Genomic DNA, 112,928 nt, shown 5'->3' with positions numbered 1-112,928 from the left:
CGGGCCTTCCCCGTGGCTCCGAGGCCTCCCATCAGTCAACCAGGCGGACGCGGACCCTGCGGTTGGCTCGGCCCTTGCTCTCCACCTTGACCACCTGCACCTTGCCGATCTGGGCGGTCGAGGCGACGTGGGTGCCGCCGTCGGCCTGCACGTCCAGCCCGACGATGTCGACGATCCGGACCTCCTGCTCGTCCGGCGGAATGAGGTTGGACTGGGTGCGGATGATGTCCGGCAGGGCCAGTGCCTCGGTGCGCGGCAACACCCGTACGGCGACCGAACGATCGGCGGCCACCTCGGCGTTGACCAGCTCCTCGATCCGGCTCTTGAAGTCGGCCGGCACCTCGGGGAGGTTGAAGTCCATCCGGGCCTCACCCGGCTCCATCGAGTTGCCCGTCACGAGTGCGCCGAAGTCGCGGAACACCACGCCGCAGAGCACGTGCAGCCCGGAGTGGGTACGCATCAGTCGCGTGCGGCGCTCATCCTCCACCGCGCCGACGACCTCGGTGCCGACCGGCGGCAGCGGGTCCCCCTCGGCGGGGATGAGATACGGGTCGTCGCCCTTGCGGGTGCCGACGATTCGGGTCTGCACGCCCTGCCAGAGCAGCACGCCGTGATCCGGCGGTTGACCCCCGCCGCCCGGATAGAACGCGGACCGGTCCAACACGATGCCCTGCTCCGGGTCGGCATGCAGGACCGTGCAGGTCCACTCGCGCAGGGTCGGGTCGGCGAGATCGAGACGGTGTGTCCGGCCGTGCTGTGTGACGCCCATGACAGGGCACGTTACTCGTTCAGGAAGCCGGAGATGCGGTCCCGCAGGTCGGCGCGGTCCGTCCAGAGGAAGCCGGCCCTGTCGTACACGTGCAGGGTGGCCTGGGGCAGTGCGGCGGCGAGCCGTTCGGCGACCTCGACCGGGTGCAGGTCGTCGCCCGCGCACGCGATCACCAGCGCCGGCGCGGTCACCGCCGCCAGGGGGGCGATGTCACGTAGCGGTGTCTGCTCTGCCAGGGTGGCCAGACCGTCGGCCAGACCATCACGGAGCAGTTGGTCGAGCCGCTGCCTCAGGTAGGCCCAGCCGGCCGGGGTGTTACGGATCGCCGCGGGCAACTCCAGCGAGACGACGTCGGCGACGGCGGAGGCGTCCCCGCTCTCCACCGCCTCCAACAGGTCCGTGGCGCGTTCCCGGGCGACCGGCCCGCGGGGCTCGTCGAGCACCGCCGGCAGGAAGAAGACCAGCTTCTCGAAGCGTTCCGGGCTCTCGACCAACAGCCGGCAGAGGGCGCCCGCGCCGAGGCTCGCCCCGAACGCGCGGCTGGCGCCGCCGAGATCCGCGATCGCACGCAGATCCCGGGCCAGGTCAAGGTAGGTCCACGGCCCGTCCGGGGCGTCGGAGCGGCCATGCCCGCGGAACTGGAAGAACACCTTGCGGCCGGTGACCCCGCTGCCGAACGGGCGGGTGGTGGCGATGCCGTTGCCCAGCCCGTGCGCGAACACCGTGACCGGATCACCGGTGCCGGTGACGAGCCGCTCCAGCCGTACGTCGTGCGGAGTGGCGACCAGCTCGGTCTCCGGCTCCGGCAGCGCCGGTCGGCCGGTACGCGGCCCACCCGGGCCGGGCCCCCAGGTGCGGGGCCCGCTGTCCGGCGGGGGTGGCCAGCGGAAACCTCTCACCAGAACCCTTTACCGTCGCCGAGTTCGCGCAGGCCGACCCGGACGTCGAGCAGATAGATGAGCGCGGCGGCGATGCCGACCAGTCCGAAGAGGCTGATCGGACCGAAGCCGAGCAGGGTGAGCACGAGGCAGACCGCCAGGATGGCGATCCAGCCACCCTTGGGCAGCGTCCCGATGGCGGGGAAGGCATCGGAGCGCTGCGTGACGGCGTGCACCAGCGCGACACCCTGGATGATCAGCGCGAAGACGAGCAGGATCAGCTCGATCACGTAACGGACTTCGAACGCGAAGATCGGCGCGGCGTTGGCCATGCCGGCAAGCTTATGTCGACGACCCCGGCTACGTCCGACAAGGACGCCGTCGGGGTCGTCGACATTGACGATCTACTCGGCGGCCGGCCGGGTCCGCTTGGTGGCCCGGGGAAGCTTCGCCGACGGGGTCGCGGCCGGCTTGGGAGCCTTCGGCGCACGGGCGGCCTTCTTCACGGCTGCCGGCTTGGCCTCGGCGATCTCGGCCACGTCGGCCGGGGTCGGCACGTCGGCCGGGGCCGCAGCCGGGGTGGTCGGGGTGGTGGCGACGGCCGGGGCGACGGCCGGCGTCACGGCCTGGGTGGCCTCGATGTCGGCGTTGACCGTCTCGGCGGCCTCCAGCACGCCGGCGCCGACGACCCGCTCACCGCGGGCGACCAGCGCGCCGTAAGCGGCGAACGCCCGCTCCTGCGCGGCCTGGGCACCCGCAACGACCACGGCGGCGTTGCGGGTCGCGGCGGCGCGCAGCTTGTCGAGGTCGGTGACCTCGCGCAGCTTGGCCAGGTCGGCTGACTCGCGGAGCTTGGCCAGGTCCAGCTCGGCCTGCGCCCGGCCGCGCAGGGTCTCGGCGGTCTCATTCGCGGTACGCAGCGTCTCGGTGGCCTTCTGACGCAGCTCGAAGCCGGTCAGCACGGCCCGACCACCCAGATCGGCGACGACCCGGGTGCCGAGGACGCCGACGACGGCCGGCAGCTTGCGCAGGTGCTCGAGGGCCAACTCCCCGGCGCCAGCGGCGGCGTAGATCGGGGCGGGGATGCGGTTGGTCTTCGGCTCGCTCATGACGTCTCCTCTTCGGCCGCCTCGGCGGCCTTCCGGACCGCCGGACCGGCGGCCTTCTTCTCGGGGGTGTTGGTGCTGGTGCTGCCCGGGGCGGGGGCGGTGCCCGCCTCGGTGACGGCAACCGACTCGAGTACGGCCTCGGTCGGGGTGCCGCCTGCGGTGGTGGGGCCGGTGGCGGCCAGGTTGGCCACGTCGGCGGGCTGGTCGGCGACGTCCGTCGGGGTGGTCGCCCCGGCCGTGCCTCCGGTGGTCTCCGTGCCGCTGCCCTCAGCGGCGGCCTGGGCCTCGGCCAGCCGGGTGTTCTCCCGGCGGAACGTCTCGTAGATCTGGCTGAGTGACTGTTTCTGGGCCATCGTCAGGTCGGCGTCCACGGCGATGGCGGCGAGCACACCGTGGCCCTCCTTGTCGTCGAGCAGCCCGGCGCGCAGATACATCGCCGGGGTGGAGACCCGCAGCGCGCTCGCCAGTTGCTGGAGCACCTCGGCGCTGGGCTTGCGCAGGCCGCGCTCGATCTGGCTGAGGTACGGGTTGCTGACCCCCGCCTGTTCGGCGAGCTGCCGCAGCGAGATCTTGGCGTTGCGCCGCAGGTCGCGGATGAACCCGCCGACGTCGGGAAGGTCCTTGGGTGTGGCCATGACAGCGACGCTAACCGGCCGCGCTAGCTGTTGCAAGCAAAACGCTAACCATAGTTAGCAAGGTCTCAGCATCCCGTTTGCGTGCCGCTCGTCCGATCCGTACGGTCCGTCCGTGCACAAGATCACAGTCAATGGAGCAAGCATCGCGTACGACGAAGCCGGCAGCGGTTCGCCCGTAGTGCTGCTGCACGCCGGCATCGCCGACCGGCGGATGTGGCGGGCACAGTTGCCTGCGCTCGCCGCTCGACACCGGGTGATCGTCCCGGATCTGCGCGGCTACGGGGACTCGGAGCTGCCCCCGACCCCGTTCACGCACCACGACGACGTAGCCGGGCTGCTGGACGCACTCGACCTGCCCCGAGCCGCCCTGGTCGGCTGTTCCTTCGGTGGGTCGGTCGCCATCGACACCGCGCTGGCCCACCCCGACCGGGTGAGCGCGCTCGCGCTGTTCGGCACGGCGGTCTCCGGCAACGAGTGGTCCGAGGAGGCGAACGACCTCTGGGACGACCTGGTCGGAGAGGTCGACCCCGACGACTTCGTCGCCGGCGCGGCCGGTGAGGTGCGGTTCTGGGTGGTCGGCCCGGGCCGCCAGCCGGGGGATGTCGACCCCGAGCTGGTCGCGTTCGCACAGGCGATGGACCAGCGGGCGCTCGCCGCCGAACTGGCGCTCGGCGCGGTCGAGGTGGGAGAGCTGACACCGCCGGCGATCGGTCGCCTCGGCGAGCTGACGGTGCCCGTCCTGGTCACCGCCGGGGCCGCGGACGTGCCGGACATCAGCCGGCTCGCCGACCGGATCGCCGCCGAGGTGCCCGGCGCGGTACGACTGCCCGACGTGCCGGACGCCGCGCACCTGCTGCCGCTGGAGCGTCCCGACGCGGTCAACGCCGCACTGCTCGACTTCCTGAGCTGACCTCCCTCGCGCGGACGGGCCGGACCCGCGCGGAGGGTGTCGGACGAATGAGCCCTATACCTCAGAGGCATATTTATACCTGTGAGGTATAGCGCTCATCCGCGAGTGGCCGCCCCGACGGTCGGGACCAGCCGGCGCTCACCAGAGCGGGCGAACCGCGCCGACCGGGACGCCGCCGCCGAAGAGCGGCACCTCGGCGTACTCGGCCAGCACCGGGGCGTCCACGCCGAGCCGGCGCAGCGCGGAGACCAGCACCGGCATCCGTGCCCGGTCGGCTCCGTCGTCGATCTTCAGGGCCACCGCGCCGACGCCCGGTAGCCCCACCGCGATCACGCCCTCGGCGCCGACCTTGGCGAGCAGGTCCGGGACGCCGCGCATCAACCGGGTGTCGTCAGCCTGGGTGCCGCCGACAATCTCCGGATGGGCACGCATGGCGTCGGCGACCGCGCGCGGCGCCGAGCCGGGCTCGGCGTCGACCAGCCGGAGGTACGCCCCGGCCAGGCCGGTCAGCGACACCGCGAGCACCGGGGCGCCACAGCCGTCCACCCCCACCGCCGCCGCCGGCTCGTCGGTGAACTCCTCGATTGCCGCCCGCAACTGCTGCTGCAGCGGGTGCTCCGGCCGCCAGTAACCCTCCAGCGGCCAGCCGGCGGCCTCGCAGGTCAGCAGCATCCCGCTGTGCTTGCCGGAGCAGTTCATCTGCACCCGGGTGGGGCCGCCACCGGCGCGCAGCACCGCCTCTCGGGCCGCAGCGCCCACCGGCAGGTCGGGCGGGCAGTGCAGCGCCGAGGAGTCCAGCCCTGCGCGCTCCAGGAGCGCACCCACCCGGGCCAGGTGGAAGGCCTCACCCGCATGACTGGCGGAGACCAACGCCAGGTCGGCCGGGTCGGTCAGCGACAGGCCGGCGCGGAGCATCCCGATCGCCTGCATCGGCTTGCTGGCCGAGCGGGGAAAGATCGATGCGGTCACATCCCCGGCGGCGGCCACCAGCACCCCGGCGGCGTTCAGCACCACCACCGAGCCGCGGTGTGCACCCTCCACGAACCCGGACCGGACCACCTCGGCGAGCGGCACGCCGCCCTCGTACGTCTTCGTCACGCGCTGGACGGTACCGACGGTCCTGGGGTGCGCGGCGGCGGGGTGACCAGGCGGTCCACCGCCCGGGTGACAGGGGCGCGGGACGGGCCCGGCCTTACAACCCGAGCAGCGCGCGGGCCTCGGCGGTGGTCAGCGGCGGGCGCTGAGCGAGCTGAGCGAACCCGACCGCGCGGGCGACCAGCTGCATGTTGGACTCCACCGGGCGGCCCTTCGCGTACGTCACGGTGTCTTCCATGCCGACCCGCAGGTGACCGCCGGTCGACAGCGAGGCCAGCATGACCGGGATGGTGCTGCGGCCGATGCCGGTGGCCGCGAAGGTGGTGCCCTCCGGCAGGTCACTCAGCATGCGGTGTGCCGCGACCAGCGTCTCGGTGGTGCCCGGCATACCGCCCGGCACACCCATCACGAAGTCGACGTGCACGTGCCCCCCGGCCGGGAGCCCGTACTTGCCGAGCAACCGCTGCAACGCGGCCAGGTGGCCGAGGTCGAAGATCTCGTACTCCGGCACGATCCCGCGTTCCTGCATCCGGGTGTGCAGGTCGACGATGAACTCCCAGCGGTTGAGGAAGACATCGTCGCCGAAGTTGACCGTGCCCATGGTGCACGAGGCCATGTCCGGCCGGGCGTCGAGCACGGCGAGCCGGGAGGCCTCCGGGTCGGTCACCGCGCCGCCGGAGGAGAGCTGCACGATCAGGTCGGTGCCCTCCCGCAGCGCCGCCACCGTGTCGGCCAGGCGCACCGGGTCGAGGGTCGGCCGCGCCGCGTCGTCGCGGATGTGGACGTGGATCACGGCGGCACCGAGCGCCTCGCACTCCTTGGCGGTGAGCAGCAGCTCATCGAGCGTCACCGGCAGCGCCGGCACCTCCGCCTTGGCCGACTCCGCGCCGGTCGGGGCCACCGTGATCAACGTTCCAGTCGTCATGCCGGCGATCCTAGACGGCCCGCTCAGGACGGGTCGATCGCCGCTGCGGTCTCGCCGATCATCAGCACGGCGTCGTCCGGAACATTCCGCTTCAGCACCGCGAGGGCGATCTGGCCCAGCTCGTGGTGCAGCACGGCGGTGCCGACGAAGCCCACCGCCCGACCCTCGCGGGTAACCGGCGTACCGGCCGTCGGCGGCTGATCGGTGGTCACGCCATCCAGGTGCAGCAGCACCAGGCGACGCGGCGGCCGGCCCATGTTGTGCACCCGGGCCACCGTCTCCTGCCCCCGGTAGCAACCCTTGTCGAGGTGTACCGCCGGGGCGATCAGGTCGACCTCGGCCGGAATGGTCCGGTGGTCGGTGTCCACCCCGACCCGGGGCTGCCGCGCCGCCACCCGGATCGCCTCGTACGCCCAGAGCCCGGCGACCGGCACGCCAGCGCCGCGCAGCTCCGCCACCACCTGCTCCATCGCCGACCGGGGCACCAGCAGGTCCACCCCGAGCGGGCCGCGTCGGGCCCAGCCGCCGATCGGCAGCGGTCGTACGTCGTACCGAACGCTCGCCCGGGGTGGCACAGCGCCGTGGGCGAACTTCGGGCCCGGCACCGCGACCAGGTCCGGTGCGGCGAGCCCGGTCACGCCGAGCGTGCCCAGCGCCTCCGTCGCCGCCGGCCCGACCAGCGACAGCAGCGCCCGCTCGGCGGTCGCGTCGCGCGGGTCGACCTTGCTGAAGAACCGCATCTTCTGCAGGTACGCGAGCAGGCCCTCGGTCGCCCCCGGCTCGGTGTCCAGCCAGGCGGTCTCGCCGTCCTCCGCGACCAGGGCGTGCTGCTCGACGTGACCGTGGGGGGACAGCACCAGCAGCTCGGTGCCCTCACCGGCCGCCAGCGTCGTCAGGTGCTGCGAGGTGACCGTGTGCAGCCAACCGGCCCGCTCTTCCCCGGGCACCGCGATGACCCCCCGGTGCGACCGGTCGACCAGGCCGACCTCGGTGTCGAGAGTGCGCTGCTCGCGCAGCGGATCGCCGTAGTGCGCGGCCACCCCTCGCACCCCCGCCGCGACGTGCGCCGGATCCGGTTGGTCGCGGCTGGCCTCGTCGATGCCCTCGACGGCCACCGCACCCGCGATGTCGATCATTTGTCGTCCCCGTTCTCGCAGCGTACGCAGACGCCGAAGAGTGACACGTGCCCGATATCCACCCGGAACCCCCGCTGCGCGGCCAACTGGTCGGCGAGCGGGCGGAGCAGCTCCGGATCGATCTCGTCGATCGCGCCGCACTCCCGGCAGACCAGGTGGACGTGTTGGTGCTCGCCGGCCGCGTGATAGGTCGGTGAGCCGTGCGACAGGTGCGTGTGGGTGACCAGACCGAGCCGTTCCAGCAGCTCAAGCGTGCGATAGATGGTGGTGATGTTGACGCCGGCGGCGATCTCCCGCACGGCGTTGTGCACCTGCTCCGGGCTGGCATGCCCCAGATCGAGCACCGCCTGGAGGACAAGCTGCCGCTGGGCCGTCAGCCGCAGCCCACGGGCCCGCAGCATTTCCGCGAGGGAGGATTCGGACACCGTCCGATCATAGTTCGGCCGCCGCACCGGTCACCGCACCGCAACCGACCGCCGCTACGCTCGACGGTCATGGTGATGTCGTCCGTCGGAAAGGTCGCGGCCGATCCGACCGCGCGGATCGTCGTGCTCGGGCGCGGCCCGGTGCCGGCCGGCGACCCGGTGCTCCGCGGTGACGACCTCGGCGTACTACGCGGCGACGGCCTCTTCGAAACCATGCACCTGCGTCAGGGGCAGCCGTGGCTACGCGACGAGCACCTGACCCGGCTGGCCGCCTCGGCCGCCGCCGTCGACCTGGCCCTACCGCCCACCGCCGCGCTGATCGACCTGCTGGACACCGTGCGCGCGGGCTGGCCGGAGCAGGTGGAGGGGGCGCTGCGGCTGGTGTGCACGCGGGGGCCCGAGGTGGGCGGCCCGCCGACCGTCTACGCCACGCTGACCGAGGTGGCCGCTCGGTCCAGGGCGGCCCGCCGGGACGGGATCAGCGTGGCGACCCTGCCGCTGGGGGTGCCCGCCGACGCCCGCAACGGGCTGAGCTGGCTGCCGGCCGGGATCAAATCCACGTCGTACGCGGTCAACAGCGCCGCCCGCCGCTGGGCCGACCGGGCCGGGGTGGACGACGTCCTCTGGATCTCCTCCGACAGTTACGCGCTGGAGGGCCCCACGGCCAATGTGGTGTGGCTCACCGGCGACACGCTCTGCACGGTGCCGGCCGCCACCACCGGCATCCTCGCGGGCACGACCGTGGCCTGGCTGCTCGCCCACGCCGCCGAGCTGGGCCTGAGCGCAGCCGAGCGGATGGTCACCACGGCCGAACTGCACGCGGCGGACGGCGTGTGGTTCACCTCGTCGGTACGCGGGGCTGCCGAGGTCCACACGCTGGACGGGGTGCGTCGGGCTCGCTGCCCGCGCACCCCCGCCCTGCACGCCCTGCTGGGTTTCCCCGTCTAGTCAGCCGCCGACCCGGATGAGCCGGGCGGAGAGGTGCGCGCTGAGCGCGTGCCCCATGGCGGCCATCTCCTGCGCGTAGAGCAGCGCACCCTCGACGATGCCGAAGAGCCGGTGCCCGCCGGTGACCTCCTTGGCGGTCGGCGTCCGGACCACCGCGTCGGTGCCGAACTCGACCTGAGTGCCGGTGCGCTTGCCCAGGTGCAGCTCCATGATCCCGGTCGGGGTGGTCAGCAACGCCTCCAGCTCATCGGTTGCCCGCCCGTCCACCAGCACCGGCCGCCACCAGCCGACCTCGCGACCGGCCGGACGGACCGGCTTGCTCTGCTCGTCCAGGATCCAGGCACGGGACTCGTAGTGCAGGAACGGTCGACCGTCGTGGCTGATCCGGATTTCCTGGGCGTAGTCGAAGTCCTCGATGGTGGGGAAGCCACCCTTGCCCCGGCCGCGCCACAGGCCGACGTAGGGCAGCAGGCCATCCAGCGCCGGGTGCAGCTTCGGCCCGACCCGCAGGTCGTGACTCTCCTCGAACGGGTACTCCTCGACCGGCGGCGCGTTCAGCCACGGCGGCTGCAACGGGTTCTCCTCGCTCACGCTGCCACCTTCGTTCGCGACTGCGGGGCTCGCAAACCCGGCTCACTCCTCGCGCTCACCAACGTCCTCTCGAAATGCGTACAGCCAGGTAGACCAGGCCACCGGCGAGCCCGCCCAGGCCAGCGACCAGCAGGCTGACAAACCCGATCTCGGTAACCATCCCGACCATCCTATGCTGGGCCACATGGCCCGCACTCTCGTCGTCAAGGTCACCGCTGGGGCGGACGCCCCGGAGCGGTGCGCGCAGGCATTCACGGTCGCCGCGACGGCGATCGCGGCCGGAGTGGACGTGTCGCTCTGGCTGACCGGTGAGGCGACCTGGTTCGCGCTGCCCGGTCGCGCCCAGCAGTTCGAGTTGCCGCACTCCGCACCGCTGGCCGAGTTGCTACACATCATCCTGACCAGTGGTCGGGTGACCGCCTGCACCCAGTGCGCGGCCCGACGGGAGATCGGCCCGGACGACGTACTGCCCGGGGTCCGGATCGCGGGTGCCGCGGTCTTCGTCGAGGAGGCATTGGCCGAGGGCGCGCAGGCACTGGTCTACTGACCCGCCGGTGCGGCGGGTCGAGACGGGCGGAGTGCCGATACCGACCCGACATCCCGGACGGCTGCCTACGATTCGGATGTGACCGAGACGGCGGAGAGGTTCTTCGAATCACTGCCATCGCGCGCCCATGATGTCCTGGGCGGCCTGGCCGACGGGACCCTCCAGATCGACCTCGGCACCGACCATCGGACCGAGCACTGGCTGGTCCGCATGCGGCCCGGGTCGGTGCGGATCAGCCGCGACCGCGGGCCGGCCGACGCCATCTGGTACAGCAGCGCGGCCCTCTTCGACCGACTGGTCAAGGGCGAGGCTCAAGGTGTCGCGGCGGTGCTGCGCAACGAGAGCACGTTCAGCGGCAACGTGGTGCTCTTCCTCGCCTTCCGCCGGTTCTTCCCGGACCCGCCCGGCACCCGCGACCCCCGCGACGTGGCCCGCCGGGCAGCCGGGCGGCTGACGTGAGGGATCTCGTCAGCATTCTGGACGGCAACACCTTCCTGGTCAGTGACAAACGAGGGGACATCGAGCCGTCCTACGACTTTCCCACCGGGTTGTTCTCCTTCGACACCCGATTCCTGTCCAAGTGGGTGCTCACCCTGGACGGCGAGCGGCTGCACGCCCTCTCCATCGACGACGCCGAGTCGTACCGGACCAAGTTCTTCCTTGCCCCCGGTGAACCCACCCACTATCTGGACGCGAAGGCATCGGTGATCCGTAGCCGGGCGATCGTCGGCAGCTTCGAGGAGGACCTGACCGTCCTGAACCACACCGGTGCGGAGGTCGAATTCACCGTCCGCCTCGACATCGGGGCCGACTTCGCCGACCTGTTCGAGATCAAGCACTCCCGGCAGAAACAGGGTCGGACGACGGTCACGGTCTCCGAGAACGAGCTGCGGCTGAGCTACCGGCGGGAGGCGTTCCACCGGGAGACGCTGGTCAGCACCAGTGCGCCGGCGCAGGTCGACGCCGCCGGGATGACCTTCCGGATCCGGATAGCCCGCAACAGCAAGTGGACCACCCGGCTGCACGTGTCCAGCGTCGTCTACGGGGCGCGGGGCGAGGACATCCGGGCCACCCTCCCGTACGGCGGCAGCCGCAGCGCCGACGCCATCCGCGCCGAGCAGCAGGAGCTGATCGACCGGGCACCGAAGCTCGGCTGCGACTGCGAGCCGCTGGCCGGGGCGTACCGGCGCAGCCTCGACGACCTGGCCGCTCTGCGCTACGAGTCGATCGCCCTGGGCGTGCGGCTGATCGCCGCCGGGCTGCCCTGGTTCATGACTCTGTTCGGCCGGGACAGCATCATCACCTCGTTGCAGGTGCTGCCGTTTCTGCCGGAGCTGATCCCGCCGACCATCCTGATGCTGGCCGGACTGCAGGGGCACCGGGTGGACGACTTCCGGGACGAGGAGCCCGGCAAGATCCTGCACGAGCTGCGGTACGGAGAGACCGCCGGCTTCGAGGAGCAGCCGCACTCGCCGTACTACGGGTCGGCCGACTCGACGCCACTCTTCATCATCCTGATCGACGAGTACGAGCGCTGGACGGGCGACGCCGCGCTGGTCCGTCGGCTGGAGCCGCATGTCCGCGCGGCGTTGCAGTGGATCGACACCTACGGTGACCTGCTCGGCACCGGCTACCTCTGGTACCAGACCCGCAACCCGGACAGCGGTCTGCAGAACCAGTGCTGGAAGGACTCCTGGGACGCCATCTCGTACTCCGACGGCCAGATGCCCAGCTTCCCCCGGGCGACCTGCGAGCTGCAGGGCTACGCGTACGACGCGAAGATGCGGGCCGCCCGGCTGGCCCGGACCTTCTGGAACGACCCGGAGTACGCCGACAAGCTGGAGCGGGAGGCCGCCGAACTGAAGCGGCGATTCGACCGCGACTTCTGGATCGCCGACCGTGAGTACTACGCGCTCGCGCTGGACGCCGACGGCCGGCAGGTGGACGCGCTGACCTCGAACATCGGGCACCTGCTGTGGAGCGGCATCGTGGACGAGTCCCGCGCCGGCAAGGTCGTCGAGCACCTGCTCGGGCCACGCCTGTTCTCCGGATGGGGGGTGCGGACGCTCGCCGAGGACGAGGGGCGGTACAACCCGATCGGGTACCACGTGGGCACCGTGTGGCCGTTCGACAACTCGATCATCGCCTGGGGGTTGTGGCGGTACGGCTTCCGGGACGAAGCCGGGCTGATCTGCGACACGATGCTGGCGGCGTCCCGATACTTCGACGGGCGGCTGCCGGAGGCGTTCGCCGGCTACGCCCGTGACCTCACCGGCTACCCGGTGGAGTACCCGACCGCGTGCAGCCCGCAGGCCTGGTCGACCGGCACCCCGCTACTGCTGCTGCGGGTCATGCTGGGGTTGGAGCCGCAGGGCGAACACCTCATCATCGACCCGGCCGTGCCACCGGGCATGGGCCGGGTCGAGCTGCTGGACATCCCCGGTCGGTGGGGCATGGTCGACGCGTTGGGCCGCAGCCGTGGCCCACAGGATGAACCGGACGGCGGCTGACCCGAGTGGGATACCCGGCTCAACCCGGGCAGCCGACGGTGGCGGCCAGTCGGGTGGCGTCCGGGCTGAGCTCGGCCAGCACCGTGACCGGGCCGGTGCGGTACGCGTACACCGGAGGACTGTCCAGTAGCGGGGCGGCGCCGGCCAGCGGGGCGAGCGCGGCCACCGAGGGCGCCGGGCCGGGACCATCCGCGGACCGCGCGGTGCGGGCCAGCCCGCCGCCTGGGCAGGCCACGGTGACCAACTCGGGCGCGGCGTCGCTCGGGCGGCCGAGCGACCGCAGCGCGGCGGTCAGGGCGGCGGCCTCCGGGCCGGCCGCGGTGGCCGGTGCCGGGGTGTAGCCGGAGCCGAGCGGGCGACACCCCGTGTCGACGATCAACCGCGCCCGACCGTCCACGGTCGGCCTTCCCTCGACGGCGACGAACTCTCCGGCGTCGGCGCGCAGCACAGGGCCGTTCAGCCCGGACCCGACCTCGGCCCGCCAACTGGCCGGCAGCCGCTCGGCGATGCCCGCCAGCACGGCACGCTCGGTGCCGGTGGGCGCGAGCACGCCGACCTCGCGGCGGAGCCTCGCGCCGTCGGCGAGCGGGGTGACCCGGCAGCCCGACGCGATCCGCGCGGGCCCCAGCTCCAGCAGCCCGGTCGCACCGGCCGCCCGGGCCAGCTCGCCAACGGCCCGGTCGACCACCGGGCCTGCCTGGTCGAGGGAACGCTGTTCGCGCACGGTCGGCGGGTCGTCGCGGACCGATGTCCAGGTGAGCACGCCCAGCAACACGGCCCAGGCCGCGGTCGCGGCCAGCAGCCAACGCCGCCACGACCGGGCGGGTGCCGGCGCGTCGGGACCGGTCGACGGGGCCACGCCCGTCCGGACAGCTCCGCTCACCCGGTCATGGTGTCACGGGCGGTCTGCCCGCCCGGCGGCGGAGGCGGCGTCCAGGAGCTGGGCGGTGGCCCGCGGTCAGCAGGGCCGGGGCGGAGGGTCGAGCCGATAGCCGACCCCCCGCACGGTGTGCACCCGCGGTCCTCCCGGCAGACCCTGCAGCCTGCGCCGGAGCCGCTTGATGGTGGAGTGCAGGATCGCGGTGTCCGCGCCGCCGAGGACCGAGGCGCAGAGCTGTTCATAGCTCCACACCACCAGTGGCGGGCCGATCAGTCGGCCGAGCAACTCCCGCTCGGTTCCGGTGAGCGGGAGCGGGTCTCCGCGCCAGGTGACGAGGCGCCCGGCCCGGTCGACGACCAACTCACCCCAGCTGACCGGCCCCTGCGGCGCCGCCGGTGAGGTGACCGGTCCGACGGCCGGCGTCGAGCCACCCGGCGACGGGAACAGCATCGCCCGCAGCTGGGTCAGGTCGGCGCAGCTCACCACCGAGCCGACTCCATCGAGCTGGCGCAGCACCCGCTCACGCACCGAGACATCCGCGCTGACGCAGACGACGATCGGGACCTCTTCACCGGACACGCCATCTCCACCCGTGATTATCACCCGTAGATAGTGACGCATGCCGATGTGTTTCGGAGCCCTGCCCTCGATCAGAATGACAGATCGTGACTGATCGGATGCAGACGGTTACCCAGCTCCCGGAACAAGGGAAACGACCGGGGCCGACCACCCAGGAGGGTGACCGGCCCCGGTCGATCAGAGCAGTGGGTCAGGCGACGGTGACGGCAACCTCGTTGATGCCCCGGCCAGCGGTGACGGCGGTGTCGCCGTTGCCGTGCCGGGACAGCGCCCGCAGCGTCCAGGAACCCGGCGCGGCGAAGAACCGGAACTGGCCGGCTGCCGAGGTGACCACCTCGGCGGTGAACTCACCGGTCGAGTCGAGCAGCCGGACGTACGCGCCCGGCACGGGCTCGTCCTCAGCGGAGCTGACGATGCCGGTGATCACGGTTTCCTTCTCCAGGTCCAGGCTGGCCGGCAGCGGCGCGGCCTGGTCGGGTGCGGCGCAGCCCGCGGCGGTGGGAGCGGTCATGGTCACACCTCCCCCGGCTCGTCACCGAGCGCGACCGGCACGCCGACCAGCGAGCCGTACTCGGTCCAGGAACCGTCGTAGTTCTTGACGTTGCGGTGGCCCAGCAGCTCCTGCAGCACGAACCAGGTGTGCGAGGAGCGCTCACCGATGCGGCAGTAGGCGATGGTCTCCTTGCCGTCGTCGAGCCCCGCGTCGCCGTAGATCCTGCGCAGCTCGTCGTCGGAGCGGAAGGTGCCGTCCTCGTTGGCCGCCTTCGACCACGGGACGCTGATGGCGGTGGGGATGTGCCCGGCCCGCTGCGCCTGCTCCTGCGGCAGGTGAGCGGGGGCGAGCAGCCGGCCGGCGAACTCGTCGGGGCTGCGCACGTCGACCAGGTTCTTGGTGCCGATCGCGGCGACGACCTCGTCACGGAAGGCCCGGATGGAGGTGTCCGGCTCCTGCGCGACGTACTGCGTCGCCGGGCGGGCCACCGTCTCGGTGACCAACGGACGGGCATCCAGCTCCCACTTCTTGCGACCGCCGTCGAGCAGCTTCACGTCGCCGTGGCCGTAGAGCTTGAAGTACCAGTAGGCGTACGCGGCGAACCAGTTGTTGTTGCCGCCATAGAGGATGACGGTGTCGTCGTTGCTGATGCCCCGCCCGGAGAGCAACGCCTCGAACTGGGTCTTGTTGACGAAGTCCCGGCGCACCTGGTCCTGCAGGTCGGTCTTCCAGTCAATCTTGATGGCGCCGGCGATGTGGCCGGTGTCGTAGGCCGAGGTGTCCTCGTCGACCTCGACGAAGACGACGCCCGGGGCGTCGAGGTTCTTCTCGGCCCACTCGGCCGAAACGAGTGCGGTGTCGCGACTCATCGAATCACTCCCTGGTGAGGATGGATGGTGAGCCAACGCGCGAGTATCGATGGGTGTAACTGTCGCACCACGCGCGGGACCCAGCGGAAGGACGGGATCACGGGTTCGTGCGACGGCGCCGCTGCCGGGCGTTCGGTGGGATCACCGGAGGGTGTGAGAACCCTGTGCCGGTGGCCGCCGTCAGGCGGCCGGAGACAGCCCCGCCGTCAGATGACGGGGCGACACAGGCAGGTGGCCACGCGGCACAGGTCGACCGCGCGCCGTTTGGTGAGGTGGGTCCCCATGGTCAGCGAGCCTACCAGTCAGTGACCGTGCTGCCACTGAACCGACCACCATCCGGGAATCGCCACGGCCGACGGCAGGTTTGGCATCCCACCGCCGGCCTCTGCGTCAGCCAGCGGAGTTGATCGGTACGTTCTTCGCGTCGGCGGTGACCGCCAGCCCTTCCGGCAGCGGCCGGACCTCCCGGACGGCGAGCTGGAACGGCAGGTCGGGTAGGGGCACGTCGACGGAGATGCCCTTGGCGTAGTTGTTCAGCAGGGCGCGTGCCAGCGGCAGGTTCGGCAGGCCCGCGGCGTCCAGGTCGTTGAAACGCAGGGCGACGGCACCGTTGTCGGCGACGGTGACGTCGGCGGTGCCGCTGACGGTGAGCTTCTGACCGAGGATGTCGACGGGGGCGGTGACGGCGAGCTTGCCGTTCTGCTCGCCGAGAGTGAGCCCTGGGCGGTTCAGCAGCGCCGCGAGACTGTCGTAGCTGATCGTGCCGGCGCCGTTGACGGTGTCCGCCACGACGTCGCCCTTCCCGGTACGCAGGGTGTCCAGCGAGGCCCGCACGTTGCGGGCGGTCACGTCCAGCACCGGCAGCCGCACGGCGTCACCCTCCACCGAAGCCTGCACGTCGCGCAGGTTGATGGTGATCTTCTGGTAACGGCCGTCGAGCACCTGGGTGAGGAACGGGGTGCCGGCCACTTCCACATCGGGCTCGGCCGACTGCGCACCCTGCTTGGTGACCTCCTGGCTGACCCGCTTGGCGATTTCCCGCTCGGCCACCCCGACCGCCACCCGGTCGGCGACCACCAGCAACCCGGCCACCACCAGGAGCAGGACGAACAGACCGATGAGCAGCTTGCGACCGCGCCGTCGGGGCCGCGCCTCGTCCGCTGGATAGTCCTGCGCCACGCCGCCTCCTGTCTCCGCCCGCCGCATCGCGACGGTCGTCCATACCGGTTGCCGCAGGGCGGCGCACCCGTAGGTACCCGACCTGCTCCAGGCTCAACCGTGACTCAGAGGAAGAGCATGCACATGGCGTACGCGGCCGGCGCCGCCAGGGCGAAACCGCCGAGCGGGCCCTGCATGTGCCGAGCCACCCACATCGTCGGCGGTTCGCCGGCCATCAGCCGGCCCGCCTCCGCGTACCCCACGGCGAGGTCGGAGAGGACGGCGGTGACCGCCGCGACCAGGCCGATCACGGCGGCCCGGGTCGGCGTGAAGGGAGCCACCAGGTAGCTGCCGAGGAGCGCGCTGGTCAGCGTGCCGGCCATCGCGCCGGCCACCACACCAGCGGCGCCCCGGGGCACCTGCGGGGCCAGCCGGGGCCAGGGCAGCACCGCGTCAGTGAGCCGGGCGACGGTCAGCGCGACGCCGCTCGCGGTCAGACAGACCGTGATCGCCTGGGTGCCGGCGGGGATCCGGCTGAGCACGATCAGGGTGCCGAAGGCCACCACCCCGACCACGATGAGCAGCGTGGCGCCGAGTGAGTCGGTGACCCGGACCCGGTCGACCCGGCGGACCAACTGGCCGAGCACCGCAGCGAGGAAGCCGCCGGCGGCCAGGTAGCCCAGCGGGGCCAGGCCGGCGATGTCGGTCTGCACCGCGGCGATGTCCACGAGCGCCGCGACCGCGGCGCTGATCCCGGCGACCACCAGCAGCGCGGGCGGGCGCATGGCGATCGTCCAGGCGAGCACGAACAGCAACTGGACGCCGAAGATGATGAAGGCGAACGGCAGCCGGTGACCGGGGCCCGACGTCTGTGCGCCGAGCACCAGGCCGACACCGAGCAGCGCGGCGAAACCGGCGATGGTCAGCGCCAACTGGCGGCGCACCTCGACCGGGGGTACGACCTCCTCCTCCGGCTCGTCGATCTCGTCCTCGGATCGACGGGCCGGCTCGCCGGCACGACGGGCACGACGAGGCCCACCCCGTTCGCGGCGCTCGCCGTCGGTGGTGGCCGGACCGGTACGCGGTGCGGGCGGGTGGCCGCGGGTCGGTGCGGCGGCCGGGCCCGGATGGGGCCCGGCGGGCCACGATTCGCGGCCGGCCTCGGGCGAGGTGGAGGAAAACACGACCTGATCGTGCCAGACCGACGGCCCGACGCGGTGGTCACGGGTTTCAGCAACGTTAAAACCTGGGCCACGATCAGGGGCAAGCTAGACAAACGGGAAATGGCCTGGCAGCGCGGCCGAGGCGATCGGTTACGCTCAACCCGTTACCCGCCCGTCAGCGACGCCGGGACCACGCAATTTCTCAGCGCACTCCATTGTGAGTGTGTCTGGTCGCGTGCGGCCCGTGGCCGCCGGGACGGAGGTGATCGTGGAGATCCTGCTGCTGGTGACCGCGCGCGCAGGGGAACCGTCGGCTGTGCTGCCGGCACTCGACCTGCTGCCGCACTCGGTCCGTACCGCGCCGCGCGACGTCCGCACCCTGGTCGCGGGCCCCAGCCCGGACGCGGTGCTGGTGGACGCCCGATCGGAGTTGAGCGAGGCTCGCGCGACCTGTCGGATGTTGCACGCCACCGGGCTCGGCGTGCCGCTGGTCGCGGTGGTGACCGAGGCCGGCCTGATCGCATTGAACGCCGACTGGGGTGTCGATGACGTCATCCTTGCCTCGGCCGGCCCCGCTGAGGTTGAGGCGCGGCTGCGGTTGGCAGTGGGCCGGCTGAGCAACGCGACCGCCGGTGCGGGCGGTTCGATCCGGGCCGGCGAGCTGACCATCGACCCGGACACGTACGCGGCCAAGCTCAAGGGTCGCCCGCTCGACCTCACCTACAAGGAGTTCGAGCTGCTGAAGTTCCTGGCCCAGCACCCGGGTCGGGTGTTCACCCGGGACCAGCTCCTGCGCGAGGTCTGGGGCTACGACTACTTCGGCGGCACCCGCACCGTGGACGTGCACGTCCGGCGACTGCGGGCCAAGCTCGGCTCGGAGTACGAGTCGATGATCGGCACCGTTCGCCAGGTGGGCTACAAGTTCGTCGTCCCGCCGTCGCGATCGCTGGCCGAGGCGGAGCACGCGCCGCTGCCTGTCTGATCCGCGGGTCGTCCTGGACGATTTCCCATATGCCCTTTTTGCGCAGCTTGGCAGTTCTATTCTGACTGCCGGGTTTGTCGGAGAAAGGGGTGACGGTGCGCGCACTGACCACGGGGGCGACGGGCCGGCCTGACCGGCCAACCAGGCGGAAGCCGTGACGCGGGGCAACTCGACCGCGAGGGCGGCGACGATCGTGACGCTGGTGCTGGCGGGGCTACTCGGCTCGGCGTACGTACTGGGCCGCAGTCTCGTCCCCGACCGGACCCAACGCCACTCCACCGGTGTCACCACGACCGCCGACGGGCCGCACTACGCCGACCAACCCAGCGGTGGTGAGCCGACCGGAGTTCCGAGCGGCAGCGCCAGCGCCAGTACCGGCCCTGCCGAGGCCGGTCAGGACGGGACGGGAAGTGACGCCGGAGGCGACAAGCTGTTCGGCGCGCACACCACCACTGGCTCCCCAGGGCTCGCGCTGACCTTCGACGACGGGCCAGACCCGCGGTACACCCCGCAGGTGCTTGCCACGCTGCGCGAATACGACGTCAAGGCCACGTTCTGCGTGGTGGGCGAGAACGCCCAGGACCACCCGGACCTGATCCAGGCGATCGTGGCCGACGGGCACACCCTCTGCAACCACTCCTGGCAGCACGACGTCTCGCTGGGCAACCGGTCGCCGGACCAGATCCGTGCCGACCTGAGACGCACCAACGCGGCGATCCGGGCGGCGGTACCGGACGCGCCGATCGTCTGGTACCGGCAGCCGGGCGGTGCCTGGACGAACCCGGTGGTGTCGGTGGCGCGGCAGCTCGGCATGACCCCGCTGCACTGGTCGGTCGACCCGTCGGACTGGGAGCTGCCCGGTGCCAGCAAGATCACCGCGACGGTGGTGTCCCAGGCCGAACCGGGCTCGGTGGTACTGCTGCACGACGCCGGTGGGGACCGGCAGGGCACGGTGGACGCGCTGCGGCGGATCCTGCCCGACCTGACCGCGCGGTTCGCGCTGGAGGCACTGCCCGTCAACCCGACGTGAGCCGGGCGACAGCCTCCACACCACGCACTGCCCGCTCGGCCTTCCCGCTCAGACTCCCTGCTCAGACTCCCCGCCGCGCTGCCCGTCCTCTGCCCGTCCCTCGGGACGTAGGGCTTGGTGTGCTGCCTTTGGGGCTGATGTCATAGACGATTCAGCCCGCCAGGCTGGCGTTTCCTGTCCGGCGCCACAACCCGCGTCACGGACACCGCCGCAGCCTCGACTCAATGCCGGCCGCAGCCCTACCCGGCCAGCGACGGAGCGGCCTCACTCGGCAACGCCGTGGCTTTACTCGGCGACGGTCCGAGCGTCACGGCACGCAGCGGATACGGTGGCGGGATGAGCAGCGCGGAGCCGACCAGCGACCAGGTGACCCGGACCGACCGACTGGCGCCGGCGGAGATCGCCGACGTGCTGACCCTCGCCAGTTCCGCGGGCGACACCGACGGCGCGAACCCGCTCGACGAGCACGTCCTGCTCCGGCTGCGTGACCCGGACGCCCCGGCACTGCACCTGATCGCCCGCGCCGACGACGGCACCCTCACCGGGTACGCGCACCTGGACACCACCGACCCGGTCGGCGGGATCGGGGTCGAGCTGGTGGTGCACCCCGCGTACCGGCGGCGGGGCACCGGTCGGGCGCTGGCCCGGGGTGTGCTCGCCTCGGCCACCGGGCCGCTGCGGGCGTGGGCGCACGGCGACCACCCCTCGGCCGCGGCGCTCGGCGTCGACCTCGGGTTCACCCGGGCGCGGGTGCTCCTGCAGTTGCGCCGGCCACTGGCCGCCCCGCTGGGCGAGCCGCGCCTGCCCGACGGGGTGGCGCTGCGCGCGTTCCAGCCCGGGGCGGACGACGCGGCCTGGCTGACCCTCAACGCCCGCGCCTTCGCCGAGCACCCCGAGCAGGGGCGGTGGACTTCGGACGACCTGCGGGTCCGCCTCGCCGAGCCGTGGTTCGACCCGGCCGGTTTCCTGCTCGCCGAGGAGACCGCGACCGGCCGGCTGTTGGGCTTCCACTGGACCAAGGTGCACGAGCGCCCGGGGTCGGCCCGGATCGGCGAGGTGTACGTCCTGGGCGTGGAGCCGACCGCGCACGGCGGCGGGCTAGGCCGGGCGCTGACCACTGCGGGGCTCGCGTACCTGCGGGACAAGTGCGGCCTCGACCGGGTGATGCTCTATGTGGACGAGTCGAACGCCGGGGCGGTCGCGCTCTACGAGCGGCTGGGCTTCGCTCGCTGGTCCGCGCACATCAACTACCACCTCGGCTGACCGCCGGTCGTCGTCGCAGCCGGATCACCGACGGGTAACGGCCGGGCGTCGGCGGGATAACGTCGAACCGGAAATATACCCATACATCCGACAGGTGTATCCGGGTTCACTTTACGGACAACTCACCCTCAGCGAGCGGTCACCTCGGCGGCCGTACGTGTTCACCTTGCGTTCACTTGCGACCGGCGAACCGGCCACCTGGCACTTCTAACTTTCGTGTCAGCCGGTCAACGCCGGTCCTCGGGCCCCGGGATCGGGGCGCCAAGTCAGACGCGAAGGGAAACCCCTCAGGTGAAGCTCCAGCGGTACGGCGCTATTGCCGGCCTCGCTCTTGCCGCGACGCTCGGCCTCAGTGCATGCGGCTCGGACAACAACGAGCCCGCCTCCGGCGCCAGCGCTTCGGGCTCGACCGCCGCGGTCGACTGCGCTACCGGCACGCTGAACGCCCAGGGCTCGTCGGCGCAGAAGAACGCCATGGCCGAGTGGATCAAGGCGTACCAGCAAAAGTGCCAGGGCACCACGATCAACTACGAGCCGACCGGCTCGGGCGCCGGCATCCAGGCGTTCATCGCCGGGACCGCCGACTTCGCCGGCTCCGACTCCGCGCTCAAGCCGGAGGAGCAGCCGCAGGCCGACGCCAAGTGCGTCGGTGGCAAGGCCATCCACCTGCCGATGGTGATCGGCCCGGTGGCCGTCGCCTACAACGTCAGCGGCGTGGACAACCTCCAGCTCAAGCCGACCACCCTGGCGAAGATCTTCGCTGGCAAGGTCACCAAGTGGGACGACGCGACGATCAAGGCCGACAACCCGGACGCCAAGCTCCCGGCGACCACCATCCAGACCGTCCACCGCTCGGACGAGTCGGGCACCACCGACAACTTCACCAAGTACCTGTCGAAGACCGCTGAGGCGGACTGGACCCTGGGCAACGCCAAGGCGTGGAAGGCCCCGGGCGGCACCGGCGCCAAGGGCTCGGACGGCGTGGCCAGCTCGGTCAAGGGCGCCGACGGCTCGATCGGCTACATGGAGTGGTCGTTCGCCGAGAACGCCGGTCTGAAGATGTCCAAGATCGGCAACGGCAACGGCGAGTTCGCCGCGCTGACCGCCGAGGCCGCCGGCAAGACCATCGCCGGTGCCGCGGTCGAGGGCCAGGGTGACGACCTCAAGCTGAAGATCGACTACAACACCAAGGAGGCCGGGGCCTACCCGATCGTCCTGGCGACGTACGAGATCGTCTGCAGCAAGGGCCTCGCAGCCGACAAGCTGCCGCTGGTCAAGGGTCTGCTGGGCTACGCGGCCAGCACCGAGGGCCAGGCTGCCATGACCGAGCTGGGCTACGCCCCGCTGCCGGAGAGCGTCCGCACCAAGGTCGAGGCCGCAGTCAAGAACATCTCCTGACCGACACCACTCCGCAATCGAATCGAGCGAGCAGATGGGTGAAACCCCTCACCGCTCGGCCGACGCCGGCACCGGCGGGACGCGCGTGACCCAGAGTCACGAGTGGCCCGCCGGTGCCTCGGCGCGTGTGGCCGAGGCACCAGTCAGCACCCGTTCCCCGGGCGGCGCCGGGCTGGGCGGCGGCGGCGCGCTGCCGCGCAGCCGGAAGTTCGGCGCCGAGCGGGCCTTCCGCGGTCTCACCCTGGCCGCCGGCACCGCCGTTCTGGTCATCATCGCCGCCATCGCGATCTTCCTGGTCGCCAAGGCGGTGCCGGCCCTGCGTGCCAACACCGAGAACTTCTGGTCCTACGAGGGCTGGTCCCCCAACGAGACGCAGCCCAAGTTCGGCATCGGCACGCTCGCCTTCGGCACCGTGCTCAGCTCGGCGCTGGCGCTGCTCATGGCAGTGCCGGTGGCACTCGGCATCGCGCTCTACCTCTCGCACTACGCGCCCCGCCGGCTGGGCACCGCGCTCGGCTTCCTGGTCGACCTGCTCGCCGCCGTGCCGAGCGTGGTCTTCGGCCTCTGGGGGCGGGACATCTTCATCAACCCGGTCCGGGACTTCTCGGTCTGGCTGAACGAATACTTCGGCTGGATCCCGATCTTCGGCGGCGACGGCCCGTTCGGTAAGTCGATCATGTTGGGCGCCCTGGTGCTCGCGATCATGGTGTTGCCGATCATCACCTCGCTCTCCCGCGAGGTGTTCCTCCAGACGCCGACCGCGAACGAGGAGGCCGCCCTCGCCCTGGGCGCCACCCGCTGGGAGATGCTCCGCACCGCAGTGCTCCCCTACGGCCGTCCCGGCATCATCGCCGCGGTGATGCTCGGCCTCGGCCGGGCGCTCGGCGAGACCATCGCCCTGGCGCTGACCCTCGGCATCACCTTCGGCATCTCGTTCAACCTGATCCAGAACGGCGGCAACACCATCGCCGCCAACATCGCCAACGCGTTCGGCGAGGCGAACGAGACCGGCCGGGGCGCGCTGATCGCCTCCGGCCTGGTCCTGTTCACCATCACGCTGATCGTCAACATCACGGCGCGCGCGATCGTCTACCGCCGCCGGGAGTTCACGGAGTCGGCCGCATGACCACAACCGTCACCTCCCACCGCACCCGTCCGCCGGCCCAGCCCTCCTCGCTGCGGGCTCGCCGGCTGCCCTGGTACGCCGCACCGGTCATCGCCGTGGCGGCCCTGGCGCTCTCCGCCGTGCTCGTCTACGGCACCGACATCGGCGGCCCGGTCCTCGTGGTCGTCCTGGCCGCCGTGCTCTACCTGGCCGGGCTCTTCGCCGCGGCCAACGCGGTCGAGGGGCGCCGGTCGGCCCGCAACCGCACCTGGAGCGCGCTGATCCACTCCGCGTTCGTCCTGGCGGTACTGCCGCTCGTGTCCGTGGTCTGGACGCTGGTCAGCAAGGGCGCCGAGCGGCTGGACGTCAATTTCTTCCAGACCTCGATGAACAACATCGGGGCCCGCGACGCCAATGGCGGCGCGTACCACGCGATCATCGGCACGCTGGAGCAGGTCGGCATCGCCACCCTGATCACCGTGCCGCTCGGCATCCTCTGCGCGATCTACATCGTCGAGTACGGCCGGGGCAAATTCGCCTTCGCGATCCGGTTCTTCGTGGACGTGATGACCGGTATCCCGTCGATCGTCTCCGGCCTCTTCGTGCTGGCGTTCTGGGTGCTCGTCGTGTCGCCGTGGTTCAACGACGGCCGGCCGAGCTTCTCCGGCTTCGCCGCCGCGCTCGCGCTGAGCGTGCTCATGCTGCCCACCATCGTCCGGTCCACCGAGGAGATGCTCCGCCTCGTCCCGGCGCCACTGCGCGAGGGCGCGTACGCGCTCGGCGTACCCAAGTGGAAGACCATCCTGCGGGTGGTGCTGCCGACGGCGCTGCCCGGCATCGTCACCGGCGTCATGCTCGCCATCGCCCGCGCGGCCGGCGAGACCGCGCCGGTGCTGCTGGTCGCCGGCGGCGGCGCCGCGATCAACACCAACCCCTTCGAGAACAACCAGTCGTCGCTGTCCCTCTTCGTCTACCAGCAGGCCGGTGACGCGTCGAGGTACGCGCCGGCACGGGCGTGGACCGCGGCACTCACCCTGGTCGCCCTCGTGCTCATCCTGACGATCGCGGCGAAGCTGCTGGCTCGTCGCAACAGGCTCAGCCGATGAACCCCGGAGGTACCACCATGGCCAAGCGCGTCGCAGCCTCGAACGTCACCGCCTACTACGGCGGCTTCAAGGCGATCGAGAACATCAACCTGACCGTCGAGCCGAAGACGGTCACCGCCCTGATCGGCCCGTCCGGTTGCGGCAAGTCCACCTTCCTGCGGTCCATCAACCGGATGCACGAGGTGCTGCCGGGGGCCCGGGTCGAGGGCAGCCTGACCATCGACGAACAGGACATCTACGACCGGGACGTGGACGTCACCGCGGTCCGGCGCATGATCGGCATGGTCTTCCAGCGGCCGAACCCGTTCCCCACCATGAGCATCTTCGAGAACGTGGTGGCCGGCCTGAAGCTCAACGGGGTCCGCAAGAAGTCGATCCTGGAGGACGCGGCCGAGAAGGCGCTGCGCTCGGCGAACCTGTGGGACGAGGTCAAGGACCGGCTGGGCAAGCCCGGCGCGGGCCTCTCCGGCGGCCAGCAGCAGCGGCTCTGCATCGCCCGGACCATCGCGGTCGAGCCGCAGGTCGTGCTGATGGATGAGCCGTGCTCGGCCCTGGACCCGATCTCGACGCTGGCGATCGAGGACCTGATGTTCCAGCTCAAGGACAAGTTCACGATCATCATCGTGACGCACAACATGCAGCAGGCCGCCCGTGTGTCGGACCGGACCGCCTTCTTCTCGATCGAGAAGACCGGCGACCCGGGCCGGCTGATCGAGTACGACAACACCCAGAAGATCTTCAGCAACCCGAGCGTGAAAAAGACCGAGGACTACATCACGGGCCGCTTCGGCTGACCCCCTCCCCCTCCCCCTCCCCCTCCCCTCCCCCTCCCCTCCCCCTCCCCACCTCACACGGCGTCGATCTAGGGAAGATCGCTGTGTTCAAAGATCCACTGACAGCAACAAGCCCTAGATCGACGGGGTGTGGGGGCGCGGCGCGGCGGGCGGGGCGGGGCGGGCGGGTGGTCAGCCCAGTAGGAAGCGGGGCTCGCCGTTCGGCGGGAGGTCCAGGCGCGGGGCGACCGGGGTGGCGGCGTCCCGGTCGGCCGCCGTCCGCGCGACTCCGGCCAGGTCGCCGGCTGCCGCCACCTGGGCCAGCGTGACCAGGGTCGGCGGCAGCATGGTCAGCTCGCCGGCCTCGGCCCGGGCCAGCGCGTCCGCCGGCCGGATCCACAAAGTGTGGTCGGCCTCGCCGGAGACGTCCCGGGTCCGTTGCCCCGCGGGCAGCAGGGCCACGAAGAAGTACGTGTCGAAGCGGCGCGGCTCGAACTCGGGGGTGATCCACCGGCTCCACGGCAGCAGCAGGTCCGATCGAAGCGTGAGCTGGCGGTCGGCGAGCAGCGCCGCGAAGCCCAGCCGGCGCCCTTCCAGGTCTTGGCGGGCCGCCTCCCAGTCGTCGCCGCTGACGTCGCCCACCACGGTCGCCTGGTCCGGGCCGGCGAGCAGCACACCGGCCTCCTCGAAGACCTCCCGGGCGGCGGCGCAGACCACCGCCTGGGCGGCGTCCGGGGCCACTCCGAGCCGGGCCGCCCACTCGTTCGGTGAGGGGCCCGCCCAGCCCAGGTGTGCCTCGGAGTCGGAGCGGTCCACGCCGCCGCCGGGGAAGGCGTACATCCCGCCGAAGGTCATGGCGGCGACCCGACGGATGACGTACACCTCGAAGTCGGTGTCGGTCGGGCGCAGCAGCAACACCGTGGCCGCGACCCGGGGCACCGCCGGGATGCCGCCCTCGGCCTGGAACCGGCGGGCGTGCTCGACCAGGGCGGCCGGGGCGGCGAAGCCATCGCTGTCGATCGTCATGCCGCGAGCCTAGTTGCCGAAGACGCGGCGATCGGGGCGCGCCCAGCCGTGATCGACTCCGTATCGGCGATATCGCGGTATCCCGCCACCAGGACACCCCCACCTCGCCGACACGGAGTTGATCAGGGGCACGCATCCAGGCAAGCCTGGCCGGCTGGCCGGCGGTTCACCTGGCTCGGCTAGCGTTCCAGCATGACTCGTTGGGGCATCCTGGCCACCGGCCACATCGCCAGCCGTTTCGCTGAAGACCTCCGGCTGGTGCCGGACGCCGAGCTGGTCGCGGTCGGCTCCCGTGCCGTCGAGAGCGCGCAGCGCTTCGCCGACACGTACGGCGCGAAGCGCGCGTACGGCTCCTGGGTGGAGCTGGCCGCCGACCCGGAGGTCGACGCGATCTACGTGGCGACCCCGCACTCCGCGCACTACGAGGCGGCGATGACCTGCCTCACCGCTGGCCGCGCGGTGCTGCTGGAGAAGCCGTTCACCCTCGACCTGGCCAGCAGCACCGAGCTGGTGGACACCGCCCGCGCCGCCGGGGTCTTCCTCATGGAGGCCATGTGGATGCGGACGAACCCGCTGATCCTGCACGCGGCCGAGCTGATCGCCGAGGGTGCGATCGGCACGGTGAGCGGCGTCCGGGCCGACTTCGGGGTGTCCGGGCCGTTCCCGCCGGAGCACCGGATGCGGTCCGCGGCACTGGGCGGGGGCGCTCTGCTCGACCTGGGGATCTACCCGATCAGCCTGGCCCACCTGCTGCTGGGAGTGCCGCAGCACATCCGGTCCTGGGCGCAGCTCGGCCCGGAGGGGACGGACGAGAACACTGGGATCCTGTTCGGCTACGACACCGGGGCGCTGGCCACACTGAGCTGCGGCATGGTCGGGGCGAGTGAGCTGTCCGCCTCGATCACCGGCAGCGCGGGCCGGATCGACCTGCCGGAGCCGTTCTTCCGGCCGACTTCGCTGACCCTGCACCGGGCCGGCGCCGAGCCGGAGACGATCGCCGCCGACGGGGTCGGCAACGGCTACCAGTACGAGGCGATCGAGGTGCAGCGCTGCCTGGCGGCGGGGCTGACCGAGAGCCCGCTGGTGCCGCACGCCGCCACCCTCGAGGTGATGGCGCTGCTGGACACGGTCCGCGAGCAGATCGGCGTCCGGTACGTCTAAGCAGAGAAGGCCCCTTGTCACGGCGACCGTGACAAGGGGCCTTTCCTGAAACGGCGGTCAGCCGAAGAGCGGCCGGACCAGCAGGTAGGTGAGGCAGGAGATCAGCGCGGCGGCCGGGAACGTGACGATCCAGGCGATCACGATGTTGCCGGCGACGTTCCAGCGGACTGCGGAGAGCCGCTTGGTCGCGCCCACGCCCATGATCGCCGAGGTGATGGTGTGGGTGGTGGAGATCGGTGCCTTGAGCACCAGGGCGTTGAAGTAGAGCACCGCGCTGGCCACCGTCTCGGCGGCGAAGCCTTCCGGCGGGCCCAGGTCGATGATCTTGCGGCCGAGGGTGCGGATGATCCGCCAACCACCGGCGTAGGTGCCCAGGGCCAGCATCGTCGCCGAGGTCCAGAACACCCAGCCGGGGATGTGTGTCTTGTCGTCCTGGAAGCCGCCCGTGTAGAGGGCGAGGACCACGATGCCCATGGTCTTCGCGGCGTCCTGCATGCCGTGGCCGACCGACATGGCGGCCGCCGAGGCGGTCTGCGCCCACCGGAAGCCCCGGTTGAGCTTGCCCGGCTGCCCCTTCCGGAACAGCCAGAGGATGGCCAGCATCAGCAGATAGCCGAGGGTGAGGCCGACGATCGGCGAGAGCACCATCGGCAGCAGCACCTTCACCCCGATGGTGCCCCACTGCACGATGCCGCCGGCGGACAGCAGGGTCGCGCCGACCAGGCCGCCGAAGAGCGCATGCGAGGACGACGACGGCAGGCCGAAGTACCAGGTGATCAGGTTCCAGGCGATGGCGCCGAGCACACCGGCGAAGACCACCCCGAGGCTGGCGACCCCGGTGGGCAGGGTGACCAGGCCTTCGCCGACGGTCTTGGCGACCCCGGCGCCGAAGTGGGCGCCGACGAAGTTTCCGACCGCGGCGAGCCCGAGGGCGATCCGGGGTGTCAGCGCCCGGGTGGAGACGCTGGTCGCGATCGCGTTGGCGGCGTCGTGGAAGCCGTTGGTGTAGTCGAACGCCAGGGCCACCGCGATCACCGCCAGCACGGCGATGAGTTCGGGGGACACGGGCTCAGGACTCCTTGACGGCGATGGTCTCGACGGTGTTGGCCACGTGCTCGAAGGCGTCGCAGGCGGCCTCCAGCTCGTCGGCGACCTCCTTCATCTTCAGCACCGTCAACGCGTCGTACTCGCCGGAGAAGAGGCGGACGAGCAGCTGCCGGTTGATCCGGTCGCCCTCGTTCTCCAGGCGGTTGCACTCGATCCAGTAGTCCTCAAGGTCCTTCATCGACTTCAGCCGCGGCATCGCGTCGGCGGTCAACTTGGCCTGCTGGTCGAGCACGTTCACCATCTCGTGCAGCTCGCGGGGCAGCGCCGGCAGCTCGGTCAGCCCGTACAGGTAGAGCAGGTCGCCCACCGCTTCCAGGTGGTCCATCACGTCGTCCAGCAGCGAGCCGAGCCGGTAGATGTCCTCCCGGTCGAAGGGCGTGATGAAGGTCGAGTTGATCTTCTTGTACAGGTCGTGGGTGATCTGGTCGCTGTCGTGCTCGACCTCGGTCAGCCGCTCGCTGACCGACTGCACGTCGACGCCGGGCAGGGCCAGTTCGTTCAGCAGCGCGGTGCCCCGGACCAGGTTCTGCGCGGCCCTGGTGAAGAGCTCGTAGAAGGCGCCCTCGGTGGGGCGGAAGGAAAACTTCACAGCACAGACCTCGTCGCGTCGGTGGAAGGGTGGCGGTGCCCAATGAGCGCCCGCCCGGTGAATGCTAGGAAACGGCAGAACCGCGAATTCGGCGGCCCACCCCTGGCCAGGCCTCATTCACCGCTCGTTCACCTGCTGTTCATCTCGGCCGTCCCACCCGCACCCGCTCCCCCAGCAAGCAAGCGCTCCCGCTCGTGCGCCACGTCGAAATCGGCAGCCGGATACCCCAGATCAAGCGTGTCGAACGTCTCCCTCAACAGGTGGGCCACCGCCCAGTCCCGGTACCACTTGCGGTCCGCCGGCACCACGAACCAGGGCGCGGCGTCCGTGGCGCACCTGCTGAGAGCCTCGGCGTACGCGGCCTGGTAGTCGTCCCACCGGGCCCGGGAGTCGACGTCCGAGGGGTTGTACTTCCAGTGCTTGTGCGGGTCGGTGAGCCGTTCGAGCAGGCGCTTACCCTGCTCGGCGTACGAGATGTGCAGCATCACCTTGATCAGGGTCACGCCGTCCCCGGTCAGCTGCCGCTCGAACGAGTTGATGTCGTCATAGCGGGCCCGCCAGGTCGCCTCCGGCACGAGCGAGCCGACCCGGGCGATCAACACGTCCTCGTAGTGCGAACGGTTGAACATCCCGACGTACCCCGCTGGCGGCAGCGCCCGGCGGATCCGCCAGAGGAAGTCGTGCCGCAACTCCTGCGGGGTCGGCGGCCCGAACGAGCGGATGTGCAGGCCCAGCGGGTTCATCGCGCCGGCCACTCGCTTGATCGTGCCGTCCTTGCCACCGCAGTCCATCGCCTGGAGCACCAGCAGCACGCGACGCGCCGGCCGGTCCGACCCGGCATTGGCCATCGCGAAGAGCATCTCCTGCTGCCGGCCCAGCTCGCCGCCGACCAACTCCACCTGCTCGCGGGCCCACGCCTTACGGCGCTCGCCGCGCCCCGCCGTCGCCGGCAGGCCGGGCGTGGACCTCGGGTCGATCGCGCCGAGATCCACCGGTGCGGTGACCCGCAGCAGCTCCCGGACGGAGCCGCCGTTCGGCGCCACGATCTGCCCTTGCTGGGGTGCGCTCATCCACGGATCATCGCCCACCCACAGTCCATCCGCCTGCCGAGGGCACCGCCGGGTGACGGCCGGCCGTCACCCGGGGCTGCCAGCGCGACCCGCCGGCGGCAGGATGTACGCCAGGACGGCGCCGACCGGAAAGGGTGGTGGGTCGTGCGGGACCTGGCGACGGAGTTCGAGGCCGAGCGGAGCCGGCTGCTCGCGGTGGCCCACCGGATGCTGGGCAGCCGCAGCGAGGCGGAAGACGCGGTGCAGGAGACCTGGCTGCGCTACGCCGGGGCGCTCGCCAGCCCAGCGGCTCGCGCCGAGATCCGTGAGCTGTCCGCGTGGTTGACCACCACCTGTGCGCGGATCTGCCTGGACGTGCTCCGCTCGGCCCGGGTCCGTCGGGAGGCGTACCCCGGGCAGTGGCTGCCGGAGCCGGTGGTCAGCCCGTTGGGCACGCCGTCGACCGACGGGTACGCACCCGACCCGGCGGAGCGGGCGGTCCGCACCGACCAGGTCGGCACGGCGCTGTTGGTGGTGCTGGAGCGACTCGCACCGGAGCAGCGCGTCGCCCTCGTGCTGCATGACGTGTTCGCGGTGCCGTTCGCCCGCGTCGCCGACGTGCTCGGCACCACCGAGGTGGCCGCCCGGCAGCTCGCCTCCCGGGCACGTCGGGCGGTCACCGCGCCGGACGTGCCCCGGCATACCGCGGACCCGGCCGAGCAGCGCCGGGTGCTCAGAGCATTCGTCGCCGCCACCGAGTCCGGCGAGCTGGACCAACTGCTCCAGGTGCTCGCGCCGGACGTGGTCTTCGTCGGCGACTCGGGCGGGCACTTCCCCACGGCCCGCCGGCCGGTGGTCGGCGCGAACGCGGTGGGCCGCTTCGCGCTCGGCGTGTTCGGCCGGGCCGGCCGGTACGCACAGCGGTTGGGGGTCCGGCCGGTGCTGGTCGACGGCGTGCTCGGCCTACAGACGGAGACGGTGCACAGCGACGGGCGGCCGATGCGCCTGGTGACCGCATTCGCGGTGGACCAGGGGCGGATCACCGCCATCTACAACCAGTCCAATCCGGAGAAACTGGCCGGCCTGCCGCCGCTGGGTGACGACGACCGCTGGCCACCACGCTGGTGAACCGGCCCGGCCGGGCGTGCGGCGTCAGACCACCAGGGCCAACCACTTGCGGTACGAGGTGGCGAACGGCTCGCTGCCGTCGCCGAGCGCCCCGAACAGCCGGTGGGCCGCCGCTTCGGCCTCGACCACCACGTCGTCCGGGTAGCCGAACCGGGCCCGGTGCTCGGCGAACTCGTCCTCGTCAAGCAGCTCCACGAGGCCGGTGGCCCGACGCCGGACCACGTCCAGGTCCAGGTCGATGAGGTGGACGGTGTCCTCGGATTCCCACTGGGCCGGGGTGGTGATGTCGCAGTAGACCTCGCTGGTGCGGGGCGGCGGGTTGAACATGGCCGTCCACCAGGCGCGATGCGGCACCAGCAGCACGAACGGAATCTTCTCCACCGACGGCCGGCCGTGGTAGACCGACTGGGTGCCTTCGGGCACGCCGAGCCAGACGCCGAGGTCGTCCTCGGTGAGGCGACGGGCCGGGTAGTCGCGGTGGGCGCTGCCGTCGTACTTGCGGTAGATCACTCGGACCACGTCGCTCGGCATGATTCGCACCCTAACCGATACTGCCCACGCGTCGTAGCGCGGCCGTAACCGGACGGCACCGACCACGCCGACCCGCCCAGCCGACATCGCGCCACGCGGCGGATGGGCGCAGCCGGTGTCTGCGGCGACGGGTACCGTCGCACGGTGACTCCGCCCCGCACCGCCACCGGTTCCGCCACCCCGTCGGCCCGTGCCGGGAGCCGGCGGCGGGGTGCCCGGCCCAGCGGCACGGAGCTGCTGGCGGCGGCGGTCGGCGCGGTGCCCGGCGGCGCGGAACGCCCCGGCCAGCAGCAGATGACCACCGCGATCGAGGAGTGTGTGGCCAGCCGCGAGCATCTGCTCGTACAGGCGGGCACCGGCACCGGCAAGTCGCTGGCCTACCTAGCGCCAGCGCTCACCGTGGACGGCCCGGTGGTGGTCTCCACCGCCACCCTGGCATTGCAGTCCCAGCTGGTCGACCACGACCTGCCCCGGCTGGCCGACGCGGTCGAGCCGCTGCTCGGGCGCCGGCCCACCTTCGCGGTGCTCAAGGGACGCCACCACTACCTCTGCCTCGCTCGCCTGGACAACTCCACCGAGGAGGAGCCGGAGGACACCCTCTTCGACGCCCCGGCCGCTCGTCCCGGCGGGGGGACGAAGTGGCTCGGTGAGGCGGGCCGGCTGGGCAAGCAGGTCGAACGGCTGCGCGACTGGGCCGAGAAGACGGCCACCGGCGACCGGGACGAGCTGGACCCGGGCGTCGACGATCAGGCCTGGCGGCTGGTGTCGATGCCAGCCCGGGAGTGCGTCGGGGCGACCCGGTGCCCGTTCGGGCAGGAGTGCTTCGCCGAGGCGTCGCGGGCCCGGGCCCGTGAAGCCGACATCGTGGTGACCAACCACAGCCTGCTCGCGGTCGACATGCTCGCCGACCGGCACATCGTGCCGCCGCACAAGCTGCTCATCGTCGACGAGGCACACGAGCTGGCCGACCGGGTCTCCTCCGCGGCCCAGGCGGAGCTGGTGCCGGAGCTGATCGACAGGTCCACCCGACGTGCCCGCCCTCTGCTGCGGCCGGAGACCGCCGAGGCGCTCACCGCGGCTGGCGACGCCCTCGCGGTCGGGCTGGCCGAGGCGCCGGCCGGGCGGCTCACCGCCGGGCTGCCGACGCCACTGCGGGAGGCGTGCACGCTGCTCGACGCGGCGACCCGTTCCGCGCTGGACGCGATCGGCGAGATCAAGTCCGACGACTCCGACCCGGTCCGCAAGCAGCAGGCCAAGGCTGCGCTGGACGAGCTCTCCACCACCGCGCAGCGGCTGCTGGAGGAGGCCGACCACGACGTGGCCTGGGTGGAGAAGAACGACAGCGGCAGTCGGCGGGCACTGGTGGTCGCGCCACTGTCGGTGGCCGGCACCCTCGCCACCCACCTGTACGACGAACGCACCGTCGTCGCCACCTCGGCGACCCTGGCGCTGGGCGGCCGTTTCGACACGGTGGCCCGCGCCCTCGGGCTGGACGCGCCGCCGGTCCCGGCGTCTCCGGCCGCCGCCGCGCTGGCCGCCCGCACCGGCCCGGGTCGCCCCGCCGCCGAGACGCCGGGCCGACGGCTGGCCGCCGACGCCATTCCGGGTGCCACCGTCCCGGCGACCGAAGGCCCGGGCTGGCGGTCGCTGGACGTGGGGTCGCCGTTCGACTACGCCCGGCAGGGCATCCTGTACGTCGCCGCGCACCTGCCCCGCCCCAGCGTCTCCGGGCTGCCCGAGGCTGCCGGAGAGGAGCTGCTCGCGCTGGTCGAAGCACTCGGTGGTCGTACTCTCGGGCTCTTCTCCTCCCGGCGGGCCGCGCAGCAGGCGGCGGAGCTGCTGCGCGCGCGGACCGACCTGCCGGTGCTGCTGCAGGGTGAGGAGTCGCTGCCGTTGCTGGTCCGGCGATTCCGCGAGGAGCGTGCCAGCTGCCTGTTCGGGGTGATGTCGCTCTGGCAGGGGGTGGATGTGCCGGGTGACGCGTGCCAGCTCGTGGTCATCGACCGGCTGCCCTTCCCACGACCGGACGAGCCGCTGGCGGCGGCCCGCGCCGCCGCTGTGGACGCGGGCGGGGGCTCCGGCTTCTCCGCGGTCAGCGTGCCGATCGCGGCGGTGCGGCTGGCTCAGGGCGTGGGCCGGTTGATCCGGGCGACCGGCGACCGGGGGGTGGTCGCGGTACTCGACTCCCGGCTGGAGACGGCCCGCGGCTACGGGCCGTTCCTGCGCCGCTCGCTGCCACCGTTCTGGTACACCACCCGTCCCGAGGTGGCCCGTGGCGCCCTGCAACGTCTGGCCACTTCCTGACGGCCGGGTCCTTGCCGTCGTCCCGGCTGCACGCTCCCAAGATCGCGCAACATCAAGGAAAGAGTGGCCTCCAGTCAGCGGGAGGCCACTCTTTCCAGGAAACTGCACGATCTGCACCGCGACGACGGCGCCGCGCGGTGTGTCAGGGCGCCTGCGCGGCGACGACCACGGCGTCGGGCGGGGTGTCCGGGACCGTTCGGGCGGCCAGCCGGCGGACGGCGGTGTTCAGCACTGCGATGAGCGGCACCGAGACCAGCGCGCCGGTAATGCCGGCGAGGACGACCCCAGCGGCGATGCCGATGATGACCGCGAGCGGGTGGAGGGCGACCGCCCGCCCCATGATCAGCGGCTGGAGCACGTGCCCCTCGATCTGCTGCACACCGATCACGGCACCAAGAATGATCAACGCGGTGACCGGCCCGCTGTCGACCAGCGCCACCAACACCGCCACGCCACCGGAGAGCGCCGCACCGACGATCGGGATGAACGCGCCGAGGAAGACCAGCGCGGCCAGCGGGAAGGCGAACGGGATGTCGAATACGACCAGGAAGATGCCGATGCCGACCGCGTCGATGAAGGCGACCAGCACGGTCGCGCGAACGTAGGCGACAAGCGTCTGCCAGGAGGCGCGGCCCGCGTCGTCCACCTTCCACCGGGCGGCCACCGGCAGCAGCCGGACGAGGAAGCGCCAGATCCGGTTGCCGTCACGCAGGAAGAAGAACGTCGCGAAGAGCACCAGCAGCGTGCCGGTCAGCACCTCGGCCAACGTCGCGGCGGTGCTCAGCGCACCACTGGTGAACTTCGAGGTGTTGTCGTTGATCCAGCCCTGCGCCTCGTCGATGTACCGGTTGAGCTGGGTGTCGGAGAGGTGCAGCGGGCCTGTCTTCAGCCAGTTCTGGATCTGCCGGACGCCCTCCGAGGACTTCTCGCTCAGCTCGGGCACACCGCGAATGAACTCGTTGACGACCAGCGTCAGCGTGCCGATCACCCCGGCCAGGCCACCGACCAGCACCACCGCCGTCGCCAGCGACCGGGGCAGTCGAGCCCGCAGCAGCCAGCCCACCGCCGGCGCGAGCAGCGCGGAGAGCAGCAGCGCGATGGCCAGCGGGATGATCACGATCTTGATCGTGCCGACGACCCGGAGTAGTGCCCAGGCCACCACACCGATCACGATCAGTCGCCAGCACCACGCGGCGGCGATCCGCAGACCGTGCGGGACGTCCGCGTCGTCCCGGCTGGAGGTCGAACTGTGCAGGTCCACCGGAGGCTCCGCGCCGACGACCGTGGCCGTCGGCGGTGCGGGCGGCCCCGGCACGGCTGGCGAAGCCACCCGGGCCGACTCCGACGCGTCGCTCAGCGCGTCATTCGACGAGCTCTCGTCAGCGCGGACCGACGCCCGTCCCGACTGGTAGGCACGGCGGAGCCGTCCGCGTACTCGCTCGAAGCGGCTCAAGCGCACCTCCTGGCAGAAGAAACGGTCCGCCCACAACGACAGGTCGGACAGCATACGTCCGTTCCTGACACCGTAGGGCAGTTCCGCCACACATTGCCCCGCGCACCTCCGGCGTAACCACCGGCAGCCCGTCGTCGGCCGCACGGTAGCGTCTGCGGCGTGACCGCCGACAACGATCTCGACGCCGGCCTGCCGATCCGTCTGCTGCATGACCGCGTGCTGGTCCGCATGGAGGGCAGCGAGGGCGAACGTCGCTCCACCGCTGGCATCGTCATCCCGGCGACCGCCGCGGTCGGCAAGCGCCTCGCGTGGGCCACCACGGTCGGGGTCGGGCCGAACGTTCGTGCCATCGTCTCCGGCGACCGAGTGCTCTTCGACCCGGACGACCGCTCCGAGGTCGAGCTACACGGCCGCGGGTACGTGCTGCTGCGGGAGCGGGACGTGCACGCCGTGGCCGCCGAGCGGATCGAGAACGACTCCACCGGCCTCTACCTCTGACGCACCTCCCCCAGCCGCGCCGTTTGCCCGGCCGCACGACGGGAAGCCATCCGGCGACCGTGGCCCTGGGGAGGGACGATGCCGGTATTCGTGAAGAAGCTGTTGACCTGGGGCAGTGTCGCGTTCCTGATCTACTTCATGGCCTTCCGGCCGGACGGCGCGGCGCAGATGTTCAAGGCGATCGGTGCCGCGCTGATCGCAATGTTCCAGGGCTTCGGTGATTTCCTCACCACCCTGATGACCTGAGCCGCAAGCCGCCAGCCGTCAGGGGTGACCGGGCGGCCAGGGCGCCCCCGGCCGCAGGCCGGGCCAGCCGGGCGGGGCGTAGCCCACCGGAGGCGGAGCAGAGGCCAGCACCACCGGGATCGGCACCACCGGCTCGTCCGGCGCCGCGACCGGACGCTGGGTCCCGTCCGGGAAGCGCAGGTGGTAGCGGCTGCCGTCCCAGACCCCGACCGGGGCCTGCGGGTCCCGACCCACGAAGAACGACCGGTACGCGCTGATCGCGTCCAGCAGCTCACGCTCCTCGCGGGCGGTCCGCTCCTGATCGGCGGGTTTGCGGTCCAGGCCGCGCAGTGTCCCGTCGCGCAGCAGGGCCAGCCGGGTGGCGGCGAACTGGTAGCCGCGCATCGCCCGCACCCCGGCGTCCCCAGCCACCCGCCGGGCCCAACTGCGGGCCGCGTGTCGCCTGCCGAGGCTGCTCAGGGCGGCCACCTCGGGCGGGCTCAGCCAGCCGGCGCGTACGTAGTCCGGCAATGTCCGCTCCGTGAGCCGCCCCTCCCAGGCGCGCAGCCACACCGCGAGCCCCACCATGCCGAAGAAGACCGGCACCATCAGGCCCAGGAAGCCGTACAACATGATCACTGTCTCGCCGGTGGCCTGGGTCAGCGTGGGCAGCAGGTTCCACGTGCCGTGCAGCATCATCGCCAGCAGCAGGCCGCCGATCGGGGCGAGCAGCCGGACCCGCCGGTCGGCCGTCCGGGCCGCGATGCCCAGCCCCACACCGGTCATCGAGGTGAAAAGCGGATGGGCGAACCCGAACAGCAGGATCCGTACGATGAAGATCGCGATGACCTGCTGCGTGCCGGTCGCCGGGCCATACCGGTCCGCGCCGGTCGCATAGCCGTAACCGCCCAGGTAGAGGATGTTCTCCACCATGGCGAAGCCGACCGCCGAGAGCCCGCAGTAGACCAGGCCGTCGGTGATCCCGGACCACTCACGGCGGCGGAACACCAGCAGCAGGATCGGGCCCAGGGCCTTGGTCAGCTCCTCGATGAACGGCGCGACCAGCACCCCGGTGAGTGCGGACGGCAGGCCCCAGTCGGCGAAGCGGTTGGCGGCGAATTCGTTCACCGTGAGCGAGGCGGCGGTGGAGACGAACGCACCCCAGGCGAAACAGAAGATCAGATACTTCAGCGGTTCCGGTTCGTACCGGTCCAGCCAGAGGAAGCAGGCGACCAGCACCGGCACCGGCAGGATGGCGGCGACCACCCCGATCAGCAGGGCCTGCACGCCGAGCGACTGGCCGAGCGTGAAGACCATGAACACCGCGCAGGCGGCGATGAACAGCACCACCCCGGCCAGCACCAGGAACCGCCGCCAGCCCAGTCGGCGTAGCGGCATCCGGGGCGCCTCGCCGACGGACGGGGCTGCGGGTGCGGGCGACGACGGCAGCGGTGAACCGGGCGGGGTGTCGGCCATGCGGTCAGCGTAGCCATCCATTGCCGGCTGGTCCGCTCGCATCCACAGCCGCTATGCTGCTGGCTGGTCACGAGCGCCAGCATCAAGCCCCGGCTTGCTGGCCGGCAACCCTCGTCGAGTTCGCGGTGGGGTGCCCCGGGTGATGACCGGGCCCAGCCCGATCGGTGCGCTGGGCAAGCGCGGACCCCGTCCCGACTGTGCACCCGGGGTCCCTGACCCCGGAGGTTCCGGCGTGTCCGTCACCCTCGTTCCCTCGCTGCCCACCCGCTTCGACACCGCGCCCGCAGCGGCCCCGTCGCGGCCGCTCGACGTCCTCGGCGTACCGGGCGAGATCAACCTGGACTACGCGGCGAGCGCGCCGTGCGCGCGGGCCGCCGCCGACGCGGTGGCGGAGCTGCTGCCCTGGTACGCCAGTGTGCACCGTGGCGCGGGAGCGCTGTCCCGGCGCTGCACCCTGGAATACGAGCAGGCCCGGCAGACGGTCGGCGACTTCTTCGGCGCCCGCGCCGACGATCACGTGATCTTCACCCGCAACACCACTGACGCGCTCAACCTGCTGGCCCGGGCGCTGCCGGCCGGCACGACCGTGGTCACCAACGCCTCCGAGCATCACGCGAACCTGCTGCCCTGGCCGCGCGGCTCCGTCCGGCTCCCGGTGCCCACCGGCCCGGACGGGGCGGTACGCGACCTCGCCGCCGCCCTCACCGAGCTGCGCCGGGGCAGCAGCCCGGCGCTGCCGGTGCTGGTCGCGGTGACCGGTGCGAGCAACGTGACCGGTGAGCGGTGGCCGGTCGCCGAGCTGGCCCGGGTGGCCCACCGGCATGGGGCCCGGATCGTGCTCGACGCCGCGCAACTCGCCCCGCACGCCCCGGTCGACCTGCTCACGCTCGACGTCGACTACCTGGCCGTGTCCGGCCACAAGCTGTACGCGCCGTTCGGTGCGGGGGTGCTGATCGGCCGCGCGGACTGGCTGGACGCCGCCCCGCCCTACCTGGCCGGTGGCGGCGCCACCAGCCACGTGGGGTCAGCCACGCACGACGTGACCTGGGCGACCGGCCCGGCGCGGCACGAGGGCGGCACCCCGAACCTGCTCGGCGCGGTGGCACTGGCCGCGGTGTGCGCGGCGCTCGACGAGGCGGACCGGGCCGCGCTGGCCGCCCACGAGCAGGCGCTGCTGACCCGGCTGCGGACCGGCATCGCCGCCCTGCCGCACGTGGTGGAGTTGCGCACGTTCGGCCCGGACGCGCCCCGCGTCGGCATCGTCTCGTTCGTGGTCGCCGGGTGGGATTCCGCCGACGTGGCCACGCGGCTGGCCGCCGAGCACCGGATCGGCGTACGCGACGGGCTGTTCTGCGCCCACCCGCTGGCACGGCGCCTGCTCGCCGAGGCGGCGGGGCGAACCGGCCGGCAGGACCTGCCGCCCACCGCGCTGCGCGCCAGCATCGGCCTGGGCAGCACGGCCGCTCAGGTGGACCGGCTGCTCGCCGCGCTCGCTGCCTTGGGCTGAGGGCGGGCGGCGCGCCGCAGAACCGGTCAGCCGACCGGTGGGGCGGTGGGCGGCTTCGGCGGCTCGCCCGGCTCGGCCGGTTCACCGACCGGCCGCTCCTGCTCCCCGAAGGCGGTGCGGATCCACCGGTTCGCCTCCTCCTGCTCGATCCCGGAGGCCACCAGCAGGTCGCTCGCGGTGGTCCGGATCTGGGCGACCACCACGCTGCCCGAGAAGCCGACCCCGGCGCCATACGCCCGGCCGGCTTCGCTGACCGCCCGCAGGGACCGCTCCCTGGACTTCTCCGGCTCCTCACCGGCGGCGAACTCGTGCTTGAGCAGCCGGACCGACTCGGCGAGGTGGCCGATGGCGTCCGGCATCGGATCGGGCACCGGCTCCTCGTCCTCGATCTGCGTCACGGCCCGGCGGATCAGCGTGCCGGTGTTGCGCATCGCCCGGTCGATCGGGTCGGCCGCCTCCGCATAGTGGGTCAACTCGTCGCGCCGATGCCAGCGGGCCGGGGAGAGTGTTGAGGTCTCCTTCGCCCCCTCGATCGCCTCGGCCAACGTGGCCAGCTCCTCCTTGTTGTTGCGCAACCGTTCGAGCGCCTGCTGGATGCTGGCCCGGTCCCGGTTGCGCAGCCCATCGGCGGTGGCGTCGAGCTGGGTGGCGAGCAGGTCCAGCGCCGGACGGGCGGCCCGGTTGATCACCCGGAGCGGGTTCAGTGGCAGCAGCACCGCCGTGACCAGCAGCGCGATTCCACCGCCGAGGAACGCGTCGACGAAGCGCGGGATCTCCAGATCCTTGGTGGAGGGGCTCAACGTCACGATCAGCACCGCCGTGGCCGCCGCCTGGATGACGATGGCCACGCTGGCCCCGGCGAAGATGGTGAGCAGGATCGCCACCGTCACCACCAGGCCGAGCTGCCACGCCCCGGTGCCGAGCAGGTAGATCAGGAAATCGCCGATGGCCACCCCGATCGCCACCCCGACGATCAGCTCCACGGTCCGGCGGAACCGCTGCCCGACCGACGCGGCCAGGGTGCCGACCGCCGAGATCGGCGCGAAGACCGGCTGCGGGTTGCCGAGCAACCGGTACGAGACGAAGTACGCCAGCCCGGCCGCCAGCCCGGCCTGCACGGCCAGCCCGCCGGCCATCCGCACCCGGTGCAGCCGGTCGTGCAGGGTGGCCCGGCCGCGATGCCGCAGTTCCTCGGTGGCCTCGGCGATCCGTGCCCCGTCGATGTCCACCAGCCCTTGGCGCAGCGCGGTACGTCGCACCACTGGAGGTCGGTTGTCCCGGGCCACGGCCATGGGCGCGACTACCCGTGGGAGGCGTGATGATTCCTCCCGCACCACGCACCCCGGCGTGATGCGGCAGACTCGGGCGGTGGCTGATCTGCTGGATCGATGGCGGGCGGCGGCCCGGGGCGCAGGTGCGAGGCCGGACGCGGAGTCGACCCGGGCCGGGGAGCAGCTGCTCGCCCGGTGGCGGGAGCCGCACCGGCACTACCACACGGTGGCCCACCTGACCGCGGTCCTCGACGTGGTGGACCAGCACGCCGGGCTGACCGACCGGGTCGACGTGGTCCGGCTGGCGGCCTGGTGCCACGACGCGGTCTACGACCCGCGGGCCGCCGGCGACGCCAACGAACAGGACAGCGCCGCGCTGGCCGAAAGCGTGCTCGCCGGGCTCGGAGTGCCGGCATCCGCGGTGGCCGAGGTGCGCCGGCTGGTGCTGCTCACGGCCGGGCACGCGGTGGCACCGGGCGACCGGAACGGTGCCCTGCTCTGCGATGCGGACCTCGCCGTGCTGGCCGCGCCGCCTGCCACGTACGACCGTTACGCGGCGGCCATCCGGCGGGAGTACGCCCATGTGCCCGAGCCCGCCTTCCGGGCCGGTCGGGCTGCGGTGTTGACCAGCCTGCTGGCGCTGCCCGCGCTGTTCCAGCTGCCGCCGCTGGTCAGTCGGTGGGAGGAGCCCGCCCGGGACAACGTGCGCCGCGAGCTGGCCACGCTCATGGGGCCGTCGGCTGACGCGGGCTGACCAGGTGCTTCGGGCGACGCAGCCCGGCGGCGCGGAGCAACCGGACCAGCTCCCGGCTCGGCACCACCTGGGCACCCAGCCACACCGCCGCCGCGAACCGGTCGGCCGGGATGTCGTAGTGGTCCCGGTCGAAGCCGCGCCGGGGAGCGCCGAGTGCCTCAGCGAAGGCGTGCAGCTCGGCGTACGAGACGTCGCTGATCAGGTGCGACCAGAGCCGACCACGCCACGGCCAGGCAGGCCGGTCCAGATAGAGCATGGCGCCCAAGCTATCCCGCGCAGTGGATCATGTTGATGATCGGCCGTCGGCGACCTAGCCTCGGCTGCATGGCCCCCACCACTCTCCTCGACGACCTGCGCGCCGCGCTCGGTGACGACGCCGTGCTCACCGACCCGGACCTGCTGCGCATGCACCAGCGGGACGAGGCCGACCTCTGCGCCGCCGGAACGCCGCTGGTGGTGACCCGCCCGCGCAACACCGAGCAGGTGGTCGCGGTGGTCCGGGCGGCGGCGCGGCACGGCGTACCGGTGGTGCCGCAGGGCGCGCGGACCGGGTTGGCCGGCGCGGCGAACGCAGTGGACGGCGCGGTGGTCCTCAGCACCGTCGCGATGGACGAGATCCGGGAGATCGACCCGGTGAGCCGGATCGCGGTGGTCCAACCGGGGGTGGTCAACGCGGCACTGGCCGGCGCGGTGGCCAGGCAGGGGCTCTGGTACCCGCCCGACCCCGGATCCTGGGAGTCGTCCACGATCGGCGGCAACGTGGCCACCAACGCGGGCGGCATGTGCTGTGTGAAGTACGGCGTGACCACCGAGTACGTGCTCGGCCTGGAGGTGGTGCTCGCCTCCGGTGAGGTGCTGCGCACCGGCCGGCGTACGGCCAAGGGGGTGGCCGGTTACGACCTGACCCGACTCTTCGTCGGCTCGGAGGGCACCCTCGGGGTGATCACCGAGGTGACGGTGGCGTTGCGGCCCGCACCGGCCGACTCGCTGACCCTGGTGGCGGTCTTCCCGTCCACCGCGGCAGCCGGCGCGGCGGTGGCCGCGATCGCGGCCCGTGGGCTCACCCCCAGCCTGCTGGAGTTGCTGGACCAGACCCACCTGCGGGCGATCGAGGCGTACCAGCCGATGGGGCTGCGGACCGACGCGCAGGCCCTGCTGCTGGCCGCCGCGGACACCGGCACCCGGGCGGCGGACGACCTGGCCGCCCTGGCCGAGGTGTGCGAGGCCGCTGGCGCCGACGAGGTCTACGCGGCCACCGACGCGGTGGAGGCGGCGGCACTGCTACAGGCCCGGCGGCTGGCGCATCCGGCGATGGAGAAGTTCGCGGCCGAGGCCTACCCGGGCGGTAACGGCGGTCTGGTCATCGACGACGTGGCGGTCCCGCGCGGCTCGCTCGCGGCCCTGCTGGACGGGGTGGCCCGGATCGCGGCGGAGTGCGAGGTGCCGATCGGCGTGGTGGGGCACGCCGGGGACGGCAACATGCACCCGAACATCGTGGTCGACCGGGCCGACCCGGCGAGCGTGGAGCGGGGTCGGCGGGCGTTCGACGAGATCATGCGCCTCGGCCTGGACCTGGGCGGCACCTGCACCGGGGAGCATGGGGTGGGGCTGCTCAAGCGGGACTGGCTGGCCCGGGAGATCGGGCCGGTGGGCGTCCGGGTGCACCAGGCGATCAAGTCGGCGCTGGACCCGGCCGGTCTGCTCAACCCCGGCAAGGTGCTCTGACCCGCGCACCCTGCTGTGACCCGCGCACCGGCGCGGCGGGTCAGCCGTTGACTTCGGCCGGGGTCGCCTGGGTGAGCAGCAGCAGGATCTCCCCGGCGACCGCCGTGCGCTCCTCGCCCGGGCAGTCCTGCGAGGTGATCAGCCCGGTGGAGGTGAGCAGGCTGGACGTCAGCGCGTCGATGCAGGTCGTCCGGTACTTCCGGGCCTGATCGGTCTCGGTGGCCAGCACCGGGTTGGCGAGCAGCACCTGGAGCCGTTCGGCCAGCTCGGGGGCGAGCGTGCCCCGGGAGGTGACCCCGTCACCGGCGCAGTCGAGGCACTGCCACGCGCCGTCCCGCTCGACGCTCAGGGTGCGCAACGGGCCGTCGGCGCCGAGCCGCTGAAGCAGGCTGACCTGGCCGGCGGCGACCGTGGTGGGGATCTCCAGCTGTGGTCCGCCACCCGCCGCGCCAGCGGACGGTTGCGCCGCCGGCGTGCCCGCCGCGTCCCGGTCGAGCAGCGAACACCCGGTCAGGACACCGACGAGCGCGGCGGCAAGAAGAGGTGCGAGCAGACGAGGACGCGGGCGGGAAAGCACGCGCGGAAACCTACCCCACCGTAGGTAACACCGAAACCACCATCCGGGTTGGTATCGATAGTTACCCCTCGGTAACGTTACAATTCGTCACCGAGTGGACGGACGCAGCTCAGCCTGATCGTCGTCGCCACCCCGATCGGCCGCGTAACCCCGGACATCCGGAGCGCCGAGCCGGGCCGCGTCCGCCGCGGCGTCGTCCGGCATCAGCTGGGACTGCCGCTCCGCCTCCACCCGGACGCGGTAGTGCTCGACCTCGCGCGCCCGGGTGGCCGCGTCCCAACCGAGCACCGCGCCCATCAGCTCGGCGGTGTGCTCCGCCGACTCCAGCCCTCGATGGCTGGTCTCGAACGAGATCCGGGTCCGGCGGGTCAGCACGTCCTCCAGGTGCAGCGCACCCTCGGCCCGCGTCGCGTAGGCGACCTCCGCCGCCAAATACTCCGGGGCACCGGCCAACGGGGAGCCGAGCAACGGATCGGCATTGATCAGCCCCAGCAGGTCCAGGGTGAGGGTGCCGTACCGCTCCAGCAGGTGCTCCACCACGCCCACCGGCACGCCATGCCGGCGGGCCAGGTCGGCCCGGTCCCGCCACATCGCCGGGAACCCGTCGGCACCGAGCAGCGGCAGGTCGGCGGTACGCGACGAGCGGGCGCCGCCGAGCCGGCGGGCCGCGCGGTCGACCACGTCGGAAGCCATCACCCGGTACGTCGTGTACTTGCCTCCGGCAACCAGCAACAGCCCAAGCATCGGCTCGAACACGGCGTGCTCACGGGAGAGCTTCGAGGTGGAGTCGGCCTCGCCGGCCAGCAACGGCCGCAGCCCCGCGTACACGCCCTCGATGTCGGCGGTGGTCAACGGCCGGTCCAGCACGGTGTTGACCTGCTGCAACAGGTAGTCGATGTCGCGGGCCGAGGCCGCCGGGTGGGACCTGTCCAGCCGCCAGTCGGTGTCCGTCGTGCCGATGATCCAGTGCCCGCCCCACGGGATGACGAAGAGCACCGAACGCGCCGTACGCAGGATGAGCCCCGTCTCGCCGGTGATCGCCGAGCGGGGCACCACGAGGTGCACCCCCTTCGAGGCGCGCACCCGGACGCCGGGGCGCAGGCCCACGTCGTTGAGCATCCGGGACATGTCGTCGCTCCACACCCCGGTGGCGGCGATGACGGTGCGGGCCTGCACCTCGAACTCCGCGTCCGGTGAGCCGGCCGGCGCCTCCAGGTCGCGAACCCGTACGCCGGTCACCTCCCGCGCCTGCCGGATCAGCCCGACGGCGCGGGCGCTGCTCACCACCGTGGCGCCGAGGCTGGCCGCGGTGCGGGCCAGGGTGACCACCAGCCGAGCGTCGTCGACCTGCCCGTCGTAGTAGCGGATCGCCCCGGCCAGCGCGTCGGCCCGCAGGCTCGGGAAGATCCGCCGCGCCCCCTCCCGGGTGAGGTGCCGGTGCAGCGGCATGCCCCGGCCGCCACCGAAGAGACCGGCGAAGGCGTCGTAGGCGGCCACACCGGCGCCGTAGTACGAGCGGCGGAAGATCCGGGCGGGCACGTCCCGCAGGCCCCGCCCAGCCGGCAGCGGCACCAGGAACGGCACCGGCCGTACCAGGTGCGGCGCGAGCCTGGTCGCCAGCAGACCCCGCTCGGTCAGCGCTTCGTGGACCAGGTGGAACTCCAACTGTTCCAGGTAGCGCAGCCCACCGTGGATGAGCTTGCTGGATCGGCTGGAGGTGCCCGCGGCGAGGTCGCGCGCCTCGACCAGGGCCACCTTCAGGCCCCGGGATGCCGCGTCCAGGGCGGCTCCGGCACCGGTCACTCCACCACCGATGACGAGCACGTCGAAGCGCTCGGCGCGCAGTCGGCGCAGGTCGGACGCACGGCGGACGGGCGAGAGCTGACCGGCGACGGATCGGGAGATATTGGGGTCACGCACCCGTCCACCGTAACCGTCGCGCCAACGTGTCGACATTCGCCGCCCGCCCCGTACTGTGCGAGTCATGCAGGTCGGGCCTCCGTCACCCGTTGGTCAAACGCCGCCCCACCCGCTGCCGCCGGGCCGGGCCAGCCCGTGGCCGGTGGTCGCTGCCGTGCTGGTCGGCGGCTGGACGGTTGCGGTCACCGTGGCCACCCAGGCCGGTGGCTGGGTCACCGACCAGGTGCTGCTGGGCTTCGGACGGGACCGCGTCGGCTGGCTCTGGCCGGCGCTGGCCCTGGCCACCGTCGTGTTGGTGGGCACACCCGCCCTGCTGCTGGCCGTACTGCCCCGGTCGGCCACGGTCCGGGCCAGCGGGCGGGTCTGGCTCGTCGGTGCGCTGGCACTCGGGGTGCTCACGCTGCTGCGGGTGGTGCCGCCGGCGCACCACGAGGTGTACCTCGCCGGGCTGGCCGGCGCGGCGGTGCTCACCGCGCTCGCCGTGCGGTGGTCGACGCGCCGATGGGCGTACCCCGGAGCGGCCGGCTTTGTCGTCGGCGCGGCACCCACCGGGAACGGCGACGCCGCGCGGCCCGAGGCCGCCGGAAGCCCGGAGCCGGTTGGAAGCCAGCGGGGGTTGCGTCGGCCCGGCCCGGTGCCGCTGCTCGCGGTCGCCGCCGGGTTGGCGCTGCTCCTGCCGTGGGCCTGGCTGGGTGCGCTCGGCGGGCTCCTGGAGACCGCGCTCGCACTCCTGGCGGCCGCCGCGCTCGGGGTGCTGGCCGCGACGCTGCTGAACGCCACCTTCTGGTCCCGGTTCACGGTCGGCAGGCCGCCTCGGCCTGCTCGGCTGGTGCTGGTCGGAGGCCTGGTCTCCGGGCTGGCGCTGCTGCTGCTCGCGGCCGGCACCGGTCAGTCCGGCGCGCAGTTGCCCGCGCTCCTGACCCTGCCGCCAGTGGGTTTCGCGCTGGCCGCGCTGTGGGCCGCGACGTGGCGGCCCGGCGCCGACCCGGCCGACGCCACACGCGCTGGTCGAGCGGCGACGGGCTGGCTCGTGGGCCTGGCCGCACTCGGCCCGTTGGCCTTCACCGACCCCGAAGAGATCAGCCTGCTGCTGGTCGGCACCCGGGACGTGCCGTTCTGGGTGGCAGCCGCCGCCGGTGCCGGGCTCGCCGTCGCCGTCCTGGTCGCCATCGGGTACGGAGTGCTGCTCGCCCGGCCGGCGGCACGCACCCCGAGCCGTCGGGCCGCAGCGGTGGCAGCCGTGGTGCTGCTGGCGGCGTTCGGCGTGGTCGACCTCGGCCCCGGCCAGCCCGGCCTGTACGGCGAGCGGCTGCTCGTGGTGCTGCGCGCACAGGCCGACCTGACCGGTCTACCGGCGGGCGCACCGGGTCGGGCCGGGCGGGACGCTCGCGCGGGGGAGGTCTACCGGCGGCTGGTGACGACCGCCGAGCAGAGCCAGGCCGACCTGCTCCGGGGGCTGACCCGGCTGCGGCTCGACCCGGTGCCGTTCTATCTGGTGAACGCGGTCGAGGTGGACGGCGGCCCGGCGGTACGGGCCTGGCTCGCCCGCCGACCCGAGGTGGCCCGGGTGCTGGTGAGCCAGCGCCTGCGGCCACTACCCGCCCCGGCCGGGGAGAGCCGGGGCACCGCGCCCGCGCCCACCGGCCCGGAGTGGAACATCCGCCAGATCGGCGCCGACCGGGTGTGGTCCCAGCTCGGGGTGACCGGCACGGGCATCGTGGTGGGCAGCTCGGATTCCGGGGTGGACGGCACCCATCCGGCGCTGCGAGCCGGGTTCCGTGGCGGGGACGACTCCTGGTACGACCCGTGGGACGGCACCCGGAGCCCGACCGACCAGGGCGGGCATGGCACCCACACGGTGGGCAGCGCGGTCGGTCGGGGCGGCATCGGGGTCGCACCGGACGCGCAGTGGGTGGGCTGCGTCAACCTGGACCGCAACCTGGGCAGTCCCGCGTACTACCTGGATTGTCTCCAGTTCATGCTGGCGCCCTTCCCGGCCGGCGGCGACCCGTTCACCGACGGCCGTCCGGAGCGGGCCCCACAGGTGCTGACCAACTCGTGGGGCTGCCCGCCCATCGAAGGTTGTGACCCGCAGGCACTGCGACCGGCCACGGCCGCACTGGACGCCGCCGGAATCTTCGTGGTCGCCGCCGCCGGCAACACAGGCCCGTGGTGCGCGTCGATCGACGACCCGCCCGCGCCGTACGCGGACGTGCTGACCGTGGGCGCGGTGGACGCGCAGCGCCGGGTCGCCGAGTTCTCCTCGCGCGGACCGGTTCCGGGCGGCACGGGTAAGCCGGACGTACTGGCACCGGGTGTGGGTGTGGTGTCTGCCATGCCGGGCGGCACGTACGCCGCGCTGGACGGCACCTCGATGGCGACCCCGCAGGTGGCCGGGGTGGTCGCGCTGATGTGGTCGGCGAACCCGGCGCTGGTCGGCGACGTGACCCGGACCCGGCAGATCCTGCGGGACACCGCCACGGCGGCGACACCGACCTACCGCTCCGGCAACCCGGCCGACGACTGTGGCAATCCGTCGAACATCACCGGCGCCGGCGAGGTCGACGCCTTCGCCGCCGTCCAAGCCGCCCAGCGCTAGGAAGGATTTCCACCTGGAAACGTTGGGCGGGAGCGCCGACCGGCAGGCGCTGATCTAGGGTCGGCCACCATGGACGCCGAGATCACCGTCACCGAGCTGACCTCCGACCTGGTCCCCACCGTGGTGCGGCTCTGCGAGCAGGCTCTCGACCTGCCCGAGGACGCAGCCGAGGCGGCTCCGATCGTGGACGTGCTCTGGCCCCGGGCCGCCGCCGCCGACCGGCTGGTGGTAGGGCTGGGCGCGTACCGGGGTGTGGATCTGGTCGGGGTACTCCTCTGCTCGGTGTCGTCGACCGAGGCGGGCGTCGGGCACGTGGACCTGGTCGCGGTGCTCCCGGATCAGCGCCGCCGGGGCGTCGGCCGGGCGCTCCTTCAGCGGGCCGAGCGGGTGCTCGCCGAGCGCGGGGTGACCGAGGTGCTGTTGGCCGGCAACCCGCCGTACTACGCGTGGCCGGGCATCGACGTCCGCTACACGGCAGCGGTGTGCGCTGCCCTCGCGCTGGGCTACCAGCAGGACCGGACCGCCTGGAACATGACGGCCGACCTGTCGTACGACGGGTCGCCGGCGCTGCGGCCCACCGAGGCGGCGGAACGGCGGCTGGCCGATCAGGGCGTCACCGTACGCCGTGCGGAGCCGGCGGACCTGCCGGCGCTGGCCGCGTTCGCCCGGTCCACCTTCGGTGGCACGTGGGACGGCGAGTTGGCCGGGTCGGTGGGTCGTGCCGGCGCCGGTTGTCACCTGGCGGAGCGGGGTGGCGAGGTGCTGGGCTTCGCCGCGTACGGGTCATCCCGGCCGAGTTGGTTCGGGCCGATGGGCACCGCGCCGGCTGCCGAGGGGTCGGGCATTGGTGGGGTGCTGCTGCGGCGCTGCCTACAAGACCAGCAGGCGGCAGGGCTGGACCGGGCGCAGATCGGCTGGGTGGGGCCGGTGCCGTTCTACTCGGGCAGCGCGGGTGCCCGGATCGAGCGGGTCTTCTTCCTGTACCGGCGGGCAGTCCATGCAGAATAAGGGGCGAATAGGATATAGGCCCTGATAGCGCCATTCACCCGCATCGGCCATCGACGCCCCCTACCGTTTCGGTAGAGGAGGCAGCCATGACCACGGATGACGACAAGACCGAGGACGGCCCGCCGATCACCTGGAAACCGGTCGGCGAACTCCCCGGCCAACTGCCATTCGACCGGCTCGACTACGGCGACGCCGAGCAACTGGCCGAGATGACCACCGACGGCGAGTCGGCGATGGTCGAGGAGCCGCAGGAGATGGTGGACGCGCCGATCCAACTGCTTCCGCCGTACGACCGGGCGCAGAAGCGGCGCAACCAGCGCCCACTACCGACCTGACGACGAACGGGGCGGACCGCGTCAGCGGCCCGCCCCGTTCTGTGTCGGATCTGGACTCAGAAGTCCATGTCCCCGCCACCCGGGCCAGCCGGGGCAGCCGGGTTCTTCTCCGGCTTGTCCGCGACAACGGCTTCGGTGGTGAGGAAGAGCGCCGCGATGGAAGCGGCGTTCTGCAGCGCCGAGCGCGTCACCTTGGCCGGGTCGATGATGCCCGCGGCCAGCAGGTCAACGTACTCGCCGTTGGCGGCGTTGAGGCCGTGACCCGCTTCGAGGTTACGGACCTTCTCCACCACGACGCCGCCCTCAAGGCCGGCGTTGACGGCGATCTGCCGCAGCGGGGCGTCCAGCGCGACCTTGACGATGTTCGCACCGGTCGCCTCGTCGCCGACCAGGTCGAGCTTGTCGAAGGCGGTCTTGCCGGCCTGCACCAGCGCGACGCCACCACCCGGGACGATGCCCTCTTCGACGGCCGCCTTCGCGTTGCGAACGGCGTCCTCGATGCGGTGCTTGCGCTCCTTGAGCTCGACCTCGGTGGCCGCGCCGACCTTGATGACCGCAACGCCGCCGGCCAGCTTGGCCAGCCGCTCCTGCAGCTTCTCCCGGTCGTAGTCGGAGTCGCTCTTGTCGATCTCGGCCCGGATCTGGTTGACCCGGCCCTGGATCTGCTCGGCGTCACCGGCACCGTCGACGATGGTGGTCTCGTCCTTGGTCACCACGACCTTGCGGGCGCGGCCCAGCATGTCGAGGCTGGCGGCGTCGAGCTTGAGGCCGACCTCCTCGCTGATGACCTGGCCACCGGCGAGGATGGCGATGTCGGTCAGCATGGCCTTGCGGCGGTCACCGAAGCCCGGCGCCTTGACGGCGACCGACTTGAAGGTGCCACGGACCTTGTTGACCACCAGGGTGGCGAGAGCCTCGCCCTCCAGGTCCTCGGCGATGATCAGCAGCGGCTTGCCCGACTGCATGACCTTCTCCAGGATCGGGAGCAGGTCCTTCACCGACGAGATCTTGCTGTTGGCGATCAGGATGTACGGGTCGTCGAAGACGGCCTCCATACGCTCCGGGTCGGTCATGAAGTAGGCCGAGATGTAGCCCTTGTCGAAGCGCATACCCTCGGTGAGCTCCAGCTCCAGCCCGAAGGTGTTGCTCTCCTCGACGGTGATGACGCCTTCCTTGCCGACCTTGTCCATCGCCTCGGCGATGATCTCGCCGACGGTGCTGTCGCCAGCGGAGATGGAGGCGGTGGAGGCGATCTGCTCCTTGGTCTCGACGTCCTTGGCGAGCTTGGACAGCTCCTCCGAGACGCTCGCCACGGCAGCCTCGATGCCCCGCTTCAGGGCCATCGGGTTGGCGCCAGCGGCCACGTTACGCAGGCCCTCGCGAACCAGGGCCTGGGCCAGGACGGTCGCCGTCGTCGTGCCGTCACCGGCAACGTCGTCGGTCTTCTTGGCGACCTCCTTGACCAGCTCAGCGCCGATCTTCTCGTACGGGTCCTCGAGCTCGATCTCCTTGGCGATGCTCACACCATCGTTGGTGATGGTGGGGGCACCCCACTTCTTCTCGAGCACGACGTTGCGGCCCTTCGGGCCGAGGGTCACCTTTACGGCGTCGGCGAGCTGGTTCATGCCCCGCTCGAGGCCGCGGCGAGCCTCTTCGTCGAAAGCGATCATCTTGGCCATACGGTGTTGTCCTCCTGGACACTCACGGGCCACCCGAGATGTTGCCCCGGATGGGCCGCCTGGTGTGCGCACCTTGGGACGTCGCCACCTGGCGACGACGACGTCCTTCGGCCGGGCCGGATAGCCCGCGACGACCGGCCATGTGCTGCCCCGGTGTCTCCACACCGGCACAACCTGGCCCCACCGTCCCGACCGTTGGCACTCACGGTATGCGAGTGCCAATGACTTGTTTAGCACTCTCCCCTGCCGAGTGCAAGCACGATGGGGCCGCTCAGCCGAGTTCCGCGGCCAGTGCGGCAGCGTTCACCGGCCCCTCATGGGCCCGCTGCTCGGTGTACGTGATCAGCAGGCCGACCAACTGGACGAGGTGGGCCGGCAGGGCCAGCACCGCGGTGACCCCGATCACGGCCACCGCACCGACCGCGGCGCCCGGCGACGCCAACGGGTCCGGACCGAACGCGACGGTGCCCACCGACTCCAGGAAACCGGGAATCAGGCTGCCGACGATCACCACCCCGCCCACCAGCGCCACCCGGCCGAGCAACAGCCCGAGCCGGTCGTGGAACATCCGGAACGACCGGCCGATCGGGTTCTGCCGTTCGAAGAGGTAGACCGGGCCGGCCATGCTCAGCGCGAACGCCAGGTAGATGCCCGGCAGTACGCAGAAACAGACACCTATACCGACGAGCACGCTGATCAGCAGGGTCCAACCCCACAGGCCGAGCGCCCGACGCACGCCGTACCGCAGCGCCGCGTCGATGCTGGCCGGCCTGCCGGCCGCCTGCTGGGTGATCAGCCAACTACCGGCGGCCCATCCCACCGCCTGCACCAGCCCAATGAGCAGGCTGCCGCCGATCAGCGCCACGAGAAGCGTTGCCAGGTCGGCGGCGAAGTTGTCCGGCAGCCCGCCCGCCGGGTCCAACTCGGCCTGCGTCTCCCAGCCGGCCGACGGGTCCACGCCCAGCGAGATGATCGAGAGGACCGCCGCCGGCAGCACCTGGGTGAGCAGCAGGATCGGCACCAACTGCCGCCAACCTCGACGCAGCGCCCCGTTGAACCGGTTGAGCCAGCCGTAGATACCGGCACCGGGCGGAGTGACCAGGGCATCGTTGGGGTCGAGGCCATGACCCGGCGGGTACCAACCGGCCGGCGGCCCCGGATACCACGGCTGCCCGCCGTAGGGACCCACCCCGGGCGGGTAGCCGCCGGTGGGCGGGAACACCCAGCCAGGGGGCGGCGGACCCCAACCTCCCTGCGCGGGATCCCAGCCGGGCGGCGGACCGCCGGGGCCGGCTTGACCCCACCCCTGGGTCGGGCCGGGCTGCGGCTCAGAGGCGGGCGGCATGCCCGGTGCCGCGCCAGAACTGCCGGCGGGCGAGGCCGGGTCGAACGGGCCCGGCTCCCCCGGCCCGGGGGGTGGGGTGGGCGGGGGTGGCTGGTCGGTCATGAACGCTCCTCAGCATTGGCTGGAACGGTTCACGATCTTCCCGGGTGCGCGCCCGCGCCGCAGCCCCGACGCGCGGGGCCGATCGGGGAAGGAACTCAGGCGATGACGCGTACGTGCTCCGCCTGCGGGCCCTTCTGGCCCTGGGCGATCTCGAACTCCACCCGCTGGCCGTCGTCCAGCGCCTTGTAGCCGTCCATCTCGATCGCGGAGAAGTGAACGAACACGTCCTGACCGCCGTCGACGGCGATGAAGCCGTAGCCCTTTTCGGCGTTGAACCACTTCACGCTGCCCTGTGCCACGGTGCACTTCCCTCACTCTGCGCGGCGTTGCCTGCCCGGCGCACGGCGCGGCCGGGCGCCCTCGGACCCGCCTCAGCGATCGATGACGGCCGCTGAAAGAGGTGACCGAAATCGCACGCTACACGAGGAAGGGAAGGAGGCGGTGCCGCGAGGCGGCGGAGATCGGGCACAGCTCGGAAACGGCGTCCAGCCCCTGTGGTAGGCATGCGCACATGACCGCTACCGGCTCAACCGTTGTTCGCCAGGCGGAGATCCGTCGGGTTCGGCCGGACGACGCCGCCCGGATGCGAGCACTGCGCCTGGAGATGCTCGCCGACGCACCGTTGGCCTTCCTGGAGACCCTGGCGGACGCGGCGGCCCGACCGCACACCGAGTTCGCCGCGCGGGTCGCGTACACCTCGGCCGGTTCCAGTAACGCGCAGTTCATCGCCGACCCGGGCGGCCGGCTGGTCGGGCACGCCGGTGGCACGGTCGCCCCGAACGAGCCCGGGCTGACCGTGATCTACGCCGTGTACGTCACGCCGACCTGGCGGGGCAGCGGGCTGCTCGGCGAGCTGATCGACGAGGTGGCCGCCTGGTCACGCGCCTGCGGCCGGCCGGAGCTGCTGCTGGAGGTGGTGGTCGGCAACGACCGCGCCTACCGGGCGTACCAGCGGCTGGGCTTCATCGACACCGGCGTACGCGTCCCACACCCCACGATCCCAGCCCTGAACGAGCTACAAATGCGCCGACAGACCTGAAGAACCATCCCAGGGCAGACCCACTGTGCCCCAAAAGCCGGATGCGCCCCGACCAGCGTGCCCACAAAGGGTTTCCGGGACAGCCCGACCCGCGCAGGGATCAAGCCTGACCGCCGGAGCAGGTCGGGCTGCCCCGGAAACCCCCAACCGCAACCAAATCAGACCGGACGCCGAGACTGCACAATCCGGAACCGGTTAGCCACGTACGCCCCGTCGGTCAACGCCGAGTTGGCCGCCGCGTTGGCCCCACTCCCGTGGAAGTCGGAGAAAGCCGCCGACTGGTTGACGAAAACCCCGCCGGTCAGGTTGCAGGACAGGTGCACCCCGACCTCGACCGCCACCGCCTCGGTCGCGTCCAGCACCGACTCGTCACTGGAGTAGACCGCAGCGGTGAGCGCGCCCTTCTCGCCGACCGTCCGACGCAGCAGCTCCAGGCTGTGCGCGGTGGAGTCGGTGGCGATGGCGAACGAGATCGGCCCGAACCACTCCCGGCCGTACGTCTCCGCGTCGTCCGCGCCCAACTTCACGATCGTCGGGGTACGCACCACCGCGTCGGCGTACGACGGGTGGGCCACGGCCCGCGACTCCAGCACCGGCTCGCCGACCTTGGTCACCTCGGCCAGCCGCTCCAACACCCCGTCGTTGACGATCGCGCCGGTCAGCTCCACGCCTCGGGCGGGGTCTGCGGTGATCTTGCCGACGGCCGCGGCGATCCCGCCGGCCACCTCGTCGAAGCTCTTGTGCCCCTGGTCGGTCTCGATTCCACCGGCCGGGATGAGGATGTTCTGCGAGGTGGTGCACATCTGACCGCTGTAGAGGGTCAGCGTGAAGCCGAGGTTGCGGCACATGCCCGCGAAGTCGTCGGTGGAGTCGATGACGACCGTGTTCAGACCGGCCTTCTCGGTGTAGACCGACGCCTGCCGGGCGTGCGTCTCCAGCCAGTCGCCGTACTCGGTGGAACCGGTGAAGTCGACGATCTTCACGGACCGGTGCAGGGCGAGGTCACTGGCGAGCTTCTCACCGGGCGCCTCGGCCGCCAGCATGATGAGGTTCGGGTCGAAGCCGGCCTCGGCGAGCACCTCCCGGGCGTACTTCACGGTGATGGCCAGCGGCAGCACCGCGCGCGGGTGCGGCTTGACGATCACCGGGTTGCCGGTGACCAGCGAGGCGAACAGCCCGGGGTACGAGTTCCAGGTCGGGAAGGTGTTGCACCCGATGACCAGCGCCACCCCACGCGGCACCACGTGGAACGTCTTGGTCATCCGTAGCGGGTCGCCCTTGCCGGCGGCCTTCTCCCAGCCCGCCGTGCCCGGGTGCCGGGTCATCTCGGCGTACGCGTACGCCAGCGCTTCCAGCGCCCGGTCCAACGCGTGCGCGCCGCCGGCCTGGAAGGCCATCACGAACGCCTGCCCACTGGTGAACTGCACCGCGTTGGCCAACTCGAAGATGTGCTTGTGCAGCCGGTCGAGGATCTCCAGGCAGACGCCCACCCGGGCCTGCGGGCCGGCGTCGCGCCACGCCGGCAGGGCGGCCGAAGCAGCGCTGACCAGCTCGTCGGTGCCGGCGTGCGGGTAACGCACGGCCAACTCCACCCCGAACGGGCTCGTCTCGGTGGCGACCCGAACGCCGGTGCCCGGCTGGTCGAGCGGGAAGTCGCCACCGAGGTACGCCTCGAAGGCAGCCTTACCGTCGGCGGCGGCGGTCTCGCCGTACACCCGGGGGCTGGGGGACTCGGGATAGGCGGACCAGTAGCCCCGCTCCGTGATCGCGGTCAGCGCACGGATGAGGGTGTCGGCGTGCCTGTCGTACAGGGGCTGCGTGGTCTCCGTCATGCCCGCCATCATGCCTGAGTGCCGGCCGCGAGCAGTAGCGCCGATTCCCTTCAGAGGGTGAGCTGCCAGTTGTTCCAGGCATCCACCGGGCGGAAGCCGAGCTGCTCGTTGATCGCCACCATGTAGCTGTTGCCGGCCGCGTTGAAGGTGTCGATGACGCGGACCGCCGGCTCGTGGGTCAGCAGGTGGTGCAGATTCTCCGCCTTGGCGATGAGACCGAGCCGGTGCCCACGGTGGGCCGGGTCGACGATGGTGATCTGCTGGAAGGCGTGCCAGTCGAAGGAGGCGCTCACGTCCAGCACGGTCCAGGCGACCAGCCGCCCGGACGCGTCGTGGCGCATCCCGAGGTGGTAGCGCCGCCGACCCTGGGCGTCCAGGGCGCGCTCGGTGCCACGGATGCGCTCGGCGTCCACCTGCTCCGGGTCCCACTGCACGTCACCCATGGGCGCGTCCATGAGCAGCCGGCCGTCCAGGTAGGCGATGTCCGCCACGTACTCCTGCGGGGTGGAGCCCTGCCAGCAGACCGACTGATAGCCCTCGGCTCGCGGCCGGGCCTCGGCCAGCGCCGCGCGCAGGGCGACCCGGTCGATCGCGCCGACGTCGAGGCGGCGACGCACCTCGGGCAGCGCCGACTGGGCGCCGGTGGTGGCGGCGAACGCGTCTCCCGCCGCTGATCGCGCCGGCCCGTCCGGCAGCGCGGAGACGGTCATCGCGACGACCCGCTTGCGGCCGTGCTCGCGGAGCAGGCGTACCCCGTACTCGTGCAGTGCGCGACCGACGCCACGGCGCCGCAGCTCGGGATGCACCGTCAGCCCGGCGGTGGCGTTGTCGGTGTTGTCGAGCTGCGGCAGGTCCAGCTGGAGGTAGCCGGCCGGCGCGCCGTCCAGCCGGACCAGCGCCCACAGCGACTCGGTGCCGGGCATCGGCGTGTGGAACAGCGCGTCGAAGCGGCGTCGGCAGAACGGTCGGAAGCCCGGCAGGTCAACCTCGGTGGCCGCCGCGCCGATCCGGTACGCCTCGTCGACCGAAGCCCGGTCGGCGCCGTCGAACGACGCGATCGTGATGCTCATGCCGCTGAGCGTGCGCCCTGGAAAAGCGATCAGGCCAGCGAATATTCGCTGGCCTGATCGAACGTGGTCGGGAGGGACACTCGCACAACGCCTCCGGCGTTGGGTCGCAAGAACTTCAAAAGTCTTCGGCGAAATGCCCTCCCGCACGGAGCATCTTGCGCCGTCCGGTTCCTGCCGTCAAGTCCGTAGCGGCGGGTTTTCCACACTCACCGCGAAAACCCAGTTACCCGGCGGATCCACCCGCTCCCCCATCCCGCCCGGGCGCGTATCCACTTCATATCGCCGATGTTGCGGTTTCCAGGCCATCGGATAGCGCCATGTCGGCGATACGGAGTCGATCACACCCGCACGGAGCCGGCGGAGCGGACGTCAGCCGAGGAGGCCGGCGTCGCGGGCGGCGCGCAGCGAGGGCTTGATGTGGTGGGTCGGGCCGACCTGGCCGGCTACCGCGTCGATGGTCTTCAGTCCCTCGCCGGTGTTGAACACGACGGTCTCCGCCGTCGGATCGAGCCGACCGGACTCGACCAGCTTGCGCAGCACCGCCACGGTGACCCCGCCAGCGGTCTCGGCGAAGACGCCGGTGGTGCGGGCCAGATCGCGGATGCCGGCGCGGATCTCGTCGTCGTCGGCGTACTCCATCCAGCCGCCGGTGCGGCGGACCGCTTCCAGGGCGTAGAGGCCGGCGGCCGGGTCGCCGATGTTGAGTGACTTGGCGATGCCGGTGGGCTTGACCGGGGTGATCGTGTCGGTGTCGGCGTGCAGGGCGGTGGCGATCGGGTTGCAACCTGCCGACTGGGCACCGAAGACCTTCCAGCCGCCGGCCGGCGCCTCGACCAGGCCGATCTCGACCAGCTCGGAGAACGCCTTGTCAATCTTGGTGAGCAGCTCACCGCTGGCCATCGGGATGACCACCTGTGCGGGGATCCGCCAGCCGAGCTGCTCGGCCACCTCGTAGCCGAGCGTCTTGGAGCCCTCCGCGTAGTACGGCCGGACGTTGACGTTGACGAACGCGGTGTCCTCGAATTCGTCGGTCTCCACCAGCTCGCCGCAGAGTCGGTTCACGTCGTCGTACGAGCCGTCGATGGCGACCAGCTCACCGCCATAGACGGCCGTGGTGATCACCTTGCCCTGTTCCAGGTCGCTGGGGATGAAGACCACTGAGGGCACCCCGGCGCGGGCGGCGTGTGCGGCCACCGAGTTGGCCAGGTTGCCGGTCGACGCGCAGGCGAACCGGGCGAAGCCGAGCGCCTTCGCGGCGGTGAGCGCCACCGAGACGACCCGGTCCTTGAACGAGTGGGTGGGGTTGGCGCTGTCGTCCTTGACCCAGAGCGGCGCGGTGATGCCCAGCTCGGCGGCGAGGTGCGGGGCCGCCACCAGCGGGGTGAGCCCCGGGTTGAGGGTGACCCGGGTGGCCGGGTCCTGGCCGGCCGGCAGCAGCGCGGCGTACCGCCAGATGTTGTTCGGGCCGGCCTCGATCTGCTCCCGGGTGACGGCGGCCAGTGCGGCGGCGTCGTAGTCGACCTCCAGCGGGCCGAAACACTCGTAACAGGCGTGCTGGGCGGCCAGCGGATAGCGGGCCGAGCAGGCACGGCAGACCAGGGCGCGAGCGGGGCTGGAGGAGGTGTCGATGCCGGAGGCGGCGAGCGTCGACGTCATGTCGAGAGTCCTCTCATCTTTCCCCGCATCGCACGGTGCGGCGGGGACGGAATTGGCACCTGCCCCGCGGGTCGCTCAGCGGTGAGCGCGCGGGGTGGTTGCCGGGGCGTCGTCGGGCCGTATCCCTCAGCCCCTCTGGATGAGGTATTCAGTTGTGCCGTCGAGTCTAGGCACCGTGGGCGGCGACCTCCACCGCAGATCCCAGTGCGTGGGTCAGCGGATGCTCACCGCCGCCGGGTCGATCACCGCGATCGGGTCCGTGACCGCCGTCGTCCGGGGCAGCGGCGAAGGCCGAGGCCGGGTCCGCATGGCGAGGTTCGCGGCGACCAGGGCGGCGATGGTGATCGCGGCGCCGACCAGCTCGACCGGCTCCGGCCGGTAGCCCCGGGTGATCTGCACCACGAAGGTGGTCACCGGGACCAGGTTCATGAACAGGGCGGCATTGGCGGAACCGAGCCGCTGCACGCCGGTGTTCCAGGCCAGCACCGCGATCACGGCGCCACCGATCGTGGCGTACGCCACCTGTGGGGCGACCGCCACGACGTCGCCGACGGCCGGCGCGTGCTGCCGCCCGACGGCGTCGGCGACGATGCTCGCGGCCAGCATGGCGGCCGTGCCGGCGAGCGCGGTCAGAGTGGTGAAGCGCAACGGCGACCACTCGCCGAAGCGGCTGGCGCCGTGGGTGTAAATGCCCCAGCCGACCACCGCGCCGATCATCATCACGCCGCCGAGGCCGAACTGGCCGAGTCCGGCCAGACTTCCGCGGGTGATCACCAGGCCGACGCCGAGGAGCGCCACCAGCGAGAGGGCCAGTAGGAGGGGCTTCGGGCGTACGCCGTCGCGGGCCCAGCGGACCAGTTGGGTGATCACCGGGGTGGTGGCCACGAAGAGGGCGATCTGCTGCGGGGCGGCATGTGCGAGCGCCAGGCTGGTGAGCAGGTTGAAGCCGGCGAAGCCGACCACCCCGAGCACCACCACTTCGACCCCCCGGCCGCCGAGCTGTAGCGCGGCCGAGCCTTCGCGGAGCAGCAGGATGGCGACCAGGATGAGGACGGCCAGCAGGTAACGGATGGTGGTCAGGTTGAGCGGATCGACCCGGGTCAGCGCACTGGCCAGGATCGGGAACATCACGCCCCAGCCGAGCACGGCGAGCAGCGGATAGGCGGCGGCACGGGATCGCAAGGCCAGCTCCAATGTTCGAGTATTGTCGAACCAACGGACCGACCATAGGGTCTTGTTCGACGATCGTCGAACAACGGTTACACTGGTCACATGGAGCTGCACGAACCCGACCTGAAAGACATACCGGTCACTACCGTGCTGGCCGCACTCGCCGACGACGTGCGGCTACAGATCGTCCGGGCGCTCGCCCAGGGCGGTGAGTCCGCCTGCAGCACCTTCGAGTTCGGAGTCTCCAAGGCGACCCGCAGTCACCACCTCAAGGTGCTGCGCGAGGCCGGCCTGACCCGTACCCGGGCCGCCGGCACCAGCCGCCTGGTGCGGCTCCGCCGCGACGAGCTGGACAAGCTCTACCCCGGCCTCCTAGACGCGGTACTCAGCACGCCCTGAGCGGACGCGCCGCCGGAACCGCCTCGTCGAGGCTCCGGCGACGCGCGGTGCGCGTGCGGTCAGACGGATACCGGGCTGGGCTCGGCCACCGAAGCCGATGGAGCGCCGGCACGACGCCGGGCGAGCAGCGTGTCGAGCGCCCAGTTACCCGGACCGAGCACCGCGACCAGCAGGAACGACCAGCAGAAGAGCGCTGCCAGCTCACCCCCGTTGCGCAGCGGCAGCAGGCCGTCCGGCTGGTGCACCACGAAATAGGCGTACGCCATCGAGCCCGACGCGAGAAGCGCGGCGGGCCGGGTGAAGAGCCCGGCCAGCACGAGCACGCCGCAGATCAGTTGGATCAGCGCGGCCCACCAGCCCGGCCAGGCGCCGAAGGGTATTGCCGTGCCGGTCATCGGGTTGCCGCCGAACAACCCGAAGATCGAGGACAGTCCGTGCAACGTGAACAGCAGGCCGGTCACGATGCGGAACAGGGACAGGGTCGGCCCGCCGAGCCGAGAGACGTTCATGGGCACCTCCATTGAAGAGAATGAATCTGCTCAATGATGAGGTATTGAAGTCGATGAGTTTAATGTTTCCTTGTTGCTGGGATAGTCCATGATCGGGACCATGCAGGGGGTGGGTGGCACCAACCCGGCCTGAGCGCCGCACCGGTCACCGACGCGCCGGACGCTCGACCTGTCCACGCAGCCTGTAGAGCTGCCCCAGATGTGGGGCGAGCTACGGCTCCGACCACTCGGCGGTGCCCGACGGAAGCGGCGACAGGCCCACCTCCCGGCGATGTCGCAGCCGATTCAGCCCCAAAGGCGCACGAGGAGGCCCGTCAGGTCGGCGGCGAGAGACACCCGCGGCGGGGGCAGTTGAGCCGGTCCATACATGGGGCAGCTCTACACGCCCCGACCGACGGATGGCAGGTCGACACACGGGGGCACGGCGACGGCCGTGTTCCAGTAGGCCAGTTGGTTGTCCGGCTCAGGCATGGGCGAGGATCGGTGCATGATCTTCCACGGCACCGCAGCATGGCGAGGGATCAGCGCGACGGTCGCGACGGCTCTCATGCTCGGCGCCTGCACTGCCGCCGACCATCGGGGCCAGGCCGGGGACGGCCCGAGCCGCCCGCCGACCGCGCCCACCACGGAGGCAAGCCCATCGGGGAGCGCCGAGTGCCCGGCCTCCGGCGTCCAGATCCGGTCGACGGGCGGGGACGCCGCGATGGGCCTGCGCGCCCTCGGCCTGGAGTTGGTCAACTGCGGCGACAGCCCCTACCAGCTCAACGGGTACCCGGTGCTGCACGTGTTCGACGAGCAGCGCGAGCCGATCATGCTGCGCGTGGTCAATGGCGCCAAGGAGATCACCTCGGGCTTCGACCAGCCGCCCCGGAAGGTCACCCTCGCCCCCCAGGAGCGGGCCACCGCCGTGGTGCTCTGGCGCAACCTGGTCACCGATTCGACCGTGGTGGCCACCAACGGGGAGTACCTGACGGTCGCCCCCGCTGCTGGGCAGCCGGCCGAAGAGGTCGACCCCGACGGGCCGGTCGACCTGGGCAACACCGGCCGGATCGGCGTCAGCGCCTGGAAGAAGGCCGACCCGTCCACGCCGGCACCGACGCGACCGGCCCCGCCGCCGGCGCCGAGCGCGGTGCCATCGTCGGTGAGCCCACCCGACAGCCGGCTATGACGTGATGTCCTTGCGGGTGAAGCGCCAGAACGCCAAGCCCCAGAACAGCGTCGCGTAGCTGATCGCCGAGATGCAGCCGCGTACCACGTCGTCGGTCTGCACCGGGGTGGAGAGCAACCCCAGCCAGGCGGTGCTGAAGTGGGTGGGCAGGAAGTCGCGCACCGCCCCCAGGGCGGTGATCTGGTCCAGGATGCTGGACAGGATCCAGAGCAGCACCGCGCCGCCGACCGCGCCCAACGCGGCGTCCGTGATCACCGACAGCAGGAACGCCAGCCCGGCCACCACCAGCAGTACGACGGCCAGGTAGCCGAGCACGGCCAGCAACCGGAGCAGCCCCTCGGTGGGTTCCAACTCGGCGGCGACCGTGCTGCGCAGCGGTGACCACCCGTAGCGCAGGGTGCCGGCCAACAGCGCGGTGCCGGCCAGCAGAAGCAGAGCCAGTCCCGAGTACGCGAGCGCGACCACCAGCTTCACCGTCAACAACCGGGCCCGGGGCACCGGGATCGCGAGCAGGTAACGCAGGCTGCCCCAGCTCGCCTCGCTGGCCACCGTGTCGCCGCAGAACAGCGCGACGACCACCACCAGCAGGAACGACGCCGAGACGAAGATCGAGAACAGGGTGAAGTTGAGCCCGCCCGAGGTGGCCAGGTCGACCAGGCTGGAGAACTCGTTGCGACCGTTGTCGTCGTCGCCGCCCGAATCGAACTGGAACGCGATCAGGATGATCAGCGGCAGCAGCACCATGAAGCCGAGCGCCAGCTGGGTCCTCCGCCGGGACGCCTGCCGACGGAACTCCGCCGCGAACGGCATGGTCGCCGACGGCCGGTAGCCCCGGGCCGCACCGGCCGGGTCGGTGACGCCCAGCGGCGTGTCGACGGAAGAGCCAGCCATCACCGGTCACCGCTTCCCCGAGAGTTCTCGCCCACCAGGGCGAGGAACGCGTCCTCCAGGCGCCGTCGGGGCACCACCCGGTCCACCCCGATGCCGGCACGCACCAGCTCGGCGACCACCTCGCTGCGGGCCGTGCCGTTGGTGTCGACCACCAGCTGGCCGTCGCTCTCCGGCAACACGCGGACCCCGTGCAGTTGCTCCAGCACCGCCCGCGCCGCCACCGGGTCGGTGACGTCGAAGAGCACACTCGGCGACTCGCCCACGATCTCCTCCACCGGCCCGGACGCCACGATCCGGCCCTTGTTCACCACCACCGCATGCGTGCACGTCTGCTCCACCTCGGCCAGCAGGTGGCTGGAGACCAGCACCGCCCGGCCGTCCGTGGCGTACCGCTGAAGCACCCGGCGCATCTCGGCGATCTGCGGCGGGTCGAGCCCGTCGGTCGGCTCGTCCAGCACCAGCAGCTCGGGGAGGCCGAGCATGGCCTGGGCGATCGCCAGCCGCTGACGCATCCCGTGGCTGTAGTTCTTGATTTTCCGGTGTACGGAGTCGCCCAGCCCGGCGATCTCCAGCGCCTCGTCGAAGTGCGCGTCCTCCGCCGGCCGCCCGGTGGCCTGCCAGTACGCCTTCAGGTTGTCCAACCCGGACAGGTACGGCAGGAAACCGGGCCCCTCCACCAGCGCGCCGATCCGGGACAGCACCGGCGAGCCGGGCACCAGCCGGCGACCGAAGACGTAGATCTCCCCGGCGGTCGGCTGGGTCAGGCCCATCAGCACCCGCAGTGTGGTGGTCTTACCGGCGCCGTTCGGCCCGAGCAGACCCACCACCTGACCCGGGTGCACCTCGAAGTCGACGTTCGACACCGCGACGAAGCCGTCCGCGTACTCCTTGCGTAGTGAGCGCACGGCCAGCGGGGTGTCCGCGTACTCCGGATGCACCGACCGGTCCTGGCGGCGGTGCCGGCGGCGGACCACGGCCACGACCACGACGAGGCCGATCGCGATGGCGGCGAGCAGACCGGCGAGCACCCAGCGCCAGATCGTCGCCGCGGTCGGGATCGGCTCGCCGCTGACCGTGGGCAGAGTGACCGCGCCGTCCGCCGCCACCGTGTAGACGGTCGGTTCGGCAGGCGTGGTGTACGCCTGGTCGGAGCTGGCCACCACCAGGCGCAGCCGGTGGCCGGCCTCCACCCGGCGGACGATCCCGGGCAGCGTCACGGTGACCGGGCGGGCGTCCTGCACCCGCTGCGGCAGGCCGGTGAGGCGAACCGGGGCGACCAGTCCGCTCGGCAGGGTGGCCGCGCCGTCCTTGTCGACGTCGTAGAGCTTGACGAAGAGCACCGCCTCACCGGTCGGCGACGCGGCGCGCAGGGTGACGGTAGGCGCACCGGCGACGTCCACCGCCTCGGTCAGCGGCGCCGACTCGAACCGGGCGTGTTGGCCGGGCACGTCGCCAGCCACGCCGTCCAGCAGCGAGGCGAGCCCGCCGGCGAACGGGATCGAGGAGATGGCGGCCGGGTTGCCGTTCGGCGGGTTCGCGATCGACTGGGCCGGGCCGGCGACCGCTACCTCCCGGCGGGCGTCGCCGGTCAGGCCCGGGTAGTCGGCGCGGCGGAAGCCGGTGGCGACGAGACCCCGGTCGAGCGCGTCGAAGCCGGCGATCCGCGACCAGGTGAAGTCGTCGCCGGGCGCGTCGCCCGCACCCTTGACGTAGTGGTCGAGCCACTGGACGGTCAGGAACTTCACCCGGTCCGAGTCTGAACGGGGGCCGGCACCGCCGTCGTGCCCGCCGGTGAACCAGGCGACCTTCACCGGGGTGCCGGCGGCGGCGATGCCCTTCGCGTTGGCGTCGGCCTCACCGAGGGGGAAGAGCGTGTCCGCCTCGCCCTGCACCAGCAGGGTGGGTGCCGTGATCTTGTTCAGCACGCCTGCCGGGCTGGAGCGACGCAGCAGGTCCACGGCGGCCTGATCGGCCTGCCCGGTGGTGGCGATCCGCAGGTACGCGGCGCACACGTCGGCGGCGAAGCGACCGCAGGACGGGTCGGCCGCACCGGCCGGGGCGCCACCGGGACCGGTGCCCGGGCCCGCCCCCGGCTCCGGGCTGGGCGGGCCGGCCGACGCCGGTGCGCCCTCCGGCTGGGCGGCGGTCCCACCGGAGAGCCCGGCCGGGCCGGAACCCACGTTGCCGCCGCCACCGAAGAAGAGGCCAGCCCAGCCCTTCTTGAACACACCCTCGGTCGGCGCTCCGCCGGTGCTCTCGGGGAGGAAGGCCCGGGACAGGTCATTCCAGGTGATCATGGGGACGATCGCGTCCACCCGGGGGTCCTGGGCTGCCAGCAGCAGGGCCAGCCCACCGCCGTACGAGCCACCGACCACACCGACCTTCGGGTCACCGGCGGCGTCGGTGCGCACCTCGGGCCGGGCGGCCAGCCAGTCCAGCAGCCGCTCGGCGTCGCGCACCTCGTAGTCCGGGCTGTCCAGGTGGATCTCGCCGCCGCTGCGGCCGAAGCCCCGCGCGGTCCAGGTCAGCACCGCGTAGCCGCGCCCGGCGAACTCCTCCGCGTCGGAGCGCACCGACTCCTTCGTGCCGCCGAACCCGTGTGCCAACAGCACTGCCGGCACCTTCCGGCCGGACGAGGCGTCGTCCGGCAGGTAGAAGGTCGTGTCCAGGTCCACCGGCTGGTCGCCGGACGGTCCGGAGCGGACGGTGAGCATCGCGTTCTCAGTGCGTACGCCCGGTCCCTGTGGCCACACCGCCCAGGTCACGGCTGCGGCCAACAGCACGACGACCGCCGCTGCGGCGGTCGCGCGGCGGCGGGTGGGCAGGGCACGCCGGAACCACGCGGCCGGCGACGGCGATGTCATGCGGCACACGGTACGGCCCACAGCCTGAGCGTTGGCTGAGATCCGCCGTACGTCCGTCCGGTTGCCCCGATCGGTGACGGGTGGGGTTCGAGCGCGCATCGTCTGGCGCGGCCCAGTGAGTTGAGTTCGGATTCCGTGAATTCCGATCTTCGTCGGATATCCACCTCGATCCCTCCATGTCACACCCACGGATGAAACAGAGCGTGCCGGAAACAAGGACGAATGGTGACATCGCGCGAAGTGACGCGAACCTGACTCATCGACCAAGGCCTGACCCGTGGGGGTTTCGATTAGTTTTCCGGTCCGGTGCACGGGACTTGTCGGCTTACCCGACACCGCGCCGATCCGCGCCCCACGCCGGAGGAGAAACACACATGACAGTCCCCGCGCCGCGGGCCCGTCGACGGCCGTCCACCCTGGGCCGACTGCTGCCCCTGCTGCTCGTCGGGGCACTACTGGCACCGGTGGGTCTGCTCTTCACGTCCACCTGGCGGCAAACCACCCACGACCGGGACCTGGCCGCCCGGGAACGGCTCGGCGTGCAGTACCTGAGCGCTCTGGCCCCGGTCACCGATGCCCTCGTGGAGGCCCAGGCCGCCGCGGTCAACGGCCGCCCCGCCTCATCCGAGGCGCTGAACCGGGCGATCGAGGACGCCGCCGCGGTGGACGCGCGAATCGGTGTCGAACTGCTCAGCCAGGAACGCTGGGCCGGAGTACGAGCCAAGCTGGAGGCGCTGGGCGACCGCAGCCCCGCCGACCCGGAGTCCGCCTTCACGGCCTACAGCGAGGTCACCGACCTGCTGCTGGACCTGCACCGCAAGGTTCGAGAAAGCTCCGGGCTGGTACGCGACCCCGCAGCCGACTCCTTCTTCCTTCAGGACAGCGCCGGCCAGGAGTTGCCCGAGGCGGTGGTGGCCGCCAGCCGGCTGGCCGATCTGGCCACGCTGGTCTCCCGCCGGCCGGCTGCCGAGCAACCCCGTGGCCTGATCGAGCTGACTGCCCTGCGGGTGAGCGCCCTGGCACCCGCCAACGACCTCGTCGACAACCTGCGCTCCGCCGTGGACGGCTCGGAGAGCACCGATCTCGGCGCCAACGTGCTCACCCCGCTGGACAACTACCAACGCTCGGTGGAGGCCCTGGCCGCGTACTCCGCCCCGGCCAACGGCACGGGGGTGGTGGACCCGGGCAAGTTGGGCGCCGCCGGGATCAACACGCACCGCGCAGCCCGCCAACTTCAGCCGGTCATCCTCGCGGAGCTGGACGCCCTGCTGGTCGAGCGCGTCGACGAGCTCGGCCGGGACCGCTGGCTGACCATCGGCGCGGGGATGATCGCCGGGCTGCTGCTGAGCTGGCTCGCCGCGCTGCTGATCACCGCCGGACGCCGGGCCCGGCACCGGGCCGCCATGGCCGCGACCCACGCGGAGAGCCCCGACACCCCGTCGCAGGGCGACCCCTGGCAACCGGCGGCGGGCGACCCGCGAGGGCTGCAACCGGCCGGCGCGGTCGGCGACCTGGAGGCCACACGGTGGGGGGCATTCGATGCTGCTCGGTAGGCTCCGCATCCGCGGAAAGCTCGCGCTGCTCGTGGTGATCCCACTGCTCAGCATGGTCGGTCTGGCCGTGCCCGTGGTGCTTGACCGGGTGGCCGCCGCACAGCGGGCCGGCGACACCGCCGACCGGGTACGGCTCGCCAGCCTGGTCGGCAGCCTGGTCCAGGACCTCCAGCAGGAACGCATCCTCTCGGTCGGCTACCTGCTCGGCAGGGTCGACCGTAGCGAGCTGGTCCGCAAGTCCGCCGATGTCGACGATCGGGTGGCCGACCTGCGGGCCGGGGGGAGCGACGCGCTGACCGACCGGGTCGACCGCGCCCTGAACGGGGTGTCCAGCCTCATCGACCTGCGGACGGCCGTGCTGGCCCGGGTGGCGAACCCGGGCCAGGTGATGGACGCTTTCGGCCCGGTCAACATGGGGTTGATCGAGTCGTTGCAGCTGGTGTTCGGTGTGGACACCGACACGTTGCCGGGCCGTCAGGTGCTCGCCCTCGACGGGCTGCTCCGCGCCGACGAGGGCCTGGGCGCCTGCGCCACCCTGAGCGTGCTGGTCAAGGCGATCGGCAGCCCGGACACCACCGCCGGGTACGTGGCGTGCATCGCGGCCCTCCAGGTGGACAGTAGGCGCTTCCGTAGCCTGATCACGCCCGAGCAGCTCAAGGTGGCCCAGCTCAACGACGCGGCCGTGGCCGCGCGTACCAGCGCCGACTTCCTGGTCACCAGCGCCAGGGACCCGGCCAGCGCGGTCCGCGAGGTGCCGCTGGACGCGCTCTTCCCGGCCGTCCGCACGATGATCCGACTCGGTCAGTTCGTGGAGAAGAAGCTGGTCGCCGACGTGCTCACCGAGGTGACCGCCGAGCAGCGGCGCGCGCTGACCGCCGCGTACCTGGTCGGTGCCGCGGCGGCGCTGATCCTGGCGCTGGTGGTGCTGCTCAGCGCGGCGGTCGCGCGGACGGTGGCCCGGCCGCTGACCCGCCTCACCCGCTCGGCCGACCGGGTCGCCCGCGTCGCGGAGGCGGAGCTGGTCCGGGTCACCGACGACGAGGCGGAGAGCCATCAACCGGTCCGACTGGAGCCGGTGGACATCCGGGCCAACGACGAGATCGGCGACCTGGCCCGAGCCTTCGACCGGGTGCAGAGCACCGCGGCGCGGCTGGTCGAACGGCAGGTCGCCGGGCGACGCAACGTGGCACAGATGTTCGGCCACGTCGGGCGGCGCACCCAGAACCTGGTGGGCCGGCAGATCGCGCTGATCGACCGGCTGGAGCAGCAGGAGGCCGACCCGGGCCGGCTGGAGCACCTGTACCGGCTCGACCACATCTCCAGCCGGTTGCGGCGCAACGCCGGCAGCCTGGTGGTGCTCTCCGGCTCGGCTGGGGCCGACCCGCACACCGCGCCGGTACCGCTGGCCGACGTGGTCCGGTTGGCGCTCGGCGAGATCGAGGACTACACCCGGGTGGAGGTGCGGGTGCCGGCGGGCATCTCGGCCGCGCCAGCGGTGGTCGGCGACCTCATCCTTGCGCTGGCCGAGCTGATGGAGAACGCCACCGTCTTCTCCCCGCCCCACACCCGGGTGCTGGTGGCCGCCGAGGCGTCCGGCCTCGGCGCGCGGATCACCGTGGTGGACCACGGCATCGGGATGGGCGAGCAACGACTGACCGAGGAGAACGCCCGGTTCGCCCGCCGGGAGCGGCTCGACCTGACACCGACCGAGGTGCTCGGTCTCTTCGTGGTGGGCCGGTTGGCCCGCCGTCACGGCTGGGAGGTGGGCCTGGCCGCCACCGCCGGCGGTGGGGTGACCGCCCACCTGGAGATCCCATCGGCGTCACTGGTGCTGCGCCGCGCCGACCCGGCCGGAGCCGCCGTGGCCCGTGCCACGGTGCCGGAACGAGACCGGCGTACGACGGCACTCAACCCCGACCATGGCGCGCGGGCCCTCACGGCGGCCGTCGCCGCGCCCGCCCGCTTCGACTCGGACCTGCTCAGCCGGGCCACCCGCAGCCTGGGGGCCGGGCCGTCCTGGAACGCGTTCGGTGGCGGCCAGCCGGAGCAGGCCGTTCCCACACCACCGGACCCGGAACCGTCGGGCACGCCAGCCACGCCGGGCAAGCCGGCCATGCCGCGGGTCCGACAGCGGGTGCCCGGGGCCAGCCTGCACGCCACCGCCGCACCGACCCGGCCGGTGGACGCCACCGGCGCGGACCCGGCCGCTGCCCGCGCGCTGGTTGAGGCGTTCCAGGCCGGCGTACGGCGGGCCGAACTTCAGGTCGCACCGGGCCGCGATGGCAGGTCGATGGGGACGGCCACCGACCCGGCGGCCGATGTCGGGTCGGCCGTGGTGGACCCGAGCGTGACCGCCGACCTGCCGCCCACGCCGCGGGGCACCGGCCCCGCGGTGGCCGGTGCCGGCGACCCGGCCGAGGTCGCACCGAGTGAGCCCCGGCTGAGCCGACGGGTACCGGGGGCGAACCTCACCGTCGTACCGGCCTGCCAGCCGCTCAGTACACACCTCGGTGACCCGGCCGAGGTCCGCAATCTCATCAACGAGTTCGAGGCGGGCGTCGCCCGCGCTCTCCGCGAAGTCAGCCCAGACCGCCGGAACGAAGAAGGATCATCACGGTGACCAGCCCCTTCCTGCACGACAACGTCGAACACCAGAGCCAGTCCGGCGCAAGCGGGGACCTCAGCCCGGAGGCCCGCACGTTCAACTGGCTGCTGGACTCCTTCACCTCCAGCACCGCCGGGGTCCTGGAAGCGATCGCGGTCTCGTCGGACGGCCTGCTGATGGCCATGTCGGCGATCAAGGACCGGTCCAACGCGGAGCGGTTGGCCGCCGTGGTCTCGGGGATGACCAGCCTCGCTGGTGGGGCGGCCAGTTGGTACGCGCTCGGCGGCCTGAACCGGGTGATCGTCGACATGGCCGACGGCTACCTGCTGATCAGCGCGATCAGCAGCGGTTCCGTGCTCGGGGTGGTCGCCGACCGGTCGGCCAACCTGGGCACCGTCGCGTACGAGATGACGCTCTTCGCCGGGCGGGCCGGTGGCGCCCTGACCCCGCGGCTGATCGTCGAGTTGAAGAACGCCGTCCAGCAGTGACCCCCGACGTCGCCGGCGAGGATCCGGACCCGGAACCCACGGTCCGGATCCGCCCGTACCTGCGCACGCCACCCCCGACCGGGGACGGCACGGCGGCACCGGGGCTGCCCGAGCCCGAACCGGACGGTGCTCGGCCGGCCGGTCCCCGTCCGTTCGTGCTCACCTCCGGTCGGGTGGCGGGTGCCGACCCGGCGATCGGGCTGGAGACACAGGTGACGTCCCGCGCGGAGAGCGGCTGGTGGAGCGGCCCGCCCGGCGCCCTGCTGGCACCGGAATTCCAGGCGATCATCGCGCTCTGCGCCGAGCCGATCTCGGTGGCCGAGATCTCGGCCCGGACCCGGCTGCAATTCGGCGTGACCCGGGTCCTGGTCGGTGACCTACGGGCCGCCGGACACCTGGACGTGCACGTGACCGACACCGACGACGCCTTCAACCCCGACCTCATCCTGCGAGTGATTGATGGACTTCGTGCGATCTCCTGAAGGGCCGGTCGCCCCGCTCGGCGGGGTCGCCGGCAACAGCGCCGCCGCCCGTTACGGCATGTCGTTCGGCACCGGGCCCATAGTGGGGCGTGCCAGCCCGCCGCCGAGCGCGCCGCCGCCGTACCGGCCCTCGTCCGGTACGGGTTCGACGCCGGCACCGGCCCGTAAGCCGGCAGCACCGCCGATCCCGGTCAAGATCCTGGTTGCCGGTGGGTTCGGGGTGGGCAAGACCACCACCGTGGGTGCGATCTCCGAGATCGCGCCCCTCACCACCGAGGCCGAGATGACCACCGCCGGGATCGGCGTGGACGACCCGGGCGCCCGGTCCACCAAGACCACCACCACGGTGGCGATGGACTTCGGCTGCGTGACCATCGACCGGAGCCTGAAGCTCTACCTGTTCGGCACGCCGGGGCAGGCCCGGTTCGGCTTCATGTGGGAGGACCTCGCCCGGGGAGCGCTCGGCGCGCTGGTGGTGGTCGACAGCGCCCGGCTCGACGACTGCTTCCCGGCGATCGATTTCTTCGAGCGGGCCGGGCTGCCGTTCGTGGTCGGGGTCAACGCCTTCGACGGGCGGTTGGCCCTGGAGCTCGGCGAGATCCGCTGGGCACTGGCCATCGGTGACCATGTCCCTCTGGTGCAGTTCGACGCACGGGACCGGCTCTCGGTGCGGGATGCCCTGCTGGTCGTCCTGGACCGTGCGTTGGACCGTGCTACCCGGGACAGGAGGGCCTGAGCCGACCGGCTCCGGCCGTGGCGGGAAGGGGTGATCTGGTGAGGGGCGACCTGGACGAGACGCTGGCCCGGCTGGCCCGGCGTGAGGAGGCGCTGCGCCGGCGGGCCAACGACCGTGACGACACCGCACCATTGCCGCTCGAACCCGGGCTCAGCCGCGGCGACGCCCGCAACGCCGGGCCGGGCCGGCACGACGCCCGCCACGCGGGGGCGGACGCCCCGGGCGACGTCGCCGGGTGGGGGCCGGTCGAGGAGGTGGCCGAGGCCGTCCGTCAGGCCGTCGGCGCCTACCCCGGACTGGCGGTGACCGTGCAGGTGGAGCACGAAGGGCGGACGTACCCGTTGCGGGTCTCCTGGGACGGGCCGGACGTCACGGTCGGGCCGGTCCCCCCGGCGGCCCCGGTGGAACCCCCGCCGGCCTGGCCGCTGTCCGGCCGGACGGTGCCCGCCTGGGTGCCCGGCACGGACGGGCTGACCCCGGACCCGGCGGCCCGGTTGGCCGAGCTGATCCGGCAGGACCCGTCTCTGTTGGACGGGCTGGATCCGCGGCGCTGACCGGCGGGGCTGGCTGCTGGCGGCTACGGTCGGGCAGTGGCGCAACCCGACCTGACCCTGACTGCTTGCCTACGGCCGGCCGCGCTGGACGCCCGACGAGGCATCGTGCGACTGCACCCGGAGGCGCTGACCGCGCTGGGGCTGCGTCCCGGCGACCCGGTCCGGCTCGCCGGCCGCCGGGAGACGGCCGGGATCGTGGCGGCGGCTGCGCCGGGTGCGAGCAGCGCCCTGCTGTACGCCGACGACCTGACGTTGGGCAACCTGGGCCTGCGTGACGGCGGTCAGGTGCGGGTGACTCCGATGCAGCTCGTCCCCGCGAGCCGGGTCATCCTGACCGGGCCGGTGGAGGTTGTCGCGGCGGTCAGCCCGGAGATGCTGCGGCTCGCCCTGCTGGGCAAGGTGCTCACCTCCGGCGACGACGTGTCGCTGCTGCCACAGGACGTGCTGCCGGACGCCTCGGTACGCAGCCTGGTCGAGGCGGCTCGACGCAGCCTCGCCAACACGGTCGGTTTTGCCTGGACCAGCACCCTGCTCACCGTGGTCGCGGTCGAGTCGGCCGCCGGCGCGCTGGTCACCATGGACACGGTGGTCGCCTGGGAGCACGGCCAGGCCACCCACGGCGGGCCCGCCCCGGCCGACGCGGCGGCGACCCGGCCACGCGGGACGGCCGCCGGGGCCCCGGCGGTGAATCCGCCTGACGACGCACCCGACGTGGACGAGTTGCCCGGTCTGCGGGCCCAGGCCGAGGAGTTGACCGAGCTACTCGACCTCGGCTTCCATCACCGGGAGGTGTTGGGCCGGCTGGGCACCACCATCTCGTTGGGGGTGCTACTCGTCGGCCCGGCCGGTTCCGGGAAGTCGGCGCTGGTCCGGGCCGTCGCCGCCCGGGTCGGCGCCCGCGTCCACCCCCTCTGGGCGCCCGAGGTGGCTGCCCTGGCCAACCAGGCCGCCGCCGACCGGTTACGCGCCGCGGCCACGGCGGCGGCCCAAGCTGGCGGGCCGGCGGTGCTGCTGGTCACCGACGTCGAGGCGCTCGCACCGGCGGACGATCCCGGCCCGGTGGCGACGGTGTTCCGCCAGGTGCTCGCGGAGAGCATCCGCGCCGGTGTCGCCGTGGTCTGCACCACCGGCCGGCCTGAGGCGGTCGACCCCACACTGCGCGCGCCCGACCTGCTGTCGCTGCGGATCAGCATCCCGCTCCCCGACCCGGCGTTGCGCCGCGAACAACTCACCGTGCTGACCCGGCAGGTGCCGCTGGCTGACGACGTCCGGCTGGACGAGGTGGCCGCGCGTACCCCCGGGTTCGTCGCGGCGGACCTGGCCGCGCTGGTCCGGGAGGCCGGGGTACGCGCGGCGCTGCGGCAGAAGGCCGCCGAGACGCCAACGGTGTCGATGGCCGACTTCACCGCCGCCCTGGAGGTGGTGCGGCCGACCACGATGGCGGCATCCACCCTGGATCTGGCCTCGGTGACTCTGGACGACGTGGGTGGCCTTGACGAGGTCAAGCAGACGCTGACCGAGTCGGTGCTGTGGCCGCTGACCTACCCGGACACCTTCGCTCGGCTCGGGGTGCAACCGCCACGCGGCGTGCTGCTCTACGGGCCACCGGGCTGCGGCAAGACGTACCTGGTCACCGCTCTGGCCGGATCGGGGCGGGCCAATGTGTTGTCGGTGAAGGGTGCGGAACTGCTCTCCAAGTGGGTCGGCGAGAGCGAACGCGCGGTCCGTGAGCTGTTCCGCCGGGCCCGGGAGGCGGCCCCCACCCTGATCTTCCTGGACGAGGTGGACGCGCTGGCACCGGTACGCGGCCAGGCCACCGACGGGGGCACCACGGACCGGGTGGTCGCCGCGCTGCTCACCGAACTGGACGGGGTGGAGACGCTGCGCAACGTGGTGGTGGTCGGCGCGACGAACCGGCCCGACCTGATCGACCCGGCGCTGCTGCGGCCCGGCCGGATGGAGCGGCTGGTCTACGTTCCACCGCCGGACGGGCCAGCCCGTGCGGAGATCCTGCGGGCCGCGTCCCGGCAGGTGCCGCTGGCAGCGGACGTCGACCTGGTGGCCCTCGGCGACGAGCTGACGGGCTTCTCCGCAGCGGACTGCGCGGCGCTGGTCCGGGAGGCCGCGCTGGCCGCGATGCGTGAGTCGCTGGCTGCCGCCACGGTCACCGCTGAGCACGTGGCGAGCGCGCGGGCACGGGTACGCCCGTCGCTGGACCCGGCTCAGGTCGCCTGGCTGGCCGCGTACGCCGCCGATCGGTCGTGAGCAGAGAAAGCTGAGTGGCAAGTCAACCTTTCGCCGCGCCCAGGGGGTTCCTAGGACGTCATCTTCCCCAGTGGAGTCATCCACTCAGACGTCAGGCGGTGCTCCTTGCACAAGCTGTTCTCTCTTCTCGTCGTCCCGCTGCTGGCGGCGGCGACCCTGTCCACGGTCGGCTCACCGGCGGCAGCGCACCCGACAAAGCCGTTCCCGGCCCGGATCGCCCTGCCCAACGGCTTCACTCCCGAGGGGTTGACGATCGGTCACGGCACGACCGTGTACGTCGGGTCCATATTGGACGGCGCGGTGTGGCGTGGTGACTTACGCACCGGGCGCGGCTCCGTGCTGATCCCCGGCACACCCGGCACCGACAAGGCGGGCCTCAAGCTCGACCAGCGGGGCCGACTCTGGACCGCCGACTTCTCCGGCGGCGGCGCCAGCGTGTACGACGCCGGCTCCGGCGCCAAGCTGGCCCACTACCAGTTCACCGACGTGCCGGGCAGCTTCGTCAACGACCTGGTGATCACCGACCGGGCGGTCTACTTCACCGACTCCGCGCTGCAGGTCCTGTACGTGGTGCCGCTGGGCCCGGGTGGTCGCCTGCCGGCCCCCAGCGCCTTCCGGGTCCTGCAGCTCACCGGCCCGGCCGCGACGCCGGACGCCTACCACAACGGGATCGTGGCGCTGCCGGACGGCGATCTGCTGGTCGCGCAGATGCTGCCCGGCCGGCTGGTACGCATCGACCCCCGTACCGGCGGCAGCCGCCTCGTCGACCTCGGTGGCTACTCGGTGGAGCGGGCCGACGGGCTGGTGCTGCGGGGGCGCACCCTCTACGTGATCCGGAACCTGACCAACGTCATCGCGGTGGTCCGGATGAACGCCGGTTTCACCGCCGGGGTGGTGCAGCGGGAGATCACCGGCCCGCAGTTGCGGGTGCCGGCCACCGGCGACCTGCTCGGCTCGGCGTTGTACGTGGTGAACGGTCGGTTCGACGTGGAGTCGACGCCGAGCACCGACTACGACATCGTCCGGGTTCCCGCCTGATCTGTTCGGTCGGCGGGGGCCCCCACGGTCGCCGCCGACCGGCCCCCGGGCGCGACGGAAAGGCTCAGAGCGCGGGCGGCGTCGAATCCAGGCAGATCTCGGCGCGCACCTTGCCGCCCTCCTCGTGCAGTTTCGCCCCGCACTTCTCCAGCACGGCGACGGCACCAACGTTGTCCCTGGTCGTCTCGGCCACCACGGCCCGCATGCCCGCCCGAGCGGCGGCATTCAACAACTCCCGCAGGGCAGCCGCGCCGATCCCCTGTCCACGTGCCGAGCGGCCGAGCCACATTCCGGTCTCCACCGTGCCGGGCTCGTCACAGCGCGTCATCCGCACCATGCCCATCACCTCGCCGCCGACGAGGACCGCGTACATCTGCGAACGGGTGGCGCCGTCCAGCCCGCCGAAGCTCGCCCGGTGAAACTCGCGGAACGCCTCGCGGCGGGCGAGCGACCAACCGGCGGGAGCCTCGACCGGAGGCATGACATCACCGGGCTCCGCCTCGGCAGCCGCTACGGAGAGCAACGGCTCCAGGTTCTGCTCGTCCACCGGCTCCAGCCGGACCGCACCCGCCACGTGCCGCAGTCTGCCGCCCTCATCGGCCGAAGTCCACCCCATTGGCCATCCACTGGCGGTCCGGACACCGGTACCGGCCGGTCGGTCGGCCGGGGTGTTCCACATCACGCTCTGTCGTCACCCGACCGGGGTATCGGGGCGCTCAAATCGCCGGGTCGAACTCGCAGAACACCACCGACGCGTCGTCGGTGGGCTTGTGCCGGCGCAGCCGATCGGCGTGGTCGCGCTCGGCGTCCCGGACCCGGTCGATCAACGCGCCGGGCCCGTTGGCGCTCAGCAGGTCCAGCAGGCCGGCCCAGTCGGTCAACCCGAACTGCTCCACGGCGCTGGACGCACCGTCACTGAGCAGAGCCGCCCTGCGTATCGCCGCCGGGCCTCGCCGGGGCATCGTCCCGGTCACCGCGTGGAAGGCCGCATCCGGGTCGGAGGCCGCCACCCAGTACCCGTGCGTGCGGTTCATCCGCTCCCGCTGGACGCCCACGGCGTGCCGGAACCGCGTGACCGGGTCCGTCGCACCGCCCGGCACGGTGGCCACTGTCTCCCGCAGCTCCGCCATCGCCACGTCCAGCCGGTTGTCGGTCACCACGCTCACCTGACCGCCGGCGTCCAGGACCAGCGGGCTGTCGCAGAGCACCAGATAGTCGACCTGGTCCCCACAGTCACGCAGGAGGCAGACCGTGCTGGACGGGGTGCCGGGATGGTCGAGATCGCACTGCCCGCCGTGGTCGGCGCGGACGGCGAGGATGGCCGCGGCCAGGTTGCTGGTCAGCCGGGCCGCCGGGCGGACCGCCTCGGCCACGCCGAGCCGGGCGGCCAGGTGTCGGACGTACCACTCCGGCCCGTGCACGCAACCGGTGTCGAAGCCCTCCGGCACTGTCGCGCCGTCCAGGACGCCGACCAGCGGACCGAAGCGGAAGACCAGGTCCTCGTTGACCTGCCGGCCCGGGGCCGGTGCGGACGCGGAGCTTGCCCGCATCATCCGCACCGGCCCCGCCGCGCCGACCGGGTCAGCGCTGCCGAAGGTCGTCGGCGGCCGCATGCGCCTCCCCCTGCACCTGGCCGGTGGCCGAGCGGCCCTGGTCGCGTACCGCGGACACGCCCTGCTGGGCGCTGGACCGCACCGACTGCGCCGCCTGCTGCGCGGGCTCCCGCAGGTTGTCCTGCATCTGGTGGCCGACCTGGCTCGCCTGCTCGCGCAGCTCATCGGAGTGCTCACTCACCATGCTCCGCGCTCGTCCGGCCAGTTGCCGCTCGCGCCCGCTCGGCGGGATCAGCGAGGCGGCCAGCAGACCGACGCCGAAGGCGACCAGCCCAGCGGCCATGGGGTTGCCCTGAGCCCGCTCACGGGACTGGTGCCCGAGCGATCGGGTCTCGTCGCGTACGGAGTCGGCCATGTGCGACATCCGCTGGCTGGCCTCCTGCCCCATGTGGTTCGAGCTGCCCATCACCTTCTCCTTCGCTCGGGTGAACGCGCCGCGAGCCTCTCCGACACGGTCACCGGCGATCCGACGCGGGTTGACCTTGCCGGTCAGCGCGTCGACGTCACTGCTCAACTCGTTGCGGGTGGTCTCGATCTCCCGCCGGATCCGATCCGGATCACTGGACATGACCTGCTACCTCCCGACTCGTTCACCGACCCCGCAGGGCGTCCGGCATTTCCCGGGCCGTCTGCTTCGTCCGGGGCAGGACCGCACGCGCCCGCTTCAGCTGGGTCCGGGCGTTGAGGAAGAGACCACCGGCCACGGCGGCCCAGAGGACCGCGACGATCAGCGCCGCCCACCCCTGGTCCATCGTGTTGGACAGCCCCCACCACACGGCGTACGACACGAAGAGCACTGCCAGGAACCCGGCCACCCCTGCGCCGCCGAACATGCCGCCGGCCTTGCCGGCCTGACTGACCTCCTCGCGGAGCTCGGCCTTGGCCAGCTCGACCTCCTTGCGCACCAGGGTGGACACGTCCCGGGTCACATCGCCGAGCAGTTCGCCGACCGAAGCCTGGGTCCGTTCCTTCTCGGGGGCACTCACGGGGCCACCCCGCCGGGCAGGTCCCGCCCCGGTCGACCGTTGGGCGAGACGTTCTGCGCCCGTGCCGTCCCCACGTACGGCTGCTGACCGTCCTCCGGCGGTGCGCCCTGCGGCGCCCGGGAGGCACCGCCCGCGCTTCCACCTCCGCCGTTACCGGAGGCCGGAGCGGTCAGGCCGCGAGTGAGCCGGCCGACCAGCAGTCCGGCCACCGCCGCGCCCGCGAGGAAGGTCCCCGGGTGGCGCCGCGCGTACGTGCGTACATCGTCGAGCACCTCGCCGGGCTCACGCTCGTCGAGCCAGCCGGCGGCCTGCTGGGCGGCGTCAGCCACCCGGCGTACCGCTTGACCGGCCAACCCGGAGTCGCCGTCCCGTTCGGCCATCGAACTGAGGTTCTGACCCAGGTCACGCAGGCCCTCGGCGGCTCGCCGCTGCTGCGTCTGCGCCTGTTCCCGAAGCTGCCCGGTGGCCTCACCGGTCAACTGCCGGGCCTGTTGTCGCGCCTCGGCGGCCACCTGCCCGCCCTGCTCAGCGGCGGTGTGGGCGACCTGACCCCCGGCCTGCGTGGCCTGCTGGCCGACTCGGGAGGCCTCCTGCCGGGCCTGCTGTCCTCTACCGCTCGGAGATCCGCTCTGATTCGTTGCCGTCATACCCCGCTCCCTTCCTGAATCCGGGGTCGCGTGGCGACCCCGGAACACCACCCGCCTACCCGCCTGGCCAGTCGGCATGCGGTAGGGCCGCCGGCCAGGGTGCGAAGAGCGGAAGCGGAGGCGCCAACGGGAGGAACAGGCCGAGTGCCCCAGCAGGGGTGCGGTGCGGTCAGCGGCGGCGGTTGCGGGCGCGCGACGATCGCAGCCGGCGGAGCCGACCGATCAGCAAGGGTTCGGCGGCCAGCGCGGCCGGATTGTCCAGCAGCCCGTTCAGCAGTTGGTAGTACCGGGTCGAGGAGACCCCGAAGGTGTCCCGGACGGCCTGCTCCTTCGCACCGGCGTGCCGCCACCACTGCTGCTCGAAGGCGAGGATGGCGAGTTCCCGTGCGGTCAGCTGGGCCGTTGGCGCGGCGGGCTCGGCGTCTTCCCCGTCGTCCGGCGCGAGATCGTCGGTGCTCTCGACGGATGGTGCCGGCCGCGGAGTCGGGACGGTGGGCCCGCCACCAGCCGCCGCGACGCCCGGGTGAGCCTCGGTGGACGGCTCGGGGGCGGTCGGGGTGGTGTCGGCGGGCATGGCACTCAGCCTAACCAGGGTCGACCAGGGTCGCAGCAGCCGGCGCGGCCGGCCCCGCACCGTCGGGAATCCCGACGGCCGGGCCGGCCGCGTCGCTTCGCTGTGGTCAGGAGATGTCGCGGCGACGCATCGCCCAGATCGCCGCCCCGAGGATCACCACCACCCCGACCGACAGCAGTACGGACGACTGCTGCCAGGTGATGTCCAGGGTGGCCGGTTTGCACTCCCCGTAGTAGGTCGCGTTGCAGGAGTTCCAGTCCTGCAACGTCACGGTCTTCGTCATCCAGGCCAGCGCGTACGTGGGCAGCAACCATGCCTCGGCCCACCGCACGCTCGCCATCGCCAGCAGGATGCCCAGGCCGAACTGGCCGACCACCATCACCGCCACGACACCGCCAAGAGCCATCGCGGTGTGCCGACCCAGCGAGGCCAGCGCGAACCCGATGGTGGTGAGCACCAAGACCAGCACCACACCGCGTACCCCGGTCAGCATGAACGACTGCCAGACCCCGGAGGTCACCTTCTCGGTGCTGCCCCGGAACGTCGCGACCGCCCAGAACCCGGCGAACCAGAGCACCGCGGCGGGCAGCGTCACCGCCAGGATGCCGGTGAGCAGCGCGGCCAGCTTGGTGAGGAGTACGGTGACCCGCTTCGGCCGCCAGAGCAGCAGGTTCATCATGCCGCCGGTGCTCCACTCGGCACCGACGAAGGACGCGCCGACCACGAACCCGACCAGGGCGAGGATCGCCGCGAACGGGATCAGCGTCTCGGCGAACGTCTCCCGGAAGTCGAACGTCGAGGGCAGGAACCACTGCGCCTCGATCTGGTCCCGGGGCGGCGGCGTGATCACCGAGCAGTCGTCGGGGTAGCGGCCGTCGTTCGGCGTGCCGGCCGTCTTGGCCTGCTCACACGCGACGCGCTCCTGCTCGCTCCAGCGCACCTGATCCTGGTACTGCTGGTCGGCTTGGCGTTCGGCCTTGGCGAGCTGGCCGGCATCGATCTTCTGGTTGGTGAAGAACACCCCGACCACCACCGCGGCCAGCACCAGCAGGCCGAGCAGCGTCATGTAGCGGGTGAAACGCCGCTTGGCGAGCCGGCGCAGCTCCGTACGAAAGAGGCTCACGCGCCCCACCCTCCCCCGGTGGCACCGGGCTGACCCGTTCCACCGACCTTCATGGACTCGTCGACCTGCCGGTGCTGCCCGGGTACCGGCGCGGTGGCGGTCAGTTCGAGGAAGACGCTCTCCAGATCGACGGCGATCGGAGCCAACTCGCTGACGTAGAGGTTGTGCTCGGCGAGCAGCCGCGTCACCGAGGCCGGCTTGTCGACGCCGGCCAGCATCAGGTGGTCCGGGTGCGGGGTGACCCGGATCCCCGCCTGGGTGAGCGCCTCGCTGGCCGCCGGCAGGTCGCTGACCGCTTCCAGCCGGATCCGGACCGCATCGGACGAGTGCTGCGCGAGCACCTCGTCGACCGGGCCGAAGGCGACCCGCCGGCCCAGCGAGATGATGGTGACCGAGTCACAGATCAGCTGGATCTCGCCGAGGATGTGGCTGGACAGCACCACGGTCATCCCGGATTCGGCGAGGGTGCGCATCAGCGTGCGCATCTCCCGGATGCCGCCCGGGTCGAGGCCGTTGGCGGGCTCGTCGAGGATGAGCAGCTTCGGGTTCTTCAGCAGGGCCGAGGCGACGGCGAGCCGCTGCTTCATGCCCAACGAGTACGTCTTGACCCGCTCGCCGGACCGGTCGCGCAGCCCGACGAGCTCCAGCACCTCGTCGACCCGGGTGGCCGGCACCTCGCCCGCCCCGGCCAGCAGGGACAGCGTGTCCCGTGCCGAGAAGTGGGGGAAGAACTGCGGGCTCTCCACGATCGCGCCGACCTGACCGGCGACCGTGGGCAGCGCGTCGGGCACCTCGTGCCCGAGCAGCGCCATCCGGCCGCCGTCGGGCCGGATCAGGCCGAGCAGGGTACGCAGAGTAGTGGTCTTGCCTGACCCGTTGGGGCCCAGGAAGCCATGCACCTGCCCTGCGTCGACCCGCATGTCGAAGCCGTCGAGCGCGTTGCGGGTGCCGCGTCGACGACTCTTGTACGTCTTACGTAGACCTTCGATCTCCAGGACAGCTGGCAAGCTGCACCTCCCCCGATGGGTGGGCGTGACAGCCGACACCATACGCGGTATGCAGGCACGCGCAATACGCGGTATGTATCGACGCGCCGAACGGGCTACTTCATCGACGCAACGTGACCGCTCAGGCGCAGACGACCTGCACGCCGGCAGCGCGGAACGCGTCCACCACCTCCGGGGCGGCGCCGGAGTCGGTCACCAGCGTCTCCACCCGCTCGACCGGGCAGATCCGGGCGAAGGCGTGACCCCCCAGCTTGGACGAGTCCGCGATGATCACCACGCGTTTGGCGCGGGCCACCATCAGGTTGTTCATCGCCGCCTCCCCCTCGTGGTGGGCGGCGGCACCGAGCTGCGGGTCGATCGCGTCGACGCCGAGCAGCGCGACGTCCAGGGTGACCTCACGCAGCAACGCCCCGCCCAGCGGGCCAACCAGTTCGAACGACTTCGGGCGTACCACCCCGCCGGCCACCACGACCTTCATCCGAGACCGGACCAGCAGCTCGTTGGCGATGTTCAGCGCGTTGGTCACCACGGTGAGCTGGGCACCCTCGGCGCTGGTGTTCAGGTCCGGCCGGACGGCGAGCGCCCGCGCCACCTCGGTGCTGGTGGTGCCGCCGTTCAGCCCGACCACGGTGCCCGGTGTGACGAGTGCCGCGGCAGCCGCGCCGATCCGCTGCTTCTCGGCGGAGTGCTTGGCCGTCTTGTAGCGCAGCGGCAGGTCGTACGAGACGCCGTTCGCGACCGCGCCGCCCCGCGTCCTCGTGATCATCTGCTGCTGGGCGAGCTGGTCGAAGTCACGCCGGATGGTGGCCTGGGAGACGTCCAGCCGCTCGGCTGCCGCCTCGACGCTGACGCGGCCGTTGTCAGTCAGCATCTCGAGCAGCGCGTTCCATCTGGCGTACCGGTCCACCTCGGGGGCCCCTCCCAGTGACTGCACGGACGGTGATTGATTGCGTGCACACTAGTGCGCAAAACTAGGCTTGCGCAAAAGACTGACCTGCGCGATCGGCCGGTCGGTTGCCACGGCCACCCGGGTTCGCGCAGAATGACGCGCGAAACACGGGTCTAACGAGCCGTATTGCGCACCGGTCGCCCCTGCGAGGAGTTTCCCATGGCGTACGTGGACGCGGAGATCGCGAGCCAACCCGACTGCTGGCGGGAGGCGGCCGAACTGGCCGGCGTCGTCCACGGTGACCTCCCGCGCCCCGGTGAGCGCGTGGCCGTCGTCGGTTGCGGCACGTCGTGGTTCATGGCGATGGCGTACGCGGCCCGCCGCGAGCAGGCCGGCCAGGGCGAGACCGACGCGTTCCAGGCGTCCGAGTTCCCCGCCGGGCGCCGCTACGACCGGTTGATCGCGATCACCCGCTCCGGCACCACCACAGAGGTGCTGGAGCTGCTCGCCGCGCTGCGCGGACGGACGCCCACCACCGTCATCGTCGGCGACCCGGCGTCCCCTGCGGTCGAGCTGGCCACCGCTGCGGTGACCATGCCCTTCGCCGACGAACGGTCAGTGGTGCAGACCCGCTTCGCGACAACCGCGCTGGCCCTGCTCCGCGCCCACCTCGGTGACCCGGTGGCCGCGCTCGCCGCCGACGCCGAAGTGGCGGTGCGCTCCCCGCTGCCGATCGACCCGGCCACCATCGAGCAGGCCACCTTCCTCGGTCGAGGGTGGACGGTCGGGTTGGCCCAGGAGGCAGCGCTGAAATGCCGCGAGGCGGCCACCTTCTGGGCTGAGGCGTACCCGGCGATGGACTACCGGCACGGACCCATCTCGGTCGCCGCGCCCGGCCGGCTGGTCTGGGCGTTCGGCGAGCTGCCCGACGGGCTGCCCGAGGATGTGGCCGCCACCGGCGCCGCCTTCGTGCACAGCCGCACGCACGGTTGGCGCACGGTGCTGGGCAGTTGGTCCGCCGGTCGTACCCCGGTCGACCCGATGGCCGACCTGATCCTGGCTCAACGTTTCGCGGTCGCGCTGGCGACCAGCCGGGGCCTCGACCCGGACGCGCCCCGGCACCTGACCCGGTCAGTGGTGCTGGCGTGAGCGAGCGCGTGGTCGTCGCGCTGGACGTCGGCGGCACCGGCATGAAGTGCGCCCTGGTCCGGCCGGACGGTGTCGCGGTAAGCACCGTGCGGCACCCCACCGACGCCGCGCGTGGCCCAGCCGCCGTGGTCGACACCATCCTCGACGTCGCCGAAGGGCTGGCCGACAAGGCCCGTGCCGACGGGCTCACCCCGATCGCGGTCGGCATCGCCGTGCCCGGGGTGGTGGACGAGGCGCGCGGAGTCGCGGTCTGGTCGGCGAACGTGGGCTTCCGGGACGTACCCCTGCGGGACCTGGCGGCGACGCGGCTCGGCCTGCCGACGGCGCTTGGCCACGACGTGCGGGCCGGTGGCCTCGCCGAGGCCCGGCTCGGCGCCGGCCGCGGCACCGGCCACGTGCTCTTCGTGGCGATAGGCACCGGCATCGCCGCCGCGCACGTGGTCGACGGCGCGCACGTCGTCGGCGCCCACGGCGCCGCGGGGGAGATCGGCCACATTTTGGTACGTCCCGACGGCCCGCGCTGCGGCTGCGGCCGGCCCGGCTGCCTGGAGGCGGTCGCCTCCGCCTCCGCGATCGGCCGCCGCTACGCCGAACTGGCCGGTGCGACAGCTGACGCTCCGGTGACGGCGGCCGAGGTGGCCGAGCGGGCCGCTGCCGGAGAACCGCTCGCCAGCCAGGTCTGGCAGGAGGCGGTCGAGGCGCTCGCCGACGGCCTCGCCACCGGGCAGGCGCTGTTCGACGTGGCGACGATCGTGCTCGGCGGCGGCCTGGCCCAGGCCGGGGACCGGCTGCTGACCCCCCTGCGGGCAGCGCTGCACGAGCGGATGACCTTCCACCGGGAGCCGCGGCTGGTCGCGGCAGCCCTCGGCGACGAGGCCGGCTGCCTCGGAGCTGCCCTGCTCGCCCTGGACGCCGTGAGCGTCCGTAACCATCAGGAGAAGCGATGACCGTACGGGTCAACGGCCAAGTGGTGACCCCGACCGGTGTCATCCGACAGGGCTGCGTCGAGTGGGACGGGGATCGGATCACCGCCGTGGCCGAGTACCCGTCGGTCCGGGACGGGCACTGGATCCTGCCCGGCTTCGTCGACATGCACACGCACGGCGGCGGTGGGCACACCTTCACCACCGGGGATGCCGACGAGGCCCGGGCGGCAGCCGACTTCCACCTCGCCCATGGCACCACCACCCTGCTGGCCAGCCTGGTCAGCGCGCCCTTCCCGCTGATGCGCGCTGCCACCGAGGCGTTCGCCCCGCTGGTCGACGAGGGTGTGCTGGCGGGCGTCCACTTCGAAGGGCCCTACCTCTCCGCCGCCCGCTGTGGCGCGCAGAACCCGGAGTTCCTGCGCGATCCGTCGACCGACGAGCTGACCGAGCTGATCGAGCTGGGCCGGGGCGCGATCCGGATGGTCACCCTCGCCCCCGAGCGCGACGGCGCACTGGAGGCGATCAAGCTGCTCACCGCGCAGCGGGTGGTGGCGGCGGTGGGCCACACCGACGCCACGTACGAGCAGACCCGCGCCGCGGTCGCCGCCGGCGCCAGCGTCGGCACCCACCTGTTCAACGGCATGCGGCCCGTGCATCACCGCGAGCCGGGCCCGGTGGTGGCCCTGCTCGACGCGCCCACCGTGATCTGCGAGCTGGTCGCCGACGGGGTGCACCTGCACGACGGCATGCTGACCTTCGCCGCCGCGACCGCAGGCCCGGACCGGACCGCGCTGATCACCGACGCGATGGCCGCCGCCGGAATGGCCGATGGCGAGTACGAGCTGGGCGGCCAGGCCGTCACGGTGGCCGACGGGGTGGCCCGCCTCGCCCGCGACGGTGCGATCGCCGGCAGCACACTGACCATGGACGCGGCGCTGCGGCACGCCGTGAACGCCGGGATCCCGATCGCCGACGCGGCACGGATGGTGGCCACCACCCCGGCACGGGCCATCGGCCTGGGCGACCGGTTGGGCTCCATTCAGGTTGGCCTCCGTGCCGACCTGGTAGTGCTGGACGAGGACCTGAACGTGGTGCGAGTGCTGCGCGGAGGCTCCTGGGTGGAGTGACCCCGGCAGCGGCCGCCGTGAGCCGGCCCGCTGCTGCCGCTGTTAGCCAGGCCGCTACCGGCCGCGCCTGTTGCGCGGCCTGTCGAGCTGCCCCAGATTCGGGGCAGACAGGCCACATGGCCGCAGACAAGCCACATGGCCGCAGCCTGCCTCACGTGTGGGGCAGCTCGACAGTGCGCCTAGAGAGCCTTTGGAGCTGAATCGTCTACGACATCAGCTCCAAAGGCAGCGGCCCAGGCCCCGGACAACCAGGCCCCGGACAACCAGGCCAGGTCTTAGCTCAGGTCGGGGACGTCCACGCCGAGGACGGCCTGCTCGTCGGGGCGGTGCACCAGCACGTCGGCCAGGTACGACTGGACCGCGTGGCGCATCCCGACGTCCCGGGCGGCCTGCTCGGACAGCAGCCACTTGTGCTCGATGATCTGCGCGAACAGCTCCTGCGGCTCCAGCTTGCGGCGCAGGTGCGCGGGGACGGCCCGGACCACCGGCTCGAAGACCTCGGTGAGCCACCGGTGCGCCGCCTGCTGCTCGTCGGTCAGGTCGCTCTCCGCCCGGTAGGCGTCCAGGTCGTTGAGCAGCTTGCGGGCCTGGTTCTCCTCGGCGTCCAGACCGGTCAGCCGCAGCAGTCGCCGGGTGTGGTAACCGGCGTCGACCACCTTCGGCCGGACCAGGTAACGCCCGTCGTCGATGGTCGACATCGCCACCTCGGCCACGTCGAAGCCCAACTCGTTGAGGCGGCGGATCCGGCCCTCGATGTCGTGCCGGGCCTCCCGCTCGACGGCCTGCTCGTAGGTGATCTCGTGCCAGAGCCGCTCGTAGCGCTGCACGACCTCCTCGCAGACCACTTCCGGGTCGATGGACTCGTGCAGCAGTCCGGCTGCCTGCAGGTCCAGCGCCTCGCCGAAGATGTTCACCCGGGCGATCTCCAGGTCCTCACCGCGCTGCCCGTTGGAGAGTGAGTTGTGCAGCGCGCCCGTCTCCGCGTCCACCAGGTAGGCGGCGAACGCGCCCGCGTCCCGCCGGAACAGCGTGTTCGACAGCGAGCAGTCGCCCCAGAAGAAGCCGGTCAGGTGCATCCGCACGATCAGGGCGGCGAGCGCGTCGAGCAGTCGGCTCATCGTCTCCGGCCGCAGGGTGTGCGAGAAGAGCGCCCGGTACGGCAACGAGAACTGCAGGTGCCGGGTGATCAGCACCGACTCAAGGGGCTCCCCGTCCTCGGTCTGCCGGTCGGCGACGACCGCCACCGCCTCGACCGAGGGAAAGTCGATCCGCTCCAGGGCCCGAAGCAGGTCGTATTCCCGCTCGGCGATCCGCTCGCGGGTCTCCTTGAACGCATAGACGTACTCACCGAGCCGGACGAACCGGACAATGTGTCGGGAGATGCCCTGCGGCAGGGCGACCAGGTGCTGGGCAGGCCACTCCTCCAGCGGTGTCGACCAGGGCAGGTCGAGCAGCGCCGGGTCCACGAGGGCAGACGTGATCCGCACGGGCACAAGCATGACGCCTCGCCCCTCGCATCGCCTCTCATCGTGGCTGGGCCCACAGCGCGGACGCCACGGCCTCGCGCCGGGCCGGTAGCGTGGTCCCGTGCTCAAACCCACGGCGGTACGACGTGACCTGCGGCTACGGCCCGTCCGCCCGGCCGGCTGGTGGTTCGACGCGCTGCTGCTGGTCGGGTTGGTCGGGTTGACCGTGGCACTCGCCGCGGACCAGCTCTTCGGGCTGGACCGGGCGATCGCCGACTGGGCCGACGGGCATCGACCAACCACCGCTTACTGGGTGGCCCGGGTGCTGAACCTGCTCGGCCAGGGCACCCCGTTGACGTTGATCGCGGCCGGGTTGGGCGTGCTGCTGGCCGTCCGGCTGCGGTCGGTGCGGCCGATCCTGCCGCCGGTGGTCGCGTTCGTGCTGACCTATCTGACCATCGGCCCGTTCAAGGTGTGGACCGCGCGCGCCGCACCGAGCGCCAGCGTCAAGGAACCGTTCCTGCCGCCCGAGCAGACCCTGCCGCTGTTCCACGACGATCTGCCGGTGCGATTCGCCCAGTCCTACCCGTCGGGGCACGTCGCCAACGCGATCGTCTGGTACGGGGTCATCGCGCTGCTACTCGCCCCGCTGGCTCGCAGCTTCGGCCGGCAACTGCCGGGCCGGCTGATCACCGTGATCCGCATCGTGCCGCCGCTGGTCGTCCTCACCACCACCACATATCTCGGCTGGCACTGGCTGACCGACTCGGTGGCCGGGCTGCTGCTGGGGCTGATCCTGGACCGGCTGCTGCACCGGGTGCCCTGGGACGATGTGCCGCTCCCCGGCCGGCTACGCGCATGGGACCGGCCGTTCACCTCGTACCCCTAGGTTTCGGTCCGTGAATCAACTGGCGCGGCGGCTCGGAGTCGGTCGCACCACTCTGGCGATGGCCCGCCGCCGCGACCTGCCCGGCGCGCTGGCCGCCGTGCACCCGGTGCACCAGGTGCCGCACCGCGCCGAGTTGGTGGTGGCCGCCGTGGTGATCGTGGTCGTGCTCCTCGGCGACATACGGCAGGCGATCGGCTTCTCCGCCTGCACGGTGCTCGTCTACTACGCGATCACCAACGCGGCGGCGCTGACCCTGGGCCGGGACCCGGACCGGCGGATGCCGGTCCGGGTCCTCGCCGGTCTGGGCCTGGTCGGCTGCCTGCTGCTCGCGGTCAACCTGCCGCTGAGCAGCGTCCTCGCCGGCTTCGGCGTGCTCGCCGTCGGCGCCGCCGGTCAGCGACTCAGCCGCCGGTAGCGGCGCACTGCCAGCGGGGCGAACGTCGCGATCAGGAGCAGCGGCCACACCACTGCCAACAGCATCGCGTGCTCCGCCGGCCAGGAGTCGCCACCCAGGCCCGGATTGCCGAACAGTTCGCGGATCGCCGCGACGGTGGCCGACAGCGGATTCCACTCCGAGATCGCACCGATGACCGGCGGCATCAGCTCCGGCGACACGAAGACATTGGAGATCGCGGTGAGCGGGAACGCCGCCGGGAAGACGATCACCCCGACGGTGTCCGGATTGGGGACCAGCAGCGCCAGGTAGATCCCGATCCAGGTGATCGCCACTCGCAGCAGCAGGAGGAGCCCGACGGCGAGCAGAGCTTTTCCGACGCCATGTCGCCACTGCCACCCGACGAGCAGGCCACAGACCAACAGGGTGGACATCTCCAGCAGGGCGCGGAGCAGGTCGGCGGCACTGCGGCCGGTCATCAGGGCGGACCGGGCCATCGGCATCGACCGGAACCGGTCGACGACACCTCGGCTGAGGTCCAGCGCCACGCCACTCGCGGTGGCGCCAAGGCCGTACAGCATCGTCATCACGAAGACCCCGGGCAGCAGAAACTCCCGATAGTTGCCGCCGCCCGGCACCTGCATACCGCTGCCGAACACGTACCCGAAGACCAGGACGAACATGATCGGCAGCGAGAAATAGAGGATCAACTCCTCCGGCGCGCGGATCACGTGGATCATGTTCCGCCTGGTCATCGTCCAGCCGTCGGCGATCGCGGTGGTCATGCCACGTCCGCCTTTCGGCCGGCGCCCACGGACTCACGGGCCTCATCGGGCCGGTGTCCGGTCAGGTGCAGGAACGCCTCGTCCAGCGTCGCGCGCCGCAGGCCGATGTCCTCGACCGCGATTCCCGCCTCGTCCAACGCACGCACCACGTCGACCAGCCCGGCAACCCGGTCGGCCACCGGGACGCTGAGTCGCCGAACCTCCGGATCACTTTCGGGCTGGGTGCCGCAGATCGGCGCGACGATACGGGCAGCCCGGGTCAGGTCGGCCGCGTCGCGCACCACCACCTCGATCCGGTCACCACCGGTCATCGACTTCAGCTCGTCCGGGGACCCCTCGGCCACCACCCGCCCGGCGTCGATCACCGAGATCCGGTTGGCGAGCTGATCGGCCTCCTCCAGGTACTGCGTGGTGAGAAGAACCGTGGTGCCGTCCGCGACCAGCGTGCGCACGAGCTGCCACACCTGGTTGCGACTGCGTGGATCCAGGCCGGTCGTCGGCTCGTCGAGGAAGAGCACGCGCGGCGTGCGGATCAGGCTCGCGGCGAGGTCCAGCCGGCGGCGCATCCCACCCGAATACTCACCGGCGGACCGACTCGCGGCCTCGTCGAGCCCGAACCGTTCCAGCAGTTCGCCGGCTCGCTGGCGGGCAGCCCGTCGGCCGAGCCGGAACAGCCGACCGAACAGCTCCAGGTTCTGCCGGCCGCTGAGGGTCTCGTCGACCGCGGCGTACTGCCCGGTCAGGCCGATCCGGGCACGCACCTCGTCCGGCTGACGCAGCACGTCGAACCCGGCCACGGTGGCCCTGCCGGCGTCGAAGCGCAGCAACGTGGCAAGGATTCGTACGGCCGTCGTCTTCCCGGCGCCGTTCGGCCCCAGTAGTCCGTACACCGTGCCGGCCGGCACGGTCAGGTTGAACGTGTCAAGCGCGCGGGTCGGGCCGTACCGCTTGCCCAGACCCTCGGCGACCACCTCGAATGTCGTCATGCCCCCACGGTGCGGTCGGGCGCTGACGGGTCACGCACCGTCCACTGACGGCGGCGTGCCGCCGGATTCGGCCTTCTCCGCCTCGGTGATGCCCGCAAGGACGGAGACGATCTCCGAACGCGTGGCCTCGCCGACATACCAGCCGGTGAGCCCGCCGGCCAACGCCTCTTCGCAGAGCCGCCTCGCCTCGACGAGATCTCCGCGCAGCCGTGCCACCTGCGCAAGGCCGAGCCGGGCACCGGACACGAACTCCGGTGCACCGCTGCGCTGCGCCAGGAGCAGCGCGGCGGCGAAATCATCGCGCGCCGCGGCAAGGTCACCGGCGCGCAGCCTGATCTCGCCCCGGGTACGCAGCATGTCGGCCTGGTCGACGAACGATCCGAGTTCCTCGGCCAGTCCCATGGCCTCATCCATGTGGGCGCTCGCCGCCTCCGGATCACTCCGCCAGGCGGCGAGTTCACCGAGCGCACCAAGTGTGATCATGGACCCCCACCGGTCCCCGGTGCTCCGGAAGCCGTCAAGCGCGGTGACCAGCGCGTTCCTGGCCCGGTCCCACTGACCACTCCACATCTGTGCCGAGCCGCTGCCCATCGCACCGAGCGCGTTGATCCAGACGTCCGAGCCGACCAGCCGCCGCAGCTCCCGCATCAGCTCGTCGACGTGCTCGGCGCCGCCGGGCGGCGGGCCGGTCGAGATTCCCGACAGATACAGCAGGAACGGTTGTCGAGGCGCCCGGTCGAGGCTGCGGATCACGGACTGCTGCGTTCCGAGGGAGGGCAGCTGGCTGGAACCACTGAGCGAGGCGTTGTAGACGCAGAGGGCGAACTCCTCGCCGAGCCCTGGCGGTGCTTCGGCGCCGAGCACGTCGAGCACGTCGGCGGCCAGCCGGGCCCCTTCCCCGCGCATGCCGCGCAGCCACCAGTAGAAGGAGAGGGCCGCGACCAACCCGGCCGCGTCGGTCGCGTCACCAGCCGCGGTGGCACGGCGTAGCGCCGCATGCAGGTTGTCCCGCTCAGCGTCGAGCCGCCGCAGCCAGTGCAGCTGTTCCGCTCGCCGAAGGTGGTCGCTGGCGGTCCAGGCGAACTCCAGGAAGTACGCGGTGTGCGCACGGCGCAGGTCGTCGGCCTCGCCGGCTTCGGCGAGACGCTCGGCGCAGAAGGCCCTGACCGTCTCGAGCATCCGGTAACGACCGCCGGTCATCTCCACGAAGGACTTGTCGACCAGACCGGTCAGTGCGTCGACGAACTCGGCGGTCGGCAGGCGGGACACCCGCTGCGCCGCCTCCAGCGTGGCCCCGCCGGCGAAGACGGTCAGCCGTCGAGCCAGTCTCCGTTCGGCATCGTCGAGCAGGTCCCAGCTCCATTCGACCACGGCCCGGAGCGTGCGGTGTCGCGGCGACGCGGCCCGGCTGCCCATCGACAGCAGCCGGAACCGATCGTCGAGACGGGCGGCCACCTCGGCGATGGGCAACGACCGTAGCCGCGCGGCGGCCAACTCGATCGCCAACGGCAGGCCGTCGAGGGTCAGACAGATCCGCAGCACCATCTCGACGTTGGCCGGCGTGACGGTGAAGTCGGGTGCGACGTCAGCGGCTCGTTGGGCGAAGAGGCTGACCGCGGCGTAGTCGTCGGCGTCCGGCGCCGACGCGTCCGGCGGCGGCAGGGTGAGCCCGGACAGCGGGCACAACGCCTCACCGGCCAGCCCGAGCGGCTCCCGACTCGTGGCCAGGACGCGCAGCCCCGGGCACGCGCTCAGCAACCGTGCGGCCAGCCGGGCGGCGTCGGCGATGACATGCTCGCAGTTGTCGAGGACGAGCAGCAGCTCCCGCTCGGCGAGCGCCTCGACCAGTCGGTCGGTCGAACGCCGGCCCGGCTCGGCCGGGGCGCGCAGGCCCGCATCGCGCAGGCCGAGCGCGCTCAGCACCGCCTGCGGTACGTCCGCACCGTCGGCCAGCCCAGCCAGCTCGACGAAGCGGACCTCGCCGTCGAGATGGCCCGCGGCCTCGATCGCCAACCGCGTCTTGCCCGCTCCTCCCGGGCCGGTGAGGGTGATCAGCCTTCGCTCGCCGAGCAACTCCCCAACGCGCGTGAGCTCGTCCTCCCGCCCGACGAACGTGGTGAGCTGGCTTGGCAGTGCCTGTTCGGCTGTCCCGCGCACGGCCGGGCGTTCCTCACCGCGCAGCACAGCCAGGTGAATCGCGGCCAGCGCCGCCGACGGATCGGCACCGAGCTGCTCGGCCAGCGTGCGCCGGGCGCCCTCGAACTCGGCCAGTGCCTCGGCCGGCCGGCCCAGTGCGGACAGGGCGCGCATGAGCTGGCCCCGCGACCGCTCCCGCAACGGGTGCGCGACGACCAGTTCCCGTAACTCGGCGACCAGCGCGGCGTGCGCGCCCAGCGCCAGGTCCGCCTCGATCCGATCGTCGACGGCGGCCAGCCGCAGTTCCTCCAGCCGTGCCGCCTGCGCGGGTGCGCCGGACGCGTCGAGGACATCGGCCAGGGCAGGGCCGCGCCAGAGCTCCAGCGCCTCGCGCAACACGGTCGCCGCGCGGGGCCAGTCGCCGCCGGCCAGCGCGCTGCGCCCCGCCTCGGCGAGCCGCTCGAACCGGTACGCGTCGACATCACCGGGATCCACGGCGAGGCGGTAACCGGCCGGGTGGAACTCGACCGGGTTCTGGTGGGCGGGCAGAGCCTGACGCAGCCGCGACACCTGGGACTGGAGCGCGTTGGCCGCGCCCCGGGGCGGATGCTCGCCGTACAGGCCGTCGATCAGCCGCTCCGCGGACACCACCCGGCCCGCGTCGAGCAGGAGCAGCGCCAGCAGCGCGCGAAGCCGCGGACCGCCCACGGGGATCTCGCGCCCGTCGGCCAGCAGCACCTGGGTCGGCCCCAGGATGCGAAAACGCATGACACCGATTGTCGCTCACGACCAGCTTGTTCCCGCTGCCCGGTCTGGCGGGACCCGATGGTCATCGGAACCGCCGCCATCCCCGAGGAGTCGCCGAACGGTCAGCCTGACCGTGCCGCGCTGGAGTCCGGTTCGTCCCGGACGCCTGCGTCGTCGCCCGGCTCCACCGGTCGGTGCCCGATGCCCCCACCCTGGATGGGCGGCACCCCTCCGACGGCGGGCGACACGGGTGCCGACACCGGGTGGGCGGCGCCGGGCGCAGAGGCGGCGACCTGCTGATTGGTAAGCCCGGGCGGCAGGGCGTGCTCCTCACCGGGGACGGACGGCGGCCCTGCGGGGCGGCCGATGCCGGGCGGGGTCGGTACGGGCCGAGGCATGGAACCGGCGTGACCGTGCGGCATGGGCACCTTCCCCGGGGCGGGCGGGGCGCACTGCCTGGTCAGCCAGTCCAACCCGCGTCGGCGGGCGACGACGGTGAGCCGGTCGCCCGCGAAGATCACCTGTCGGGGGTCGAGATCCTTCCACCAGATCGTCTTGGCGCCACCCGCCGGAGTGCGGGCGATCAGCCGGACCTGCCCGTCCCGGTTGACCATGCCGAGCGGTCGGCCATCCAGCTCGGAGCCGGCGGCGACCGGCACCTCGGCGACCGGCAGCGCGTGCCGGTCGACCGGAATGGTGGTGATCACCGCGCGTTCGGTGAGCGCCCCGATGAAGGCCGGGGCTGCCAGGTAGGAGACCGACCGGGACACACCGAGGGCGAAGGTCTCCTCCACCCGTTCGGCGAAGTCACCGTCGAAGAACCGCAGCACCACCCGCAGGTCGTCGCGGAGATCGCGGGCAGCGAGCGCCGCCTCCAGGTTGGCCACGTCGTCGGTGGACGCCACCACCAGCGCCTGGCAGTCGGCCACCGACGCGGCGACCAGCGTCTCCGGCAGCGCGGCGTCGCCGACGATCAGCGGCACCTCCAGCTGGCGTGCCAGAGCACCGCCGCGCGGCTCCGGATCCTTGTCGATCGCCACCACCTCGACGTCGTACTCGCGGAGCTGCGCCATCACCCGGGTGCCGACGTTGCCGAGGCCGATCACCACGACGTGCCCGACCCGCGCGGGCTGCACCCGGCCGGTGTGCAGGGCCAGCCGCGCGTTGACGATGCCGTCCACCACGACGGCGGTGATCAGCGGTATCAGCGCCAACCCGGCCAGGTTGAGCACCACCTGCATGATCTGCGCGTCGGCCGCCTTGTCGGTGTCGGGGTCGGCGCCGCTGAGCGTGGTGACCAGCGTCAGGTACAACGCTTCCAACGGGGTGACGTCCTCGGCTCGGGAGATCAGCGCCCCCAGCACCGCGATCAGCGCGAGCACCAGCATCACCGCGACGCCGATCTTGCGGGTGGCGAAGCCACGTACCGCGCGCAGCAGCACCGCGACCGGACGACGTCGCTTGCGGGCCCGGACCAGCCGACGGGCGGCGACCTCGGTGCCCGGTGGCTGCCCGGTCGCCTCGGCGAGCACCAGGTCGGCGCCGGCCTGCTCCAGCGGCAGCAGCTCCACCCTCTGCGCCTCACTGAAGTGCGCCAACGCGCAGACCACGTCCTGCGGTCGGACGTCGGCCCGCCGCGCCACCCGCAGCGTCTTGTCCCGATGTTGAAAGGAACTCGGGTCGACCTCGCCGAGCGCGGCGGCCACGAACGCGGGCGCGGCCATCTCGGCGTCGGAGAGCACCTCGACCGGTGCCTTGAGCAGTTTGCGCACGCCGTCAGCGAGGGTGCCGTTGAACATCCGCAGCACCTGACGGACCCGCTGGTCGACGGCCTGGGCGCAGAGCGCGGCATGCAGGTTGCCGACATCGTCCTGGTGCAGCAGGGCCAGCCCGGCGGCCCCGGCCAGGCCGGCGGCCTCGAAGGTGGCCACGTCCAGGCGATCCGAGCGAACCACCCGAACCCCCCGCAGCCCCGCCACGTCCGGGCCGTTGCTGCGGTAACGCTCGGGCACCACGACGGTCACCCGGGCCCCACCCGCCGGCAACTCGGATTCGAGCATCGCCCGCGCCACGTAGTAGGCGAGCGCGTCCCGCCCACAGATCACGTAGTGCGGGCGCGGATCACCAGCCGACCGGAGCCGCCAGTTCCACTCGACCGCCCGTCGCGCCCGGTCCCGCCACGGCTCCGCCATGCCCGGATCGTAGTCAGGACCATCACGGTGGGCGACCCCGTCCGGATCATTCCCGGCCAGGCATGTCGGCCCGGGCGACGGGTAGAGCAGCGACATGCAGACGTTCCTCCCGTACCCGGACTTCCTGGCCAGCGCCCGCACGCTGGACCAGAAGCGACTGGGCAAGCAGCGGGTGGAGGCCATCCAGGTGCTGCGCGGGCTGACCCGACCCGGGTACGGCTGGCGCAACCACCCGGCGGTGAAGATGTGGGCCGGGTACGAGGAGGCGCTCACCCGCTACGGGCTGGACATGTGCGCGGTCTGGACCGAGCCGGGGCGGGCCGACACCTGCGCCACCACGATGACCGTCGACCTCGCCGCCGCCTGCGGACCGGGCGTCGTGCGTACCCAGATCGAGCTGGCCGGGGCCGGCGAGCTGCCACCCTGGCTGGGCCGCGACGACCTGCACCTGAGCCACCGCTCATCACTGCTGCGCAAGGACCCCGCGCACTACCGCCCCATCTTCGGCGACGACGTTCCGGGAGACCTGGAGTACGTCTGGCCCGACTCCGACCGGACCCGTCGCTGCCTACCAAGCGACTGACCGTTCGGTGCGGCAGACTGGAGACTCTGTCGGCTCGGGAAGGTGCTCATGGCGCTGTCGCAAGTGGTGGGACGGCTCATCGGCGTACGCCAGCACCAGGTGGACCCGGGCGGCGGTGGTGCCGACCGCGTGCCGCGACCGACCGCAGCGGTGGTGGTCGGTGGCGGCATCGCCGGCATGTCGGCGGCGGTGGTGCTGGCCGAGCGTGGTGTGGCGGTCACTGTGCTGGAGGCGGCACCGACGCTCGGCGGTCGACTGGGCGCCTGGCCGGAGGCGCTCGCCGACGGCAGCCAGCAGAACGAGCACGGCTTTCACGCGTTCTTCCGGCAGTACTACAACTGGCGGTCCATCCTGCGCCGGATCGACCCCGACCTGGGCTTCCTCAAGCCCATTCCGGGCTACCCGATCCTGAGCGAGCAGTGGCCGACCGAGGAGTTCGGCAGGCTGCCGCCCGCACCACCGGCGAACCTGCTCGCGCTGCTGCTGCGCAGCCCCAGCCTGCGCCTGGCCGATCTGCGCCTGATGGACCGGGACGCCGCGCTGCCGTTGCTCAGCTACGACCCGGTACGCACCTACGCCGAGCTGGACGACACCACCGCCGACGAGCTGCTGGCGTCGCTGCGGCTGCCGGACCGGGCCCGGGCCATGCTGTTCGAGGTCTTCTCGCACTCGTTCTTCAACCACGAGGCCGAGATGTCGGCCGCCGAGATGGTCGCCCAGTTCCACTTCTACCTGCTCGGCAACCCCGAAGGGCTGGCGTTCGACTGCCCGGACGAGGACTACGCCACCGCGATCTGGGAGCCGCTGACCCGGCACGTGGAGAAGCACGGCGGCCGGGTGCTCACCAGCTCCGCCGCGACCGGGGTGCACCGCGACGCCGACGGCTGGCGGGTGTCGACCGCCGACGGCGGCAGCCATCCGGCGGGCCACGTGGTGCTGGCCGTTGACCCGCCGGCGCTCGCCGCGCTGGTCGGGGCCTCCCCCGACCTGGTCGAGCAGGCACCGGAGCTGGCCGCGCGGATGCCCACCTTCGGCACTCCCGGCCCGCCGTACGCGGTCGCGCGGTACTGGTGTGACGGGGACGTGGCCGCCGAGCGGGCGGTGTTCAACGGCGTGTCCCGGCAGCCCACATTGGACTCGGTGACGCTCTACCACCGACTGGAGAACGAGTCGCGGCGCTGGGCGCGGCAGACCGGCGGGTCGGTCATCGAGCTGCACGCGTACGCCTGCGAGGCGGGGGTGCCGGCCGAGGAGCTGGCCGAGCGGATGCGCCGCGAGCTGGTCGCGCTCTGGCCGGAGGCCGGCGACCTGCGGGTCCGCGAGATGCGGGCGCGGGTGGAGGCGCAGGCACCGGCGTTCACGCCGGGCAGCCACGCCTGGCGACCGGGGGTACGCACCGACGCGCCCGGCCTCTACCTGGCCGGGGACGGGATCGCCACGGACTTCCCGAGCGCCCTGATGGAACGCTCCGCGGCCACCGGCATCATCGCCGCGAACCACATCCTGCGCGCCGAGGGTGGCGCGGCCGAGCCGGTGCGCTCGATCCGGCCGCGCGGGCTGCTGGCCGGTCGAGTTGGACCAAAGCGACAAAACGCCACATAACCATCGGTACGCTGCCGTACGCTCGATTGATCAACCGTCGATCGACCGGGCGGGAGGGCAGCGGGAGATGTCACCACTGCACCGCGCCGGCGCGGAGAACGGCCCTTCGATCGACGAGATCGGCCGCGACGACGCGTACCCGCTGATCCGCGACGAACGCGCCTGCGTCGTCACCGCACTACGGCTCGGCTGGTGGATGGCGGACGCCTACCACCACGGGCAGCACGCGGAGCTCGGCGCTCCGGTCGGGGGCCGCCCCGCCGTACCGCCGGCCAAACTCTCCAACCTCACCGAAATGTCCGCCCATCGGCGGATGCGGATGTACCTCGACGGGGTGGACGTCGCCCTGGCCCAGATCGCCGAACTCACCCGGCACAGCGGGCCGGTGCCCGACACGTCAGCCGCCCGGGCCCTGCTCCCCGACCCGGGCCGACCCGACCCCGCCGACCCGGTGCCGCTGCTGCTCGCCCTCGACGACCTCAACGTGGAGGTACTCCGCTGGGCGATGGCCACCAACCACCGCGTCGGGTTGGCCTACCGGCTGGGCCGATCAGTGGCCGACACCGTCCGAGCCGGCGACGCCGCCCAGTTGCTGAGGCAGTTCGGCGGCCGGCAGATCCAGATCAGCCGGTGGTTGGACGAGTTGGCCAGCGTGCTGCCGCCGTACTCGGCCTCAGTGGTGCGCCGATCGCTGGCCGCCTGGGCGACCGCGGTCGATCGGGCCGGCCACGGCGACCCGACCGGTCCGACGCCCGCCGAACTGAGCCGGGCGCTGCGCGGTCAGGGTGACCTCTGGCGCGATGTGCTCACCGGCGGCCTGCACCCACGCGACCTGCTCGACGAGGAGGACTACGCGGTGATCGCCAGGAATCTGATCATCCGAGACCGGCGACTGGTGGCGCAGGCGGCACGGGGCATCTTCTGGCCGGTGCTCGTACCCCTGCTGTTGGTGCTCTTCGCGGTGGTGGGCGTGAGCGCCGCCGCGGCCGCCGGCTCACCGACCACCCGGGCCACCGTCGCCCTGGTGGGCCTCGGCGCCGGACTGGCCGCGATCTGGCGGTCGGTCTCCGGGCCGGCGCTGGTCGTCGCAGGCGAGGTCAACCGGCCGCTGCTGGACAGCGAACTCACCGCGCGGATGGCCCTGCGGCTGAACCGGCCACTGTCCACCGCCCAGGCCCCGGCGAAAGTCGCCCCTCGCACCCGCCGTCAGCGCCGCGCCGGGGAGGCTGGCCGCTCGAAATACGTTGCCCGCACCTCCCGCATCGACCTACCGTGATCGCGCAAGGTCAACCACACCCGTTGGAGCAGCTCATGACGATGTCGCACGTCACCACCGTGCCCTCGTCGACGCTGCCCGGCGACGGTTGCCGAGCGGAAGGTCCCCGAGCGGGCCGGCCCGACTGACGCGTTCCCGTACGCGCCGAGCCGCCCGTCCGACAGCCGGACCGGGCGGCTCCTCGCTGTCCGGAGCAGTTCGTCCGTCATCGCTCTGAAGGGAGATCCCGGTGGACGCCGTCCTCGTCATCAACGCCGACCTCGGCCCGCTGCACCGGGTCACCGTTCAGCACGCCGTCCGGATGCTCTGCCGCCGGGTGGCCGAGATCCACGAGGCCGAGCCGGACCAGGTGATCGGCGTCTTCCCGATGCCCCGGGTGGTGCGCCTCGTCCGCTACGTGGTCACCCGGTGGCGGTTCAGCGCCGGGCCGGCCTGGTCCCGGGCTGGCGTGCTGCGCCGCGACGAGCGGTGCTGCGCGTACTGCGGCGGCCCGGCGTCGACCATCGACCACATCCTGCCCCGCTCGCGCGGCGGCCGGAACACCTGGAGAAACACCACTGCCGCCTGCTACGGCTGCAACCAGCGCAAGGGCGACCGGACACCGGCGGAGGCGGGCATGCCGCTGCGCCGCGAGCCGGTGAACCCGGGCTGGTCGGCGCTGGCGGGGCGGTGACGGACCGGCCGGCGGGAACGGGGGGCCGTGTCGGGGGGTACGCCCCCGGCGCGGCACCCGCCGGCCCCCCGTCAGGCGGCGCGCTCCTTGACCTTCGGTTTCGGGCGGCCGTTGGCGCAGTGCACCCGGATCTCGCTGCGGTGCTCGGCGGAGGTCAGCTCAACCTGGATCCGTTTCGCCGGGCCCGGGTCGTACGCCGCCGCCTCGTATCCGGGTGCGAGTGTCACCGCGAGCACCTCGGCCGACGCCCCGAGGCAGCGGACGGTGACCGTCCCGCCGAGAGCGTCCACCGGCATCCCGCCGGAAGGAGTGGGCGTCGGCGCGACCCCGCTCGGGGTCGGTCCTGGGATGGTGGCAGTCGGGCCCGGGGCAGCCGTCCCGCCCGGACCGGTCGGGGGGCCGGTCCGGGTTTTGGACGCAGTTTTCCTGGCCGACGGGACGGCGGACGGTCGGGGGTCGACCGCGGCGGTCGGCTCATCGTTGCGTGGCATCCCCACCGCCGTGGTGCCCGGGCCGATGCCGGTCGATGGCGTGTCCTGCCCCGGCCGACGATTGCTCGAGTCGCCGAGCGACCCGGCCATCGCCACCACGGCGATCACCACGCCGGAGACCGCCAGCATGACCCGCTGCCGAAGCCGCGACCAGCGCCCGGAGTTATCGGTACCGCTTGTCGGCTCCGCCGGATCGACGGTCGCGGTGTCCGTCTGCTCGACGGCGCATGGTGCCGGTCCGGCCGCAACGGCAGCCGGACCGGGGGCGGTTCCGCCGACGACGGCCACTGCGGTGGAGGCGACGAGCAGGATGCGGGCCGCCTCGACGGCCGGTGGCCGGTCGGCGGGGTCGCGGGCCAGGCACCAGCGGTAGAGCCGTTGCACCTCGGGCGGCACGCCGTCGATCTGGGGCAGTGGGTCCGGCTCGACACGCGTGTCCGCGCGGAGCATCCCGGTCTGCCCCTCGGCATGCCACGGCAGCCGGCCAGTGAGCACCCGGCGCAGCAGCAGGCCAAGGGCGTACACGTCGCACGCTGGCAGCACCTCGCCGGCCTGTAGTCGTTCCGGGGCGAGATAGGCCGGCGTCCCCAGCAGCCGCCCCTCGAAGTCGATCTCCGACTCGCCGGCTGCCGCCGCGATGCCGAAGTCGAGCACCTTGGCGCCGGTGGGTGTGAGCATCACGTTGCCCGGCTTGATGTCGCGGTGGACCAACTCCTGGGCGTGTGCGGCGGCGAGGGCGGAGGCCACCTCGGCGCAGACCCGCAGACCCGCGCGGGGCGGCAGCGGCCCGGCCGTCAGCCGTTGTTCGAGGGTGTGGCCGTCGAGCAGCTCCATCACCACGAACGGGACCTGGTTGTTGTCGACCGGGGACTCGCCGAAGTCGTAGACGCTCGTCACGTGTGGGTGCGACAGCCGGGCCGCCGCCTTGGCCTCGCCCCGGATCCGCTGTCGGGCGTTGGCATCCGAGGTGACGAGCACCTTCACCGCGACGTCCCGTTCGAGCACTTCGTCGTACGCCCGGTGCACCGTCGACATGCCGCCACTGCCGAGACGCTCCAGGAGCCGGTAGCGGCCCGCAAGCAACTGATCACGCTGCACGACTGACAGCCTGCCGTACCGACCGGCAACGGGCCAGCCCGGATCGAGGTGTTGCGATGGGTGAAACGGAGGCCCTTACCGCCCGGTCGGGTCGGGATGATCGCGCAGGTACGCCTCAGCCCGGTGCACTTCCCAGAAGACCAGCGGAACCCCCACAGCGCCCACCGCAGCCATCAGACCGCCGAGCACCGCCCAGACCGAGGCGAACTGCTGGAGCGCTTGACCGACGACCCACATCGCTGTCCCGGCCAGCACCACAGCCTGCCACCGCTGCCCGGCAAGTTGCCGGGCGGTGTGCCACAGCAGGGACAGGTCTTCACCGGCCTCGGGGATGCCGCGTCGCACCTGCCGACCCAGACGCCAGCGATGCGACCAGCTCAAGGTCACGAGCGGCGAGTTCCGAAGGGCACCGATCTGGCCCGTACCTGCCGCCCAGAGGGCCGTGGTAGCCGCGATGAGCAGTCCCAGAATCCTCAGGACAGCTCCGAGGTTGCTGGCCCAGCTCGGCGGGACACCGCCGAAGGCGCTCGTATGGTGACCAACCATCACGACACCGACCGCGAGCGCGCCGACCACAGCGGGCAACAGCACGACGAGGAGAAGCAGACGGAGGCGGCGTGATCCCCGCTCGGTCCCGTCCGGATCCGCTGCTGTCGCGTCCATAGTGGTCCCCCGATCACCGTGTGGAGCGGGGACTACCCATCGACGACGACGACTAAAACGTCAGTCGTTGGTCGGTGGCTGCCAGGCGAAGCGGGGCGTACGCCGCTCGGTCATCGCCGCGACCCCCTCCCGGGCCTCGCCGGTGGTCGCCACCTTCCGGTGCCACCAGGCGATCCGCGCGGGCCCGGCACGGTCGTCGATGATCTCCTTGGCGGCGGCGACGCTCAACGGTGACCGCAGGGCGATCGTCGTGGTCAGTTCGTCCACCCGCTCGGCGAGCCGGTCGGCCGGCAGCACCTCGTCGACCAGGCCGACCCGCAGGGCGCGCTCGGCGTCGATCAGCTCGGCGGTGAAGAGTAGATGCTTGGCGGCGGACGGGCCGACCAGCCGGGCCAGCCGGCGGGTCGTCGGTGCCGGATAGACCAGACCGAGCCGAGCCGGCGGTACGCCGAACCGGGCATCCTCCGCAGCGATGCGCAGGTCGCAGGCGACCGCGAGCTGAGCACCGCCTCCCACACAGGCGCCTCGGATGGCGGCGACGGTCGGTTTGGCGAAGCTGGCCAGCCGTTCCTCGGCGGCCACCGCGATGCTGGCGTCGCCGGCGTCCAACAGCTCGGCCAGGTCGCCGAGGTCGGCACCAGCGCAGAAGGCGTCGCCCGCGCCGGTGAGCACCAACGCCCGTACGCCCGGGTCGGGCTCCACCCGGTCGAGCAGTTCGGGGAGCTGACGCCACATGGCGGCGGTCATCGCATTGCGTCGGGCCCGGTTGTGGATCACCACGGTCGCGACCGGCCCGGTCACCTCGACCGTCAACTCCGCGTCCGACACGTCCGCCCCTTTCCGCGCCACCTGTCCGACGCCGCCGATCTGGCCCGCCGGCAGCGTGCGCCGGTGCGGCGACCATAACGGCGCGGACCCGGCGACCACCGTCGAGGGGTGGCCGCCGGGTCCTCTCGGCGATCGGTCAGGTCAGGAGACGGTGAGCGCCGTGTCGTCGACCACGAAGGACGTCTGCAACGAGGAGTCCTCGGTGCCGGTGAACTTCAGGCTGACGGTCTGACCGGCGTACGCGGCCAGGGAGAAGGACTTCTGGCTGTAGCCGGTGGCCTTGTTCAGGTTCGAGTAGGTCGCCAGCGTGGCCAGCACGGTCCCGCCCGAGTTGAGCACCTGCACGCTGAGCTTGTCGTACGCGACGCTGGTGGTGGTCTCGGCGGAGTCGATGTGCAACCAGAAGTTGAGCGCGTACGACGCGCAGCCGGCCGGCAGGCTCACCGACTGGGCGAGCGTCTCGGTGCGGGTGCTGCCGTACCCGTTCATCCACGCCTTGTACGACCCGGTGCGGGCCGCCTGGCTGCTGGAGTTGGTGATCACGCCGGAGCTGGCCGTCCAGCCGGTCGCGCCGGACTCGAAGCCCGGGTTGGCCAGCTTCTGACCGGGCGCGGTGCAGCCGCCACCGGAGCCGTTCACGGTCAACCGGTACGTGGCGCTACGGGTGACCGCACCCGCACCGTTCACGGTGACCGTGTAGGTGCCCGGCGCGGTGCTCGCCGAGGTGCTGATGGTGAGGGTGGACGAGCCGCCCGAGGTCACCGAGGCGGGGCTGAACGCGGCGCTCGCCCCGCTGGGCAGGCCCGACGCGGAGAACGTCACGGTCTGCGCCGTACCGCTGGTGGTGGCGGTCGCCACGGTGGTGGAGGCCGAGCTGCCCGGGTTCACCGAGCCGGCGGTCGGCGAGAGCGACACGGAGAAGTCGTTGCCGGTCGAGCAGGTCGAGTCACTGCCGGCCACGTTCACCGCGGTCCAGGCGGACTGCACGGCCTTGTACTCGGTGGAGCAGCTGCCGTACAGGTCGGTGGCCGCCCGCAGGCTGTAGGCGCGGGCGGTGTTCGCCGGGTTGCTGGTGTTGACGTACGACGTGTTGGAGGTGAAGTAGACGTCCAGCGCCCGGTACCAGATCTTCTCGGCCTTGGCCCGGCCGATGCCGGTCACCGCGGGGGCGGAACCGCAGACCGGTGAGGTGCCGTACGCGGTGGCGCCGGTGCCCTCGGCGAGGTTGAAGTAGAAGTGGTTCGCAACGCCGGACGAGTAGTGCACGTCCTTGTTCTTCGTGCTGGTGGACCAGCAACTGTCGGACGAGCCGTCCAGCGACGGGTTGTACATGTAACGCAGCGGCGTACCGTTGCCATTGATGTTGATCTTCTCACCGACCTGGTAGTCGCCCGGGTCGCTCGGCGCGGCGGAGTAGAACTCCACCATGTTGCCGAAGATGTCGCTGGTGGCCTCGTTGAGGCCGCCGGATTCGCCGGAGTAGACCAGGCCGGCCAGCGCCTCGGTGACACCGTGGCTCATCTCGTGCCCAGCCACGTCCAGCGAGACGAGGGGGCGGGAGTTGCCGGAGCCGTCACCGTAGGTCATCTGGGCGCCGTCCCAGAAGGCGTTGACGTAGTTGTTGCCGTAGTGCACCCGGCTCGGCACGCCGGTGCCGTTGCCGAAGATGCCGTTACGGCCGTGCGTGTTCTTGAAGTAGTCGAACGTCTTCGCCGCGCCGAAGTGAGCGTCCACGCCGGCGGACTGCCGGTTGGAGTTCGCTCCGGTGCCCCACGCGTTGTCGGCGTCGGTGAAGGTGGTGCAGGACGAGGTGCCGTTGTTCATGTCGCAGGTACGGCCGTTGCCGTGCGACGGATCGATCATCTGGTACGTGCTGCCGGAGAGCGTCGTGTCGATGCTGACCGCGCCGGTGTAAATGCCCTGGCCGCTGCCGACCACCGACTCGATCTCGTCGTACGACCCGACGGCCGCACCGGTGGTGGCGTCGCTGATCACGTGCAACCGGGACGGGGTCTGCCCGTCGGGCTGCCAGCCACTGACCACGGTCTCCCAGGCCAGCCGGCCCTGGCCGGAGCTGGCGTCGACGAACAACTCCGGGGCGCCCACCGCCTCGACCGTGCCGGTGAACCCTGCGCGGGCGGCCTTCTTCGCCGCTGCGGAGGCGACCTTGGCCGTGGTGCCGAGGGTCAGCGGTGCGGCCAGACCGACCGAACTGCCGGCGTAGGTGCCACTCGGCGTGGCGTGGATGACGAAGTCGCCGCCGTACACCCGCAGTCCTTGATAGGTCCGGGTGTAGCGGGTGTGCGTGGCGCCGGTGGCGTCCACCTTGGTGCTTCGCACCTGGTAGGCCTCTGCGCTCGAACCCTGGACGGCGCCGGGGTTCGCTTGCAGGACGGTCGCCGCCACGGCCGCGGCGGAGGCATCCGGCGCGGGGGCGGTGGGCGGAGCCGCATGCGCCGAGGTGGCGACGCAGGCCAGCAGGCCGCTTGTGAGCAGCGCTGCGCTGACAGCGGCGAGGGGTCGTTTCACGTGCCCTCCAGAAAGGAGAAAGAGTGTGACAGGGGTAGTCACGCATGTAGATATAGCTATGTGTTGAAGAAAAGAGAAGCCCTGGACCGCTCCCGGACATCGACAATGGCCGTTCGGATGAGGCTCTTGACAAGGGAACCAACGGCCGGTTCAGCGCGTCCGACGGACATGAGACCCGCCTCGACAACCGGCGTCACGATCGCGCTACTGGTCGCCCTCCTGGCCGGCTGCACCAGCACCGACGGGGCCGGCACCACCCCTGACCAGGGGCCGAGCACCCCCGGCACGACCCCGACCGCCCCGGCCACCGACGCTCCGCCGGCAACCATCGCCCCCACGGTCGCCCCCACGGTCAGCGCCGCGGCCAGCCGGGTGATGCTGAAGCGCTCCGGCGGCTTCGCCGGCCGCGGTGATGTCGTGACCGTTGAGCCGGACGGCCAGTGGACCGCGGTGGACCGGGCCGGCAGCCGGCGTACCGGCCGCCTCAGCCCTGCCGACCTCGGCGGCCTGACGGGGCTGGCGGCCGACCCCCGGCTGGCCGCCGAGGCGCGTCGAACGACCCCGTCGAGCGCCTGCGCGGACGCGTTCAGCTACCAGCTCACCGTCGGCACGATCGAGACCGGTTATGTCGACTGCCCGACCGAGACAACCCCGCCGCCGGCCACGCGGGCTCTGGTTGAACTGCTGCTACGGGCCACTGAGACCAGGTAGTCCGAGGGCAGGCCGGTGCCACGCCACTGTGGCGGCAGGTGGGCCACGGCGACTCCCTCACTGACCGGGCGGGCGAACCTGAACACAGCGGGAGGCACGGGAAAATACCCGTGCCTCCCGGTGTGACGGCAGCCAGCTCAGTCCACCTGGCCGGACGCCGCTCGCGCGAAGGTGACCGACACCCACACCCAACCAACCGTCACCGCCAGGCCGAACGCCACCATGACGGCCGGAGCCGGGCGGACCATCAGCGCCACCCAGGCCACCGCGAAGAAGGCCCCGGTCGCCAGGCTGAACCCGGCCCGACCCCCCGACCCACGCCGCGCGGCACGGCGACCGGCGACCACCGTCGCCACGATCAACGACACGAAGGCGACCGCCGCCACCAGGAAGTGCAGGCCGCCGTGCCAACTGATCTGGCCGGCGCCCCGAGGCGTGCCGACGGGGAACCCGTCGGCCGGGTCGGCGCTGAAGATCGCCGCCCCCACCATGCCCAGCCCGTACAGGGCGAGCAGCCGGGGCACCCAGACCGAACCGGTGCTGGTGGAGCGTTGGAGCGCCCCGGCTGCCAGCACGCAGAGCACTCCGGTGACCAGGAACGTGGCGATCTGGATCCAACCCAGTTCACCGGTGCTCAACACGCTGACCGGGTGCCGCCGGAAGTCGAAGCCGTCCCGGGTGAACCCCTGGAGCAGCGCCGAAGCGGCGAAGATCGGGCCAGCGAGCACACCGCCGGCCAGCAGCGCACGGTCCCGACCGACGGAGGCCGGTCGTACCACGGGGAAAGGTGCGGCCTGGCTCATCGGTCCGCTCCCCTACGCCCGGGGGAACATCTGGCCGACGCGGATCCGGTTACCGAACGGGTCCCGGATTCCGAAGTCGATCCCGTACGGGCGCTCGGTCGGCTCGTCGGTGATCTCGACACCCTTCGCCACCAGCTCCGCGTACGTCTTGTGGGCGTCGTCGGTGGTCATGAAGAGCGCGCCGCCCAGCGCCCCCTTGGTGAGCAACTCCCGGACCTGTGCCGCGGTGGCCGGGTCCATCGCCGGCGGACCCGGCTTCTCCAGCAGGATCTCGCGCTCCGGGTCACCGGGCAGGTTGACCGTCAGCCAGCGCATGAAGCCGAGGTCCTGGTCGGTGTTGAGCTCCATGCCGAGCTTGTTCACGTAGAAGTCGAGTGCCTCGTCCTGGTCGAGGACGTAGATCTGGGAGCGGCTGATCGCGTTCATCGTCATGGCAATCACGCTAGACGTGGACCGTGACCTGCTGCTTATCCAAAACTGCTGGGTCGGGTCCAGGCCTTGGTGAAGCACGACGGCACGTTGGTTGGCATGGCGCGTCGGCGGAAGTTCGTGGGTGACTCCCCGACGATCTCCCGGAAGGTCCGGCTGAACGTGCCCAGGCTGCTGAAGCCGACCGCGAAGCAGATTTCGGTGACGTCCCGCCCGGTGTCCACCAGCAACGACATCGCCCGCTCGACCCGGCGACGTTGCAGGTAGCGGTGCGGGGTCTCGCCGAAGGTGGCCCGGAAGGTACGGATGAAGTGCGCCTCGGAAACGTGCGCGATCCGGGCCAGCGCGGGGATGTCCAAAGGCTCGGCGTACGCCCGGTCCATCGCATCCCGGGCACGCAGCATCGCCCGGTTCGACTCCTCCACCGCGCGACTCATCCGCCCCCGTCTCGCTCCGCTCGTTGCCAGGCCCAGGCTACCGCTGACCGCCGCCAGACCCGTAAGGCGTCGCCGCGCTCGAAACGGCTGGAACGCTTTCCGGTCGTCCGGTCGGGTATCGCGGCGCTGAACTCAGGTCAGCCGTAACGCCAGCGCCCACGGTGTGCTTTGACAGCGCATTTACTTACCGGAATCGGGCGAGATGGTGAGCAGGGCAGCCACGCTGCTGCGGGCATGGTCCGCGTTGCTGTCAACCGGTCGACTCGCGGCTGTGCCCATCGGGAAAAGCCTGATGAAATTGGAGCCCCCGGCCGGGATCGAACCGGCGACATCTCGCTTACAAGGCGAGTGCTCTGGCCAGCTGAGCTACAGGGGCGCGTGCGTCGGGGTCAGCATAGCGACTGACGTCCGGATATCCCGCTCGCGAGGCCTCCCGAGCACGGGAAACGTCAGTAACCCGACGCCCGTACGCCTCGACATCGCTGGGTCGCGCGTCGATTGATGTCCGACCGTGCCGGAGTGACCGGAATGCGTAGGCGATGGGTTGCGTGAGACGCTCCCCGCCTTGGCAGGGCGGGTAAACCCGTTTACCGTGCAGTGACACGGACGACAACCCGGCGCCCTCGCGACCGAGACGCCGTCCGCTGACCGGCACGGACACGTGCCGGTCGCTCCTTCACTCGGATCGTCCGGCACGTTCCTGCCGGTGAAAGGAAGCGCTTCACCATGGCTACGGTCACTTATTCCAAGGCGTCCCGGGTCTACCCGGGCCAAGAGCGTCCCGCCGTCAACGAGTTGGACCTTGAGATCGGCGACGGCGAGTTCCTCGTTCTGGTCGGCCCCTCCGGTTGCGGCAAGTCCACCAGCCTGCGGATGCTCGCCGGCCTGGAGGACGTCGACGCCGGCTCGATCTACATCGACCAGCGTGACGTCACGCACCTCCCCCCGAAGGCCCGCGACATCGCGATGGTCTTCCAGAACTACGCCCTCTACCCGCACATGACGGTGTACGAGAACATGGCGTTCGCCCTCAAGCTGCGTAAGACCTCCAAGTCGGAGATCGACCGGCGGGTCAAGGAAGCGGCCGCTCTGCTCCAGCTGGAGGAATACCTCGGCCGCAAGCCGAAGGCGCTCTCCGGTGGTCAGCGTCAGCGTGTCGCGATGGGCCGGGCGATCGTCCGCGAGCCGCAGGTCTTCCTCATGGACGAGCCCCTGTCGAACCTCGACGCCAAGCTGCGCGTGCAGACCCGTACCCAGATCGCGTCCCTGCAGGCCAAGCTGGGCGTTACCACGGTCTACGTCACGCACGACCAGGTCGAGGCCATGACCATGGGTCACCGGGTCGCGGTGCTGCTCGACGGTGTCCTGCAGCAGGTGGACACCCCGCGGGCGCTCTACGACACCCCGGCCAACGTGTTCGTCGCCGGCTTCATGGGCTCTCCCGCCATGAACATCAAGACCGTTCCGCTGAACGAGAAGGGCGCCGAGTTCGCCGAGCTGCACATCCCGCTGACCCGGGAGCAGGTCGAGGCGGCCCGCGCCGAGGGTGGCGACGGCAAGGTCACCGTGGGCTTCCGCCCGGAGGACTGCGAGCTGGTCAGCCCGACCGAGGGCGGCATGCCGGTCGTGGTCGAGCTCGTCGAGGACCTCGGCTCGGACGCCAACGTCTACGGCCACGCCGCACTGGGTGGCAACTCGGAGCGCTTCGTCGTCCGCACCGACCGACGCAACATGCCGAACATGGGTGACACAGTGTTCGTCAGGCCGGCCGTCGGTCGCAGCCACGTCTTCCACGCCGCCACCGGCAGCCGGATCTGACGTAACGCCGTACCGACAGGGGCGGTCCGCTTCGGCGGGCCGCCCCTGTCGTCGTACCGGCGCTCGGCTCTGCCCCTGCGGAGCCAGCCCGAATGTGGCTCTGCGGGGTGACTCGGCACGGCGGGCCCCGCTCGTACCGTCACGGCACCCGAACCCGAGGAGACGCCGTGCCCGCCGTTCTCGCCACCACCGTCGCTCAGCCGGCCACCCGTTCGCGGCCGTACCGAACGGCCCGCCTCGCCGGCCGCAGCCTCGCCTACTGCGCGACGCTGGTGCCGGTCGCACTGTTCACGCTGGTCACGGCCCCGCTGGGCGGGACCGGTGCGGCCGCCGCCCGCTGGCGGTCCCTGCGTACCGGGCTGCTCGGGGTGCCGCCGACCTCTGCGTCGGGCCGCCGACCCGGCCCGGCCGCGGTGCTCGGTCACGCGCTGCTCAGCCTGCTCCTCGGTGCGGTGGCCCTGCTGCCGCTCGGCGTGCAGGTGCTGCTGGTGCTGCGCGGCGTGCTGTACGGGGTGGTCGATCGAGGTCCGTACGACGATTCCTGGGGCGGCCCGACCATGGCCGGCGCGTGGCTGGCGCATTTCCTCGTCGGCCTGCCGATCGCCGCCTTCGGGCTGGCCGCGCTGATCGGCATCGCCGCCGTGCACCAACGGCTGACCCGCAGTCTCGACGGGGAGCGGCGCCCGGCCTGGCTGATCCCGACTGCGCTGCTGCTCGCGCTGGCCGGGGCGCTGCTCTTCGTCGCCTGGACTCATCAGATCTAGACAGACAACGAGGCCCCTTCCCGCATCCGGGAAGGGGCCTCGTCGACGTGTTCTACAGCTCGGCAGCCCGCCGACGGGCGACCTCGGCCAGGGTGACCGCGGCGGCCACGCTGGCGTTGAGCGACTCGACCTCAGAGATCATCGGGATGCTGACGGTCAGGTCGCAGGTCTCCCCGACCAGGCGGGAAAGCCCGCGCCCCTCGGAACCGACCACCACCACCAGCGGCCCGACCGCAGCCTCCAGGTCGTAGAGGTCGGTGTCGCCGTCGGCGTCCAGGCCGACCACCATGAAGCCGGCGCTCTGACACGCCTTCAGCGACCGGGTCAGGTTGGTCACCTGCGCCACGGGCACCCGCGCGGCCGCGCCGGCACTGGTCCGCCAGGCCGTCGCGGTGATCCCGGCAGCCCGCCGTTCGGGTACGAAGACACCCTGCGCGCCGAACGCGGCGGCCGACCGGATCACGGCACCCAGGTTGCGCGGGTCGGTGACACCGTCCAGCGCGACCAGCAGCGGAGCCTGCTGCTCCAGGGCAGCGGCGACCAGGTCCTCGAACGGCTGGTACGCGAATGGCGGCACCTGCAGCCCGACGCCCTGGTGCAGCACCCCGCCGGTCATCCGGTCCAGCTCGGCCCGGCTGATCTCCAGGTTGGCGATGCCGCGGTCGGCCGCGGTCCGGATGATCTCGTTGATCCGGTCGTCCGTGTCGATGCCCTGGGCGATGTAGAGCGCCGTCGCCGGCACCAGGGCGCGCAGCGCCTCCACCACCGGGTTACGCCCGACCAGCAGCTCCGGCGTGTCCTTGCTCGGGTTGGACTTGCGACCCGGTGCGACCCGGGGGCCGGACCGTGCGGTGGGCTTGCCGCCCCGGCCGCCGGTGGCACCCCGGCCGACCGGCACGCCCCGACCGCCGCCCCTGCCCCAGGTGGTGTCCTTGCTGCCCGGCTGACCGATCTTCGGAGCGCGCCCCTCCTCGGAGGCGACGCGGCGCTCCTTGTCCTGCTTCCAGGCGGTGCGCTGGGGCAGCTTCTCGGTGCCCGAGTAGCCCTTGTGCCACGGCCGCTCGTCGGCGGGCAGGGTGCGCCCCCGCCCAGCCAACGAGTCCTTGTTCTTGCCGCCGGTGCCCTTGGGGGCCCCCGCCTTCGACGTCAGTCGCCGGCCACGGCGCTGCGAGTTGCCGGCCATCAGTCCTGCTCTCCAATAGTCCAACGGGGTCCCTGGGGGGTGTCTTCGACCACCACGCCGGCCAGCTTGAGCTGGTCGCGTACCGCATCGGCGGCAGCCCAGTCCTTGCGGCCCCGGGCCTGCGCGCGCTGTTCCAGGGCCAGCGCGATCAGGGAGTCCACCACGGCACTCAGATCATCGGAGCGGCCGTCACCGGTCCAGGCCGGGTCGAGAGGGTCGATCCCGAGGATATCCAGCATCGCCCGTACCACGGCCAGCGTGGTGCGGACGGTCACATCGTCGCCGGTGCTCAGCGCGGTGTTGCCGTCCCTGAGGTGCTGTTGCAGCACGGCCAGCGCGGCGGACGTGTTGAGGTCGTCGTCCATCGCCGCGACGAAGCCGGCCGGCAGCTCACCGAACTGCCCGGCACCGACCCGCTCAGCCGCCCGCTGCAGAAAACCCTCGATCCGGCGGTACGCGGTCGCCGCCTCGCGGAGCGAATCCTCCGAATAGTCGATCACCGAGCGGTAGTGCGCGGCAGCGTAGTAGTAGCGCAGCTCCACCGGCCGCACCCCGAGCGAGTCCACGTATGCCAGGCCAAGCGCGTTGCCGGCGGACTTGCCCATCTTGGCCCCACCGATGCTGAGCAGCCCGTGGTGCACCCAGTAGCGGGCGAACGGCAGCCCGGCCGCCTGGGACTGGGCGAGCTCGTTCTCGTGGTGCGGGAACGTCAGGTCCAGCCCTCCGCCGTGGATGTCGAACTCCGGGCCGAGATACCGCCAGCACATCGCCGAGCACTCGATGTGCCAGCCCGGGCGGCCCAGCCCCCACGGCGACGGCCAGTAGGCGTCCGCCGGTTCGTCCGGTTTGGCGCCCTTCCAGAGCGCGAAGTCGCGCGCGTCCCGCTTGCCCCGGTCGGGGGCATCGCCGGCCGACTGCATCGCGTCCGGGGATTGATTCGACAGCGATCCGTACGCCGGCCAGGACGCCACGTCGAAGTAGACGTCGCCGGAGCCGTCGGTGGCCGGGTACGCGTGCCCGTCGGCGATCAACTTCGTGATCAGCTCGTGCATCTCCGGGATGTGCCCCGTGGCGCGCGGCTCGTAGGTGGGCGGCAAAACTTTCAACGCCCGGTACGACTCGGCGAGGACCAACTCGTTGGCGTACGCGATCGACCAGAACGGTCGGCCCTGCTCGCCCGCCTTGACCAGGATCTTGTCGTCGATGTCGGTCAGGTTGCGAATGAAGGTGACCTCGTAGCCGGCGGCCAGCAGCCAGCGGCGCAGCACGTCATAGTTGACACCGGAGCGAAGGTGACCGATGTGCGGCGGGGCCTGAAGGGTGAGACCACACAGGTAGACCCCCACCTTGCCGGCTTCCCGCGGGACGAAGTCCCGCACCGATCGGGTGGCGGTGTCATACAGGCGTAGCGTCACCGTACAAGGGTAGCTGTCCGTGCCTGTCCGGGTCCGCCGGTGCCGGGTCGTACGCTGCCAGGCGTGGATGCGACCGCACACTCCGGTGAACCGCCGGCCAACCCCAGCGCCGCCGCCGACGCGGGTGCCGGGCAGGCCGACGCGGTCGCGGGCCCGGCCGACGAGGTCGCGGGTCAGGCCGACGCGGTCGCGGGTCAGGCCGACGCGGTCGCGGGTCAGGCCGACGCGGTCGCGGGTCAGGCCGACGCGGTCGCGGGTCAGGCCGACGCGGTTGCCGGGCAGGCTGACGCTGTCGCGGGGCGGGTCGGGGAGACGTCGCAGACCCTCGACCGAGGGTTACGGCTGCTGCACCTGGTCGCCGACGCCTCGGGAGGACTGACCGTCACCGAGGCCGCGAACCGGCTCGGCGTCGGCCGGGCGGCCGTCTACCGGCTGGTCGGCCCGCTGACCGGGCACGGCATGCTGCGCCGAGACGGCGACGGCCGGCTGCGCCTCGGCGCAGGGTTGCTGCACCTGGCCCGACGCGCTCAGCCGTTGCTCGCCGAGGGTGCGCTGCCCGCGCTACGCCGCCTCGCTGAGCAGGCCGGCGCGACCGCGCATCTGACCGTGGTCGAGGGCGGCGAGGGTGTCGCCCTGGCCGTGGTCGAGCCGAGCTGGACGTCGTTCCACGTCGCGTACCGGGCCGGGGCTCGGCATCCGCTGGACCGGGGCGCGGCGGGCCGGGCCATCCTGGCTGGTCGGGCCGGAGTGGCGGAACCGGTGAGCAGCAGCGGGGAGTTGCAGGCCGGGGCGTACGGGGTGGCCGCGCCAGTGCTCGGCGTAGCCGGGTTGGAGGCCAGCGTCGGCGTGGTCGCACTCGCCCCGCTGGACGTCGGCACGATCGGCCCCCAGGTGTTGACCGCCGCTGCGGCCATCGCCACTGCCCTCCGCTGACCCCTGAACCGCCCACCGCCCGCCGCCCCCTCCGTCCCACCGCCCACCGCCGCCGCCCGCCGTCCCCGCCGTCCCAACACCCGCCGCCCGC

General features: G+C 72.0%; 107 protein-coding genes, 1 tRNA gene, 2 pseudogenes and 2 riboswitches. Of the genes and pseudogenes, 47 read left to right on the top strand and 63 right to left on the bottom strand.

The genetic code is table 11. The features are described from left to right. Nucleotides 1-31 precede the first annotated feature (31 nt). From ABZT18_RS13095 to ABZT18_RS13075, 5 genes are all read right to left on the bottom strand, one after another. Nucleotides 32-769: an alanyl-tRNA editing protein gene (locus tag ABZT18_RS13095; protein WP_354994432.1), complete on the bottom strand. Its 738-nt coding sequence runs from the start codon at nt 767-769 to the stop codon at nt 32-34. An 11-nt stretch (nt 770-780) separates the two neighbouring features. Further along, nucleotides 781-1,668, bottom strand: coding sequence for an alpha/beta hydrolase (locus ABZT18_RS13090; RefSeq protein ID WP_354994433.1), 888 nt, complete (start codon nt 1,666-1,668; stop codon nt 781-783). Beyond that, nucleotides 1,665-1,979, bottom strand: a complete 315-nt coding sequence (locus ABZT18_RS13085; protein ID WP_354994434.1) for a DUF2516 family protein — start codon at nt 1,977-1,979, stop codon at nt 1,665-1,667. The genes ABZT18_RS13090 and ABZT18_RS13085 overlap by 4 nt, the downstream gene beginning before the upstream one ends. A 72-nt stretch (nt 1,980-2,051) precedes the next feature. After that, entirely contained in the window at nt 2,052-2,756 is a 705-nt protein-coding gene (locus tag ABZT18_RS13080) for a hypothetical protein (protein WP_354994435.1), read from the bottom strand. Beyond that, nucleotides 2,753-3,391 (bottom strand): helix-turn-helix transcriptional regulator, encoded by a 639-nt coding sequence (locus tag ABZT18_RS13075; RefSeq protein WP_354994436.1) that lies wholly within the window; start codon nt 3,389-3,391, stop codon nt 2,753-2,755. Before ABZT18_RS13075 ends, ABZT18_RS13080 begins: the two co-directional genes overlap by 4 nt. A 112-nt stretch (nt 3,392-3,503) precedes the next feature. On the opposite strand from ABZT18_RS13075, the gene ABZT18_RS13070 reads away from it, so the two are divergent. Next, entirely contained in the window at nt 3,504-4,301 is a 798-nt protein-coding gene (locus tag ABZT18_RS13070; RefSeq protein ID WP_354994437.1) for an alpha/beta hydrolase, read from the top strand. Nucleotides 4,302-4,439: 138 nt separating this feature from the next. Here the strand turns inward: ABZT18_RS13070 and ABZT18_RS13065 are convergent, their stop codons facing one another. The 4 genes from ABZT18_RS13065 to ABZT18_RS13050 all read right to left on the bottom strand — a co-directional run bounded on the left by ABZT18_RS13065 (nt 4,440) and on the right by ABZT18_RS13050 (nt 7,882). Then, nucleotides 4,440-5,399 carry an asparaginase gene (locus ABZT18_RS13065; RefSeq protein ID WP_354994438.1) on the bottom strand — a complete coding sequence of 320 codons (960 nt, stop codon included), beginning with the start codon at nt 5,397-5,399 and terminating at the stop codon, nt 4,440-4,442. 94 nt (nt 5,400-5,493) lie between these two features. Then, nucleotides 5,494-6,321 carry a 3-keto-5-aminohexanoate cleavage protein gene (locus tag ABZT18_RS13060; RefSeq protein WP_354994439.1) on the bottom strand — a complete coding sequence of 276 codons (828 nt, stop codon included), beginning with the start codon at nt 6,319-6,321 and terminating at the stop codon, nt 5,494-5,496. A 23-nt stretch (nt 6,322-6,344) separates the two neighbouring features. Further along, nucleotides 6,345-7,457 carry a folate-binding protein gene (locus ABZT18_RS13055; protein WP_354994440.1) on the bottom strand — a complete coding sequence of 371 codons (1,113 nt, stop codon included), beginning with the start codon at nt 7,455-7,457 and terminating at the stop codon, nt 6,345-6,347. After that, nucleotides 7,454-7,882 carry a Fur family transcriptional regulator gene (locus tag ABZT18_RS13050; protein WP_354994441.1) on the bottom strand — a complete coding sequence of 143 codons (429 nt, stop codon included), beginning with the start codon at nt 7,880-7,882 and terminating at the stop codon, nt 7,454-7,456. The genes ABZT18_RS13055 and ABZT18_RS13050 overlap by 4 nt, the downstream gene beginning before the upstream one ends. 75 nt (nt 7,883-7,957) lie before the next feature. Between ABZT18_RS13050 and ABZT18_RS13045 the strand changes: the two genes are divergently transcribed. Then, on the top strand, nt 7,958-8,830 hold the full coding sequence (locus ABZT18_RS13045) for an aminotransferase class IV (protein ID WP_355251404.1): 873 nt from the start codon (nt 7,958-7,960) through the stop codon (nt 8,828-8,830). Here the strand turns inward: ABZT18_RS13045 and ABZT18_RS13040 are convergent, their stop codons facing one another. Both ABZT18_RS13040 and mtfM read right to left on the bottom strand, forming a co-directional pair. After that, a complete protein-coding gene (locus ABZT18_RS13040; RefSeq protein WP_354994443.1) occupies nt 8,831-9,421 on the bottom strand; it encodes an FABP family protein in 591 nt (196 codons plus the stop codon). 55 nt (nt 9,422-9,476) lie between these two features. Beyond that, nucleotides 9,477-9,581 (bottom strand): small membrane protein MtfM, encoded by a 105-nt coding sequence (gene mtfM, locus ABZT18_RS13035; RefSeq protein ID WP_030327764.1) that lies wholly within the window; start codon nt 9,579-9,581, stop codon nt 9,477-9,479. 12 nt (nt 9,582-9,593) lie between these two features. Here mtfM and ABZT18_RS13030 point away from each other — a divergent pair, with 12 nt between their 5' ends. The 3 genes from ABZT18_RS13030 (at nt 9,594) to ABZT18_RS13020 (ending at nt 12,478) form a co-directional block, all read left to right on the top strand. Further along, a complete protein-coding gene (locus tag ABZT18_RS13030) occupies nt 9,594-9,968 on the top strand; it encodes a DsrE family protein (RefSeq protein ID WP_354994444.1) in 375 nt (124 codons plus the stop codon). A gap of 78 nt (nt 9,969-10,046) precedes the next feature. Then, nucleotides 10,047-10,427, top strand: a complete 381-nt coding sequence (locus ABZT18_RS13025; protein ID WP_355251401.1) for an SCP2 sterol-binding domain-containing protein — start codon at nt 10,047-10,049, stop codon at nt 10,425-10,427. Further along, complete coding sequence (locus tag ABZT18_RS13020; RefSeq protein WP_355251398.1) at nt 10,424-12,478, top strand: glycogen debranching N-terminal domain-containing protein; 2,055 nt, start codon at nt 10,424-10,426, stop codon at nt 12,476-12,478. The genes ABZT18_RS13025 and ABZT18_RS13020 overlap by 4 nt, the downstream gene beginning before the upstream one ends. Before the next feature lie 19 nt (nt 12,479-12,497). Here ABZT18_RS13020 and ABZT18_RS13015 read toward each other — a convergent pair whose 3' ends face one another. The 7 genes from ABZT18_RS13015 to ABZT18_RS12985 all read right to left on the bottom strand — a co-directional run bounded on the left by ABZT18_RS13015 (nt 12,498) and on the right by ABZT18_RS12985 (nt 17,641). Further along, nucleotides 12,498-13,361 (bottom strand): hypothetical protein, encoded by an 864-nt coding sequence (locus ABZT18_RS13015; RefSeq protein WP_354994447.1) that lies wholly within the window; start codon nt 13,359-13,361, stop codon nt 12,498-12,500. A gap of 75 nt (nt 13,362-13,436) precedes the next feature. Further along, nucleotides 13,437-13,937 carry a winged helix-turn-helix domain-containing protein gene (locus tag ABZT18_RS13010; protein ID WP_354994448.1) on the bottom strand — a complete coding sequence of 167 codons (501 nt, stop codon included), beginning with the start codon at nt 13,935-13,937 and terminating at the stop codon, nt 13,437-13,439. Between the two features lie 190 nt (nt 13,938-14,127). Next, nucleotides 14,128-14,448, bottom strand: a complete 321-nt coding sequence (locus ABZT18_RS13005; RefSeq protein WP_354994449.1) for a DUF1416 domain-containing protein — start codon at nt 14,446-14,448, stop codon at nt 14,128-14,130. Between the two features lie 2 nt (nt 14,449-14,450). Beyond that, nucleotides 14,451-15,299: a sulfurtransferase gene (locus ABZT18_RS13000; RefSeq protein ID WP_354994450.1), complete on the bottom strand. Its 849-nt coding sequence runs from the start codon at nt 15,297-15,299 to the stop codon at nt 14,451-14,453. Nucleotides 15,300-15,505: 206 nt separating this feature from the next. Next, nucleotides 15,506-15,583, bottom strand: a complete 78-nt coding sequence (locus ABZT18_RS12995) for an Ms5788A family Cys-rich leader peptide (RefSeq protein ID WP_310503780.1) — start codon at nt 15,581-15,583, stop codon at nt 15,506-15,508. A gap of 106 nt (nt 15,584-15,689) precedes the next feature. Beyond that, complete coding sequence (locus ABZT18_RS12990; RefSeq protein ID WP_354994451.1) at nt 15,690-16,478, bottom strand: DUF2993 domain-containing protein; 789 nt, start codon at nt 16,476-16,478, stop codon at nt 15,690-15,692. Nucleotides 16,479-16,582: 104 nt separating this feature from the next. After that, nucleotides 16,583-17,641, bottom strand: coding sequence for a hypothetical protein (locus tag ABZT18_RS12985; protein WP_354994452.1), 1,059 nt, complete (start codon nt 17,639-17,641; stop codon nt 16,583-16,585). A gap of 241 nt (nt 17,642-17,882) precedes the next feature. Between ABZT18_RS12985 and ABZT18_RS12980 the strand changes: the two genes are divergently transcribed. From ABZT18_RS12980 to pstB, 7 genes are all read left to right on the top strand, one after another. Beyond that, entirely contained in the window at nt 17,883-18,602 is a 720-nt protein-coding gene (locus ABZT18_RS12980) for a response regulator transcription factor (protein ID WP_197699417.1), read from the top strand. Between the two features lie 154 nt (nt 18,603-18,756). Beyond that, nucleotides 18,757-19,632, top strand: coding sequence for a polysaccharide deacetylase family protein (locus ABZT18_RS12975; protein WP_354994453.1), 876 nt, complete (start codon nt 18,757-18,759; stop codon nt 19,630-19,632). A gap of 336 nt (nt 19,633-19,968) precedes the next feature. After that, a complete protein-coding gene (gene mshD / locus ABZT18_RS12970; RefSeq protein WP_354994454.1) occupies nt 19,969-20,895 on the top strand; it encodes a mycothiol synthase in 927 nt (308 codons plus the stop codon). 291 nt (nt 20,896-21,186) lie between these two features. Then, complete coding sequence (gene pstS / locus ABZT18_RS12965; protein WP_354994455.1) at nt 21,187-22,293, top strand: phosphate ABC transporter substrate-binding protein PstS; 1,107 nt, start codon at nt 21,187-21,189, stop codon at nt 22,291-22,293. 34 nt (nt 22,294-22,327) lie between these two features. Beyond that, on the top strand, nt 22,328-23,419 hold the full coding sequence (pstC, locus tag ABZT18_RS12960; protein ID WP_354994456.1) for a phosphate ABC transporter permease subunit PstC: 1,092 nt from the start codon (nt 22,328-22,330) through the stop codon (nt 23,417-23,419). Then, nucleotides 23,416-24,504 carry a phosphate ABC transporter permease PstA gene (pstA, locus tag ABZT18_RS12955; protein WP_354994457.1) on the top strand — a complete coding sequence of 363 codons (1,089 nt, stop codon included), beginning with the start codon at nt 23,416-23,418 and terminating at the stop codon, nt 24,502-24,504. Before pstC ends, pstA begins: the two co-directional genes overlap by 4 nt. 17 nt (nt 24,505-24,521) lie before the next feature. Next, nucleotides 24,522-25,298 carry a phosphate ABC transporter ATP-binding protein PstB gene (gene pstB / locus ABZT18_RS12950; RefSeq protein WP_354994686.1) on the top strand — a complete coding sequence of 259 codons (777 nt, stop codon included), beginning with the start codon at nt 24,522-24,524 and terminating at the stop codon, nt 25,296-25,298. Nucleotides 25,299-25,469: 171 nt separating this feature from the next. On the opposite strand, the gene ABZT18_RS12945 is transcribed toward pstB, so the two are convergent. Then, nucleotides 25,470-26,303, bottom strand: coding sequence for an NUDIX hydrolase (locus ABZT18_RS12945; RefSeq protein ID WP_354994458.1), 834 nt, complete (start codon nt 26,301-26,303; stop codon nt 25,470-25,472). 192 nt (nt 26,304-26,495) lie between these two features. Between ABZT18_RS12945 and ABZT18_RS12940 the strand changes: the two genes are divergently transcribed. Next, the gene (locus ABZT18_RS12940) at nt 26,496-27,464 is read left to right on the top strand and encodes a Gfo/Idh/MocA family oxidoreductase (protein ID WP_354994459.1); all 969 of its coding nucleotides are present in this window, start codon (nt 26,496-26,498) and stop codon (nt 27,462-27,464) included. A 57-nt stretch (nt 27,465-27,521) separates the two neighbouring features. On the opposite strand, the gene ABZT18_RS12935 is transcribed toward ABZT18_RS12940, so the two are convergent. From ABZT18_RS12935 to ABZT18_RS12925, 3 genes are all read right to left on the bottom strand, one after another. Continuing rightward, complete coding sequence (locus ABZT18_RS12935) at nt 27,522-28,529, bottom strand: inorganic phosphate transporter (RefSeq protein ID WP_354994460.1); 1,008 nt, start codon at nt 28,527-28,529, stop codon at nt 27,522-27,524. A gap of 4 nt (nt 28,530-28,533) precedes the next feature. Then, nucleotides 28,534-29,160: a DUF47 family protein gene (locus ABZT18_RS12930; RefSeq protein ID WP_053655020.1), complete on the bottom strand. Its 627-nt coding sequence runs from the start codon at nt 29,158-29,160 to the stop codon at nt 28,534-28,536. Nucleotides 29,161-29,288: 128 nt separating this feature from the next. Further along, nucleotides 29,289-30,230, bottom strand: a complete 942-nt coding sequence (locus tag ABZT18_RS12925) for a PPK2 family polyphosphate kinase (RefSeq protein ID WP_355251394.1) — start codon at nt 30,228-30,230, stop codon at nt 29,289-29,291. Nucleotides 30,231-30,374: 144 nt separating this feature from the next. Between ABZT18_RS12925 and sigJ the strand changes: the two genes are divergently transcribed. Next, nucleotides 30,375-31,337 (top strand): RNA polymerase sigma factor SigJ, encoded by a 963-nt coding sequence (sigJ, locus tag ABZT18_RS12920; protein ID WP_354994462.1) that lies wholly within the window; start codon nt 30,375-30,377, stop codon nt 31,335-31,337. A gap of 24 nt (nt 31,338-31,361) precedes the next feature. Here sigJ and ABZT18_RS12915 read toward each other — a convergent pair whose 3' ends face one another. Continuing rightward, nucleotides 31,362-31,868, bottom strand: a complete 507-nt coding sequence (locus tag ABZT18_RS12915; protein WP_354994463.1) for a DUF402 domain-containing protein — start codon at nt 31,866-31,868, stop codon at nt 31,362-31,364. Between the two features lie 102 nt (nt 31,869-31,970). Here ABZT18_RS12915 and ABZT18_RS12910 point away from each other — a divergent pair, with 102 nt between their 5' ends. Then, nucleotides 31,971-34,172 carry an ATP-dependent DNA helicase gene (locus ABZT18_RS12910; RefSeq protein ID WP_355251391.1) on the top strand — a complete coding sequence of 734 codons (2,202 nt, stop codon included), beginning with the start codon at nt 31,971-31,973 and terminating at the stop codon, nt 34,170-34,172. 142 nt (nt 34,173-34,314) lie between these two features. Here the strand turns inward: ABZT18_RS12910 and ABZT18_RS12905 are convergent, their stop codons facing one another. Continuing rightward, on the bottom strand, nt 34,315-35,679 hold the full coding sequence (locus tag ABZT18_RS12905) for an AI-2E family transporter (protein WP_355251388.1): 1,365 nt from the start codon (nt 35,677-35,679) through the stop codon (nt 34,315-34,317). A 105-nt stretch (nt 35,680-35,784) separates the two neighbouring features. Between ABZT18_RS12905 and ABZT18_RS12900 the strand changes: the two genes are divergently transcribed. Both ABZT18_RS12900 and ABZT18_RS12895 read left to right on the top strand, forming a co-directional pair. Further along, on the top strand, nt 35,785-36,123 hold the full coding sequence (locus ABZT18_RS12900) for a co-chaperone GroES (RefSeq protein ID WP_354994466.1): 339 nt from the start codon (nt 35,785-35,787) through the stop codon (nt 36,121-36,123). A 78-nt stretch (nt 36,124-36,201) separates the two neighbouring features. Then, on the top strand, nt 36,202-36,369 hold the full coding sequence (locus tag ABZT18_RS12895; protein ID WP_167454707.1) for a hypothetical protein: 168 nt from the start codon (nt 36,202-36,204) through the stop codon (nt 36,367-36,369). A gap of 18 nt (nt 36,370-36,387) precedes the next feature. Here the strand turns inward: ABZT18_RS12895 and ABZT18_RS12890 are convergent, their stop codons facing one another. Then, nucleotides 36,388-37,866 (bottom strand): PrsW family intramembrane metalloprotease, encoded by a 1,479-nt coding sequence (locus tag ABZT18_RS12890; RefSeq protein ID WP_355251385.1) that lies wholly within the window; start codon nt 37,864-37,866, stop codon nt 36,388-36,390. 23 nt (nt 37,867-37,889) lie between these two features. Continuing rightward, a riboswitch (SAM riboswitch) is annotated at nt 37,890-38,010 on the top strand. 70 nt (nt 38,011-38,080) lie between these two features. Between ABZT18_RS12890 and ABZT18_RS12885 the strand changes: the two genes are divergently transcribed. Continuing rightward, on the top strand, nt 38,081-39,331 hold the full coding sequence (locus ABZT18_RS12885) for an aminotransferase class V-fold PLP-dependent enzyme (protein ID WP_355251422.1): 1,251 nt from the start codon (nt 38,081-38,083) through the stop codon (nt 39,329-39,331). Nucleotides 39,332-39,357: 26 nt separating this feature from the next. Here the strand turns inward: ABZT18_RS12885 and ABZT18_RS12880 are convergent, their stop codons facing one another. Further along, nucleotides 39,358-40,560 carry an FUSC family protein gene (locus ABZT18_RS12880; RefSeq protein ID WP_354994688.1) on the bottom strand — a complete coding sequence of 401 codons (1,203 nt, stop codon included), beginning with the start codon at nt 40,558-40,560 and terminating at the stop codon, nt 39,358-39,360. Between the two features lie 139 nt (nt 40,561-40,699). Between ABZT18_RS12880 and ABZT18_RS12875 the strand changes: the two genes are divergently transcribed. Continuing rightward, entirely contained in the window at nt 40,700-41,356 is a 657-nt protein-coding gene (locus ABZT18_RS12875) for a metal-dependent phosphohydrolase (RefSeq protein WP_354994468.1), read from the top strand. Here the strand turns inward: ABZT18_RS12875 and ABZT18_RS12870 are convergent. Continuing rightward, nucleotides 41,328-41,612: a DUF4031 domain-containing protein gene (locus tag ABZT18_RS12870; RefSeq protein ID WP_354994469.1), complete on the bottom strand. Its 285-nt coding sequence runs from the start codon at nt 41,610-41,612 to the stop codon at nt 41,328-41,330. The genes ABZT18_RS12875 and ABZT18_RS12870 overlap by 29 nt on opposite strands. 68 nt (nt 41,613-41,680) lie before the next feature. Here ABZT18_RS12870 and ABZT18_RS12865 point away from each other — a divergent pair, with 68 nt between their 5' ends. Continuing rightward, nucleotides 41,681-43,081 (top strand): FAD-linked oxidase C-terminal domain-containing protein, encoded by a 1,401-nt coding sequence (locus ABZT18_RS12865; protein WP_355251381.1) that lies wholly within the window; start codon nt 41,681-41,683, stop codon nt 43,079-43,081. Nucleotides 43,082-43,121: 40 nt separating this feature from the next. Here the strand turns inward: ABZT18_RS12865 and ABZT18_RS12860 are convergent, their stop codons facing one another. Beyond that, the gene (locus ABZT18_RS12860) at nt 43,122-43,658 is read right to left on the bottom strand and encodes a hypothetical protein (RefSeq protein ID WP_355251378.1); all 537 of its coding nucleotides are present in this window, start codon (nt 43,656-43,658) and stop codon (nt 43,122-43,124) included. Between the two features lie 87 nt (nt 43,659-43,745). Further along, complete coding sequence (locus tag ABZT18_RS12855; RefSeq protein WP_354994689.1) at nt 43,746-45,563, bottom strand: glycerol-3-phosphate dehydrogenase/oxidase; 1,818 nt, start codon at nt 45,561-45,563, stop codon at nt 43,746-43,748. A 79-nt stretch (nt 45,564-45,642) separates the two neighbouring features. Between ABZT18_RS12855 and ABZT18_RS12850 the strand changes: the two genes are divergently transcribed. The 3 genes from ABZT18_RS12850 to ABZT18_RS12840 all read left to right on the top strand — a co-directional run bounded on the left by ABZT18_RS12850 (nt 45,643) and on the right by ABZT18_RS12840 (nt 49,520). Then, nucleotides 45,643-48,177: a S8 family serine peptidase gene (locus ABZT18_RS12850; RefSeq protein WP_355251375.1), complete on the top strand. Its 2,535-nt coding sequence runs from the start codon at nt 45,643-45,645 to the stop codon at nt 48,175-48,177. A gap of 69 nt (nt 48,178-48,246) precedes the next feature. Then, nucleotides 48,247-49,185 (top strand): GNAT family N-acetyltransferase, encoded by a 939-nt coding sequence (locus tag ABZT18_RS12845; protein ID WP_355251372.1) that lies wholly within the window; start codon nt 48,247-48,249, stop codon nt 49,183-49,185. A gap of 86 nt (nt 49,186-49,271) precedes the next feature. Continuing rightward, nucleotides 49,272-49,520: a hypothetical protein gene (locus ABZT18_RS12840; protein ID WP_354994474.1), complete on the top strand. Its 249-nt coding sequence runs from the start codon at nt 49,272-49,274 to the stop codon at nt 49,518-49,520. A 56-nt stretch (nt 49,521-49,576) separates the two neighbouring features. Here the strand turns inward: ABZT18_RS12840 and groL are convergent, their stop codons facing one another. The 3 genes from groL to ABZT18_RS12825 all read right to left on the bottom strand — a co-directional run bounded on the left by groL (nt 49,577) and on the right by ABZT18_RS12825 (nt 52,945). Beyond that, nucleotides 49,577-51,199, bottom strand: coding sequence for a chaperonin GroEL (groL, locus tag ABZT18_RS12835; RefSeq protein ID WP_088950420.1), 1,623 nt, complete (start codon nt 51,197-51,199; stop codon nt 49,577-49,579). 271 nt (nt 51,200-51,470) lie between these two features. Beyond that, nucleotides 51,471-52,646 (bottom strand): hypothetical protein, encoded by a 1,176-nt coding sequence (locus tag ABZT18_RS12830; protein WP_355251369.1) that lies wholly within the window; start codon nt 52,644-52,646, stop codon nt 51,471-51,473. A gap of 95 nt (nt 52,647-52,741) precedes the next feature. Beyond that, on the bottom strand, nt 52,742-52,945 hold the full coding sequence (locus ABZT18_RS12825; RefSeq protein WP_088950422.1) for a cold-shock protein: 204 nt from the start codon (nt 52,943-52,945) through the stop codon (nt 52,742-52,744). 212 nt (nt 52,946-53,157) lie between these two features. On the opposite strand from ABZT18_RS12825, the gene ABZT18_RS12820 reads away from it, so the two are divergent. Then, entirely contained in the window at nt 53,158-53,685 is a 528-nt protein-coding gene (locus tag ABZT18_RS12820; protein WP_355251366.1) for a GNAT family N-acetyltransferase, read from the top strand. A gap of 158 nt (nt 53,686-53,843) precedes the next feature. On the opposite strand, the gene paaN is transcribed toward ABZT18_RS12820, so the two are convergent. The 4 genes from paaN to ABZT18_RS12800 all read right to left on the bottom strand — a co-directional run bounded on the left by paaN (nt 53,844) and on the right by ABZT18_RS12800 (nt 59,437). Further along, nucleotides 53,844-55,517 carry a phenylacetic acid degradation protein PaaN gene (gene paaN / locus ABZT18_RS12815; protein ID WP_355251363.1) on the bottom strand — a complete coding sequence of 558 codons (1,674 nt, stop codon included), beginning with the start codon at nt 55,515-55,517 and terminating at the stop codon, nt 53,844-53,846. Between the two features lie 50 nt (nt 55,518-55,567). Continuing rightward, a complete protein-coding gene (locus ABZT18_RS12810; RefSeq protein WP_354994478.1) occupies nt 55,568-56,587 on the bottom strand; it encodes a GNAT family N-acetyltransferase in 1,020 nt (339 codons plus the stop codon). A gap of 369 nt (nt 56,588-56,956) precedes the next feature. Further along, a complete protein-coding gene (gene thrC / locus ABZT18_RS12805; RefSeq protein WP_355251360.1) occupies nt 56,957-58,243 on the bottom strand; it encodes a threonine synthase in 1,287 nt (428 codons plus the stop codon). A gap of 10 nt (nt 58,244-58,253) precedes the next feature. Next, nucleotides 58,254-58,389: riboswitch (SAM riboswitch) on the bottom strand. Between the two features lie 67 nt (nt 58,390-58,456). Beyond that, nucleotides 58,457-59,437 (bottom strand): DMT family transporter, encoded by a 981-nt coding sequence (locus ABZT18_RS12800; protein WP_355251357.1) that lies wholly within the window; start codon nt 59,435-59,437, stop codon nt 58,457-58,459. Nucleotides 59,438-59,515: 78 nt separating this feature from the next. On the opposite strand from ABZT18_RS12800, the gene ABZT18_RS12795 reads away from it, so the two are divergent. Beyond that, nucleotides 59,516-59,812 (top strand): metalloregulator ArsR/SmtB family transcription factor, encoded by a 297-nt coding sequence (locus ABZT18_RS12795; RefSeq protein WP_354994481.1) that lies wholly within the window; start codon nt 59,516-59,518, stop codon nt 59,810-59,812. 59 nt (nt 59,813-59,871) lie between these two features. Here the strand turns inward: ABZT18_RS12795 and ABZT18_RS12790 are convergent, their stop codons facing one another. Continuing rightward, nucleotides 59,872-60,321 (bottom strand): DoxX family protein, encoded by a 450-nt coding sequence (locus ABZT18_RS12790; protein ID WP_354994482.1) that lies wholly within the window; start codon nt 60,319-60,321, stop codon nt 59,872-59,874. A gap of 487 nt (nt 60,322-60,808) precedes the next feature. Here ABZT18_RS12790 and ABZT18_RS12785 point away from each other — a divergent pair, with 487 nt between their 5' ends. Continuing rightward, nucleotides 60,809-61,489: a DUF4232 domain-containing protein gene (locus tag ABZT18_RS12785; protein WP_354994483.1), complete on the top strand. Its 681-nt coding sequence runs from the start codon at nt 60,809-60,811 to the stop codon at nt 61,487-61,489. Here ABZT18_RS12785 and ABZT18_RS12780 read toward each other — a convergent pair. Both ABZT18_RS12780 and ABZT18_RS12775 read right to left on the bottom strand, forming a co-directional pair. Beyond that, nucleotides 61,484-62,380 (bottom strand): ABC transporter permease subunit, encoded by an 897-nt coding sequence (locus tag ABZT18_RS12780; RefSeq protein WP_354994484.1) that lies wholly within the window; start codon nt 62,378-62,380, stop codon nt 61,484-61,486. The two genes, ABZT18_RS12785 and ABZT18_RS12780, sit on opposite strands and share 6 nt — an antisense overlap. After that, entirely contained in the window at nt 62,380-65,244 is a 2,865-nt protein-coding gene (locus tag ABZT18_RS12775; RefSeq protein ID WP_355251354.1) for an alpha/beta fold hydrolase, read from the bottom strand. Before ABZT18_RS12775 ends, ABZT18_RS12780 begins: the two co-directional genes overlap by 1 nt. Nucleotides 65,245-65,618: 374 nt before the next feature. On the opposite strand from ABZT18_RS12775, the gene ABZT18_RS12770 reads away from it, so the two are divergent. The 8 genes from ABZT18_RS12770 (at nt 65,619) to ABZT18_RS12735 (ending at nt 74,965) form a co-directional block, all read left to right on the top strand. Continuing rightward, nucleotides 65,619-66,797, top strand: a complete 1,179-nt coding sequence (locus ABZT18_RS12770; RefSeq protein ID WP_355251351.1) for a hypothetical protein — start codon at nt 65,619-65,621, stop codon at nt 66,795-66,797. Beyond that, nucleotides 66,784-69,417: a nitrate- and nitrite sensing domain-containing protein gene (locus tag ABZT18_RS12765; RefSeq protein WP_355251348.1), complete on the top strand. Its 2,634-nt coding sequence runs from the start codon at nt 66,784-66,786 to the stop codon at nt 69,415-69,417. The genes ABZT18_RS12770 and ABZT18_RS12765 overlap by 14 nt, the downstream gene beginning before the upstream one ends. Then, entirely contained in the window at nt 69,414-69,890 is a 477-nt protein-coding gene (locus tag ABZT18_RS12760; RefSeq protein ID WP_354994488.1) for a roadblock/LC7 domain-containing protein, read from the top strand. The genes ABZT18_RS12765 and ABZT18_RS12760 overlap by 4 nt, the downstream gene beginning before the upstream one ends. Further along, the gene (locus ABZT18_RS12755; RefSeq protein WP_354994489.1) at nt 69,887-70,372 is read left to right on the top strand and encodes a DUF742 domain-containing protein; all 486 of its coding nucleotides are present in this window, start codon (nt 69,887-69,889) and stop codon (nt 70,370-70,372) included. The genes ABZT18_RS12760 and ABZT18_RS12755 overlap by 4 nt, the downstream gene beginning before the upstream one ends. Then, nucleotides 70,350-71,108, top strand: coding sequence for an ATP/GTP-binding protein (locus tag ABZT18_RS12750; RefSeq protein ID WP_354994490.1), 759 nt, complete (start codon nt 70,350-70,352; stop codon nt 71,106-71,108). Before ABZT18_RS12755 ends, ABZT18_RS12750 begins: the two co-directional genes overlap by 23 nt. A gap of 38 nt (nt 71,109-71,146) precedes the next feature. Next, nucleotides 71,147-71,662: a hypothetical protein gene (locus tag ABZT18_RS12745; protein WP_355251345.1), complete on the top strand. Its 516-nt coding sequence runs from the start codon at nt 71,147-71,149 to the stop codon at nt 71,660-71,662. A gap of 36 nt (nt 71,663-71,698) precedes the next feature. After that, nucleotides 71,699-73,927, top strand: coding sequence for an AAA family ATPase (locus ABZT18_RS12740; RefSeq protein ID WP_355251342.1), 2,229 nt, complete (start codon nt 71,699-71,701; stop codon nt 73,925-73,927). A gap of 105 nt (nt 73,928-74,032) precedes the next feature. Continuing rightward, entirely contained in the window at nt 74,033-74,965 is a 933-nt protein-coding gene (locus ABZT18_RS12735; RefSeq protein ID WP_354994493.1) for a superoxide dismutase, read from the top strand. A gap of 64 nt (nt 74,966-75,029) precedes the next feature. Here the strand turns inward: ABZT18_RS12735 and ABZT18_RS12730 are convergent, their stop codons facing one another. The 9 genes from ABZT18_RS12730 to ABZT18_RS12690 form a co-directional block, all read right to left on the bottom strand. Beyond that, entirely contained in the window at nt 75,030-75,539 is a 510-nt protein-coding gene (locus ABZT18_RS12730) for a GNAT family N-acetyltransferase (protein WP_355251339.1), read from the bottom strand. 142 nt (nt 75,540-75,681) lie between these two features. Next, complete coding sequence (locus ABZT18_RS12725) at nt 75,682-76,578, bottom strand: hypothetical protein (protein WP_354994495.1); 897 nt, start codon at nt 76,576-76,578, stop codon at nt 75,682-75,684. Next, nucleotides 76,547-77,146 (bottom strand): DUF3618 domain-containing protein, encoded by a 600-nt coding sequence (locus ABZT18_RS12720; protein ID WP_354994496.1) that lies wholly within the window; start codon nt 77,144-77,146, stop codon nt 76,547-76,549. Before ABZT18_RS12720 ends, ABZT18_RS12725 begins: the two co-directional genes overlap by 32 nt. A 22-nt stretch (nt 77,147-77,168) precedes the next feature. Continuing rightward, on the bottom strand, nt 77,169-77,564 hold the full coding sequence (locus ABZT18_RS12715) for a phage holin family protein (protein ID WP_354994497.1): 396 nt from the start codon (nt 77,562-77,564) through the stop codon (nt 77,169-77,171). Next, the gene (locus ABZT18_RS12710; protein ID WP_355251336.1) at nt 77,561-78,211 is read right to left on the bottom strand and encodes a hypothetical protein; all 651 of its coding nucleotides are present in this window, start codon (nt 78,209-78,211) and stop codon (nt 77,561-77,563) included. Before ABZT18_RS12710 ends, ABZT18_RS12715 begins: the two co-directional genes overlap by 4 nt. 169 nt (nt 78,212-78,380) lie before the next feature. Continuing rightward, complete coding sequence (locus tag ABZT18_RS12705; protein ID WP_354994499.1) at nt 78,381-78,785, bottom strand: DUF3263 domain-containing protein; 405 nt, start codon at nt 78,783-78,785, stop codon at nt 78,381-78,383. A 106-nt stretch (nt 78,786-78,891) separates the two neighbouring features. Further along, on the bottom strand, nt 78,892-79,908 hold the full coding sequence (locus ABZT18_RS12700; RefSeq protein ID WP_354994500.1) for an ABC transporter permease subunit: 1,017 nt from the start codon (nt 79,906-79,908) through the stop codon (nt 78,892-78,894). Continuing rightward, nucleotides 79,905-80,915 (bottom strand): ATP-binding cassette domain-containing protein, encoded by a 1,011-nt coding sequence (locus ABZT18_RS12695; RefSeq protein WP_354994501.1) that lies wholly within the window; start codon nt 80,913-80,915, stop codon nt 79,905-79,907. The genes ABZT18_RS12700 and ABZT18_RS12695 overlap by 4 nt, the downstream gene beginning before the upstream one ends. A 121-nt stretch (nt 80,916-81,036) precedes the next feature. Next, complete coding sequence (locus tag ABZT18_RS12690) at nt 81,037-81,822, bottom strand: DeoR/GlpR family DNA-binding transcription regulator (RefSeq protein ID WP_053654382.1); 786 nt, start codon at nt 81,820-81,822, stop codon at nt 81,037-81,039. A gap of 201 nt (nt 81,823-82,023) precedes the next feature. Between ABZT18_RS12690 and ABZT18_RS12685 the strand changes: the two genes are divergently transcribed. Genes ABZT18_RS12685 through nagA form a run of 3 tightly spaced genes read left to right on the top strand, consistent with a single transcriptional unit; the run spans nt 82,024 to nt 85,006 of the window. Beyond that, nucleotides 82,024-82,953 carry an SIS domain-containing protein gene (locus tag ABZT18_RS12685; protein ID WP_354994502.1) on the top strand — a complete coding sequence of 310 codons (930 nt, stop codon included), beginning with the start codon at nt 82,024-82,026 and terminating at the stop codon, nt 82,951-82,953. Then, complete coding sequence (locus ABZT18_RS12680) at nt 82,950-83,900, top strand: ROK family protein (RefSeq protein ID WP_355251333.1); 951 nt, start codon at nt 82,950-82,952, stop codon at nt 83,898-83,900. Before ABZT18_RS12685 ends, ABZT18_RS12680 begins: the two co-directional genes overlap by 4 nt. After that, the gene (gene nagA / locus ABZT18_RS12675; protein ID WP_354994504.1) at nt 83,897-85,006 is read left to right on the top strand and encodes an N-acetylglucosamine-6-phosphate deacetylase; all 1,110 of its coding nucleotides are present in this window, start codon (nt 83,897-83,899) and stop codon (nt 85,004-85,006) included. Before ABZT18_RS12680 ends, nagA begins: the two co-directional genes overlap by 4 nt. 275 nt (nt 85,007-85,281) lie before the next feature. Here nagA and ABZT18_RS12670 read toward each other — a convergent pair whose 3' ends face one another. Continuing rightward, nucleotides 85,282-86,505, bottom strand: coding sequence for a DUF4032 domain-containing protein (locus ABZT18_RS12670; RefSeq protein WP_355251330.1), 1,224 nt, complete (start codon nt 86,503-86,505; stop codon nt 85,282-85,284). 118 nt (nt 86,506-86,623) lie between these two features. On the opposite strand from ABZT18_RS12670, the gene ABZT18_RS12665 reads away from it, so the two are divergent. Beyond that, the gene (locus ABZT18_RS12665; protein WP_355251419.1) at nt 86,624-87,361 is read left to right on the top strand and encodes a phosphatase PAP2 family protein; all 738 of its coding nucleotides are present in this window, start codon (nt 86,624-86,626) and stop codon (nt 87,359-87,361) included. 34 nt (nt 87,362-87,395) lie between these two features. Next, nucleotides 87,396-87,776 (top strand): annotated as a pseudogene (locus ABZT18_RS12660) (amino acid permease); the annotation flags it as partial. Here ABZT18_RS12660 and ABZT18_RS12655 read toward each other — a convergent pair. From ABZT18_RS12655 to ABZT18_RS12640, 4 genes are all read right to left on the bottom strand, one after another. After that, complete coding sequence (locus ABZT18_RS12655; protein WP_355251327.1) at nt 87,755-88,540, bottom strand: ABC transporter permease; 786 nt, start codon at nt 88,538-88,540, stop codon at nt 87,755-87,757. The pseudogene ABZT18_RS12660 and the gene ABZT18_RS12655 overlap by 22 nt on opposite strands. After that, nucleotides 88,537-89,526, bottom strand: coding sequence for an ATP-binding cassette domain-containing protein (locus tag ABZT18_RS12650; RefSeq protein ID WP_354994507.1), 990 nt, complete (start codon nt 89,524-89,526; stop codon nt 88,537-88,539). Before ABZT18_RS12650 ends, ABZT18_RS12655 begins: the two co-directional genes overlap by 4 nt. 30 nt (nt 89,527-89,556) lie before the next feature. After that, the gene (locus ABZT18_RS12645; RefSeq protein ID WP_355251324.1) at nt 89,557-92,430 is read right to left on the bottom strand and encodes a BTAD domain-containing putative transcriptional regulator; all 2,874 of its coding nucleotides are present in this window, start codon (nt 92,428-92,430) and stop codon (nt 89,557-89,559) included. A 101-nt stretch (nt 92,431-92,531) separates the two neighbouring features. Beyond that, on the bottom strand, nt 92,532-94,601 hold the full coding sequence (locus ABZT18_RS12640; RefSeq protein ID WP_355251321.1) for an NAD-binding protein: 2,070 nt from the start codon (nt 94,599-94,601) through the stop codon (nt 92,532-92,534). Nucleotides 94,602-94,695: 94 nt separating this feature from the next. Between ABZT18_RS12640 and ABZT18_RS12635 the strand changes: the two genes are divergently transcribed. The 4 genes from ABZT18_RS12635 (at nt 94,696) to ABZT18_RS12620 (ending at nt 98,735) form a co-directional block, all read left to right on the top strand. Continuing rightward, entirely contained in the window at nt 94,696-95,184 is a 489-nt protein-coding gene (locus tag ABZT18_RS12635; protein ID WP_354994510.1) for an MSMEG_6728 family protein, read from the top strand. A gap of 48 nt (nt 95,185-95,232) precedes the next feature. Beyond that, nucleotides 95,233-96,786 (top strand): FAD-dependent oxidoreductase, encoded by a 1,554-nt coding sequence (locus ABZT18_RS12630; protein ID WP_355251318.1) that lies wholly within the window; start codon nt 95,233-95,235, stop codon nt 96,784-96,786. Between the two features lie 67 nt (nt 96,787-96,853). After that, nucleotides 96,854-98,062, top strand: a complete 1,209-nt coding sequence (locus tag ABZT18_RS12625; protein WP_354994512.1) for a hypothetical protein — start codon at nt 96,854-96,856, stop codon at nt 98,060-98,062. Nucleotides 98,063-98,291: 229 nt separating this feature from the next. After that, nucleotides 98,292-98,735: an HNH endonuclease gene (locus ABZT18_RS12620; RefSeq protein ID WP_354994513.1), complete on the top strand. Its 444-nt coding sequence runs from the start codon at nt 98,292-98,294 to the stop codon at nt 98,733-98,735. A 71-nt stretch (nt 98,736-98,806) separates the two neighbouring features. Here ABZT18_RS12620 and ABZT18_RS12615 read toward each other — a convergent pair whose 3' ends face one another. The 4 genes from ABZT18_RS12615 to ABZT18_RS12600 form a co-directional block, all read right to left on the bottom strand. Then, a complete protein-coding gene (locus ABZT18_RS12615) occupies nt 98,807-100,324 on the bottom strand; it encodes a serine/threonine-protein kinase (RefSeq protein WP_354994514.1) in 1,518 nt (505 codons plus the stop codon). 75 nt (nt 100,325-100,399) lie between these two features. Further along, nucleotides 100,400-100,669 carry a hypothetical protein gene (locus tag ABZT18_RS12610; RefSeq protein WP_354994515.1) on the bottom strand — a complete coding sequence of 90 codons (270 nt, stop codon included), beginning with the start codon at nt 100,667-100,669 and terminating at the stop codon, nt 100,400-100,402. A 378-nt stretch (nt 100,670-101,047) separates the two neighbouring features. After that, nucleotides 101,048-101,815 carry an enoyl-CoA hydratase/isomerase family protein gene (locus ABZT18_RS12605; protein WP_354994516.1) on the bottom strand — a complete coding sequence of 256 codons (768 nt, stop codon included), beginning with the start codon at nt 101,813-101,815 and terminating at the stop codon, nt 101,048-101,050. Between the two features lie 141 nt (nt 101,816-101,956). Beyond that, nucleotides 101,957-104,344 carry a M4 family metallopeptidase gene (locus tag ABZT18_RS12600; RefSeq protein WP_354994517.1) on the bottom strand — a complete coding sequence of 796 codons (2,388 nt, stop codon included), beginning with the start codon at nt 104,342-104,344 and terminating at the stop codon, nt 101,957-101,959. Between the two features lie 168 nt (nt 104,345-104,512). Here ABZT18_RS12600 and ABZT18_RS12595 point away from each other — a divergent pair, with 168 nt between their 5' ends. Next, entirely contained in the window at nt 104,513-105,055 is a 543-nt protein-coding gene (locus tag ABZT18_RS12595; protein WP_354994518.1) for a hypothetical protein, read from the top strand. A 137-nt stretch (nt 105,056-105,192) separates the two neighbouring features. Here ABZT18_RS12595 and ABZT18_RS12590 read toward each other — a convergent pair whose 3' ends face one another. The 4 genes from ABZT18_RS12590 to ABZT18_RS12575 form a co-directional block, all read right to left on the bottom strand. After that, nucleotides 105,193-105,858: a DUF998 domain-containing protein gene (locus tag ABZT18_RS12590; protein WP_354994519.1), complete on the bottom strand. Its 666-nt coding sequence runs from the start codon at nt 105,856-105,858 to the stop codon at nt 105,193-105,195. Nucleotides 105,859-105,870: 12 nt separating this feature from the next. Next, nucleotides 105,871-106,290: a VOC family protein gene (locus tag ABZT18_RS12585; RefSeq protein WP_354994520.1), complete on the bottom strand. Its 420-nt coding sequence runs from the start codon at nt 106,288-106,290 to the stop codon at nt 105,871-105,873. 35 nt (nt 106,291-106,325) lie between these two features. Further along, entirely contained in the window at nt 106,326-106,724 is a 399-nt protein-coding gene (locus ABZT18_RS12580; protein ID WP_354994521.1) for an AraC family transcriptional regulator, read from the bottom strand. A 299-nt stretch (nt 106,725-107,023) separates the two neighbouring features. Continuing rightward, nucleotides 107,024-107,100: transfer RNA gene (locus ABZT18_RS12575), tRNA-Thr, on the bottom strand. 350 nt (nt 107,101-107,450) lie between these two features. Between ABZT18_RS12575 and ugpC the strand changes: the two genes are divergently transcribed. Both ugpC and ABZT18_RS12565 read left to right on the top strand, forming a co-directional pair. Beyond that, entirely contained in the window at nt 107,451-108,542 is a 1,092-nt protein-coding gene (gene ugpC / locus ABZT18_RS12570) for a sn-glycerol-3-phosphate ABC transporter ATP-binding protein UgpC (protein WP_354994522.1), read from the top strand. A gap of 167 nt (nt 108,543-108,709) precedes the next feature. Next, the gene (locus tag ABZT18_RS12565) at nt 108,710-109,306 is read left to right on the top strand and encodes a hypothetical protein (RefSeq protein WP_354994523.1); all 597 of its coding nucleotides are present in this window, start codon (nt 108,710-108,712) and stop codon (nt 109,304-109,306) included. A gap of 52 nt (nt 109,307-109,358) precedes the next feature. On the opposite strand, the gene rlmB is transcribed toward ABZT18_RS12565, so the two are convergent. Both rlmB and cysS read right to left on the bottom strand, forming a co-directional pair. Beyond that, the gene (gene rlmB / locus ABZT18_RS12560; protein ID WP_354994524.1) at nt 109,359-110,489 is read right to left on the bottom strand and encodes a 23S rRNA (guanosine(2251)-2'-O)-methyltransferase RlmB; all 1,131 of its coding nucleotides are present in this window, start codon (nt 110,487-110,489) and stop codon (nt 109,359-109,361) included. After that, complete coding sequence (gene cysS / locus ABZT18_RS12555) at nt 110,489-111,904, bottom strand: cysteine--tRNA ligase (RefSeq protein WP_355251315.1); 1,416 nt, start codon at nt 111,902-111,904, stop codon at nt 110,489-110,491. The genes rlmB and cysS overlap by 1 nt, the downstream gene beginning before the upstream one ends. 306 nt (nt 111,905-112,210) lie before the next feature. Here cysS and ABZT18_RS12550 point away from each other — a divergent pair. After that, nucleotides 112,211-112,837: pseudogene (locus tag ABZT18_RS12550) on the top strand (helix-turn-helix domain-containing protein); the annotation flags it as partial. Nucleotides 112,838-112,928: the final 91 nt, after the last annotated feature.

Origin of the sequence: Micromonospora sp. NPDC005291 (assembly GCF_040607415.1) — a bacterium.
In the GTDB taxonomy this organism is placed as follows: Bacteria; Actinomycetota; Actinomycetes; order Mycobacteriales; family Micromonosporaceae; genus Micromonospora.
The sequence above is the reverse complement of the archived record's forward strand: the minus strand, read 5'-3'. Positions and strand labels throughout refer to the sequence as shown.

Excerpts from the sequence above, each read along its gene's own strand:
- mtfM (WP_030327764.1), bottom strand. The coding sequence starts at position 9,581 with ATGGTTACCGAGATCGGGTTTGTCAGCCTGCTGGTCGCTGGCCTGGGC.
- ABZT18_RS13000 (WP_354994450.1), bottom strand. The coding sequence starts at position 15,299 with ATGAGTCGCGACACCGCACTCGTTTCGGCCGAGTGGGCCGAGAAGAAC.
- ABZT18_RS12780 (WP_354994484.1), bottom strand. The coding sequence starts at position 62,380 with ATGGCTGGCTCTTCCGTCGACACGCCGCTGGGCGTCACCGACCCGGCC.
- pstB (WP_354994686.1), top strand. The coding sequence starts at position 24,522 with ATGGCCAAGCGCGTCGCAGCCTCGAACGTCACCGCCTACTACGGCGGC.
- ABZT18_RS12765 (WP_355251348.1), top strand. The coding sequence starts at position 66,784 with ATGCTGCTCGGTAGGCTCCGCATCCGCGGAAAGCTCGCGCTGCTCGTG.
- ABZT18_RS12995 (WP_310503780.1), bottom strand. The coding sequence starts at position 15,583 with ATGGGGACCCACCTCACCAAACGGCGCGCGGTCGACCTGTGCCGCGTG.
- ABZT18_RS12810 (WP_354994478.1), bottom strand. The coding sequence starts at position 56,587 with ATGAGCATCACGATCGCGTCGTTCGACGGCGCCGACCGGGCTTCGGTC.
- ABZT18_RS13045 (WP_355251404.1), top strand. The coding sequence starts at position 7,958 with ATGTCGTCCGTCGGAAAGGTCGCGGCCGATCCGACCGCGCGGATCGTC.
- ABZT18_RS12585 (WP_354994520.1), bottom strand. The coding sequence starts at position 106,290 with ATGACGATGAACGCGATCAGCCGCTCCCAGATCTACGTCCTCGACCAG.
- ABZT18_RS12705 (WP_354994499.1), bottom strand. The coding sequence starts at position 78,785 with ATGCCCGCCGACACCACCCCGACCGCCCCCGAGCCGTCCACCGAGGCT.
- ABZT18_RS12895 (WP_167454707.1), top strand. The coding sequence starts at position 36,202 with ATGCCGGTATTCGTGAAGAAGCTGTTGACCTGGGGCAGTGTCGCGTTC.
- ABZT18_RS12840 (WP_354994474.1), top strand. The coding sequence starts at position 49,272 with ATGACCACGGATGACGACAAGACCGAGGACGGCCCGCCGATCACCTGG.
- groL (WP_088950420.1), bottom strand. The coding sequence starts at position 51,199 with ATGGCCAAGATGATCGCTTTCGACGAAGAGGCTCGCCGCGGCCTCGAG.
- thrC (WP_355251360.1), bottom strand. The coding sequence starts at position 58,243 with ATGACGTCGACGCTCGCCGCCTCCGGCATCGACACCTCCTCCAGCCCC.
- ABZT18_RS13030 (WP_354994444.1), top strand. The coding sequence starts at position 9,594 with ATGCTGGGCCACATGGCCCGCACTCTCGTCGTCAAGGTCACCGCTGGG.
- ABZT18_RS12845 (WP_355251372.1), top strand. The coding sequence starts at position 48,247 with ATGGACGCCGAGATCACCGTCACCGAGCTGACCTCCGACCTGGTCCCC.
- ABZT18_RS12670 (WP_355251330.1), bottom strand. The coding sequence starts at position 86,505 with ATGCTTGTGCCCGTGCGGATCACGTCTGCCCTCGTGGACCCGGCGCTG.
- ABZT18_RS13055 (WP_354994440.1), bottom strand. The coding sequence starts at position 7,457 with ATGATCGACATCGCGGGTGCGGTGGCCGTCGAGGGCATCGACGAGGCC.
- ABZT18_RS12645 (WP_355251324.1), bottom strand. The coding sequence starts at position 92,430 with ATGCGTTTTCGCATCCTGGGGCCGACCCAGGTGCTGCTGGCCGACGGG.
- ABZT18_RS12630 (WP_355251318.1), top strand. The coding sequence starts at position 95,233 with ATGGCGCTGTCGCAAGTGGTGGGACGGCTCATCGGCGTACGCCAGCAC.
- ABZT18_RS12890 (WP_355251385.1), bottom strand. The coding sequence starts at position 37,866 with ATGCGAGCGGACCAGCCGGCAATGGATGGCTACGCTGACCGCATGGCC.
- ABZT18_RS13095 (WP_354994432.1), bottom strand. The coding sequence starts at position 769 with ATGGGCGTCACACAGCACGGCCGGACACACCGTCTCGATCTCGCCGAC.
- ABZT18_RS12775 (WP_355251354.1), bottom strand. The coding sequence starts at position 65,244 with ATGACATCGCCGTCGCCGGCCGCGTGGTTCCGGCGTGCCCTGCCCACC.
- ABZT18_RS12580 (WP_354994521.1), bottom strand. The coding sequence starts at position 106,724 with ATGAGTCGCGCGGTGGAGGAGTCGAACCGGGCGATGCTGCGTGCCCGG.
- ABZT18_RS12940 (WP_354994459.1), top strand. The coding sequence starts at position 26,496 with ATGACTCGTTGGGGCATCCTGGCCACCGGCCACATCGCCAGCCGTTTC.
- ABZT18_RS12770 (WP_355251351.1), top strand. The coding sequence starts at position 65,619 with ATGACAGTCCCCGCGCCGCGGGCCCGTCGACGGCCGTCCACCCTGGGC.
- ABZT18_RS12725 (WP_354994495.1), bottom strand. The coding sequence starts at position 76,578 with ATGCGGCCGCCGACGACCTTCGGCAGCGCTGACCCGGTCGGCGCGGCG.
- ABZT18_RS13085 (WP_354994434.1), bottom strand. The coding sequence starts at position 1,979 with ATGGCCAACGCCGCGCCGATCTTCGCGTTCGAAGTCCGTTACGTGATC.
- ABZT18_RS12650 (WP_354994507.1), bottom strand. The coding sequence starts at position 89,526 with ATGACGACATTCGAGGTGGTCGCCGAGGGTCTGGGCAAGCGGTACGGC.
- ABZT18_RS12795 (WP_354994481.1), top strand. The coding sequence starts at position 59,516 with ATGGAGCTGCACGAACCCGACCTGAAAGACATACCGGTCACTACCGTG.
- ABZT18_RS13080 (WP_354994435.1), bottom strand. The coding sequence starts at position 2,756 with ATGAGCGAGCCGAAGACCAACCGCATCCCCGCCCCGATCTACGCCGCC.
- ABZT18_RS12865 (WP_355251381.1), top strand. The coding sequence starts at position 41,681 with ATGGCCCCCACCACTCTCCTCGACGACCTGCGCGCCGCGCTCGGTGAC.
- ABZT18_RS12710 (WP_355251336.1), bottom strand. The coding sequence starts at position 78,211 with ATGACGGCAACGAATCAGAGCGGATCTCCGAGCGGTAGAGGACAGCAG.
- ABZT18_RS13005 (WP_354994449.1), bottom strand. The coding sequence starts at position 14,448 with ATGACCGCTCCCACCGCCGCGGGCTGCGCCGCACCCGACCAGGCCGCG.
- ugpC (WP_354994522.1), top strand. The coding sequence starts at position 107,451 with ATGGCTACGGTCACTTATTCCAAGGCGTCCCGGGTCTACCCGGGCCAA.
- ABZT18_RS12945 (WP_354994458.1), bottom strand. The coding sequence starts at position 26,303 with ATGACGATCGACAGCGATGGCTTCGCCGCCCCGGCCGCCCTGGTCGAG.
- ABZT18_RS12850 (WP_355251375.1), top strand. The coding sequence starts at position 45,643 with ATGCAGGTCGGGCCTCCGTCACCCGTTGGTCAAACGCCGCCCCACCCG.
- ABZT18_RS12785 (WP_354994483.1), top strand. The coding sequence starts at position 60,809 with ATGATCTTCCACGGCACCGCAGCATGGCGAGGGATCAGCGCGACGGTC.
- ABZT18_RS12925 (WP_355251394.1), bottom strand. The coding sequence starts at position 30,230 with ATGAGCGCACCCCAGCAAGGGCAGATCGTGGCGCCGAACGGCGGCTCC.
- ABZT18_RS13075 (WP_354994436.1), bottom strand. The coding sequence starts at position 3,391 with ATGGCCACACCCAAGGACCTTCCCGACGTCGGCGGGTTCATCCGCGAC.
- ABZT18_RS12905 (WP_355251388.1), bottom strand. The coding sequence starts at position 35,679 with ATGCTGTCCGACCTGTCGTTGTGGGCGGACCGTTTCTTCTGCCAGGAG.
- ABZT18_RS12915 (WP_354994463.1), bottom strand. The coding sequence starts at position 31,868 with ATGCCGAGCGACGTGGTCCGAGTGATCTACCGCAAGTACGACGGCAGC.
- ABZT18_RS12685 (WP_354994502.1), top strand. The coding sequence starts at position 82,024 with ATGGCGTACGTGGACGCGGAGATCGCGAGCCAACCCGACTGCTGGCGG.
- ABZT18_RS12595 (WP_354994518.1), top strand. The coding sequence starts at position 104,513 with ATGAGACCCGCCTCGACAACCGGCGTCACGATCGCGCTACTGGTCGCC.
- ABZT18_RS13060 (WP_354994439.1), bottom strand. The coding sequence starts at position 6,321 with ATGACGACTGGAACGTTGATCACGGTGGCCCCGACCGGCGCGGAGTCG.
- ABZT18_RS12655 (WP_355251327.1), bottom strand. The coding sequence starts at position 88,540 with ATGACCACCGCGATCGCCGACGGCTGGACGATGACCAGGCGGAACATG.
- mshD (WP_354994454.1), top strand. The coding sequence starts at position 19,969 with ATGAGCAGCGCGGAGCCGACCAGCGACCAGGTGACCCGGACCGACCGA.
- nagA (WP_354994504.1), top strand. The coding sequence starts at position 83,897 with ATGACCGTACGGGTCAACGGCCAAGTGGTGACCCCGACCGGTGTCATC.
- ABZT18_RS12910 (WP_355251391.1), top strand. The coding sequence starts at position 31,971 with ATGGGCGCAGCCGGTGTCTGCGGCGACGGGTACCGTCGCACGGTGACT.
- ABZT18_RS12590 (WP_354994519.1), bottom strand. The coding sequence starts at position 105,858 with ATGAGCCAGGCCGCACCTTTCCCCGTGGTACGACCGGCCTCCGTCGGT.
- rlmB (WP_354994524.1), bottom strand. The coding sequence starts at position 110,489 with ATGGCCGGCAACTCGCAGCGCCGTGGCCGGCGACTGACGTCGAAGGCG.
- ABZT18_RS12640 (WP_355251321.1), bottom strand. The coding sequence starts at position 94,601 with ATGGCGGAGCCGTGGCGGGACCGGGCGCGACGGGCGGTCGAGTGGAAC.
- pstA (WP_354994457.1), top strand. The coding sequence starts at position 23,416 with ATGACCACAACCGTCACCTCCCACCGCACCCGTCCGCCGGCCCAGCCC.
- ABZT18_RS12870 (WP_354994469.1), bottom strand. The coding sequence starts at position 41,612 with ATGCTCTATCTGGACCGGCCTGCCTGGCCGTGGCGTGGTCGGCTCTGG.
- ABZT18_RS12750 (WP_354994490.1), top strand. The coding sequence starts at position 70,350 with ATGGACTTCGTGCGATCTCCTGAAGGGCCGGTCGCCCCGCTCGGCGGG.
- pstC (WP_354994456.1), top strand. The coding sequence starts at position 22,328 with ATGGGTGAAACCCCTCACCGCTCGGCCGACGCCGGCACCGGCGGGACG.
- ABZT18_RS12635 (WP_354994510.1), top strand. The coding sequence starts at position 94,696 with ATGCAGACGTTCCTCCCGTACCCGGACTTCCTGGCCAGCGCCCGCACG.
- ABZT18_RS12790 (WP_354994482.1), bottom strand. The coding sequence starts at position 60,321 with ATGAACGTCTCTCGGCTCGGCGGGCCGACCCTGTCCCTGTTCCGCATC.
- ABZT18_RS12830 (WP_355251369.1), bottom strand. The coding sequence starts at position 52,646 with ATGACCGACCAGCCACCCCCGCCCACCCCACCCCCCGGGCCGGGGGAG.
- ABZT18_RS12720 (WP_354994496.1), bottom strand. The coding sequence starts at position 77,146 with ATGTCCAGTGATCCGGATCGGATCCGGCGGGAGATCGAGACCACCCGC.
- ABZT18_RS12625 (WP_354994512.1), top strand. The coding sequence starts at position 96,854 with ATGTCACCACTGCACCGCGCCGGCGCGGAGAACGGCCCTTCGATCGAC.
- ABZT18_RS12820 (WP_355251366.1), top strand. The coding sequence starts at position 53,158 with ATGACCGCTACCGGCTCAACCGTTGTTCGCCAGGCGGAGATCCGTCGG.
- paaN (WP_355251363.1), bottom strand. The coding sequence starts at position 55,517 with ATGACGGAGACCACGCAGCCCCTGTACGACAGGCACGCCGACACCCTC.